At 37.4% G+C, this 115343-nt stretch carries 99 protein-coding genes and 6 tRNA genes (1 of these 105 running past the window's edge); 87 read left to right on the top strand and 18 right to left on the bottom strand.

Annotated elements, in window-relative coordinates:
• Nucleotides 1-629, bottom strand: partial view of a UvrD-helicase domain-containing protein gene (locus NOV28_RS06700; protein WP_255928922.1) — the 5' end (the start) only. Its footprint begins 2524 nt before the window's first position; 629 of the gene's 3153 nt are visible here — the first part of the coding sequence; the start codon lies at nucleotides 627-629; the stop codon falls past the left edge of the window.
• Nucleotides 630-719: 90 nt separating this feature from the next.
• On the opposite strand from NOV28_RS06700, the gene rpsU reads away from it, so the two are divergent.
• The 23 genes from rpsU (at nucleotide 720) to NOV28_RS06585 (ending at nucleotide 24323) form a co-directional block, all read left to right on the top strand.
• Complete coding sequence (rpsU, locus tag NOV28_RS06695) at nucleotides 720-917, top strand: 30S ribosomal protein S21 (protein ID WP_255928920.1); 198 nt, start codon at nucleotides 720-722, stop codon at nucleotides 915-917.
• Between the two features lie 80 nt (nucleotides 918-997).
• On the top strand, nucleotides 998-1888 hold the full coding sequence (locus NOV28_RS06690; protein WP_255928918.1) for a tyrosine-type recombinase/integrase: 891 nt from the start codon (nucleotides 998-1000) through the stop codon (nucleotides 1886-1888).
• Complete coding sequence (locus NOV28_RS06685; protein ID WP_255928916.1) at nucleotides 1885-2175, top strand: HPF/RaiA family ribosome-associated protein; 291 nt, start codon at nucleotides 1885-1887, stop codon at nucleotides 2173-2175. Before NOV28_RS06690 ends, NOV28_RS06685 begins: the two co-directional genes overlap by 4 nt.
• Nucleotides 2176-2277: 102 nt before the next feature.
• A tRNA-Thr gene (locus tag NOV28_RS06680) sits at nucleotides 2278-2351 on the top strand.
• Nucleotides 2352-2372: 21 nt separating this feature from the next.
• Nucleotides 2373-2455, top strand: a tRNA-Tyr gene (locus NOV28_RS06675).
• Between the two features lie 76 nt (nucleotides 2456-2531).
• Nucleotides 2532-2604, top strand: a tRNA-Gly gene (locus NOV28_RS06670).
• A gap of 52 nt (nucleotides 2605-2656) precedes the next feature.
• Nucleotides 2657-2728, top strand: a tRNA-Thr gene (locus NOV28_RS06665).
• Nucleotides 2729-2799: 71 nt separating this feature from the next.
• Nucleotides 2800-3480, top strand: a complete 681-nt coding sequence (locus NOV28_RS06660; RefSeq protein WP_255928914.1) for a response regulator transcription factor — start codon at nucleotides 2800-2802, stop codon at nucleotides 3478-3480.
• 3 nt (nucleotides 3481-3483) lie between these two features.
• Nucleotides 3484-4848, top strand: a complete 1365-nt coding sequence (locus tag NOV28_RS06655; protein ID WP_255928912.1) for a HAMP domain-containing sensor histidine kinase — start codon at nucleotides 3484-3486, stop codon at nucleotides 4846-4848.
• Between the two features lie 77 nt (nucleotides 4849-4925).
• Complete coding sequence (locus NOV28_RS06650; RefSeq protein ID WP_255928910.1) at nucleotides 4926-6170, top strand: TolC family protein; 1245 nt, start codon at nucleotides 4926-4928, stop codon at nucleotides 6168-6170.
• On the top strand, nucleotides 6170-7264 hold the full coding sequence (locus tag NOV28_RS06645) for an efflux RND transporter periplasmic adaptor subunit (protein WP_255928908.1): 1095 nt from the start codon (nucleotides 6170-6172) through the stop codon (nucleotides 7262-7264). The genes NOV28_RS06650 and NOV28_RS06645 overlap by 1 nt, the downstream gene beginning before the upstream one ends.
• Before the next feature lie 50 nt (nucleotides 7265-7314).
• Entirely contained in the window at nucleotides 7315-10413 is a 3099-nt protein-coding gene (locus NOV28_RS06640) for an efflux RND transporter permease subunit (RefSeq protein WP_255928906.1), read from the top strand.
• Between the two features lie 261 nt (nucleotides 10414-10674).
• Nucleotides 10675-11862, top strand: coding sequence for an elongation factor Tu (gene tuf, locus NOV28_RS06635; protein WP_255928904.1), 1188 nt, complete (start codon nucleotides 10675-10677; stop codon nucleotides 11860-11862).
• A gap of 55 nt (nucleotides 11863-11917) precedes the next feature.
• A tRNA-Trp gene (locus NOV28_RS06630) sits at nucleotides 11918-11988 on the top strand.
• 13 nt (nucleotides 11989-12001) lie between these two features.
• On the top strand, nucleotides 12002-12205 hold the full coding sequence (gene secE, locus NOV28_RS06625; RefSeq protein WP_255928902.1) for a preprotein translocase subunit SecE: 204 nt from the start codon (nucleotides 12002-12004) through the stop codon (nucleotides 12203-12205).
• Nucleotides 12206-12219: 14 nt separating this feature from the next.
• Nucleotides 12220-12762 (top strand): transcription termination/antitermination protein NusG, encoded by a 543-nt coding sequence (gene nusG / locus NOV28_RS06620; protein WP_255928900.1) that lies wholly within the window; start codon nucleotides 12220-12222, stop codon nucleotides 12760-12762.
• Nucleotides 12763-13045: 283 nt separating this feature from the next.
• On the top strand, nucleotides 13046-13489 hold the full coding sequence (rplK, locus tag NOV28_RS06615; RefSeq protein WP_031501375.1) for a 50S ribosomal protein L11: 444 nt from the start codon (nucleotides 13046-13048) through the stop codon (nucleotides 13487-13489).
• 11 nt (nucleotides 13490-13500) lie between these two features.
• A complete protein-coding gene (gene rplA / locus NOV28_RS06610; protein WP_123248721.1) occupies nucleotides 13501-14193 on the top strand; it encodes a 50S ribosomal protein L1 in 693 nt (230 codons plus the stop codon).
• A gap of 13 nt (nucleotides 14194-14206) precedes the next feature.
• Complete coding sequence (gene rplJ / locus NOV28_RS06605) at nucleotides 14207-14800, top strand: 50S ribosomal protein L10 (RefSeq protein ID WP_255928894.1); 594 nt, start codon at nucleotides 14207-14209, stop codon at nucleotides 14798-14800.
• Nucleotides 14801-14853: 53 nt separating this feature from the next.
• Nucleotides 14854-15219: a 50S ribosomal protein L7/L12 gene (gene rplL, locus NOV28_RS06600; protein WP_255928892.1), complete on the top strand. Its 366-nt coding sequence runs from the start codon at nucleotides 14854-14856 to the stop codon at nucleotides 15217-15219.
• A gap of 491 nt (nucleotides 15220-15710) precedes the next feature.
• Nucleotides 15711-19538: a DNA-directed RNA polymerase subunit beta gene (rpoB, locus tag NOV28_RS06595; protein ID WP_255928890.1), complete on the top strand. Its 3828-nt coding sequence runs from the start codon at nucleotides 15711-15713 to the stop codon at nucleotides 19536-19538.
• A gap of 102 nt (nucleotides 19539-19640) precedes the next feature.
• Entirely contained in the window at nucleotides 19641-23906 is a 4266-nt protein-coding gene (rpoC, locus tag NOV28_RS06590) for a DNA-directed RNA polymerase subunit beta' (RefSeq protein ID WP_255928888.1), read from the top strand.
• Nucleotides 23907-24017: 111 nt separating this feature from the next.
• Nucleotides 24018-24323 (top strand): DUF3467 domain-containing protein, encoded by a 306-nt coding sequence (locus NOV28_RS06585; protein WP_255928886.1) that lies wholly within the window; start codon nucleotides 24018-24020, stop codon nucleotides 24321-24323.
• 73 nt (nucleotides 24324-24396) lie between these two features.
• On the opposite strand, the gene ribB is transcribed toward NOV28_RS06585, so the two are convergent.
• Together ribB and NOV28_RS06575 are read right to left on the bottom strand one after the other, a co-directional pair.
• Entirely contained in the window at nucleotides 24397-25518 is a 1122-nt protein-coding gene (gene ribB / locus NOV28_RS06580) for a 3,4-dihydroxy-2-butanone-4-phosphate synthase (protein WP_255928884.1), read from the bottom strand.
• Nucleotides 25519-25764: 246 nt separating this feature from the next.
• Nucleotides 25765-26763: an LLM class flavin-dependent oxidoreductase gene (locus NOV28_RS06575; protein ID WP_255928882.1), complete on the bottom strand. Its 999-nt coding sequence runs from the start codon at nucleotides 26761-26763 to the stop codon at nucleotides 25765-25767.
• A gap of 149 nt (nucleotides 26764-26912) precedes the next feature.
• Between NOV28_RS06575 and NOV28_RS06570 the strand changes: the two genes are divergently transcribed.
• The 9 genes from NOV28_RS06570 (at nucleotide 26913) to NOV28_RS06530 (ending at nucleotide 33833) form a co-directional block, all read left to right on the top strand.
• Entirely contained in the window at nucleotides 26913-28289 is a 1377-nt protein-coding gene (locus tag NOV28_RS06570) for a DUF4403 family protein (RefSeq protein ID WP_255928880.1), read from the top strand.
• A 60-nt stretch (nucleotides 28290-28349) separates the two neighbouring features.
• Nucleotides 28350-28423, top strand: a tRNA-Cys gene (locus NOV28_RS06565).
• A 137-nt stretch (nucleotides 28424-28560) separates the two neighbouring features.
• Nucleotides 28561-29142 carry a YMGG-like glycine zipper-containing protein gene (locus NOV28_RS06560; protein ID WP_255928878.1) on the top strand — a complete coding sequence of 194 codons (582 nt, stop codon included), beginning with the start codon at nucleotides 28561-28563 and terminating at the stop codon, nucleotides 29140-29142.
• 470 nt (nucleotides 29143-29612) lie between these two features.
• The gene (gene aroC, locus NOV28_RS06555; protein ID WP_255928876.1) at nucleotides 29613-30674 is read left to right on the top strand and encodes a chorismate synthase; all 1062 of its coding nucleotides are present in this window, start codon (nucleotides 29613-29615) and stop codon (nucleotides 30672-30674) included.
• 40 nt (nucleotides 30675-30714) lie between these two features.
• Nucleotides 30715-31275, top strand: coding sequence for a thioredoxin family protein (locus tag NOV28_RS06550; protein WP_255928874.1), 561 nt, complete (start codon nucleotides 30715-30717; stop codon nucleotides 31273-31275).
• Nucleotide 31276: 1 nt separating this feature from the next.
• On the top strand, nucleotides 31277-31828 hold the full coding sequence (locus NOV28_RS06545) for a TlpA family protein disulfide reductase (RefSeq protein WP_255928872.1): 552 nt from the start codon (nucleotides 31277-31279) through the stop codon (nucleotides 31826-31828).
• Between the two features lie 74 nt (nucleotides 31829-31902).
• Complete coding sequence (locus tag NOV28_RS06540) at nucleotides 31903-32244, top strand: DUF1232 domain-containing protein (protein ID WP_255928870.1); 342 nt, start codon at nucleotides 31903-31905, stop codon at nucleotides 32242-32244.
• Between the two features lie 114 nt (nucleotides 32245-32358).
• Nucleotides 32359-33264 carry a tRNA (adenosine(37)-N6)-dimethylallyltransferase MiaA gene (gene miaA, locus NOV28_RS06535; RefSeq protein ID WP_255928868.1) on the top strand — a complete coding sequence of 302 codons (906 nt, stop codon included), beginning with the start codon at nucleotides 32359-32361 and terminating at the stop codon, nucleotides 33262-33264.
• Nucleotides 33265-33275: 11 nt separating this feature from the next.
• Nucleotides 33276-33833 carry a thioredoxin family protein gene (locus NOV28_RS06530; RefSeq protein WP_255928866.1) on the top strand — a complete coding sequence of 186 codons (558 nt, stop codon included), beginning with the start codon at nucleotides 33276-33278 and terminating at the stop codon, nucleotides 33831-33833.
• Between the two features lie 45 nt (nucleotides 33834-33878).
• On the opposite strand, the gene NOV28_RS06525 is transcribed toward NOV28_RS06530, so the two are convergent.
• Nucleotides 33879-34517, bottom strand: a complete 639-nt coding sequence (locus NOV28_RS06525) for an MBL fold metallo-hydrolase (RefSeq protein WP_255928864.1) — start codon at nucleotides 34515-34517, stop codon at nucleotides 33879-33881.
• A gap of 96 nt (nucleotides 34518-34613) precedes the next feature.
• Here NOV28_RS06525 and NOV28_RS06520 point away from each other — a divergent pair, with 96 nt between their 5' ends.
• Complete coding sequence (locus NOV28_RS06520; protein ID WP_380265545.1) at nucleotides 34614-35825, top strand: type IX secretion system plug protein; 1212 nt, start codon at nucleotides 34614-34616, stop codon at nucleotides 35823-35825.
• Nucleotide 35826: 1 nt separating this feature from the next.
• Here NOV28_RS06520 and hemH read toward each other — a convergent pair whose 3' ends face one another.
• Nucleotides 35827-36855 (bottom strand): ferrochelatase, encoded by a 1029-nt coding sequence (hemH, locus tag NOV28_RS06515; RefSeq protein WP_255928860.1) that lies wholly within the window; start codon nucleotides 36853-36855, stop codon nucleotides 35827-35829.
• An 83-nt stretch (nucleotides 36856-36938) separates the two neighbouring features.
• On the bottom strand, nucleotides 36939-37817 hold the full coding sequence (locus tag NOV28_RS06510; RefSeq protein ID WP_255928858.1) for a NifU family protein: 879 nt from the start codon (nucleotides 37815-37817) through the stop codon (nucleotides 36939-36941).
• A 153-nt stretch (nucleotides 37818-37970) separates the two neighbouring features.
• Between NOV28_RS06510 and NOV28_RS06505 the strand changes: the two genes are divergently transcribed.
• The 3 genes from NOV28_RS06505 (at nucleotide 37971) to NOV28_RS06495 (ending at nucleotide 40027) form a co-directional block, all read left to right on the top strand.
• Nucleotides 37971-38510 (top strand): gamma carbonic anhydrase family protein, encoded by a 540-nt coding sequence (locus NOV28_RS06505; RefSeq protein WP_255928856.1) that lies wholly within the window; start codon nucleotides 37971-37973, stop codon nucleotides 38508-38510.
• Between the two features lie 233 nt (nucleotides 38511-38743).
• Entirely contained in the window at nucleotides 38744-39025 is a 282-nt protein-coding gene (locus NOV28_RS06500) for a hypothetical protein (protein ID WP_255928854.1), read from the top strand.
• Nucleotides 39026-39091: 66 nt separating this feature from the next.
• A complete protein-coding gene (locus tag NOV28_RS06495) occupies nucleotides 39092-40027 on the top strand; it encodes a YihY/virulence factor BrkB family protein (RefSeq protein ID WP_255928852.1) in 936 nt (311 codons plus the stop codon).
• On the opposite strand, the gene NOV28_RS06490 is transcribed toward NOV28_RS06495, so the two are convergent.
• Entirely contained in the window at nucleotides 40028-40486 is a 459-nt protein-coding gene (locus tag NOV28_RS06490; protein ID WP_255928849.1) for a hypothetical protein, read from the bottom strand.
• Nucleotides 40487-40660: 174 nt separating this feature from the next.
• Between NOV28_RS06490 and NOV28_RS06485 the strand changes: the two genes are divergently transcribed.
• A complete protein-coding gene (locus tag NOV28_RS06485; protein ID WP_255928847.1) occupies nucleotides 40661-42793 on the top strand; it encodes a helix-turn-helix domain-containing protein in 2133 nt (710 codons plus the stop codon).
• 168 nt (nucleotides 42794-42961) lie between these two features.
• Here NOV28_RS06485 and lnt read toward each other — a convergent pair whose 3' ends face one another.
• The 7 genes from lnt to NOV28_RS06450 form a co-directional block, all read right to left on the bottom strand.
• Entirely contained in the window at nucleotides 42962-44608 is a 1647-nt protein-coding gene (lnt, locus tag NOV28_RS06480) for an apolipoprotein N-acyltransferase (protein ID WP_255928845.1), read from the bottom strand.
• Between the two features lie 556 nt (nucleotides 44609-45164).
• Nucleotides 45165-45524, bottom strand: coding sequence for a dihydroneopterin aldolase (gene folB, locus NOV28_RS06475; RefSeq protein ID WP_255928843.1), 360 nt, complete (start codon nucleotides 45522-45524; stop codon nucleotides 45165-45167).
• Between the two features lie 29 nt (nucleotides 45525-45553).
• The gene (nadA, locus tag NOV28_RS06470; protein WP_255928841.1) at nucleotides 45554-46573 is read right to left on the bottom strand and encodes a quinolinate synthase NadA; all 1020 of its coding nucleotides are present in this window, start codon (nucleotides 46571-46573) and stop codon (nucleotides 45554-45556) included.
• Between the two features lie 50 nt (nucleotides 46574-46623).
• A complete protein-coding gene (locus NOV28_RS06465) occupies nucleotides 46624-47190 on the bottom strand; it encodes a pentapeptide repeat-containing protein (RefSeq protein ID WP_255928839.1) in 567 nt (188 codons plus the stop codon).
• Between the two features lie 48 nt (nucleotides 47191-47238).
• Nucleotides 47239-47970: an NAD(P)-binding domain-containing protein gene (locus NOV28_RS06460; protein ID WP_255928837.1), complete on the bottom strand. Its 732-nt coding sequence runs from the start codon at nucleotides 47968-47970 to the stop codon at nucleotides 47239-47241.
• Nucleotides 47967-48530 (bottom strand): guanylate kinase, encoded by a 564-nt coding sequence (gene gmk, locus NOV28_RS06455; RefSeq protein ID WP_255928835.1) that lies wholly within the window; start codon nucleotides 48528-48530, stop codon nucleotides 47967-47969. The genes NOV28_RS06460 and gmk overlap by 4 nt, the downstream gene beginning before the upstream one ends.
• Before the next feature lie 381 nt (nucleotides 48531-48911).
• Nucleotides 48912-49769, bottom strand: coding sequence for a YicC/YloC family endoribonuclease (locus NOV28_RS06450; RefSeq protein ID WP_255928833.1), 858 nt, complete (start codon nucleotides 49767-49769; stop codon nucleotides 48912-48914).
• Between the two features lie 130 nt (nucleotides 49770-49899).
• On the opposite strand from NOV28_RS06450, the gene NOV28_RS06445 reads away from it, so the two are divergent.
• The 5 genes from NOV28_RS06445 to NOV28_RS06425 all read left to right on the top strand — a co-directional run bounded on the left by NOV28_RS06445 (nucleotide 49900) and on the right by NOV28_RS06425 (nucleotide 55250).
• Nucleotides 49900-50961, top strand: a complete 1062-nt coding sequence (locus NOV28_RS06445; protein ID WP_255928831.1) for a PASTA domain-containing protein — start codon at nucleotides 49900-49902, stop codon at nucleotides 50959-50961.
• 57 nt (nucleotides 50962-51018) lie between these two features.
• A complete protein-coding gene (locus NOV28_RS06440) occupies nucleotides 51019-52077 on the top strand; it encodes an RluA family pseudouridine synthase (protein WP_255928829.1) in 1059 nt (352 codons plus the stop codon).
• A 41-nt stretch (nucleotides 52078-52118) separates the two neighbouring features.
• Nucleotides 52119-53072, top strand: coding sequence for a PorP/SprF family type IX secretion system membrane protein (locus NOV28_RS06435; protein ID WP_380265277.1), 954 nt, complete (start codon nucleotides 52119-52121; stop codon nucleotides 53070-53072).
• 531 nt (nucleotides 53073-53603) lie between these two features.
• Nucleotides 53604-54728, top strand: a complete 1125-nt coding sequence (hemW, locus tag NOV28_RS06430) for a radical SAM family heme chaperone HemW (RefSeq protein WP_255928827.1) — start codon at nucleotides 53604-53606, stop codon at nucleotides 54726-54728.
• Nucleotides 54729-54782: 54 nt separating this feature from the next.
• A complete protein-coding gene (locus NOV28_RS06425) occupies nucleotides 54783-55250 on the top strand; it encodes a regulatory protein RecX (RefSeq protein ID WP_255928825.1) in 468 nt (155 codons plus the stop codon).
• A gap of 255 nt (nucleotides 55251-55505) precedes the next feature.
• Here NOV28_RS06425 and NOV28_RS06420 read toward each other — a convergent pair whose 3' ends face one another.
• Both NOV28_RS06420 and NOV28_RS06415 read right to left on the bottom strand, forming a co-directional pair.
• Complete coding sequence (locus NOV28_RS06420) at nucleotides 55506-55766, bottom strand: hypothetical protein (protein ID WP_255928823.1); 261 nt, start codon at nucleotides 55764-55766, stop codon at nucleotides 55506-55508.
• Nucleotides 55767-55773: 7 nt separating this feature from the next.
• Nucleotides 55774-59982 (bottom strand): RemA C-terminal-like gliding motility protein, encoded by a 4209-nt coding sequence (locus NOV28_RS06415; RefSeq protein WP_255928821.1) that lies wholly within the window; start codon nucleotides 59980-59982, stop codon nucleotides 55774-55776.
• A gap of 2063 nt (nucleotides 59983-62045) precedes the next feature.
• On the opposite strand from NOV28_RS06415, the gene NOV28_RS06410 reads away from it, so the two are divergent.
• The 28 genes from NOV28_RS06410 to lplA all read left to right on the top strand — a co-directional run bounded on the left by NOV28_RS06410 (nucleotide 62046) and on the right by lplA (nucleotide 93297).
• Entirely contained in the window at nucleotides 62046-62762 is a 717-nt protein-coding gene (locus NOV28_RS06410) for a polysaccharide biosynthesis/export family protein (RefSeq protein WP_255928819.1), read from the top strand.
• Nucleotides 62763-62766: 4 nt separating this feature from the next.
• A complete protein-coding gene (locus NOV28_RS06405; RefSeq protein WP_255928817.1) occupies nucleotides 62767-65109 on the top strand; it encodes a GumC family protein in 2343 nt (780 codons plus the stop codon).
• Nucleotides 65110-65195: 86 nt separating this feature from the next.
• The gene (gene wecB, locus NOV28_RS06400; protein WP_255928815.1) at nucleotides 65196-66323 is read left to right on the top strand and encodes a non-hydrolyzing UDP-N-acetylglucosamine 2-epimerase; all 1128 of its coding nucleotides are present in this window, start codon (nucleotides 65196-65198) and stop codon (nucleotides 66321-66323) included.
• A gap of 2 nt (nucleotides 66324-66325) precedes the next feature.
• A complete protein-coding gene (gene wecC / locus NOV28_RS06395) occupies nucleotides 66326-67534 on the top strand; it encodes a UDP-N-acetyl-D-mannosamine dehydrogenase (protein WP_255928813.1) in 1209 nt (402 codons plus the stop codon).
• Nucleotides 67531-67935: a sugar 3,4-ketoisomerase gene (locus NOV28_RS06390; RefSeq protein WP_255928811.1), complete on the top strand. Its 405-nt coding sequence runs from the start codon at nucleotides 67531-67533 to the stop codon at nucleotides 67933-67935. Before wecC ends, NOV28_RS06390 begins: the two co-directional genes overlap by 4 nt.
• Entirely contained in the window at nucleotides 67925-68341 is a 417-nt protein-coding gene (locus NOV28_RS06385; RefSeq protein ID WP_255928809.1) for a sugar 3,4-ketoisomerase, read from the top strand. The genes NOV28_RS06390 and NOV28_RS06385 overlap by 11 nt, the downstream gene beginning before the upstream one ends.
• On the top strand, nucleotides 68334-68819 hold the full coding sequence (locus tag NOV28_RS06380) for an acyltransferase (RefSeq protein WP_255928807.1): 486 nt from the start codon (nucleotides 68334-68336) through the stop codon (nucleotides 68817-68819). Before NOV28_RS06385 ends, NOV28_RS06380 begins: the two co-directional genes overlap by 8 nt.
• A 51-nt stretch (nucleotides 68820-68870) precedes the next feature.
• Entirely contained in the window at nucleotides 68871-69971 is a 1101-nt protein-coding gene (locus tag NOV28_RS06375; RefSeq protein ID WP_255928805.1) for a DegT/DnrJ/EryC1/StrS family aminotransferase, read from the top strand.
• Between the two features lie 7 nt (nucleotides 69972-69978).
• Nucleotides 69979-70563 carry an acyltransferase gene (locus NOV28_RS06370; RefSeq protein ID WP_255928803.1) on the top strand — a complete coding sequence of 195 codons (585 nt, stop codon included), beginning with the start codon at nucleotides 69979-69981 and terminating at the stop codon, nucleotides 70561-70563.
• Nucleotides 70560-72038 (top strand): oligosaccharide flippase family protein, encoded by a 1479-nt coding sequence (locus NOV28_RS06365; RefSeq protein WP_255928801.1) that lies wholly within the window; start codon nucleotides 70560-70562, stop codon nucleotides 72036-72038. The genes NOV28_RS06370 and NOV28_RS06365 overlap by 4 nt, the downstream gene beginning before the upstream one ends.
• Nucleotides 72013-72924, top strand: coding sequence for a glycosyltransferase family 2 protein (locus NOV28_RS06360; RefSeq protein ID WP_255928799.1), 912 nt, complete (start codon nucleotides 72013-72015; stop codon nucleotides 72922-72924). The genes NOV28_RS06365 and NOV28_RS06360 overlap by 26 nt, the downstream gene beginning before the upstream one ends.
• Nucleotides 72925-72964: 40 nt before the next feature.
• Nucleotides 72965-74077: a polysaccharide pyruvyl transferase family protein gene (locus NOV28_RS06355; RefSeq protein ID WP_255928797.1), complete on the top strand. Its 1113-nt coding sequence runs from the start codon at nucleotides 72965-72967 to the stop codon at nucleotides 74075-74077.
• The gene (locus tag NOV28_RS06350) at nucleotides 74070-75077 is read left to right on the top strand and encodes a glycosyltransferase family 2 protein (RefSeq protein ID WP_255928795.1); all 1008 of its coding nucleotides are present in this window, start codon (nucleotides 74070-74072) and stop codon (nucleotides 75075-75077) included. The genes NOV28_RS06355 and NOV28_RS06350 overlap by 8 nt, the downstream gene beginning before the upstream one ends.
• Nucleotides 75078-75199: 122 nt before the next feature.
• Nucleotides 75200-76318, top strand: a complete 1119-nt coding sequence (locus NOV28_RS06345) for an O-antigen ligase family protein (RefSeq protein ID WP_255928793.1) — start codon at nucleotides 75200-75202, stop codon at nucleotides 76316-76318.
• Between the two features lie 87 nt (nucleotides 76319-76405).
• The gene (asnB, locus tag NOV28_RS06340; protein WP_255928791.1) at nucleotides 76406-78241 is read left to right on the top strand and encodes an asparagine synthase (glutamine-hydrolyzing); all 1836 of its coding nucleotides are present in this window, start codon (nucleotides 76406-76408) and stop codon (nucleotides 78239-78241) included.
• On the top strand, nucleotides 78241-79329 hold the full coding sequence (locus NOV28_RS06335; RefSeq protein WP_255928789.1) for a glycosyltransferase family 4 protein: 1089 nt from the start codon (nucleotides 78241-78243) through the stop codon (nucleotides 79327-79329). The genes asnB and NOV28_RS06335 overlap by 1 nt, the downstream gene beginning before the upstream one ends.
• Nucleotides 79330-79457: 128 nt before the next feature.
• Complete coding sequence (locus NOV28_RS06330; protein ID WP_255928787.1) at nucleotides 79458-80630, top strand: glycosyltransferase; 1173 nt, start codon at nucleotides 79458-79460, stop codon at nucleotides 80628-80630.
• Between the two features lie 3 nt (nucleotides 80631-80633).
• Nucleotides 80634-81551 carry an NAD-dependent epimerase/dehydratase family protein gene (locus tag NOV28_RS06325; RefSeq protein ID WP_255928785.1) on the top strand — a complete coding sequence of 306 codons (918 nt, stop codon included), beginning with the start codon at nucleotides 80634-80636 and terminating at the stop codon, nucleotides 81549-81551.
• A 7-nt stretch (nucleotides 81552-81558) separates the two neighbouring features.
• Complete coding sequence (locus NOV28_RS06320) at nucleotides 81559-82593, top strand: polysaccharide biosynthesis protein (RefSeq protein ID WP_255928783.1); 1035 nt, start codon at nucleotides 81559-81561, stop codon at nucleotides 82591-82593.
• Between the two features lie 177 nt (nucleotides 82594-82770).
• Nucleotides 82771-83196: a WxcM-like domain-containing protein gene (locus NOV28_RS06315; protein WP_255928781.1), complete on the top strand. Its 426-nt coding sequence runs from the start codon at nucleotides 82771-82773 to the stop codon at nucleotides 83194-83196.
• A gap of 464 nt (nucleotides 83197-83660) precedes the next feature.
• Entirely contained in the window at nucleotides 83661-84797 is a 1137-nt protein-coding gene (locus NOV28_RS06310; RefSeq protein ID WP_255928779.1) for a polysaccharide biosynthesis C-terminal domain-containing protein, read from the top strand.
• 117 nt (nucleotides 84798-84914) lie between these two features.
• Nucleotides 84915-85265 (top strand): four helix bundle protein, encoded by a 351-nt coding sequence (locus tag NOV28_RS06305; protein WP_255928777.1) that lies wholly within the window; start codon nucleotides 84915-84917, stop codon nucleotides 85263-85265.
• 95 nt (nucleotides 85266-85360) lie between these two features.
• On the top strand, nucleotides 85361-86497 hold the full coding sequence (gene wecB, locus NOV28_RS06300; RefSeq protein ID WP_255930373.1) for a non-hydrolyzing UDP-N-acetylglucosamine 2-epimerase: 1137 nt from the start codon (nucleotides 85361-85363) through the stop codon (nucleotides 86495-86497).
• Nucleotides 86498-86500: 3 nt separating this feature from the next.
• The gene (locus NOV28_RS06295; RefSeq protein ID WP_255928775.1) at nucleotides 86501-87712 is read left to right on the top strand and encodes a glycosyltransferase family 4 protein; all 1212 of its coding nucleotides are present in this window, start codon (nucleotides 86501-86503) and stop codon (nucleotides 87710-87712) included.
• Nucleotides 87709-88608: an NAD-dependent epimerase/dehydratase family protein gene (locus tag NOV28_RS06290; protein ID WP_255928773.1), complete on the top strand. Its 900-nt coding sequence runs from the start codon at nucleotides 87709-87711 to the stop codon at nucleotides 88606-88608. Before NOV28_RS06295 ends, NOV28_RS06290 begins: the two co-directional genes overlap by 4 nt.
• 587 nt (nucleotides 88609-89195) lie before the next feature.
• Nucleotides 89196-90557 carry a nucleotide sugar dehydrogenase gene (locus tag NOV28_RS06285; protein WP_255928771.1) on the top strand — a complete coding sequence of 454 codons (1362 nt, stop codon included), beginning with the start codon at nucleotides 89196-89198 and terminating at the stop codon, nucleotides 90555-90557.
• Nucleotides 90558-90559: 2 nt separating this feature from the next.
• Nucleotides 90560-91726 carry a nucleotide sugar dehydrogenase gene (locus NOV28_RS06280; protein ID WP_255928769.1) on the top strand — a complete coding sequence of 389 codons (1167 nt, stop codon included), beginning with the start codon at nucleotides 90560-90562 and terminating at the stop codon, nucleotides 91724-91726.
• 587 nt (nucleotides 91727-92313) lie between these two features.
• Entirely contained in the window at nucleotides 92314-93297 is a 984-nt protein-coding gene (lplA, locus tag NOV28_RS06275; protein WP_255928767.1) for a lipoate--protein ligase, read from the top strand.
• 592 nt (nucleotides 93298-93889) lie between these two features.
• Here lplA and NOV28_RS06270 read toward each other — a convergent pair.
• Nucleotides 93890-94435 carry a nucleotidyl transferase AbiEii/AbiGii toxin family protein gene (locus tag NOV28_RS06270; protein ID WP_255928765.1) on the bottom strand — a complete coding sequence of 182 codons (546 nt, stop codon included), beginning with the start codon at nucleotides 94433-94435 and terminating at the stop codon, nucleotides 93890-93892.
• Nucleotides 94436-94491: 56 nt separating this feature from the next.
• Nucleotides 94492-94995 carry a helix-turn-helix transcriptional regulator gene (locus tag NOV28_RS06265; RefSeq protein ID WP_255928763.1) on the bottom strand — a complete coding sequence of 168 codons (504 nt, stop codon included), beginning with the start codon at nucleotides 94993-94995 and terminating at the stop codon, nucleotides 94492-94494.
• Nucleotides 94996-96252: 1257 nt separating this feature from the next.
• Between NOV28_RS06265 and NOV28_RS06255 the strand changes: the two genes are divergently transcribed.
• The 17 genes from NOV28_RS06255 to NOV28_RS06175 all read left to right on the top strand — a co-directional run bounded on the left by NOV28_RS06255 (nucleotide 96253) and on the right by NOV28_RS06175 (nucleotide 114738).
• Nucleotides 96253-97392, top strand: a complete 1140-nt coding sequence (locus tag NOV28_RS06255) for a DegT/DnrJ/EryC1/StrS family aminotransferase (protein WP_255928759.1) — start codon at nucleotides 96253-96255, stop codon at nucleotides 97390-97392.
• A gap of 126 nt (nucleotides 97393-97518) precedes the next feature.
• A complete protein-coding gene (locus tag NOV28_RS06250) occupies nucleotides 97519-99444 on the top strand; it encodes a polysaccharide biosynthesis protein (RefSeq protein ID WP_255928757.1) in 1926 nt (641 codons plus the stop codon).
• A 45-nt stretch (nucleotides 99445-99489) separates the two neighbouring features.
• Nucleotides 99490-100281, top strand: coding sequence for a polysaccharide biosynthesis/export family protein (locus tag NOV28_RS06245; RefSeq protein WP_255928755.1), 792 nt, complete (start codon nucleotides 99490-99492; stop codon nucleotides 100279-100281).
• A gap of 15 nt (nucleotides 100282-100296) precedes the next feature.
• Nucleotides 100297-102663, top strand: a complete 2367-nt coding sequence (locus NOV28_RS06240; RefSeq protein WP_255928753.1) for a GumC family protein — start codon at nucleotides 100297-100299, stop codon at nucleotides 102661-102663.
• A 246-nt stretch (nucleotides 102664-102909) separates the two neighbouring features.
• Nucleotides 102910-103314 carry a sugar 3,4-ketoisomerase gene (locus NOV28_RS06235; protein WP_255928751.1) on the top strand — a complete coding sequence of 135 codons (405 nt, stop codon included), beginning with the start codon at nucleotides 102910-102912 and terminating at the stop codon, nucleotides 103312-103314.
• A complete protein-coding gene (locus NOV28_RS06230; protein WP_255928749.1) occupies nucleotides 103307-103723 on the top strand; it encodes a sugar 3,4-ketoisomerase in 417 nt (138 codons plus the stop codon). Before NOV28_RS06235 ends, NOV28_RS06230 begins: the two co-directional genes overlap by 8 nt.
• Nucleotides 103716-104201 (top strand): acyltransferase, encoded by a 486-nt coding sequence (locus NOV28_RS06225; protein WP_255928747.1) that lies wholly within the window; start codon nucleotides 103716-103718, stop codon nucleotides 104199-104201. The genes NOV28_RS06230 and NOV28_RS06225 overlap by 8 nt, the downstream gene beginning before the upstream one ends.
• A gap of 53 nt (nucleotides 104202-104254) precedes the next feature.
• Nucleotides 104255-105355, top strand: a complete 1101-nt coding sequence (locus NOV28_RS06220; RefSeq protein ID WP_255928745.1) for a DegT/DnrJ/EryC1/StrS family aminotransferase — start codon at nucleotides 104255-104257, stop codon at nucleotides 105353-105355.
• Nucleotides 105355-106641, top strand: coding sequence for an O-antigen translocase (locus NOV28_RS06215; RefSeq protein ID WP_255928743.1), 1287 nt, complete (start codon nucleotides 105355-105357; stop codon nucleotides 106639-106641). The genes NOV28_RS06220 and NOV28_RS06215 overlap by 1 nt, the downstream gene beginning before the upstream one ends.
• Nucleotides 106638-107702: a glycosyltransferase family 4 protein gene (locus tag NOV28_RS06210; protein WP_255928741.1), complete on the top strand. Its 1065-nt coding sequence runs from the start codon at nucleotides 106638-106640 to the stop codon at nucleotides 107700-107702. The genes NOV28_RS06215 and NOV28_RS06210 overlap by 4 nt, the downstream gene beginning before the upstream one ends.
• Nucleotides 107699-108733 (top strand): EpsG family protein, encoded by a 1035-nt coding sequence (locus NOV28_RS06205; RefSeq protein ID WP_255928739.1) that lies wholly within the window; start codon nucleotides 107699-107701, stop codon nucleotides 108731-108733. The genes NOV28_RS06210 and NOV28_RS06205 overlap by 4 nt, the downstream gene beginning before the upstream one ends.
• Entirely contained in the window at nucleotides 108734-109564 is an 831-nt protein-coding gene (locus NOV28_RS06200) for a glycosyltransferase family 2 protein (RefSeq protein WP_255928737.1), read from the top strand.
• A 1-nt stretch (nucleotide 109565) separates the two neighbouring features.
• A complete protein-coding gene (locus NOV28_RS06195; RefSeq protein WP_255928735.1) occupies nucleotides 109566-110474 on the top strand; it encodes a hypothetical protein in 909 nt (302 codons plus the stop codon).
• The gene (locus NOV28_RS06190) at nucleotides 110461-111906 is read left to right on the top strand and encodes a hypothetical protein (RefSeq protein WP_255928733.1); all 1446 of its coding nucleotides are present in this window, start codon (nucleotides 110461-110463) and stop codon (nucleotides 111904-111906) included. Before NOV28_RS06195 ends, NOV28_RS06190 begins: the two co-directional genes overlap by 14 nt.
• Nucleotides 111907-111917: 11 nt before the next feature.
• Nucleotides 111918-112742 (top strand): glycosyltransferase family 2 protein, encoded by an 825-nt coding sequence (locus tag NOV28_RS06185; protein ID WP_255928731.1) that lies wholly within the window; start codon nucleotides 111918-111920, stop codon nucleotides 112740-112742.
• On the top strand, nucleotides 112735-113646 hold the full coding sequence (locus tag NOV28_RS06180; protein ID WP_255928729.1) for an NAD-dependent epimerase/dehydratase family protein: 912 nt from the start codon (nucleotides 112735-112737) through the stop codon (nucleotides 113644-113646). The genes NOV28_RS06185 and NOV28_RS06180 overlap by 8 nt, the downstream gene beginning before the upstream one ends.
• A gap of 93 nt (nucleotides 113647-113739) precedes the next feature.
• Nucleotides 113740-114738 carry an MraY family glycosyltransferase gene (locus NOV28_RS06175; protein WP_255928727.1) on the top strand — a complete coding sequence of 333 codons (999 nt, stop codon included), beginning with the start codon at nucleotides 113740-113742 and terminating at the stop codon, nucleotides 114736-114738.
• The last annotated feature ends 605 nt before the right edge of the window (nucleotides 114739-115343 follow it).

The raw sequence follows: 115343 nt of genomic DNA, 5'->3' as shown, positions 1-115343 counted from the left end.
TTGTTGTCATTCAACTTGAAATAATGTTTATCCTGAACATATTCTTTGGCAGAATCGTACAGACTTTTGTTGAGGTTTACCCTTTCATTATTGTCTAAATTATAATTTACAAAATCCATGAACGCTTCAGAAATATTATTTTCGCTGCCAATATTTTCCAGCATTTTGTCTACAGCTTCCATTAAAAACGGTTCCGCATTGATTTCGAGGTTGAAATTTTGCGCCAATCCCAATTCATAAGAAAAGCTTCTCACCAAGCGCGAATTAAATTTGTCAATCGTTCCGATATTCAGGGTAGAGTAGTTATGGAGCACGTAATCGAGAATTCTTTTTGATCGTTCGTGCAGGTCTTTCAATGGAATACGATGTCCTTGATCTTCAAGTTTCGTTTGAATATTTTTCAAATCCTGATTGGTTTCATAGGAATCTGCCGAAAAATTTTTCAACCATTCGATGATTCGGTGTTTCATCTCATTGGCTGCTTTATTGGTAAAAGTGAGCGCAAGGATATGTCTTATTTTATCCGACTGCGACGGGTATTTCAGGCATATCGCCAAAAGGTTTAGCACTAAAGCATAGGTTTTTCCGGAACCCGCGGAAGCATTGATGACGGTATAGTTTTTTTGCATCGTGAGAATAAATTGAGTTTAAAAATAAAGAAAAAATTTGTCATTTAGAAAAAAAATATTACTTTTGCAGTCCAAAATGAGATGTAAATTATGTTAATAATCCCAGTAAAAGATGGCGAAGCTATCGACAGAGCGTTAAAAAAATACAAAAGAAAATTTGATAAAACAGGAGTTGTAAGAGCTTTAAGAAGCAGACAACAATTCATTAAACCTTCTGTAACATCAAGACAAGCTAAATTGAAAGCTGCTCACAAACAAAGAGGTTTGAGCAGAGACGAACAAGCTTAATCAACATTTTCTTTAGAAAATACTTCAATCACTTTTCAAATACCTATATTTGAAAAGTGATTTTTTGTTTTTATACCATCATGATAGAACGATTTCTCGAATATATTGCTGTAGAAAAGCGCTATTCTCCTCATACTTCGATAAGCTATCGGAAAGATTTGGAAGATTTTACATTGTTTCTCCTCGAGACCGAGGCTCATCAAGATTTCACAAAGGTGGATAAAAAGGTGGTGCGCAATTTCATGATGGACCTTACGGAGAAAAAACTTTCTAAAAGATCCATTAACCGAAAGCTTTCCAGTCTTAGGAGTTTTTATCTTTTTCTTTTGAAAATAGGAGAAATAGAAGTTTCGCCGATGGAGAATATTACTTCTTTGAAATTTTATGCGGAAAAACAAATTCCCTTTTCCCAAGAGGAAATGAGTAATCATCAACTTCCGGAATTTCAGCCGAAGAAAAAAAGTTTATTAAAAGAAGTGATCATTGATTTGCTTTACCAATCCGGAATTAGAAAAGCGGAATTGGTGAACCTGCTCATGGAAAACGTAGATTTCAGTAATATGGAAATCAAAGTGATCGGAAAAGGAAATAAAGCACGAATAATCCCGATTTCTGTTGGTCTTGCAGAGAAGATGGAAGCTTATTTAAAGGAGCGCAAACCTCTGAAAGACCACGATATATATTTTTTCATTAATGCAAAAGGAAAAAAACTGAATGATAAATTTGTTTATTCAGCAGTTAATTCCTACCTTAGTCTTGTAACTTCAAAGAAGAAAAAAAGCCCCCATATTTTGAGACATAGTTTTGCAACACACGTCTTGGAGCATGGGGCTGAAATTTCTAAAGTGAAGAAGATCATGGGACACTCGTCGCTTGCGTCAACGCAGGTTTACACCAGTTCCAATATCGAACAATTAAAAAAAGTTTTTAACAATGCTCATCCACGAGCGAAAAAAAATGTAGAGTTATGAAAATTTCAGTACAGTCAATGGGATTGACACCACACGCACCGCTTGAAGAATATATTGAAAAGAAATTAAGCAAACTGGATACTTATTATGATAAAATTGTAGAATGTAAAGTTTACCTGAAAGTGGAGAATAAATCTGATAAAGAAAACAAAACAGCTGAGATTATTTTGGCAGTTCCAGGTGATGATATTGTAGTAAAGAAGACGACTTCAAGTTTTGAGGAAAGTTTAGATCAATGTGCTGAAGTTGCTAAAAAGCTGTTAATCAAGAAAAAAGAACTCGCGTAAAAAAAAATATAAAAAAAATTAAAAAATAATTTGTGGATTTCAAAAAAACTCCCTTATATTTGCACTCGCAAAAAGAGATAAGCGTTCTTTTGAAATCTATTTGCCTCCATAGCTCAGTTGGCTAGAGCAGCTGATTTGTAATCAGCAGGTCGTGGGTTCGAGTCCCTCTGGAGGCTCATTTTTGTAAAAAAGATTTTGGGGAGATTCCAGAGTGGCCAAATGGATCAGACTGTAACTCTGCTGTCTTACGACTTCGCAGGTTCGAATCCTGCTCTCCCCACTTTTTTTACAAAAATATTTGCAGGTTCAAAAAAAAGTTTTAAATTTGCAAACCGTTTGCCAACAAACACAAAAATGCGGAAGTAGCTCAGTTGGTAGAGCGTCAGCCTTCCAAGCTGAATGTCGCGAGTTCGACCCTCGTCTTCCGCTCAAAGAAAAAATCACAACCAACAACAGGCTTGTGATTTTTTTTTAAGTTTTTGCCGACTTAGCTCAGGGGTAGAGCGCTTCCTTGGTAAGGAAGAGGTCGTGAGTTCAAATCTCATAGTTGGCTCTGAAGGAAATCTCTCAAGCTATTTGAGAGATTTTTTTATTTCTTAATTTCGTTGAATAAATATTTATATTATGAAAATTCTCTTACTAGAAGATGACCTTATACTTTCTGCGGAACTAGGAAAATTTCTTGAAAATAATGACTATGAGTGTAAAAGAGTGTATGATGGTGATGTTTTTATGAGAGAAATTAAAGCGAACCAGTATGATTTTTACCTTTTGGACATTAATGTTCCTAAAATTAATGGTCTAGATGTTTGTGAGAAAATAAGAAGTGTAGATCAGGATACTCCCATTATTATGATATCTGCCTATGGTGACATTTCTGATAAAAAAGATGCTTTTAGCAGATTGGCAGATGATTATTTGGTAAAACCGTTTCAGTTTGAGGAATTGCTGATGAGAATGGAAGCTCTTAAAAGAAGGAAACATCTTACAGAATCTCCCTCAGAAATTATTATTATAGATGATTTAGTAATAGATAAAACAGAGCAAAAAGTTTCTAGAGCGGGTAAAGAAATTAATCTTACCGTAAAAGAATATCAGCTTTTATTGCTCTTGGCAGAGACTCCTAAAAGAATTTTTTCTAAACAACAGATTTCTGAGCAAGTTTGGGACATTAATTTTTCTACCAATACGAATACAATAGAGGTTTACATTAATTTCTTAAGGAAAAAAATAGATAAAGAATTTGATACAAAATTGATACACACTCGTCCTGGATTTGGTTATTATATAAAATCTGAGCAATAATTCATGAATTTAAAAACCAGAATAGCCCTTAACCTAAGTATTGCATTTTCTATTATTATGGGAATTGTGATGACGGTAATCTATATTTCTTTTGCTAATTTCAGAAAAGCAGAATTCAAAGAAAATCTGGAACATAGTGCTGTAGTAACCGCTAATTATATTTCTAAACTACCTCAGAAAGTATTAAATAATGATGATAAAACGGTAGATGATATCAATAATGATGAAGATGATTTTTTGATTAAAGAAAAAATTCTGGTCTTTAATAATGAGAAAAACCTTATTTTTTCTAATGTGCTAGACGAAAGATTGGTTTGGGATAATTCTCATCTGAATAATCTAGACAAGAAAAAAAAGATTTTTTGGATTAATGATTATCAAGAAAATATTGGGATTAAAACGAAAATTAGAGGAGATTTTTTTTACATACTCACTTCTGCGGAAGATGTAAATGGCAATCCAAAACTTAATTTTTTAAAAATTTTGTTGATTTCTATTTTTATTACAAGTCTTGCATTTATTTGGGTTTTCAGTTTTTATTTTATGAAAAAGCAATTGAAACCACTAGATGATTTCAAAGACAAAATTACAGATGTTACTTCTCATCAATTAACCATTCAGTTGCCAGAGCAGAAATCTGATAACGAAATTAATGTGCTGATAAAAGCCTTTAATACAATGATGAAAAGGCTGAACGAAGCTTTTTTGGCTCAAAAAGAATTTACTACCAGCGCTTCTCATGAGATTAAAACTCCGCTTACCAGAATGTCTTTTCAGTTAGAAAATTTGTCTAATCTTACTAAAGAAGAGAAATCTAAAGATTATATAAATTCTATTCAGAACGAAGTCTTTCAGCTTTCAGATACCGTAAATTCACTTTTAATTCTTTCTAAAGTAGAAGAAGGACATGATGTACACTTCGAAAATGTGAGAATGGATGAGGTTATTTTTGATGCTTTTAGCAAAGTCAAAAAGAATTTTAAAGAATTTGAAATGGATTTTGAAATCAAAGAACAAAGCGCAGATGGAGATTTAACAGTTAAAGGAATCAAATCCTTATTAGAAATTGTATTCATTAATCTTCTAAAAAATGTATGTCTCTATTCTTATGAACCAAAAGCCAAGGTAGAAATCTCTGAAACTGATGACGAGATTGTGGTAAAAGTAATAAATGAAGGCGAAGTACTTTCGGAAAAAGATCAAATAAAAATTTTCGAAGCTTTCCGAAGAGGGAAGAACTCTCAGAATATTTCAGGTTCTGGGTTGGGGCTTAGGATTTCAAAAAGGATTATGGATTTTCACCACGGCGAAATATTTTATACTTCGGATAAAAACCATAATATTTTCACTATTAATTTTCCAATTTAAGATTTTAAGTGCTTTTTAATTTTTTTTAAAGTAGGTTTTAATTCTCATAACTGATTTTTGTGGCATAAAAATTAGTTATGAGAATTAAAATTTTAATGTTTTTTTTTGGCAGTTCCATTGGTGTTTTTGCCCAGAAGAATATGTCATTGCGGCAATGTGAAGAAGCTTTTAGGAATAACAATTTACAATTATTGGCAGAACAGTATAATATTTCGCAGGCAGATGCAGATATTATTCAGGCAAAAATCTGGGATTTACCACAAATTTCTTTTACTGGAAATGCATATAATCCTGAAGATAGAAGGACTATTGATATTCGGCATTCTAAAGATGTAGAAATACAGCAGCTCTTTGTGCTAGGTGGAAAAAGAAAGAAAGAAGTTGAGTTTGCAAAAACTAACAAAGAATTGGCTCAGCTTCAATACAACCAATTATTGGTAGATTTGCGTTCGCAGATTAGACAGACGTACTATTCTCTCTACTATGATGGTAGAAAAATTCTTAGAATAGACAATCAACTCAGTTTTTTAAATGATTTATTAAAAGCGTATAAAACGCAAACTGCTAAAGGAAATATCTCTTTGAAGGATGAAGTGCGCTTGCAAACTTTAGTTTTAGGTTTAAATAGAGATAAAACAGAGGTTACTAATAGTATTTTGGCATCTCAGAATGCTCTTAGAATTCTTACAGGTATTAATGAGAATATCTTACCAGATTTATCTGTAGAAGAGGCAAAAGATTTATTAGATGATGTTCCGCTAATTTCTCTAAATGATTTACAAAAAAGAGCAGAACAGAATAATGCCGAATACCAATTTGCGCTTAAAACAATAGAAAGTAGTAAAGCATATTACAACTGGCAAAAATCACTCAATACGCCAGACTTAACCGCAGGATTACAGTATAGCCAGTTGGGAGGTTCGTTTAAAAATGAACTTAATTTTACGATAGGGATTCCTATACCACTTTGGAAACAAAACAAAGGAAATATACAGAAAGCCCAATTTATTTCAGAACAAAGCCAAAAAAACGCTGAATTCAAAAAAAATGAACTCTATAACCAAGTTGCTCTGGCGTATCAAACTTGGGAAAATCAATATAATCAATTAATGAGCATTACTCCGAAAGATTTAGATAATCTGGAAGTGGTGTATAAAGGTATGCAAGACAATTTCAGAAAAGGAAATGTTTCTCTTATAGAATTTACAGATTTTTCGGACAGTTATAACGAAAGCGTTTTGCAAATGAACGAAATGAAAAAGCAAATTATGATTTCCGCAGAAGAACTCAATCGTTTAAATCAAACTCAAATTTTTAAATAATGAATACATACAAATATATAGGATTAGCCATCGTAACTACCATTTTTTTTTGTGGTTGTAATAAAGATAAAATAGAAGACAAATTGCCTATACAAAAAGGATTTGTTATAAGCAATGAAATGATGAAGACGACCACTGTAGAAAAAGTGCAAAATGATTTTGTGGAAACAGAAATGAGTTTTTATGGCAAAATATCTGCGGATAAAAATCAGTATATAGATATCTATCCTTTGGTTGGTGGTAATGTAATGTCTGTAAATGTAGAGTTGGGAGATTATGTACATAAAGGTCAAGTGTTGGCAACCATTCGTTCTACTGAAGTAGCAGGATTTCAAAAAGATTTAAGTGATGCCAGAACCGAAGTGGCGGTAGCCGAAAATAATCTAAGAGTAGCACAAGATTTATATTCCGGAAAGCTCAATACAGAAAAAGATGTACTAGAAGCTAAAAGCCAACTTCAGAAAGCGAATGATGAACTAAGAAGAAGCCAATCTGTAAACCAAGTTTATAATATTAAAAACGGAAATATTTACAGTGTAATAGCTCCAATATCGGGTTACATTGTTCAAAAAAACATCAATAAAGACATGCAGTTGAGAAGTGACCGAAGTGATAATATTTTTGATGTAGCCAATACTACCAATGTATGGGCAATTGTAAATATTAACGAGAGTGATATTAATAAAGTTTCTCTAGGGATGAAAGCTAAGGTTTCTACATTAGCAAATCCTTCCAGAATTTTTACCGGAACTATTGATAAAATTTTTAAAATTATAGATCCAGAAACCAATGCTATGCAAGCAAGAGTAGTACTAGAAAATGCTACCGGACAGCTTATACCAGAAAGCAAAGCAACTATTAAAATTCTTAAAACTGAAAATACTAGGGCAATATCTATTCCAAAAGAGGCATTGATTTTTGATGATAACAGGTATTTTGTAGTGGTTTTTAAGTCTCAAAGCAATGTAAAAATACAGGAAGTAAAACTAGACAAAGAAACAGGTAGTAGAGCATATATTTCAGAAGGTTTGCGCCAAGGTGACCAAGTGATTACCAATAATCAGTTGTTTATTTACAGAGCATTAAGCGAATAATAATGATTGGGTTTTTTCTATCATCAATAATTACTCATTAAATATAATCTATGAATAAATTTATTAAAAATATTATTGCATTCTCCATCAAAAACAAAGCGTTTACGTTTTTTTGGGTTGGGATTTTAGCAATTGCAGGATTTGTTAGTTTTAAAAATATGCCTATTGATGCATTTCCAGATGTTACCAATACACAGATTGTCATCATTACGCAATGGAACGGAAGAAGCGCCGAAGAAGTAGAGCGCTTTGTAACTACGCCTATAGAATTGTCTATGAGCTCTGTACAAAAGAAAACATCAGTAAGAAGTACCACTATGTTTGGACTTTCTATTATTAAAATTATTTTTGATGATGGAGTAGATGATACTTTTGCAAGAATTCAGGTAAATAATCAACTGAGAACAGTTTCTTTACCAGAAGGTGCAGAACCAGATGTACAACCACCATACGGTCCTACAGGAGAAATTTATAGGTATGTACTTAAAAGTCCTAAAAGAGATTCTAGAGAATTACTTACTTTACAAAATTGGGTAGTAGATAGAGCATTGCGCGGAGTACCTGGCGTAGCAGATATTAATGTTTTTGGCGGTCAGGATAAAATTTTTGAGTTAAGTATAGACCCCAGAAAATTAGATACATTTAGTTTAACAACATCTGAGGTTTATGATGCGGTTTCTAAAAGCAATCTAAATGTAGGAGGAGACGTTATCGAAAAAAGTGGTCAGTCTTATGTAGTAAGAGGTATTGGTCTGCTGAAGTCTATTCAAGATATAGAAAATGTAGTCATTAAAAATGATAATGGAAATCCTGTTTTGGTAAAAAATGTTGCCAATGTGCACGAAGGTTCTATGTCTAGAGTAGGACAGGCTGCTTACAATAATGGCAAAGATGATGTGGAAGGAATTGTTGTAATGCGTAAAGGTGAAAATCCTGAAGAAGTAATAAAATTAGTTAAAGACAAAATAGAAGAACTCAATACTAAAATTCTACCAAAAGATGTACAGTTAGAAACATTTTATAATAGAGAAACCTTGATGGATTTTACCACCAAAACAGTAATGCATAATTTGCTAGAAGGTATTATTTTGGTTACCGTTGTGGTATTTCTGTTTATGGCAGATTGGCGAACCACCGTAATCGTCTCTATTATTATTCCATTGTCATTACTTTTTGCATTTTTATGCCTCAAAATGGCAGGTATGAGCGCCAATTTACTTTCGCTAGGTGCAGTAGATTTTGGGATAATCATAGACGGAGCTGTAGTGATGGTAGAAGGCGTTTTTGTGATGCTAGACCAAAAAGCGCATAAATATGGGATGGAGCGATTCAATAAAATGGCTAAAGCTGGCTGGATTAAAAACACAGGTACAGGGCTGGGAAAAGCAATTTTCTTCTCAAAAATGATTATCATTACATCATTACTTCCCATTTTTGCTTTTCAGAAAGTAGAGGGAAAAATGTTTTCGCCTTTAGCTTATACTCTTGGTTTTGCATTAATGGGAGCTTTAATTTTTACTTTAACCTTAGTGCCGGTTCTCAGTCATCTTTTGCTCAATAAAAATGTGAGAGAAAAACACAATGTTTTTGTTATCTTTTGGGATAAACTCGTAGAGAAAGGTTTTATGCTTACTTTCAGAAACAAAAAAATGAGTCTGATGGTAGCGTTAGGATTGTTGGTAACTACTTTATTTTCTGCTACCTTTTTAGGAACAGAATTTTTACCTCAATTAAATGAAGGCTCTCTTTGGATTACCGCAGAAATGCCTATGAGTACGAGTTTAAATCAAAGTTTAAAAACAGCTGATAAACTGAAACAAGAAATATTGAAATTTCAGGAAGTAACAGGAGTTATTGCCCAAACTGGTAGAAGTAATGATGGTACAGATCCTAATGGTTTCGGATTCGTGCAATTTGCAGTGAATTTGAAGCCAAAAGAAGAATGGTCAAGGAAAATTTCTATGGAAAAATTAATTGATGAAATAGATCATAAATTAAAGCAATACCAAGGGATTACATATAATTACTCTCAGCCTATCTCTGATAATGTGGCAGAAGCAGTGGCTGGTTTCAAGGCAGAAAATGGGATTAAAATCTATGGAGACAATCTAAATACATTAGATAAATACGCCAAACAGGTTTTAGCTGCTATCAAAGAGGTTCCAGGAGTTAAAGAACCTGGTATTATCAAAAATATTGGTCAGCCAGAAGAAACAGTGATTCTAGATAGAGATAAAATGGCAATGTATAATGTTTCTCTTACAGATGCGCAATCGGTCTTAGAAACTGCTTTCGGAGGAAAAACAGCATCTACTTTGTATGAAGGAGAAAGAAAATTTGACATCAGGATTCGGTATGAACAAGAATATCGAAAAGACGAACAAGATTTGGAAAGGTTAATGGTGCCTACCCAAGACGGAACCTTAATTCCGTTAAAAGAAATTAGTGAAATTCGCCAAGAAAATGGAGCGGCATTTATCTACCGAGATGGTATTAAAAGATATATTGGGATTAAATTCTCTATCAGAGATCGTGATTTGGGAAGCACAATTGCTGAAGCACAAAAAAATGTAGATAAAATAAAACTTCCAGATGGTTATTCTTTCGGGTGGACTGGTCAGTTCGAAAACCAACAAAGAGCTACCAAAAGGTTGGGGCAAGTAGTTCCTGTGAGTTTATTGGGTATTTTTCTTCTCCTTTTTATCCTTTTTGGTAACATAAAAGATTCTCTTTTGGTATTAGCCAATGTTCCATTTGCGTTAATCGGAGGAATTATTGCCTTGCATCTTACAGGGATGAATTTTGGAATTTCTGCGGGAGTAGGTTTTATTGCGTTATTTGGAATTTGTATTCAAAACGGAGTTATCTTGCTTTCAGAGTTTCATCAAAATATTAAATCTGGAATGGATGTAGCCAAAGGAATTTTTGAAGGAGTAAGAGTAAGAACTCGCCCAGTAGTAATGACCGCTTTGATGGCGTCTATAGGATTGTTACCAGCAGCAATCTCTAGCGGAATTGGTTCAGAATCCCAAAAACCATTAGCCATTGTGATTATAGGAGGTCTGGTAACTGCCACCATTCTTACATTGCTTATATTCCCAATTATTTTTTGGATTTTCAATAGAACAAAGAATGAGGAATTAAGTTAAAAACTAATTAGATTTGTTACTAAAAAATATTCAGATGCTTTTAGGGTGATTTTTTGTTAAACTTGTCTAAAAAAGAAATATAAATTTCGTAAACGAAAATAAATTCATAAATTTGTACCCTCAAAAAACAAATAATATCATAGTGTCAAATAGATTGAAGCTGAATATTGATTTTTTTTGAAAAAAAATTTCCAATATTCAAAAAATCACTATATTTGCGCACTGAAAATTTTAATAAATAATTAAATAAATAATTAAATCATGGCAAAGGAAACGTTTAATCGTAACAAACCACACTTGAACATTGGTACCATCGGTCACGTAGACCATGGTAAAACTACACTTACTGCTGCAATCAGTAAAGTATTATCTGACAAAGGATTCGGTACTGCAAGAGATTTCTCTTCAATCGACTCTGCACCAGAAGAAAAAGAAAGAGGTATTACTATCAACACTGCTCACATCGAATATGAAACTGAAAACAGACACTACGCTCACGTAGACTGTCCAGGTCACGCCGATTATGTAAAAAACATGGTTACTGGTGCTGCACAAATGGACGGAGCTATCTTAGTAGTAGCTGCGACTGACGGACCAATGCCTCAAACTAGAGAGCACATCCTTCTTTGTCGTCAGGTAAACGTACCAAGAGTATTGGTATTCATGAACAAAGTGGATATGGTAGATGATCCAGAATTGTTAGAATTAGTAGAACTTGAAGTTAGAGATCTTCTTTCTTCTTATGAATATGATGGTGATAACTCTCCAGTTATTCAAGGTTCAGCTCTAGGTGCTCTTAATGGAGATGCTAAATGGGTTGCTACTGTAGAAGAATTAATGAACGCTGTTGATACTTGGATCGAACTTCCAGTAAGAGATCAAGATAAACCATTCTTGATGCCAATCGAAGACGTATTCTCTATTACAGGTAGAGGTACTGTAGCAACTGGTAGAATCGAGGCTGGTGTTATCAACACTGGAGATCCTGTTGATATCGTAGGTATGGGTGATGAAAAATTAACATCAACTGTAACTGGGGTAGAGATGTTTAGAAAGATCCTTGATAGAGGTGAAGCTGGTGATAACGTAGGTATCTTGTTGAGAGGTATTGAAAAAACCGACATCAAAAGAGGTATGGTAATTGCGAAAGCAGGTTCTGTAACTCCACACAAAAAATTCAAAGCTGAGGTTTACGTTCTTTCAAAAGAAGAAGGTGGTCGTCACACTCCATTCCACAACAAATATCGTCCTCAGTTCTACGTAAGAACTACTGACGTTACAGGTGAAATCTTCTTACCAGAAGGTGTAGAAATGGTAATGCCAGGTGATAACTTAACTATTACTGTAGAATTGTTACAACCAATCGCTCTTAACGTAGGTCTTAGATTTGCGATCAGAGAAGGTGGTAGAACAGTTGGTGCAGGTCAGGTAACTGAAATCTTAGATTAATTTCTAAATAAATAATAAAGTTCCGTAGGGAAACTTACGGAACTTTTTTTAATCTACGGGCATCGTCCAATGGTAGGATACCGGTCTCCAAAACCGTTGATCAGGGTTCGAATCCTTGTGCCCGTGCAAATAATAGATAATGAGCTTAGTTGATTTTTTTAAAGGTTCTTATACCGAATTTAAAGATAAAGTAGAATGGCCAAAGTGGCCAGATCTGCAATCTTCCACTATTGTAGTTACTATTGCTACTGTAATTTTAGCTTTGTTTACATTTGGAGTAGATTCATTATTTAGTAAATCTATCGCCAACTTGTTAACGATATTTATCAACCTGTTCAATTAAAATTATTTTCCAAAATGAGTGACTTGAAATGGTATGTTCTGAAATCCATCAGCGGACAGGAAAATAAGGTGAAAACCTATATTGAGAATGAAATGAAGCGACTTGGTTTCGAAGCTTACGTAACCCAAGTGGTCATTCCAATGGAGAAAGTGATCCAAATGAGAAACGGGAAGAAGGTTCCGAAAGAAAAGCCTTATTACCCAGGTTACTTAATGGTAGAAGCTAATTTGATGGGAGAAATTCCTCACATTATCAAAAATATTCCAGGTGTAATTTCTTTTTTAAGTTTAACCAAAGGCGGAGATCCTGTTCCAATGCGTAAAGCAGAAGTAAACAGAATGCTTGGTAGAATGGATGAACTTTCAGAATTTGCTGTTGATATTGAAATTCCATTCATTGTTGGAGACAGCGTGAAAGTTACGGATGGACCTTTCAATGGTTTCAACGGAACTGTAGAGAAAATTCATGAAGACAAAAAGAAAATTGAAGTTTCAGTAATGATTTTCGGTAGAAAAACACCAATGGAATTGAGCTTTATGCAAGTAGAAAAGGTATAAAGAACTTATAAATATATTAAAAAGACTGTTCAGAAGAGCAGTCTTTTTATTTGGCAAAATTCTAACTATGGAAGCCTCCTGTTCTAGTGTTGATGCGGTTTTATGAATATGAGTAAATATTTTTTGTAATTCATTGCTAAAAATCAATAGATTACACTTGCAGAATCAAAATTAATTCTTAATTTTGCAGTCCGAAATATAAACTCTGTAGGTGAGAATCAGAGTTTATATAGAATAATAAATGCTTCCACATTCATTATTTACTAATTTTTAAAACAAAAAAATGGCTAAAAAAGTCTTTAAAATGGTTAAACTCCAGGTAAAAGGAGGGGCAGCAAACCCTTCTCCACCAGTTGGACCAGCACTAGGTTCTGCCGGTGTGAACATCATGGAGTTTTGTAAACAATTTAACGGAAGAACGCAAGACAAGCCTGGGCAAGTTTTACCTGTAGTTATTACAGTGTACGAAGACAAATCTTTTGAATTCGTTATTAAAACTCCTCCAGCTGCGATCCAATTATTAGAAGCTTCTAAAGTGAAGAAAGGTTCAGGTGAACCTAACAGAGCGAAAGTAGGAGCCGTTACTTGGGCACAAGTACAAAAAATCGCAGAAGATAAAATGACAGATCTTAACTGTTTTACGTTAGACTCTGCGATGACTATGATCGCAGGTACTGCAAGATCTATGGGATTGAGAGTAACAGGAACTAAACCAACTAACGCTTAAAACTAGTAGAAATGGCAAAATTAACAAAAAAGCAAAAAGAAGCTTTAAGCAAAATAGAAAAAAACAAAATTTACAGCCTTGACGAAGCTTCTGCTTTGGTAAAAGAAGTAAACTTTGCAAAATTTGACGCTTCTGTAGATATCGCAGTTAGATTGGGTGTTGATCCAAGAAAAGCTAACCAAATGGTAAGAGGTGTAGTATCTCTTCCTCACGGTACCGGTAAAGATGTAAAAGTTTTAGCGCTTGTAACTCCTGATAAGGAAGCAGAAGCAAAAGAAGCTGGTGCAGATTACGTAGGTCTTGATGAATACTTACAGAAAATTAAAGATGGCTGGACTGATGTTGACGTAATCGTTACCATGCCGGCTGTAATGGGAAAACTAGGTCCATTAGGTAGAGTATTAGGTCCAAGAGGATTGATGCCAAACCCTAAATCAGGAACTGTTACCATGGAAATCGGTAAAGCTGTAACAGAAGTGAAAGCTGGTAAAATCGATTTCAAAGTAGACAAATACGGTATTATCCACGCTGGTATTGGTAAAGTATCTTTCGATGCTGCTAAAATTAAAGAGAACGCTCAGGAATTGGTGCAGACTTTATTGAAACTAAAACCAACTGCAGCTAAAGGTACTTATGTAAAAAGTATTTACTTATCTTCTACCATGAGTCCGGGTATTGCAATTGATACTAAATCTGTAAACTAAAATCTGTAAGACAATGACAAAAGAAGATAAAGTATTAGTAATACAAGAAATAAAAGAGATGTTACAAGACGCGAAAGTGGTTTATGTAGCAAATCTTGAAGGAATGAATGCTGCGTCGACTTCAGATTTCAGAAGACAAGCGTTTAAACAAAACATTACACTTAAAGTTGTAAAAAATACATTGTTGCAGAAAGCAATGGAACAAATCGAAGGAGTAGATTACTCTGAAATGTTCCCAACTTTCAAAGGAAATACAGCGGTAATGGTAGCTGATACAGCTAACGCACCAGCTAAATTGATCCAGGGCTTCAGAAAAAAAGCTGAATTTCCTGCTTTGAAATCTGCTTTCTTACAAGAAACTTTCTACATCGGTGATGAAAACTTAGGCACTCTTGCTAACATCAAGTCAAGAGAAGAAATGATCGGAGAAATCATCGGATTACTTCAATCACCAATCAGAAACGTACTTTCTGCTATTCAAAACAAACCGGAAACTGTTGAGGCAAAAGCCGAAGAAGCAGCTCCAGTTGCTGAAGAAACCAAAGTAGAAGAAACCGCTGCTCCAGAAGCTAGCGCTGAAGCTACTGACGCACCTAGTGCAGAGTAATTAGACTCAAAAAAAATCAAAATAAATCGTTCAACAAATTAAAACATTACAAAATGTCAGATTTAAAAAATTTAGCTGAAACGCTAGTAAACTTAACCGTAAAAGACGTAAATGAATTAGCTGCTATCCTTAAGGATGAGTACGGAATCGAGCCAGCTGCTGCTGCTGTAGTTGTTGCTGCAGGTGGTGGTGAAGCTGCTGAAGAAAAAACAGAATTCGACGTAATCCTTAAATCAGCAGGTGCTTCTAAATTAGCTGTTGTTAAATTAGTAAAAGATTTAACTGGTGCTGGTCTTAAAGAAGCTAAAGATATGGTAGATGGTGCTCCTGCTCCTATCAAAACTGGTGTTTCTAAAGACGAAGCTGAAGCTTTGAAAAAACAATTAGAAGAAGCTGGTGCAGAAGTAGAATTGAAATAATTCACTTTTTCATAATAAAAAAACCTCACCTTTTGGTGGGGTTTTTTGTTTTATAATATAAAATCTCTTCATTTAAATAGTTTTTTTTGTAATATTCAGAATACAAAATACTTTCTATTTCATTTAATCAATAATAATAGGTGATAATTTTGTGTTGCTTAACTCATCGATAATTCGTACATTTGCACTCCTTTTGGCGCTAACCATTGTACATAAATTACTAAAATATTGTAAATCAGCTCTTTCTGTTTTCTGAAAGCGGCTTTTCTCTATTTATAGATTTCACTATTGCTTAGCGTTGAAAGATCAAAAAGTATTTTGCACTACTCCGTGAAAAGATATACCGGCGTTGCAGTTAGAATAAGCCCATTTTTGATAAGAGCCAAGTCTATTTGTTAGCGCCTATCTTCTTGTTTCTCTTACTCTTAAAAGGTTTTTTCTGATATTTTTTAAACAAAATATTTTTTAACCCCTCATTCTTTAAAATTTTTATGAGTAAATCTAAAGCAGTCGCTAAAACTCAGGGAAACGAAAGAATCAATTTCTCCGCAGCAAAAGGAAAAATTGAAACTCCTGACTTTTTGGACATTCAGATCCAATCTTTCAAAGATTTTTTCCAGTTGGATACCCTTCCGGAGCAAAGAGTAAATGAAACTCTTTACAAAACCTTTGAAGAAAATTTCCCAATTACCGATTCCAGAAACCAGTTCGTACTGGAGTTTTTGGATTATTTGGTTGATTCACCGCGCTACTCGATCGACGAGTGTGTGGAAAGAGGACTGACCTATTCAGTTCCTTTGAAAGCCAGACTGAAATTGTATTGTACTGACCCTGAACACGAAGATTTTCAGACCGTTGTACAAGACGTTTATTTAGGTCCGGTTCCTTACATGACACCTTCTGGTTCATTTATCATTAATGGTGCAGAGCGTGTTATCGTAACTCAGTTACACCGTTCTCCGGGGGTGTTTTTTGGTCAAACTTACCACGCCAACGGAACTAAATTGTATTATTCCAGAATTATCCCTTTCAAAGGATCTTGGATGGAATTTACAACCGACATCAATAACGTAATGTACGCTTACATCGACCGTAAGAAAAAATTACCGTTAACGACTTTGTTGAGAGCAATCGGATTCGAATCCGATAAAGATATCCTTCAGATTTTTGACCTTGCGGAAGAAGTGAAAGTTTCTAAAGCAGCATTGAAAAAAGTAGAAGGAAGAACTTTGGCTGCGAGAGTTTTGAACACTTGGTTCGAAGATTTCGTGGACGAAGATACAGGTGAAGTAGTTTCCATTGAAAGAAACGAAATCATCTTGGATAGAGAAACTGTTCTTGAAAAAGAACATTTAGACCTTATTTTGGATGCAGGTGTGAAATCTATTTTGATTCACAAAGAAAATTCTAACGAATTCTCTATCATTCAAAATACTTTACAAAAAGACCCTACCAACTCCGAAAAAGAAGCGGTAGAATATATTTATCGTCAGTTGCGTAACGCAGATCCACCAGATGAGGAAACTGCAAGAGGAATTATCGAAAAATTATTCTTCTCTGAGCAACGTTACTCTTTAGGTGAAGTTGGTCGTTACAGATTGAACAAAAAACTAGGATTAAATATTCCTGAAAAAACTGAAGTTTTAACCAAAGAAGACATCATTTCGATCGTAAGACACCTTATCGAATTGGTAAACTCTAAAGCTGAAGTTGATGATATCGATCACTTATCCAACAGAAGAATTAAAACTGTTGGTGAGCAATTGGCTGGTCAGTTTGGTGTAGGTCTTTCTAGAATTGCAAGAACAATTCGTGAGAGAATGAACGTTAGAGATAATGAAATCTTTACTCCTATTGATCTTGTTAATGCGAAGACTTTAACATCAGTTATTAACTCATTCTTTGGTACCAACCAGCTTTCTCAGTTCATGGACCAAACCAATCCACTATCAGAAATCACGCACAAGCGTCGTCTTTCTGCTCTAGGACCTGGTGGTTTATCAAGAGAAAGAGCAGGTTTCGAGGTACGTGACGTTCACCATACTCACTATGGAAGAATCTGTCCGATCGAAACTCCTGAAGGACCAAACATTGGTTTGATCTCTTCATTAGGGATCTACGCAAAAATCAACAACTTAGGTTTCATCGAAACTCCTTACCGTAAAGTAAACAACGGAAAAGTAGATTTGAAAACTCCTGCAATCTTCTTAAATGCTGAAGATGAAGAAGATAAAGTAATTGCACAAGCGAACGTGGAGATGAACGATGACGGTACTATTTCTACCGACAGAGTTATTGCCCGTCTTGATGGAGATTATCCGGTAGTTGAACCACAACAAGTTGACTTGATCGATGTAGCACCAAACCAGATTTCTGGTATTTCCGCTTCATTAATTCCATTCTTGGAGCATGATGATGCGAACCGTGCATTGATGGGATCCAACATGATGCGTCAAGCAGTTCCTTTGTTGAAGCCACAAGCTCCAATCGTAGGTACAGGCTTGGAACAACAAGTTGCTAAAGACTCCAGAATTTTAATTAATGCTGAAGGAAACGGTACTGTAGAGTATGTAGATGCTGATAAAATCACCATTAAATACGAAAGAAGCGAAGACGATGATTTAGTATCATTCGAATCTGCTACTAAAACATATAAACTTACCAAGTTTAGAAAAACCAACCAAAGTACAACCATCACTTTGAGACCAAACGTAAGAGTAGGTGACAAAGTTCAGAAAGGTCAGGTACTTTGCGACGGTTATGCAACTGAAAACGGAGAGTTGGCATTGGGTAGAAACCTTGTGGTAGCCTTCATGCCTTGGAAAGGATATAACTTTGAGGATGCAATCGTAATCAACGAGAAAGTGGTTCGTGAGGACTGGTTTACTTCTATCCACGTGGATGAATATTCGTTGGAAGTTCGTGATACCAAATTAGGTATGGAAGAATTGACCGCTGATATTCCTAACGTTTCTGAAGAAGCTACAAAAGATCTCGATGAAAACGGTATGATCCGTATTGGAGCTGATGTGAAACCTGGAGATATCATGATTGGTAAAATCACTCCAAAAGGTGAATCTGATCCAACTCCGGAAGAAAAACTATTGAGAGCAATCTTCGGTGACAAAGCCGGTGATGTAAAAGATGCTTCATTAAAAGCAGATTCTTCTTTAAGAGGTGTTGTAATCGACAAGAAATTGTTCTCAAGAAACATCAAGGACAAAAAGAAAAGAACTGAAGAGAAACTGAAACTTGAAGAAATCGAAAATACCTACAAAGCGAAATTCGATGAATTAAGAAACACCCTTCTTGAAAAACTTGGAACTCTTGTTAACGGCAAAACTTCTCAGGGGGTGAAAAACGACCTTGATGAAGAAATCATCGGAAAAGGAGTGAAGTTTACGACTAAATTGCTTCAAAGTGTTGAAGATTATGTAAACGTAAGCGGAGCTGACTGGACTGTTGATGCAGATAAGAACGATTTGATCAAGCAGTTGATCCACAACTACAAAATCAAATTTAATGACATTCAAGGAGTTAAAAACCGTGAGAAATTTGCAATTTCAATCGGAGATGAACTTCCTGCAGGAATCATCAAATTAGCGAAAGTTTATATCGCTAAAAAACGTAAGTTGAATGTTGGTGATAAAATGGCGGGTCGTCACGGTAACAAAGGTATCGTTTCGAGAATCGTTCGTGAAGAAGATATGCCGTTCCTAGAAGATGGAACTCCTGTTGACATCGTATTGAACCCACTTGGGGTACCTTCACGTATGAACATCGGGCAGATCTACGAAACTGTTCTTGGATGGGCTGGTCAGAAATTAGGATTGAAATTCGCAACGCCAATCTTCGATGGTGCCAATATCGATCAGATTACTGAATACACCAACCAAGCAGGTCTTCCAGAATTTGGTTCTACTTATCTTTATGATGGTGGTACCGGAGATAGATTCTCTCAACCGGCTACTGTAGGGGTAATTTATATGCTGAAATTGGGTCACATGGTTGATGACAAAATGCACGCACGTTCTATCGGACCTTATTCATTGATTACGCAACAGCCTTTAGGTGGTAAAGCGCAGTTTGGTGGACAAAGATTCGGTGAGATGGAGGTTTGGGCATTGGAAGCATTTGGTGCATCCAACATCCTTAGAGAAATCCTTACCGTGAAATCGGATGACGTGATTGGTAGAGCAAAAACTTATGAAGCGATTGCAAAAGGAGAAGCAATGCCTGAACCAGGTATTCCTGAATCTTTCAACGTATTACTTCATGAGCTGCAAGGTCTTGGCCTTGATATAAGATTGGAGGAGTAAATTAAAAGTTTAATTATTAAAAAATTAAATCATTAATTAACTCCAAGAAGACAAGAATGAAAGTAAGCTTTCAATCTTTTAATCTTTTAATCAAAATAAAAAATGTCAAATAAAAATAAAACAAGTAATTTCAGTAAAATTACGATCGGTCTTGCCTCTCCTGAATCTATTCTACAGGATTCAAGAGGTGAAGTTTTAAAACCGGAAACCATTAACTACCGTACCCATAAACCGGAAAGAGACGGCTTGTTCTGCGAGAAAATCTTCGGTCCTGTGAAGGATTACGAATGTGCTTGTGGTAAATACAAAAGAATCCGATACAAAGGAATCGTTTGCGACCGTTGTGGGGTAGAAGTTACCGAGAAAAAAGTTCGTAGAGAAAGAATCGGTCACATCGGATTGGTAGTTCCTGTAGCTCATATCTGGTATTTCCGTTCTTTGCCGAACAAAATCGGTTATCTTTTAGGTTTACCTTCCAAGAAATTGGATATGATTATCTACTACGAAAGATATGTTGTAATCCAGCCAGGTATTGCCAAAAAAGCTGATGGTTCCGATTTCGAAGACAAAGAATTTTTAACAGAAGAAGAATATCTTGATATTTTAGATACGCTTCCTGCGGAAAACCAATATCTTGATGATTCTGACCCGAATAAATTTGTTGCCAAAATGGGAGCAGAAGCGGTGGAAGAATTATTGAAAAGAATCGACTTAGATACTCTATCTTTCGATTTGCGTCACAAAGCGCACAACGAATCTTCTAAACAAAGAAGAACTGAAGCATTAAAAAGATTAAATGTTGTTGAAGCCATCCGTGGTGCAAACACCAGAATGATCAATAAGCCAGAATGGATGATTATGCGTGTTCTTCCTGTAATTCCACCAGAACTAAGACCATTGGTTCCGTTGGATGGAGGTAGATTCGCAACTTCAGATTTGAATGACCTTTACCGAAGAGTAATCATCAGAAACAATCGTTTGAAGAGACTTTTAGAGATCAAAGCTCCAGAAGTAATCCTTCGAAACGAGAAGCGTATGCTTCAGGAATCTGTGGATTCATTATTCGATAACACCAGAAAATCTTCTGCAGTAAAATCAGAATCAAACAGACCATTGAAATCGCTTTCAGATTCATTGAAAGGAAAACAAGGTCGTTTCCGTCAAAACTTATTGGGTAAAAGGGTAGATTACTCTGCACGTTCGGTAATTGTTGTAGGTCCAAACCTTCAACTTCACGAATGTGGGATCCCGAAAGATATGGCAGCTGAACTTTACAAACCGTTCATCATCAGAAAACTGATTGAAAGAGGTATCGTAAAAACCGTAAAATCTGCTAAAAGAATCATCGACAGAAAGGAACCTGTTGTTTATGATATCCTCGAAAACGTGATGAAAGGTCATCCGGTTCTTCTGAACAGGGCACCTACCCTTCACAGATTGGGTATCCAGGCGTTCCAGCCAAAAATGATCGAAGGTAAAGCCATTCAGTTGCACCCATTGGTTACAACGGCATTCAACGCGGATTTTGATGGTGACCAGATGGCGGTACACTTACCTTTAGGTCCGGAAGCTATTTTGGAAGCGCAACTATTGATGTTGGGTTCTCAAAACATCTTGAACCCTGCAAACGGTTCGCCGATTACCGTACCTTCTCAGGATATGGTTTTGGGTCTATATTTTATGACCAAACAGCTTGATTCTACAGAAACCATGAAAGTGAAAGGTGAAGGTTTAGCTTTCTATTCACCGGAAGAAGTGGAAATTGCTTATGCAGAAGGACAAGTTTCTTTAAATGCTAAAGTAAGATGTAGATTGCCAATCAAAGAAGATGGTGTAATCACTACAAAACTGACTGAAACTACAGTTGGAAGAATTCTATTCAACCAAATTGTACCAAAACAATCAGGATATATCAATGAACTTTTAACAAAAAAATCATTGAGAAACGTTATTGGTAGAGTTTTAGCAGATACCGATTTCCCAACTACTGTGAAATTCCTTGATGATATGAAGAACTTAGGTTATTCTAATGCATTCAAAGGAGGTTTATCATTTAGTTTAGGAGATATCGTGATTCCTGCTGAAAAGAAAACCATGATCGCGGAAGCGGTTGCTAATGTTGATGAAATTAAGGCCAACTATAACATGGGTCTTATCACCGATACGGAACGTTATAACCAAGTAATTGACGTTTGGACCAATACCAACGCAGGATTAACAGAAATGATCATGAGCAGAATGAAAACCGACCAAGGTGGGTTCAACTCTGTGTATATGATGCTAGATTCTGGGGCGAGGGGTTCCAAAGAACAGATCCGTCAGCTTTCCGGTATGCGTGGTTTGATGGCTAAACCGCAAAAAGCTGGTTCTACCGGTGCGGAAATCATCGAAAACCCGATTGTTGCGAACTTTAAGGAAGGTCTTTCCATCCTCGAGTACTTTATCTCCACTCACGGTGCGCGTAAAGGTCTTGCGGATACCGCTCTTAAAACTGCCGATGCTGGTTACTTGACCAGAAGATTGGTGGACGTTGCTCAGGACGTTATCATCACTGAAAACGACTGTGGAACTTTAAGAGGAACAGAAATTACTCCATTAAAGAAAAACGACGAAATCGTAGAAAAACTTTCTGAAAGAATTTTGGGTAGAGTTTCTCTTCACAATATTTACGATCCTGAAACCGATGAAATTATCGCTTATGCTGATGATTTGATTAATGAAGCTTTGGCAAAGAAAATCGAAGCGGCAGGTATCGAAGCAGTAGAAGTTCGTTCACCTTTAACTTGTGAAACCAAGAAAGGAATCTGTGCGAAATGCTACGGTAGAAACTTGGCAACAGGTAAGCCAATCCACATGGGAGAGGCAGTAGGAGTTATCGCAGCACAGTCCATCGGGGAACCGGGAACTCAGTTGACATTGAGAACCTTCCACCAAGGGGGTACTGCAGGAAACATCTCAGAAAATCCAGCAATTGTTGCACGTCGCGACGGTATCGTGGAAATGGATGAGGTGAGAACGGTAACTTCTGAAAACGAAGAAGGCGTAAAAGCTGAAATTTTAGTTTCTCGTTCAACCGAATTCCGTTTGGTAGCTGATAACGCAGCAAGAACACCATTGATGATTGCCAACGTACCTTATGGTTCCGAATTATTGGTAAAACCTGGTGATAAAGTGAAAAAAGGAGATACCATTGCGAAATGGGATCCATATAACGCGGTAATCATTGCAGAATCTGCCGGTAAAGTAGAATACGAAGACATCATTCAAGGGATTTCATTCCAATTAGAGATTGATGAGCAGACAGGTTTCGAAGAGAAAGTAATCTCTGAATCTAGAAACAAAAAAGCGGTACCTACCTTGAAAGTAGTAGATGCAAAAGGCGTAGAACAAAAAGCGTATAACCTTCCGGTTGGTGCCCACCTTATGGTAAATGACGGGGAAAAAATTAAGGCTGGTAAAGTCTTAATCAAAATCCCAAGAAAATCTGCGAAAGCAGGGGATATCACAGGAGGTCTTCCACGTGTTACCGAACTTTTCGAAGCAAGAAATCCATCGAACCCGGCTGTAGTAACCGAAATCGACGGGGTAGTTTCTTACGGAAAAATCAAGCGTGGTAACCGTGAATTGATCGTGGAAGCCAAAACTGGAGAAATCTCCAAATATTTGGTGAAACTTTCTAACCAGATCCTTGTTCAGGAAAATGACTTCGTTACTGCAGGCGCACCGCTTTCAGACGGATCCATCACTCCGGACGATATCTTGAAAATCAAAGGACCAACTGCCGTTCAGGAATATTTGGTAAATGAAATTCAGGAAGTTTACCGTCTTCAAGGGGTGAAAATCGATGATAAACACTTCGAAATTATCGTTAGACAGATGATGACCAAAGTCAACATCGTGGATGGTGGTGATACCCAATTCCTTGAAGGTGCTTTAGAGCATAAATTCGATTTCTTGGAAGAAAACAACCGTGTATTCGGATTGAAAGTAGTAACCGACGCTGGTGATTCGAAAGCATTCAAACCAGGGCAAATGATTACTGCAAGAGAACTAAGAGACGAAAACTCTAAACTGAAACGTGAAGATTTAGAATTGGTACAAGTGCGTGAAGCATTACCTGCAACGGCAACTCCAGTATTACAGGGGATCACCAGAGCAGCGCTACAAACCAAATCATTCATGTCTGCAGCATCGTTCCAGGAAACTACAAAAGTTCTCAACGAGGCAGCAGTATCAGGAAAAGTAGATTACCTAACTGGTCTGAAAGAAAACGTAATTGTAGGACACAGAATTCCAGCAGGTACCGGTCTTAAAGATTATCAAAGTGTAATCGTAGGGTCTAAAAAAGAATTTGAAGACTTAAACTAAATAAGATATTAGACAACAGACAACAGATTTCAGATATTTAACCTCTGAAGTCTGCTGTCTAAAGTCTGAAATCTATTATCTAAAAACTATAATTTAAAATATTTAACAAAAATGGACAACAACCAAAACAACGATCCAAACAACATCAACATCAACCTGAACGAGATGATCGCAGCAGGTGTTTACTGTAACCTAGCTTTAGTAAATCATTCGCCTTCTGAATTCGTGGTAGATTTCATCCAATTGATGCCGGGAGTACAGCAAGCAAACGTACGTTCAAGAGTAATCTTGGCTCCTTTGCACGCAAAAAGAGTACTTACTGCATTGCAACAAAACGTTGCTAACTATGAGCAACAATTTGGCGAAATCAAAGAAGTAGAGCCTTTCGTAGTAGGACAGAACAACGTACAGGCATAAGCCCAAACGTTTTCCAAAATAGAAATCCCGGTTCAGTGATGAGCCGGGATTTTTTTATTTAAAATTAAATTTTCTACAATTGCACCATTTCCGTTACTTCTACATCGTAGCCGCCGACCAATGGTTTTTGGTTGACGTTTTGGGTGATGACGCGGAATTTGGTGATGCCGAGATTTTTCAGAATCTGTGTTCCGATTCCGTAATCGTGGAAGTTGGAGGCCAATGTTGGTCTTTTCACTTCGCCATCTTGGAAATCGATGAACTGCTGCAGTTTTCTCAAAGTATTTTCAGCACTCGATACGTTGTTGATGAAGATGATTGCGCCTTTTCCTTCGTCATTAATCATCGTGGTGATTTTTTCCAACAAAGGTTTTTCGCCTGCGGTAAGCCTGTTCAGCACATCGAAATAAGAATTGGAAGCTTGTACCCGCACCAAAACTGGTTCGTTTACTACCCAAGTTCCTTTGGTTAAAGCAAAGTGAATTTGGTCGGTACTGGTTTCCTTGAAAGCAAAGAAATCGTAGTCGCCATAGAAAGTTTTCACTTTCCGCTCTTCAATTCGCTCGATCAAATCGCCTTTTTTCAGTTGATAATGAATAAGATCTTCGATGGAAACGATTTTCAGATCATGTTTTTTTGCCAGTTCTACCAATTGAGGAAGACGAGCCATGGATCCATCTTCGTTCATGATTTCGCAAATCACACCACCTTCTTTCAGCCCTGCGAGTTTGGTTAAATCGATTGCAGCTTCGGTGTGGCCGGCTCTTTTCAGTACGCCGCCTTTTTTCGCTCTTAACGGGAAAATATGACCTGGCCTCATAAAATCGGTAGGTTTGGTTTTTTCGTCCATTAATGCTAAAATAGTTTTGCTACGGTCGCTTGCTGAGATTCCTGTAGAAACGCCTTCTCCCAAAAGGTCCACAGAAACGGTGAACGCAGTTTCTTTCGGGTCGCTGCTTCGGGTGACCATGATGTCAAGGCCTAGTTCGTCGCATCTTTTTTCGGGAAGTGGGGTACAAATAAGTCCTCTTCCGTAGAGGGTCATGAAGTTGATGATTTCTGGGGTGGTCAATTCCGCTGCGGATAAGAAATCGCCCTCGTTTTCGCGGTTTTCGTCATCTACAACGATGATTATTTTTCCGTTTTTAAGGTCTTCTATCGCTTCCGGAATGGTGTTGAGTTGAATATCTGACATTTTACTTTTTTAGATGGGGCAAAGATACTGAGTTTTAAGAAAGTGGCAAGGATAAATTGGACATGGATTCTAAAAAGACTCCCGCCGATTTTATAGATTAATATTGGAATCAATCTGCAATATCAGCACAATCAGGGAGAAATATTTATAGGTTAAGAAAACTCTCGCAGATTTTACAGATTGAGCAAATTAAAATTGGAATCGATCCGCTATATCAGCTGAATCCGCGAGAGATTTTTATGAGTTTTAGAACATTCCGTCGACTACGTTTTTGATGATTTCGTAAGATTTCAAACGCGCCTCTTCATCAAAGATGTGGGAAGTAATCATCAATTCATCCACCTGAAAAGCTTCCTGAAAACTACTCAATTTGGAGGTAAGCGTTTCCGGATCTCCGATAAAACTGTAATGCAACATTTTCAAAACATGGGCTTTTTCCATCGGGTTCCATACATCATCGATATCGTCGACCGGAGGTGAATAGGGCTTTCTATCGTTTCTAATGATGTTGAGGAATGCTTGATAAAGCGTGGTTGCCAATTTTTTCGCTTCTTCGTTGGTTTCGGCAGCAATTCCGTTCACACAAGCGATGGTATAAGGTTCCGGGAATTTTTCGCTTGGTTTATAATTTTCTTTATAAATATTAAACGCGTGAACCATCATATCGGGTGCAAAATGTCCGGCGAACGCATAAGGCAAGCCCATTTCCGCAGCCAACCAAGCGCTGTCGGTACTCGATCCTAATACATAAATCGGGATGTCGCAGCCTTCTCCGGGAATGGCTCTTACTAAACTGGTAGCATTTTCTACCGAGAAATATTGTTGCAATTCCTGAATTTGTCGGGGAAACTGTTCGTTGATGATCATCGGATTTCTGCCTAAAGCTTTCGCCGTTAAACCATCCGTTCCGGGTGCTCTTCCAACACCGAGATCAATTCTTCCGGGAAATAAACTTTCCAAAGTTCCGAATTGTTCTGCAATTACGAGCGAACTGTGGTTGGGAAGCATCACACCGCCGGATCCTACCCGAATTTTTTCGGTTCCATTGGCGATAAAGCCGATCAATACTGAGGTTGCGGAACTTGCGATACTCGCCATATTGTGGTGTTCAGCGAGCCAAAATCTTTTGTAACCGAGTTTTTCGGTATGTTTTGCTAATGCTAAACTCTCTTGGAAGGCGTCGTGGATGGTTTTATTTTGTTTTACCGGAGCTAAATCCAGGACCGATAATTCGAATCTTTTCATTGTAGTTGTTCTTTTAATTAAAGCTTTACAAAAATACATTCTTTCCTAAAGCTATCGGCAGTGAAGCGATATTTTAAACAAATTATAAAGATATTTTAAAACTATCTAACCATTTTTATTGAAATTTGCGTTTCATAGAAAATAAAAAAATGCAGAGACTTCTTATCGCGATTTTCCTGGTTTTAGGTTTAAATATATTTTCGCAAACCACATCGGTAAGCGCTTCTCCGTCCTATTTTAATTTCCCGAAGATCAAATCTTCGATCACAATGCCGGTGAAAATTCCGCTTTCCGAGATTGCCAATATCATCAATGCTTCGGTGAAAGATTTAATTTTTGAAGATAATTCCTACACCGATAACAACAATGATCAGTTTAAAGTAAAAGTTTGGAAAACCCGCGCTATAAGATTGGTTGGCGGAACTCAGCAGAATCTTTTAATTGAAGTTCCTTTGAAAATTTGGGCCGAAAAAGGCATCGGAACTTTCGGGGTTTATACGTATCAGGAGACGACTTTCGAAACGGTGATGTATTTTAATATGAAGCTGACCTTTAATAATAATTGGAAAATGACGACCAAAACCTCGCCGATGGGTTTCAAATGGGTGAAAAAACCGGTTTTGGATTTCGGGAAAATTAAGGTTCCGATTACTTCTTTGGTGGAGCAAAGTTTAAAAACACAACAAGCCGATTTCTGCAAAACCATCGATGAAATGATGCTTTCTCAAATGAATTTCCAGCAATATGCGGTGATGGCATGGAACCAATTTGCTCAGCCTTTCCATGTTTCGGAGGAATACAATACCTGGCTGAAAATTACGCCCGTGAGTGTGAATGTTTCGCCGCTTGTTTTTTATGGCAATCAAATCGAAGCCAATATCGGAATTGATACTTTTTCGGAAACTTTTACAGGACAAAAACCTGCGGCAACGCCTTTAATTAAATCTATTGCGAATTTTAATTCTGTTCAAACTTTGCCCCAGAAATTTTTATTGCAAACCACCGCCAATATTCCATTTACAGAAGCGACGAGAATTGCGGAACAATTGTTTTTAGAGAAAGAATTTGATTTCCGAGAAGGAAAATCTAAAATAAAAATCAATTCCGTGAAAGTGTATGGTCAGGACGAAAGAGTGATGATTGAAGCAGCGACGGAAGGTACGGTAGAAGGGATTTCCTATATTTCTGGAGTTCCTGTTTATGATGAAACCCTTCGGAAAATTGTTTTAAAAGACACGAAATTCAAGTTGAAGACAAAAAACATCCTTCAGAAAACCGCCACATTGCTTTTCCAAGGGAAAATTGTAAGAATGATTGAGCAAGAATACGGAATCCCGACCGCAGAGCTGGAAGATTCATCTAAAAAAAGTATTGAAGAAACATTTAATAAAGAATATTATAAAGGGCTAAAAATGGAAGGTAAAGTGTTCAAAGTCAAGCCGACGCAGATTTTGCTTCATCAAAATGGCATCACCGCAGTAGTTGATACCGAAGCGCAATTGAAACTCCGAATTCAAGGAATGTAGGTGTTTTTCTCAATTTGTTTTTTTACTTTTTAAAAAAATACTATATTTGCAAACCAAAATGGTTCTTTGGCCGAGTGGCTAGGCAGTGGTCTGCAACACCATCTACAGCGGTTCGAATCCGCTAGGAACCTCCAACAAAGCAAGTCTCTGAATTTCAGAAACTTGCTTTTGTTTTTTAATACTATTTATTATTTTTAACTTTTCTTTAACACTGGTTTGGTTTCGTTTTTGGCATATCTGGATTATAAAATTTAAAGTTATGAAAGCAATAATGAATACAATAGCACAAAATAAATCATCATTTGGTTTTAAAAATATAGTTGCCGCAGGTTTTGCATCAGTTTTAATGCTTACTGCTTGTACGAAAGACAATACCGTTGCGGAAAAATCTTTGGAACAACAGAAAATGGAGTTTCAAACCCGACAATTGGAAATTGAAAAACAAAAATTAGCCATTGAAAAAGAAAAAATGGCTTATGAAACTCAGAAAAAAGCCGACAGTATCGCGGAATCTAATAAAGCTAAAGCACAAGCTGCTGCAGCTAGACCTCAGGTAATCCGTGAAACCAAAACAGTTTATGTGAATAATACACCAAGATCTTCAAGTTCAGGTTCAAGCTCAAGTTCTAATTCTGAAACTTACGCCGGAACAACACAAGGAACCACCCAAAAACAAGGGATGAGTAAGGCTGCGAAAGGAACCATTATTGGTACCGTAGGTGGAGCTGCAGCTGGTGCGATCATCAGTAAAAAGAATCGTGCTGCAGGAGCCGTAATTGGTGGTATCGTAGGTGGAGCAACAGGTTATACCATTGGTAGAGCCGGCGACAGAAAAGACGGAAGAGTACAATAATCGGGCTTTCCCGAACGATATATAGAAAAAAGAATCCTCCTCAATACTCAAATTGGGGAGGGTTTTTATTTTGAAATATCTTTTAATGAGTAGAAATAAATTATGATCATATCTCTTTCAATCCTCGGAATTATATTGATGCTACACATTTTATTTTTGACCATTGTTTTTCGGTTTGTTTTTGAGAGTTGTGGAGTTTATATCGTTTTTTTGTATGATGCTTTTTCAGGTGTTTTTCAAAGCAAAATTCGTTAAGAATTTCCCCTATTTTTTTCAGGAGATATTGGCGTTTTTCATAAATGAAAAGCGAAACCTTGAAAGAAGGCTTCATTTGGAGAGAAATTAATGAAGAAGAAAAAACACAGCCTCAAAAAAATTTGGCTAATTTTCCGCCGGAATATTACTATTGAAAACATCAAACTTTGCCTTTCTGTATCGGCTATTTCACAACTTTTGATTAAATTTGTATCATGTTCAATTTAGGAAATTTTCTTACCCTTTCTACCTTTGGGGAAAGCCACGGAATCGCTTATGGCGGAATTATCAACAATTTTCCGGCTGGTTTGGAGGTGGATTTAGATGCGGTTCAGCATCAACTCGATCGTAGAAAACCCGGTCAGTCGGCCATTGTTACCCAAAGAAAAGAAAGCGACACCGTGAAGTTTCTTTCGGGGATTTTTGAAGGGAAAACCACTGGAACTCCCATCGGATTTACTATTGAAAATGAAAATCAAAAATCAAAAGATTACGATCATATTTCTCAGGCATATCGGCCGAGTCATGCTGATTTTACCTACGATCAGAAATTCGGAATCCGAGATTATCGCGGTGGGGGAAAATCGTCTGCCCGAGAAACAGTAAACTGGGTGGTAGCAGGAAGTTTGGCAAAACAACTTCTTCCTGAAAATGTGGAAATCAATGCATACGTTTCTTCTGTAGGTGAAATTTTTTGCGAAAAACCTTATCAAGATTTAGATTTTTCTAAGACCGATTCCAACGATGTACGTTGTCCGGATGCAGAAACTGCTGAAAAAATGATTGCTAGAATTAAAGAAATCAAAAAAGAAGGCAATACGATTGGCGGAACGATTACTTGTGTGATTAAAAATCTTCCGGTTGGAATTGGCGAACCGGTTTTCGGGAAATTGCAAGCTGAATTGGCGAAAGCGATGATGAACATTAATGCGGCGAAAGGTTTTGAATACGGAAGCGGTTTTTGTGGTGCAAAAATGACAGGCAAAGATCACAATGACTTATTCAACCAAGATTTTTCAACCAAAACGAATCTTTCGGGAGGAATTCAAGGAGGAATTTCCAACGGAATGGATGTGTATTTTCGCGTGGCTTTTAAACCGATTGCGACCATTTTGAGACCTCAGGAAAGTGTCGATAAAGACGGAAATTCTGTCACGGTTGAAGGAAAAGGAAGACACGATCCTTGCGTTTTACCAAGAGCAGTTCCTATTGTGGAAAACTTGGCTGCTTTTGTTCTGGCGGACCTGTTTTTGATTAATCGTTTGCGAAGAATTTAACTTCAAAAACAAAAATTTTAACCCATTTTATTTAAAGAATATGGAAAAATATTGGGAAAATGCGATCTCTTTTGATGCATATATGGAAGTGGCAAAACAACGCGCAGAAAACCCTGCGGAAAACGATAACTACACCGATTATTACGAACTCGGTTTGCAAAGAATGGAGCGAACGCTGAAGACTTTCAAAGTAAATCCTGAAATGCTTGAAAACTTGAAGTCGAAAAATTTCGATGGAAAAGTTTTGATTATTTCTGAACCTTGGTGTGGCGACGCAAGTGCGACCGTACCTGCGGTTTCTCAGTTTTTTGCAGCGGCAGGAATTGAGGTGAAAATCTTTTTGAGAGATTCTGATCCTTCCTTAATCGATCAATTTTTGACCAATGGAACCCAATCGATTCCTAAAATTTTATTGTTGAATTCAGATTTCACGGTGAAAAATGTGTGGGGACCGCGCCCGAAATACGGTACAGAACTGCTCAAAAAGTTCAAAGAAAATGAGGAAACGTATCCTCGCGAAGAATTTTATAATGATTTGCAGGTGTATTATGCGAAAAACCGTGGTGCCGATGCGATCGAAGAAATTATTAATTTAGTTTAAGATGAAATTTATAAAACAAAACCTTTTTTATATCATTGCGACTGCAATTATTGCGGTGCTTTATCTTTTTCCTTCGGTAAAACTGAAGATTAAAGACCTATTGTTTCCGGTTGCGGCAATTGAAAATGCGATTACTTTGCAGGATTCGGATATGGATATTCAATTGAAAGGAATCAATGTTGCAAGTACAAACTTGAAAAATCTCAAAGGAAATAAACTGATTTTCCTTAATTTCTGGGGGACTTGGTGTCCACCGTGCAGAGAAGAATGGCCAACCATTCAAAAGCTTTATGAAACCAAGAAAGATAAGGTAGATTTCGTACTGATTGCGATGCAGGATGAGGAAGAAGCGGTGGTGAAATTCATGAAAGAAAATAATTATACCGTTCCTGTTTACATTGCTCAAAGCCCGATTTCAAATAATGTGTTGCCAAAAGTTTTCCCAACGACTTTTTTACTCGATAAAAATGGAAGAATCCTTTTGAAAGAAGATGCTTCAAAGGATTGGAATAGCAAATCGGTGCACGGATTTATCGATAATGTAACGAAGTGATATTTTAACAGAAATTACGAAATTGTGGTATAGAATTTGGAAAATAAATAGCGTTTTAAAAAATCAAACACAAAATGAAATTATCAAAAATTGCTCTTGCTAAAGAAGCATTCAAACACAAAGGGTTCATCAAAAAAATTCCTGTAATCATCCGAATGATCAAATCGGTGATGTCAAAGGGCGGTTACAAACCCGAATACAAAAACGTTATCCTTCCAGGATTGGTATTTGTTTACCTGATTTCTCCTTTGGATATTTTGCCTGATTGGATTCCGGTGATTGGAGTTTTAGACGATTTGGCGCTTTTGGCTCTTGCGATTCCGATGTTGGTTTCTGAGGCTGAAAAATTTGTCGCTTGGGAAGCCAGTTCAACGATGAACAATAATAAAATTGCAGAAGCAGAAATTATCAGTTAATCATGATAAAGTTATCAAAAGCCACTTAGGAAACTGAGTGGCTTTTTTTTGTTAAAGTTTTTTGATTTTCGAGTCAGTTCTTTTTATTCAAAAAAAATCAGGAAATTTGCGTCAATGAAAAAACTTATTTCCATCGTAGGAACCACCGGAATTGGCAAAACCAAACTCACGATCGAATTGGCAAAACATTTCGGTACCGAAATCGTTTCCTGTGATTCTCGGCAGTTTTTCAGAGAGATGAAAATTGGAACTGCAATGCCTTCAGAAGAAGAACTGGTACAAGTTCCGCATCATTTTATTGGCAATCTTTCGGTGGAAGATTACTATTCTATCGGGCAATTTGAACGAGAAGCCATTGCAAAAATTGAAGAATTATTTACTCAAAATGAAGTGGTGATTATGGTTGGTGGAAGCATGATGTATGAAAAGGCCGTTATTCAAGGTCTGAACGATTTGCCGGAAGCGGATGAAGAAAACCAGAAAAAACTGGAACAAATTTTCAGTGAAGAAGGGATTGAAAGTGTACAAAAAATCCTCGAAGAATTAGATCCAGAATATTTTAATATTGTCGATAAAGATAATCCCAGAAGGCTTTTCCGTGCGATTGATGTGGTTTGGCAAACCGGAAAAACATATACCGAAAATATTTCTGTTCAACTCAAACAACGGGATTTTGAAGTGATTCGCATCGGGATTTCGGCTCCCCGAGAAACAATTTATGATAGAATCAATCAACGTGTCGATGTCATGTTGGAAAATGGTTTGGTCGATGAAGCGCTTTCGCTGATTGATTTCCGAAAATATGTTGCGTTACAAACCGTAGGATATTCCGAGCTTTTCCGATATTTTGATGGAGAATGGAGTTTAGATTTCGCGGTGGAAGAAATCAAGAAAAATTCCCGAAGATTTGCCAAACGCCAACTAACTTGGTACCGCAAAGAAACCAACATCCATTGGGTGAATTTCGAAAATTCAGTGCAAGAATCCTTATCTTTGCTCAACACATTAAACATCAACTAAAAATATTTATAATGGCAAATACTCCTTCCAATATGATCGAACTGGGCACGAAAGCTCCGTTTTTTGAACTTCCGAATCCTTCGCAATCCAATGAATTACAAACTTTGGATGAACTGAAAGGCGAAAAAGGAACCCTTGTGATTTTCATGTGCAACCATTGTCCATTTGTTTTGCATGTGATTGATAAACTCGCGGAATTGTACGAAGATTATCAGGAAAAAGGCATCGAATTTATTGCTATCAACGCGAATGATTCAGAGAAATATCCAGCGGATTCACCATCGAAAATGGCAGAATTTCAAGTGGAAAGAAAATTTGAGTTTCCTTATCTTTTTGATGAAAGTCAAGCGATTGCAAAAGCTTACGATGCAGCTTGCACGCCCGATTTCTTTTTCTTTGATGAAAAATTAGATTTGGTTTATCGCGGACAAATGGACGATTCTAGGCCTGGAAATCAAAAAGAAATTACCGGTGAAGATTTGATTATCGCCTTCGAAAATCTACTTGCCGGCGAACCACAAGAAGAGATGCAAAGACCAAGCATGGGTTGCGGAATCAAGTGGAAATAAATCTCAGAACATCAATAAAAAAACGCATTTTCAAATGCGTTTTTTTTATTTAAAGAAAGGATTGTAAGTTTTCTCAAAGCCAATCATAGTCGGATTTCCGTGGCCACTGTACACTTTGGTTTCGTCGTCCAATACAAATAATTTGGTTTGGATGCTTTCGATCAATTGCTCGTGATTTCCTTTGTAAAGATCGGTTCTTCCGATGCTTCCTTCGAACAAAACATCACCTGAAATCATCAGTTTATCGGTTTCTGAATAAAAGGCGATGCTTCCCGGCGAATGTCCCGGAACGTGTAGGATTTTTAAGATATCTTCGTCTAATTTTAGATTTTCATTCTCTTTAATGAATTGAATTTCACCTTCAAAAGGTTTGAAGAAAAAACCAAAACGGTTCGCATCCATCGGGTTTCGGTCGAGAATTTCCTTTTCAATTTCGTGCAGCAATACCGAAACTTGATATTTATTGTACATTTCTTGCAATCCCAAAACGTGATCAATATGCGCATGAGTAAGCAAAATATTCTGAATTTTCAAACCCTGATCTTCAATAAATTGTTTTAAAACAGCGGTTTCTGCATCGCTGAAATTTCCTGGATCGATGAGGTATGCGTTTTTATTTTCATTAAAAACAACATAAGTATTTTCCGAAAAAGGATTGAAAGCAAAGGATTTTATATGAAGCATAAATGAGTTTTTTGAAAGTTCAAAAATAAGGTTTTGCCGAAGAATCTGCACTTCTATTAACAACAAATCACTGTATTTTTCGTTATCTTCGTAATGATGAAATTTTTACCCTTTGTTCTTTTGATGATGTTTTGCTCGGTTTTTGGGCAAGATATTCGCGGTATTCAATTGTTTAATCCGCAAACCAACGACGAAAGTCCCATAATTGGTTTTAATGAACAGTTGATTTTAAAATTTGACGACCTTTCCAACGGAAGCAATATTTACCGATATACCCTCAAACATTACGACCGAAATTGGCAGGAAGACGGATTGTTCTTCACCGAATATGCCAATGGTAGCCTCAATGCACTGATCGATCAGTTTGAGTATTCTTTCAATACCAATCAGGCTTACACGCATTATACTTTAGTATTTCCGAATGATAAAATTCAACCAAAAATCAGCGGGAATTTCGAAATTGTAGTGTATAAAGATTCCCAAAGCAACCCGCTTTTTACCAAAAGATTCTGTGTGGTAGAAAACGGAGCTTCGTTGGGTTTGTCGATCAGCCGCATCACAGATTCCCGAAATCCAAACATCAACCAACGGGTAGAAGTGCAGGTTGTAGGCAAGGATCAGGCGTTGATGCAGAACGTCAATTCGGTCACTCTGAACGTGATGCAGAACAACAATCCGAACACGACCATTGCAAACCTAAAACCGAGTTCGGTAATCGGCAACAAATTCCTTTTCCAGCAGATGAATCTGACCTTTCCGGGGAATAATGAGTATTATTACTTCGATAATAAGAATATCAACCATGCGTTCGATATGGTCGCAGGAGCCGAAACAATCGAAGGGGTGAATCACACTTATCTGCATCCCGTTTGGGCCTTTCCTCTTAATTATCAATATCAGCCGGATGTGAATGGCGCCTATTATTTCCGTAGAAACGATTTTGGAATTGAGCGCGTTGTTGATAAAGAAGGCGATTATTCTTGGGTGTATTTTGCACTCGATTCCGAAAAAACCGATAAAGAAATTTATGTTTTAGGCGGATTTAATGATTATCTGGCCAGCAAAGAAAACCAAATGTTCTATGACGAAAATGCCAAGAAATACATTGCAAAGATTTACCTGAAACAAGGCTTTTATAACTATATACTGGCTACAAAGCGAGAAGATGGCGGACTAGATTTCGGAGAGATCAATGGCAGTTTCTGGCAAACCGAGAACCTTTATCAAGCTTTGCTCTACTACAGACCTTTCGGGAGAAATTACGATGGACTCATCGGCTATGGCGAATTCCGAACTCCGGTAAGGTAATTTAAACCAAATAAAATTCATTCAATTTTTCTTCGCAAAGCGTTTTCACCACATCAATCCAGCGGTCTTCATCATTCAAACAAGGAATGTAATGGAATTGCTCGCCACCTGCATGTAGGAATTCTTCTTTACCCTCCACCGAAATTTCTTCTAATGTTTCAAGGCAATCGGAAACGAAAGCCGGGCAAACGATAGCAAGGTTTTTCACTCCTTTTTTAGGTAAATTTTCTAAAGTTTCGTCGGTGTAAGGTTCCATCCATTTATCTTTTCCTAATCTGGATTGGAAAGAAATAACCGTTTTTTCCTTTGGAATGTTGAGTTTTTCAATGACCAATTCAGTGGTTTTAAAACATTGATGTCGGTAGCAAAACTGGTGACTCGGATTATTTTCTCTTTGGCAACAATCGTTTAGATTACAGGTTTTCGTGGGATCGGTTTTGTAAATATGCCGTTCCGGAACGCCGTGATAAGAAAACTGTAACGCATCGAAACTTTCCGGCAGTTTCTCGCGGATGCTTTCCGCCAGACAATCAATATATATTTCGCGGTTGTAAAAGGGCTGAACGTAATTAATTTTAACGTTCGGGAAGAATTTTTTGCGTACTTCTTCAGCTTTATCGATCACGGTTTCTGTTGTGCTCATTGCATATTGCGGATAAAGCGGAAACAAAACAATTTCGGTAACGCCTTGCTCCGTTAGTTTTCTGATTCCGTTTTCAATGCTTGGTTCAGCGTAACGCATTCCGATTTCTACCGGAACATCCACCAACTTTTGCAGTTTCTGTTGAATTTTTTGGGTGATGACAATTAAAGGTGAACCTTCGTCAGTCCACACGGTTTTGTAGGCTGCAGCGGACTTTGGTGGTCGAGTATTCAGGATGATTCCCTGTACCAGCAACGAACGGAAAAACCAACGGTAATCGATGACTTTTTCATCCATCAAGAATTCATCGAGGTAGGCTTTGACGTCTTTAACATCAGTAGATTTCGGTGACCCGAGATTGACGAGTAAGATTCCTTTTTTTGACAAAATATTTATTTTTTTATTTGAATAAAACCACAAAAGTTGAACTATAAAAAGATTCAATTCAGTCTTTTGTGGTTTAATGCATCTTATCCATTTACTGCTTCCACATTTTCCACCAATTCCGGGAGAAACTGTTTCAATACGTTTTCGATACCGCCTTTCAAAGTAGCTGTTGAACTTGGGCATCCTGAGCATGCTCCTTGTAACAACATTTTTGCGGTTTTGGTTTCTGAAACGTATTCGATTAAAGATATTTTTCCACCATCGCCTTCTACAGCAGGAGCGACATATTCATTCAGAATATCGGATATTTTCTGTTCGTTTTCGGTATAATCTCTGTTGATGATGTTCTCTACAGGACTTTCGTGTTTCTGAGGTTCAAGGTTAGAAATTTCGCCACCATTTTGAAGGTAATCGGCTACAAAAGCGCGTACCGCCACCATCACTTCATGCCATTCCACCGAAACATTTTTGGTGACTGCTACGAAATTATCGGAGATAAAAACTTCTTTAGCGAAATCGAATTCATTGAAAATTGCTTCTGCCAAAGGAACTCCTGCAGCTTCTTCGCGGGATTTTACTTCCACAAAGCCATCGAGCAACAATTTATTTGAAACGAATTTCATTACCATCGGATTCGGCGTCATTTCCGCATAAATCTGGTACATTTCTCTTTTTTTCTGAAGGTAAATTCTCGGGTTGGCGAGCAATTCATCTTCGATGACATTTTTTAAACTTTCCGAAACGAATTCCCATTCCACGGTATCTTGTTTTGCAACCGCAATAAAGTTGGCAGTGATGAAGATTCTCTCCACAAAAGGATAGTTGAAAAGTTCCTGCGCCAAAGGAATTTCAGAGATGTCTGAATCTCTGTCGAGCTCCAATGATCCTGGGATCAGGTTGTAGTCGGCTACAAACTTCAGTACTTTTGGGTTTTCGGTAGGTTCTATAAGGATTTGTCTCATTTTATTTCATTAAATTTGAATGGCAAAAATACGGATAAGATCTCAGAAATCGGGCATTAGATTTTAGACATTATCAATCATCAGTATTTTGGAATAATGATTCCTGCGGAATGTAAACCGCATTTCAATTTTAATGAATAATTCAATACTAATATGGCTTTAATTAAAGAACTTCTCGGCAAAACTCCACAAATCGGAGAAAATACTTTTCTGGCAGAAACCGCAACCATCATCGGCGATGTAACGATGGGGAAAGACTGCAGCATTTGGTACAATGCGGTAATCCGCGGCGATGTGCATTTCATCAAAATGGGAGACAAAGTGAATGTGCAAGATAATGCAATGCTGCACTGCACTTACGAGAAATATCCACTCGTTATCGGCAATAGTGTTTCTATTGGTCATAACGCGATCGTTCACGGCTGCACTTTGCATGATAATGTATTGATCGGAATGGGCTCCATTGTGATGGACGATTGTGTAGTAGAAAGCAATTCGATTGTTGGCGCAGGAAGTGTGGTTACCCAAGGAACTCACATCAAGTCGGGGGAAGTTTGGGGAGGTATTCCTGCAAAGAAAATTAAAGATATTTCTGCCGAATTATTGGAAGGTGAAGTGGAGCGAATTGCTAATAATTATGTGAAATATTCTTCGTGGTACAAGGGAGATTTTGAGGCTGAAAAATCAGTATAATGGATGATTTCTTTTTTTCTGCAATCTTATTTTTAATATTTATCGGGATTCCACTGGGATTTCTTTGGTTTCTCTATTTTATTGGAACCAAATTTCAATCGAGGAAAACGGGAATTTGGCTTGCTTCGATTATGGCTACAGTCTATCTTCTAATAATATTATTTTTAAAATTTGAGGATCAGTTTTTCTTTAAATCTGATGCCGAAAAAATTTTAAAACAAAACGAAATTGTATTGAAAGATGATTTTGAAATTACAAAACATGAAACTTCGGCTGCGATTGGAGATTATTATGAAAATTTTACGCTTAAAATTTCAGAAAACGACAAGAAAGCTCTTTTTTCAGAATTTAAGCTTAAAGCATCAGATACATTGAAAAACAGAAATTTTATCTATTCTGAAAATGAATTTGGTTTTACTAAAGAACGGAAAAATGTTCCTCCAGGTGACCGTGAATTAATCTTTATTCCAAAAACAAAAGAAAAAATTTTAGAATACCAACTTATTGACGAATAAACGAATCCACAATTAAAAAATGGTGCAATATTTGGAGTGCGAATTGAAAATCTAAAAGGCACAAAAATGAAGAAGAAACTGATAGAATTGTGGCAACTCCTCAAAGAAACTTTTCACGATTGGAACAATTCTGATGTTTCAAAAGATTCAGCAAGTATGGCTTATTTTGCCATTTTTTCATTGCCTGGACTTTTAATTATTGTCATTTGGATCGCAGGTTTTTTCTTCGGTGATGAAGCCGTAAGAGGAGAAATCACCCATCAAGCGAGTGGTATTGCTGGAAAAGATATTGCGGAAAGTCTGCAGTCGATGATTTTAAGTGCAGTTTGGGACCAAAGAAATTTGTTGATGAAGATTTTTGGGATTCTCACTTTGATATTTGGAGCAACCACTTTGTTTTTTCAGATGCAGAAAAGCCTCAATACGCTTTGGGATGTAGAAGCGGCACCTAAAAAAGTATTTCAGAAATATATTTTAGATCGTGCCAATTCTCTCGGGATGATTCTTATTATTTCCTTTTTGCTGCTTACCAGTCTTATTTTAACTTCGTTTTTAGGCATCGCAAGTGATTGGATCGCGAGACACTTCGGGTTAGAAACCTTTGTTTTAGTCCGAATCATCAACTTTGTAATAAGCTTTTTCGTGATTACCGTACTGTTTGCATTTATGTTCAAAGTGCTTCCAGACGTTGAAATTTCATGGCGTTCAGTTTGGATGGGAGCTTTGGTTACGGCACTGCTTTTCAGCATCGGGAAATTCCTTCTCGGATTTTATTTCGAGATTTTCAAACCGACTTCTATTTTTGGAGCTGCAGGCACCCTTATTTTGTTGATGATGTGGGTGAATTATACTTGTCAACTCGTATTTTTCGGTGCAGAATTTACCAAAGTATATGCCTATAAAATGGGACATCATATTAAGCCGTCGAAACATGCTAAATGGAGTGCCGCCAAAATCCTAAAAGACCAACTTTCCAACGAAACCAGCCTTCGCAATAACTAATTATTGCACCTGAGAAGTCGCGGTATTTGCTCCCACCAAAACCGCTTTTCCATTTTCGCACACAATGCCTGTTGGTGGCATTACCATTGCACAATCAGAAATTAGTCCATACTTTTTGTTAAAAGCAGACTGCAATTCGGTGAAGTTTTGAATCTTTGGCAAAATGGTTTCCTCCAACTGAGCCGGATAGGCGATATAAGAACTCGGCCCTCCACAAGGTTTGGAACCAATGGCAGTGAATTTCCAGTCAGAAGCATTGGTACAGGTTTGTGCTGTCGCCATCGTTTCAATTTCTTTGATCAGTTGGGTAAGTTTTTCTTTATCTTGCTGCTGAGACAGGTTATTGTCTGGCTTCAAGGCGATATCTTTGGGAAGTGTTTCAGGTTCTACCGCCGTTTTATTAGATTGGCATGCAGCCAATGATAGTGTGGCAAAACCAATGATGAGTAGGTTTTTCATTTTTTTCAATTTACTTTTTTGTGTTGCAAAAATATCGCCTTTTTGTTCAGCAATGGTGAAATTTAGAATAATTTTAACGAAAGAAAAGGTCATTTCATCTACGATGTCCCTATTTTTGAAAGCAACTGATGAAGAATTGAGGGAAAAGCAGATGATTTTCTTTAAATTTGAACGATGAATGAATCTCTCTTCCATTTAGCCGAACATACCAGCAGAAGTATTTTCCTCACCGGGAAAGCGGGAACCGGGAAAACTACCTTCCTGAACGATTTTGTGAGTAAAACCCGCAAAAAATTTATTGTTGTGGCTCCCACAGGAATTGCTGCCATCAATGCCGGTGGAGTGACGATTCATTCTATGTTTGGTCTCCCTTTGAGGACTTTTCTTCCTACTACAGAAAGGATTGACAGCAATATCGCCAACAATATTGCCGACCTTATGCATCATTTCAAATACCGGAAAGACAAACTAAAGCTGCTTCGCGAAATTGAAATTATTATTATTGATGAGGTTTCCATGTTGCGGGCGGATGTTCTGGATATGATGGATTTTTCACTTCGGCATGTCCGCAGAAACCAGCAGAAATTCGGTGGTGTTCAGATGCTTTTTATTGGAGATTTATACCAGCTTCCGCCGGTTGTCAGAGACGAATATGTGCTGAAACAATATTACAATTCCCCTTTTTTCTTCGACAGTTATGCGCTGAAAGAGTTGCCGTTAATTACTTTGGAATTAACCACCGTGTACCGTCAGAAAGATGAAAAATTTCTAGATATTCTGAATGAAATCCGTGACGGTGAAATTGGAGATATCGATTTTGATGCCCTGAATGAAAGATACATTCCCGATTTTGAACCTACCGATGAACCTTACGTTTACCTGACTTCCCATAATAAGATGGCCGATGAAATCAATCAGAAAAAACTGGCTGATCTACCTGGAAAATCTCAGTTTTATAAAGCTGAAATCATTGGTAATTTCAATGAAAACCAATATCCGAATGATGAAATTTTAGAACTGAAAGTAGGTGCACAAATTATGTTTATCAGGAATGATGCAAGTGGAGAACGTCGCTATTTCAACGGAAAGTTGGCTGAAGTTGTAGACGTGGACGAAAAAGAAGTGAGTGTTATTATCGATGGGGAGGACGAAATTTATAAACTTAAAAAAGAAACCTGGGAACAGAAAAAATATTCTTTGGGGGAGGACAAAAGTATTCAAGAAGAAGTTTTGGGAAGTTTCAAGCAATATCCGATTCGATTGGCATGGGCGGTAACAATTCATAAATCTCAAGGATTAACATTTGATCGTTTGATCATCGATGCTGGAAAATCTTTCGCTTCGGGTCAGGTTTATGTCGCGCTTTCCCGTTGCCGAACTTTGGAAGGGATTGTTTTAAAATCTAAAATCACTCCTGAAGTCATTTTTTCAGACAAAAGAGTTTCGAAGTTTCAGGATGAAACCCACGCCAATAACCGGATTGAAGAAATACTGAACGCTGAAAAATACGATTACAGCATCCAGAAAGTCATCAACCGTATCGCCAATGCATGGATTTTGCAAGATCTGGAAAAATGGCACAACTCTGCGATTCACAGCCGTGGATTAGATAAAGACAAAATAAAATTTCTTTACCAAGGCATCAAACCTGAAGCCGGAAAACTAGCGGAAGTTTTCGGAAAATTTGAGAAAATTATTCAACAGAAAACCCGAAAATTCATCGAAGGAAAAGAAGAATGGAGCGAAATTGAAGCTAAAGCCAGAGGGGCAGTGAATTTCTTTTTTACGAATGTTAATGCCAAAGTTTTTGCTCCTTTAAAAGATTTTTATTCCGAAACCAAAGGCGTGAAAGGTTTGAAACAATACAATGAAGATTTCCGTGTGTTTTTGGATGATCTAGAAGATTATTTGAATGATTTAAAAGAAGTTCATTTATTGGAAACTCCGCTTTTCGATAAGGAAAATGAAGTGGAAGTGACCACCAAAATTGTCAAAGTTCCGTCCCAAATTCTCACGTTTCGTTTGTTTGAAGAAGGCAAAACGATTCCCGAAATTGCAAAGGAAAGAGGATTGGTGACCGAAACGATTTACGGGCATCTGGCGAAGTTTGCCGAGCAAGGTTTACTCGATTTGAACAGAGTTTTTGACAAGGAAAAAATAAAAACTTTCGAAAAAGCATTCAAAGAAAACAGCGATCATGCCACGTTATCAGAATGGAAAAAAGCGCTTCCTAATGATTTTGAATTCAGCGAAATCCGTTTGTTGCTGAATCATTTTAATTACAAAAAATCTAACGGGAATAAATAGAGTCTTACACCGATGTTTTCATGTACAATGTAAAAAGTATGATGTACAATGTATTGATAAACTTTATGATCTGCTAAATCTGCGAGAGTGATAAATGACCTCTCGCAGATTTGGCAAATCTTGCAGATTTCTTTAAACATAATATTCCGCACAATCATCGAGAAGTCTTTACGCTTTTTTACGGTTTTGAAACTGCTTAATCATTGTGTAGAATACCAAGAAGCCTAAAACAAAAATCGAAATTCTTGTCAGCAAATCGCCTGCTCTGGTATAGAAAGTCATCTTGTCGTAAAGATTTACTTTTGCAAACAAAGCAGTTTGGTCTCCATAAAGCGTATCCGCCATCACATCGCCTTTCGCATTGATATGAGCAGTAATTCCGCTGTTGGCTGATCGGGCAATTTCACGGCGGGTTTCTATGGCGCGAAGTTTCGCGTAGGCCATCAACTGTTTGTGACCTTGGGTAACGCCCCACCAGGAATCATTGGTCATGATGCCGAGGAAATTGGCACCGTTTTTCACATATTCAGTCACGAATTCTCCATAAATACTTTCATAACAAATGATAGGCGCTATTTTTCCTTTGTTGTAAGGATTGCTGAACACTTTTCTTTCTTTATCAATTCCGAGGGAAGCAATCGTTCCGCCGAGGTTCAGCATTGCATCACCTAAAAGCGGTTTCAACACGTGGATGTAAGGGAAAATTTCAACTCCAGGAACGAGTTTCCCTTTGTGGTAAACCTGTACTTTCTGGTTCGGAATGATTTGTACTGCAGAATTATAGCTGTCCACATATATTCCATCGGAGGTTTGATAGGCCGTTTCCGATTTTTTATTGGGATCCGGATAAAACTGATGCGAAGAAATACCGGTGGTAAAAACTGATTTGGGGTGTTGGGCGAGGAAGCCTTTTACCGAATTCAATAAAGTGCTTTGCTCAAAACCACTTTCCGAGATAGAACCATAACCAGGAAGCGAGGTTTCCGGACCGATGTAATAATCAATCTGGTTGGGTTGATTGATTTTCGGGGAGCTTTCTTGGGCTAAAGTCAACAATTCATTTAAAATGCTTAAGCTGTCTTTTGAATATTTTTCGTTGTAAGGATCGAGGTCGGGTTGCAGCATTAAAACATTCACCGAACCGATGGGTTTTTCGTCGAAATTCTGATATTTCACTAATGAAATCAGCATTGGAATTGCAACGGCGCCTGCGAGAACCGCTGAATTGATGATTAAAGATTTTCTTTTTCTTCCCGCTTCCCAGATTCTTAAAGTGTAAAAAACGTACACGTTAATCAATAAAATCCAGAAACTTCCGCCGGTCGCTCCGAAAGTGTCGTACCATTGAATCAGTTTCGGATAATCGGCAAAAACGTTTCCGAGGTTTAGCCATGGCCAAGTCAGTTCCCAGCTGAGGTGGAATTTCTCGAAAGCCATCCAAATGGCGACAAAGAATACCAAACCGAAATACGTTCCTTGAATTTTTTTATACCAATGATAAAGCTGGAAAACAATCGAATACAGCAATGAATTTACGACTACAGGAATCGCTACTGCTAAAATAGAATGACTTCCATCCGGATTTTTGGAACCATAAAGCCAACCGGTTGTTACGATGTTCCAAATCACGAAACAGAGGTAGGAAAGTCCGAAAATGAGACTTCCTTTGTTTTTAATCTTGGAAAATTTTGAAATGTCGTGTTCCATCATTAACAAAGGAACAAGAGCAAAAAAAATGAAAAAAGGAATGCCGTAAGTAGGCCAGGAAATGCTTAAAAGCAGGGCAGAAAATAGCGAAAAGATAATATATTTCATTGGTCTTTTTTAAGCTTGTGGGGTTGTTGGAAGTACAATTTCTTCCATCGCAAATTTACTGAAAATATTTCGGGGATGAGGACTGGATTGAAGGGATGAAGTTCACTTTTAATTACTTTTTAGATGGTTTTCATGTTCTTTTGTCTTGAAACAAAAGAACCAAAAATTCAAGACCTGGATCTTTTTGCTAAAAAATTTTAATTATTTCTAAGAAAATCCCCAAAACTCGGGCGGAAAGAAAGTTTAGTTGTTAAAGTAAAATTTTTGCCGCCACTCAAACAGTGGGGATTTTTATGCTTGATTCGTTGAAGATTCGTTCATGAAATAATTAAAATTTTTCTTCACGCAAAAATCTCCTAAGTTGTTTTTAGTTTTGTTATTAAAGGAACTAATGTCGCTTATTTTAAATTTTTTATTGGAGTAATCGAGAATCTAGATTCAAGGAAGGGTTTGGTGGAATGAATTTTAAAATTAGGATAAAGCGATCAAATTGTTCAAAAAATAAGCGGGCTAAAGCCCGCTTATTTTGATGTTTCCCTAAAATTGGATAGGTTTTTTAGAATGTTTTTTCAAACTCCACACTTGCGCCGTCCATTTCACCTTTCATCGGTGGCGAGGTTTTGGTGATTTTAATTTTAATAAAAGAAATCTGCGGAAATTGTTCGTGAATCTTTTTGATGATTCTTCCTGCAACATGCTCCAAAAGTTTGCTCGGAACCGCCATTTCATTGTGGATGATTTCATTCAAATCGGCATAACTGATGGTGTCGTTCAGATCATCGGTTTCCGTGGCTTTCCAAAGGTCGGCGTGGAACTCGCCATTCACCAGATAATAAGTCCCGACGAGATTTTCCTCAGGCAAAACTCCGTGGTACGCGTAGATTTTTATGTTTTCGAGAAAAATTTTTGAGGTCATTCTTTTTTATTTTTGTACACTGTACAAATTTATTTTATTGTCTTACTCAACTCTAGCATTGCTTCAATTGGTTTCAGGGCTTTTAATCGCAATTCCTCATCGATTAAAATTTCTGGAAGTTCGTATTTCATGCAGAGGTACAATTTTTCCATCGTGTTGCGTTTCATGTAGAAACATTCCGAGCAGTTGCAGCTTTCATCGAAAACCAATGCTGGAATGAGTTCTTTGTGCGGAGCGCGCTTGTGCATTTCGTGCAAAATTCCTTCTTCGGTGGCCACAATGAATTTCTGGCAATCGTCTTTTTCAACATAATTTAAAAGCGCGGAAGTGGATCCGATGAAATGTGCCAGATCCAAAACTGCAGATTCGCTTTCTGGGTGGGCAATCAGTTTAGCATCAGGGTTTTCAGCCAGTTGTTTGGCAATTCTTTCCATCGAAAACGCTTCGTGAACGATGCAGCTTCCGTCCCAAAGAATCATGTCCCTGCCTGTTTTTTTGGAAAGATAGCGACCTAAATTTTTATCTGGAGCAAAAATAATCGGGCGGTCTTTCGGTAACGCTTCGATGATGGTTTCCGCGTTGGAACTCGTTACGATAATGTCAGATTCTGCTTTCGTTTCCGCATTACAGTTGATATAAGTTGCGATTAAAGCATTCGGATGTTGCTCGCGCATTTTGCGAAGTCCTTCACCACTACAGCCGTCGGCCAAAGAACAGCCCGCTTGTGTATCGGGAAGAACTACTTTTTTAGTTGGGTTCAAAATTTTCGCTGCTTCTGCCATGAAATGTACGCCGCAGAAGGCAATCATGTCTGCATCAGTATCTTTTGCCTGTCTTGCCAGTTGAAGCGAATCTCCAAGGAAATCAGCGATATCCTGAATTTCTGCTGGTTGGTAATAATGTGCGAGAATCACAGCGTTTTTCTCTTTTTTAAGGTCGAGAATCGCTTGTTTCAACTCCTCACCTTGTGGGATTACGAGGTCGTCTATTTTTAAAAATCCTCTTACCGGAAGATTTGACTTTGCTTTATCTAATGTTTCAGTGCTCATTTTTGATGAATTTAATAAGGTATAAAAATAGTAAATTTCATTGAAACAGATTATGAAATTTCAATTCCGGTGTGCAACAGCAATCCGGAGAGGTGGTGTTGCGAAAACCGGGCTTTTTTCATAAAGTTGTTTTCCGGAATGATGCGGAAGTTCAGCGCCTCGGTAAAATCTGCCTTTTCGAGATGGGTTTGATCGAAAATACTTCCCGAAAGATCAGAATGGGCGAATGAACTTTCCATTAAATTAGCTTCGGTAAAATCGGTTTCTCGGAGCAAACAATGGTCGAAAAAGGTTTTTCTGAGGTCTTTTTTATAGAAAACAGTGTGCGAAAGGTTAGAATTTTTAAAACTGAAACGCAAACCAAAATCGTTGGCCGACTCGAAATTAACGCCAACTATTTTACAGTTATTGAATTTCACTTCCCGAAAAGCCGTGTTGTGGATTTTAACCAAACTCAAATCGCAGTCATTAAAATCACAGTTGGAGAAAGAAATTTCAGTCAGTCGGCTCTCATAAAAAATGCAATTCTCGAAAACACAGTTCTCGTATTCGCCACTTTCCAAAGGGTTTTGGGTAAAATCCTTTTTCGTAAATGTTTCGTCGGAAATCCTGATCATTGAAGGGTTAATTAATGGTTTTGATTTTAAACTGAATCCGTTAATCCATTAAAAATATTTAGGATTCGGATGGATAAAAGTATAGTTAAATTCTTGAATTAAAAGTTCGGAAGAAATTATTCTTTGTGCTAATTGATCTGAATCCGCAGAGGCATTATGATTTTCTTTATTTAAAATTTCTCCTATGGAAGGGTGTTTCGGAGCCACGATATTGTAAATTTCAGATGTTTTGTCGGAGTGAATTAGTAGTTCTGAAATTGCTGAAATGTCTTCGTGATGAATGTAGTTAACCCGTTTTTCAGGGTGGGTGATTTCTTTGTTTCTGAAGAAATTCTGAAGAGACCTTTCGTCGCCCATCAGTCCGCCAAAGCGCAGAATAAGGGTTTGAGGATATTTTTTCAGTACCAACATTTCGGAATCAAGAATGTCGGTTCGCAAATCTTGAGTGTCTTTTTCAGTAAAGATTCCGTTCTTCTGGGGATAAATTCCCGTAGAGCTGAACAGCATTGTTTTTGGAAAACGATTTTCGATGTTTTCAAACCCTTTATGCCAGCTGTTTTTGGAAATCGGCATGCTGAAGATGGCTACTTCCACATCGTTCAGGAAATCTGTGTTGGAAACTTTAGAGAAATCCAGCACATGGACTTCTGTTGCTACCGTTTTTAATTCAGTGAGTTTTTCGGGAGAAGTGGTAGTCACGATGACGTGATGATTCCTTTCGTACAGGTATTTGGCCAGTCTTTTACCTACCCATCCGCCGCCGATGATAGCGATTTTCATGCGCTCAGAAAGTTTTTCAGAAGCTGCTCCACCGAAGTTTTGGCTTCATCCAAATCATTATTAACCACTATTTTGTCAAACTGATCTTTGAAGGTCATTTCTTCGGACGCTTTTCCCACTCTTGTTCGGATGGTTTCTGCATCGTCGGTGGCGCGGGAAACTAATCTGCGTTCTAGTTCTTCGATCGAAGGCGGCATGATGAAAATGGAAAGGGCTTGCTCGCCAAAATATTTTTTAAGGGAAATTCCTCCTTTTACATCTACATCAAAAATCACCACTTTTCCTTCGTTCCAAATTCTTTCTACTTCCGATTTCAGGGTTCCGTAGAACTTGTCGTGGTACACTTCTTCGTATTCTACAAAAGCATTTTCTGAAATCAGTTTTTTAAATGCTTCTACTGAAAGGAAAAAATAGTCTTTTCCGTGAATTTCTTCACCTCTCAAAGCTCTGGTAGTTGCTGAAACGGAAAACTGCAATTGCGGAAATTGCTGCAGACAGTGTTTTACCAAAGTGGTTTTGCCGCTCCCGGAAGGGGCTGAAAATATGATCACTTTATTCATAAGTGCTTTTTAAATTTTTTGATGAATCGAACATCGAAAGAAATTGTTGGATTCATGAACATTATTTTATCTGCAATGATGCGATTAAGAACAAGTATAAATATTTGATTTAAATGTTCTTTTGTCTTGAAACAAAAGAACCAAAAATTCAAGACTGGAAACTTCAGCTAAAATTTTGAATAATTTCCTAAAATTTCCAAACTCGGGCGGAAAGAAAACTTCGTTGTTTAAGAAAAATTTTTGCCGCCACTCAAACACTGGAAATTTCTTAACGGAACTTATTCAAAATTTCTTAACGCTTCCGTTTCCTAAGTCGAAATGTTTGTCGGTTGTCATCAACCCTCAACCCTCAACCCTCAACTCTCAAGCCTCAACTCTCAACTACAACACATTAAGCGTTTGTTCTTTAATCTTTTCGAGGTCGTCTTTCATCATCACCACGAGTTTCTGGATTTCTGCGTGGTTGGCTTTTGAACCTAAAGTGTTGATTTCTCGGCCCATTTCCTGGGAAATAAAGCCCAGTTTTTTTCCGTTGAAATCTTCGTTTTTCATGACTTCGGTGTAATATTTCAAATGCTGGGTAAGCCGCACTTTTTCTTCTGAAATATCCAGCTTTTCTGTGAAATAGGCCATTTCCTGATAGAAACGGGTTTCATCGATATTGTCGAATTCGTTCAGTGTGCTGCGGTATTTTTCTTTGATGGTATCGAGTCGGATTCCTTCAAAAGGAGTTACCATCGAAAGGTAAGTTTCAATATTGTGGATATTGCGTTTCAGTTCTTCATGAAGGATATTGCCTTCAGTTCTTCTGAAATTATTGAATTTTTCTAAGGCATTATTAAGCAATTCGGTGAGCAGCAACCATTCGTTTTCATTCAGTTCATCGGGTCTGGTAGAGATGGCTTCGGGCATTCTGATGGCCATTTTTAGGTATTCGTAATCGGGACCGTCGCCGGAGATTTTTTTCAGTTCGTCCATATAAGATTTTACCAACTCGTGGTTGATGTTCACATCATTGGAACTGTCTAAAGTTTCCAAGTTGATGTAGCAATCTACCTTTCCGCGCAGGATGCTGTCGTTGAGAAGTTTGCGGATTTCAAATTCTTTTTCTTTGTATCTCAGCGGCATTTTGATGCTCAGGTCAAAAGATTTGCTGTTGAGGGATTTGATATCGATGGTAATTTTTTTGCCTTCGAAAACGCCTTCGCTTCTTCCGAAGCCTGTCATGGATAAAATCATTGATTTGCTTTAGTAGGCAAAGATAAATATTTCCAAACTTTTTATCATTAAAAAAAGGCGGGTAAAAAAAATCGCAGAGTTCCGAAAAGATAATTTTATATCTTTGCATCTATAATAAAGATCAAGAAATATGCTTAAATCGCTTTTCCACTGGAAAGTTCTGGTAAATATTCTTTTGGCAGTAGCCGTTTTCACAGGATTGGTTTGGCTTACTTTCCGATGGTTGGAGATTCATACCAACCACGGCAAGGAAATCGCAGTTCCTAATGTGATCAACAGATCGGTACACGATGCCATCAAAATTCTCGATGATACCGGTTTGGATTATGAAGTTGACAGTTTTAAATACGATCCCCGATACCGTCCTTTTCAAGTTTTACAGATCTATCCGTCACCGGGTTCCCGCGTAAAAGACGGCCGTACCATTATGTTAAAAGTAAATCCTAAAACTTATGCTCAGGTTTCCGTACCCGATGTATTAGATCGGTATAAAGGTTTGGCATTCCGACAGCTAGAACAAGTGGGACTGAAAGTGGGAGATACCATATTTGAACCTAGCATACAGCGTGATGCCGTGATCAGAATGATGTACAACGGCTCTACTTTGAAACCAGGAACTTTGTTGCCAAGATTCTCCACCATTGATTTGGTGATTGGAGCAGGACCGAAAAGAAATATATCCGTACCCAATTTAGTGGGATTAACCGTTCAAGAAGCAAAAGCGATAATAACACAAAATCTTTTCGAAGTTGGATTGGTAGAACATGAAGACGGTGGACAAGACGACTCCGATATTGTTTATTACCAAGATCCGGCCTCTTTTGATGTTCGGGATCAGGGAATGCAAATTGATATTTGGGCAAGTAAGAAAACGCCGGCAGAAATGGGTGCTAAAATCAATCAGCTCAATTCCATATACCGCATAAAAATCGATACTACAGTGCCGCCTGTTCGTTACGAAACTCCGGTTTATACGGAACCTGCGCCAAGGGTAGTGGAGCCTAGAAAAGAAACACCGAAAGCGGAAACATCAAAAGCAGAAACCCCTAAACAGGAAGCTACGAAAACGGAACCTGCAAAAACCACGTTCGACAACAAACCTAAAACAACGACCAGCAATTCCACGCTGAAAACCACCACCACGGTGAAACCGGTAGAAAAACCCAAAGCCAAGAAGGTCATCGTTGAATAGTATTTTAATCAGATAAAAACCTAAAGCTTCAGCGAAAGTTGAAGCTTTTTTACTCTCATGCACGAAGAAAACGAAGCATATTTAGACGAAGAATTGCTCAGTCAGGAAGCTCCTGAAGCCGAGTCGGCGGGGTTGTACGAACACCTAAACATTACCGTAGATAAAAACCAAGAGCCTTTGCGGATTGATAAATTTCTTTTGATCTTCCGACAAAACTCCTCCCGAAATAAGATCTCCCAAACCTGTCGTGCCGGAAATGTGGTGGTAAATGGCGTTCCTGTCAAACAAAACTACCGCGTGAAACCCGGCGACCAGATTTCAGTCTTGCTCGCTCATCCGCGACGCGAAAATATCATTATTCCTCAGGATATCCCTATTAATATCGTCTATGAAGATGATGATTTGGTGGTGGTCGATAAAGCTGCAGGAATGGTGGTTCACCCCGGACATGGAAATTATCACAGCACTTTGGTGAATGCGTTGGCTTTTCATTTTGAGGAAAATGGATTAAAATCTGACCTTGATCGGGTAGGATTGGTGCACCGAATCGATAAAGATACTTCCGGATTGCTTGTGGTTGCTAAAAATGAATATGCGCTGAGTTTCCTTGCTAAACAATTCTTCGAAAGAAGCACCAAAAGATTGTATTGGGCTTTCGTTTGGGGAAATTTAACTGAAGATCAAGGAACCATCACCGGACATATCGGAAGACACTTGAAAAATAGAATGCAGATGGCAGTTTTCGAAGACGGAAGCTTTGGGAAACATGCGGTGACGCATTATAAAGTCCTCGAAAGGTTTAAATACATGACTTGGGTGGAATGCAAACTCGAGACCGGACGCACCCACCAGATTCGCGCGCATTTCAAGCATATCGGACATACTTTATTTAATGATGAACGCTATGAAGGACATCAGATTTTAAAAGGAGTGAACCTTCCGAAATACAAACAATTTGTAAAAAATGTCTTCGAAGTGTTGCCGAGACACGCTTTGCACGCGCATACCCTCGGATTCATTCACCCGACCACCAAACAGGAAATGTACTTCGAGAGTCCGATGCCCGCCGATATGGAAGAGGCCATCGCAAAGTGGAGACGTTATTTGGAACAGTAAGTATCAAAAGTTTGTTATATTTGTCAATATTCAAGTCCCTCATGATGAGAAAAATAGGAACTGCATTTTTCATTTTTCTTTCCTTTGTTTTTTATAAAGCTCAGGAAACGCTCCCTTTGTATCAACAGTACCTGCTCGATGGCGATTTTCTTTTCAACCCAGCACATTACGGAAAGACCGATGATGTGGTGCTGAATTTGAACTATCAAAAACAGTTTTCCAATTTCGATGAGTCGCCTAATGTACAATCGATTGGGTTGCATGCCAATATTTTTGACCGAGTAGGTGCAGGACTTACTTTTTTCAGAGACCAAAATGGTGCGATTTCCTCGAATGGAATTGGTGCCGGAGCTTCCTATTTTATCCCAATTGATGACGATGGCGAACGCATAAGCCAATTTTCTTTCGGTACGAGTGTGAATTTCTACAATATGCACATCGATTTGGCGAAACTTAATCCACAAGATCCGGGTGATCCAACTTTGGGTTCAGACCCCAATAATCTTTTCCTCGTTTATGCCAATTTGGGAATGGCGGTAACTTACCGTAATTTATTCGGAGGTGTTTCCGTGAACGATATCGCCCTCACCAACGATATTCCTATCGTTAATGGTATAGAACCTGAACCGACCAAATTTAATTTCAATGCGGGATATGATTTTTATCTGAATGAGCAATTTTATGTTTCTCCATCGGTGTTGATGAATTTCAGTACCAATTCTTCCCGAATGGCTGATTTTAACTTGATGGCGACGGTTTTGGGTTATGACAATTCCTTTTCCGCAGGAGCTAGTTTCCGAACCGCAAAAAGCCAATATGGCAACCAGAATATCGGTATTTCTCCCATTGTAAAAGCAAAACTCAACCGTTTTACCTTTGGCGCAACGTATAACTTCGGTCTTTCAGATATCCAACAATATGCAGGAAACAGTTTTATGTTAACTGTGGGTTATAATCTGGAGAATTTTATCAATACGAGGGGGTATAGGTATTGAGTATGAAGGATGAAGGATGAAGTATGAAGGATGAAGGCAATTTGGGAATTTGAAAATGGGGAGGACGCAATAAGCTTTAAGAAATATGCAGTACGCTTTATGCAATAGTCAATTATAATGGTTCTCGCTGATTTTTCGAATTCAGCAGATTCAGGGACGGATACCATCCACCATACTCATCCATCATCCATTTAAAATCTAAAATCTAAAATCTAGAATCTCGGTTCTTACATCTTGGCTCTTTTCTTAGTAGTGCAAAGGCGCTTCGCTTAGCAAAGGGTTTATGAATTTTGATAGATAATAGTATTTTTGGGTTTATTGGATTTTTCATCTAAAATTTATAATCTCTAATTCACATTCCATACTTCATACATTGTACATTCTATTGTCTATCATCTATTATCTATCATCTAGTGTCTTGAATCTTGAATCTTGAATCTCGCGTCTTCTCTCTTAAAATAATTTTCTACCTTTGACGACCCGATAGCATAAAGCCTATTGTGTACTGCTTAAAGCTAAAAATCAACCAAAGTGCTCTATCTTCATATTCCTTTTTGCAAACAGAAATGTAGTTATTGTAATTTTCATTTTTCTACTTCATTGACTTTTAAAGATGAAATGTTGTCTGCGATGAAAAAGGAGATTTTTCTTCGTAAAGATGAACTCCAAAATAAGACCATAAAATCTCTTTATTTCGGTGGTGGAACGCCATCTTTATTGAAAGTGGATGAGCTGAATTCTTTGATGGATGAGGTGTTGAAGTATTTCGTATTTGACCCAGATATTGAAATCACGCTCGAAGCCAATCCTGATGATTTGGATGCGCAGTTTCTTAAAGTTTTGGCCAATTCCCCAGTGAACCGTCTTTCGATAGGGACTCAAAGTTTTTTTGATGAAGATTTAAAACTCATGAATCGAGCTCATAATGCCGGTGAAGCGGAAGATTCTATTAAAAGAGCACAGGATTTTGGGTTTGAAAATATCAGCATCGATTTGATTTACGGTTCCCCAAGTTCCAATTTTGATATTTGGAAAGAGAATCTTCGGAAAGTGATTGCGCTTTCTGTGCCTCATATTTCTTCGTATGCCCTTACGGTGGAACCCAAAACCGCTTTGAACCAATGGATTCAACAAAGAAAAGTTGCGGCACCGAAAGAGTCGGAGCAACATGAGGAGTTTTCCTATATGGTGGATTTTCTCAAAGACCATGGCTTCGATCATTACGAAATCTCGAATTTCGGGAAACCCGGTTTTCATTCCCGGCACAATTCCGCCTACTGGAAATCGCATGAATACCTAGGTATCGGTCCGTCTGCCCATTCCTACAACGGCAGCAATGAAAGAAGCTGGAATATCGCCAATAACCGTCGCTATATTGATGCATTGAATCAGAATACTTTAGCCAAGGAAAGTGAAATTCTCACTGAAAAAGAGCAGTTCAATGAAATGATGATGATTGGTCTGAGAACGATGTGGGGCGTTGATTTGCAACAAATGGAAGGCAAGTTCAATGATTACATCCAAGAAGAATTTCAAAAGAATACCGCTCCGAAACTCGATAGCGGAATCCTCATCATAGAAAATGGACACCTGAGAATACCCGAAAAGCATTGGTTTTTGGCAGATGGCATCGCTTCTGATCTTTTTATTCTTTAAATTTGTCTCTCAATTGAATGGAACGTTGAGCATTCGTCTAACTCCTGTGTCGTGATGATGGAACAGAAAAAATCCTATACTTTCCTCGAAATCAAACAGAAAATGGTCAACTATTGTGTTTACCAGGATCGTTGTCATCAGGAAGTTGCGCAGAAAATGCATGATTTTCTCCTCATCCCCGAAGCGAAAGACGAAATTCTGCTCTACTTAATGCAGGAAAATTACCTGAACGAAGAACGTTTTACCCGAAGCTACATCCGCGGAAAGTTCAACATCAAATCCTGGGGACGTAACAAAATCCGAAACCACTTGAAGTTCAAAGGTGTGCCCGAAAAGCTCATCAATAATTGTTTCGATGAAATCGATGATGCCGATTACGAAAAAACCTTAAAGAAACTCTATGAATCCTATATTTCCCGCCAATCCGGAAAAGCCTACCAAAAGAAATCCAAAACCATCAAATACCTGATGGGAAGAGGGTTTGAGTATGAGGAGATTTTGAGGGTAGCGGAGGAGGAGTGAGGGGTGATGTAATAAGTATGAGGTATGAAGAAAGAAGAAAGAGGAAAGAGAAAAGACTAGCGATCAGCGATCAGGAGTAAGCTTTAAGGAGTGCGTATTACGCCTATTGGGATTAGAAATTAAAATCTGCGAAAGCTTACCGCTTAAATCTAACCTCGTCTATTATCTATTATCTATTGTCTTGATTCTTGACTCTTGGCTCTTGCCTCTAATAAACCAAAAGAGACCCCCATTTCTGGAAGCCTCTAACTTTCTCTAACCTCTTAACCTTTTAACCCCTAACTTCCTAGCGTAGTAGGCTGTCATTGCCAAGGCAACGATGAGCAGTGCAGGAAGGTAATCATCTATTGGGGCAGGTACAGGATCTTCTCCGCCAATGCCTCCCCCTGTTCCGGGATCTGCAGCTGCAGCAGTGGTTTTATAGGTGCTTTCGGTGTCATAAAAGCGCTCACTCGATTGTGCGGAACTGAACCCGGTCAATAACAACAGCGCTGTGAGGGTGATGTATTTTTTCATAATAAGATTATTGAAGGATTAGTTTTTTCATTGGTGTTCTTCCGTTTTCCAGTTTTACTTTCACAAGTACGACTCCGGTGTATGGAACTGCGATTATTTTTTCTTTTGCCTGGGATTTATCAGAGGCAATCAGTTGACCACTCATGTTGTAGATTTCTACAGCTGTGATTTTTTCGTCCGCTTTCACATGTACATCCTTGCTGGCACTGAAAATGGTCACTTCACTTTTGGTTGTGATATCAGTACCTAACGTTCTATCGGTGTTGAACCCAAGCGTGAAACGTTTGGATTGTACCCCGGCATCAGCGTTAAAAGAATAAGCTCCGGCGGAGAGATCGGTGAGGGTTCCGGTCACGTTGTCTTTCAGGAATATTTTCTGGGAGTCGCTGAATATTCCTTCTTTTTGAAGGATGTTAATGGTGTAGGTTCCTGCTTGTGCGAAATTGGCATCGAGGCTAAAGGAATCGGTCTCGTTAAACGCTCCGTGGGCATCGATGACGAGTTTTTTATCATCGACGGTGGTGTAGAGCACATCTGCGTTGTTGTCGATCATTTTGGCATCATATCCTTGATCATATCCTGTACTCGCTGCGGTATTGAAAGCCAGTAATAACTGCGGTTTAGCCCCCGATGGAGTCTTCATTTCCAACCAGAAACGATCGTTGGTTGTTCCTTTGCTATAAGTGCCTGTTTCTGCGGTTCTTCTCATACTGTTGGTGAAAACAAAAGGATCGATGTAGGTACGGTCTACGAAGAAAGCTTGCCCAACTGGAATATAACCGTTGATAGCACCTGTAGGAACAGATCCTGCTGAGGAGTAGGTGTTATAATTGGTTCCCAAATAATTTCCATTACCATCCATGGTTGCGCTGCTATTCCAAATATAGACAGTGCCGGTAGTGTCTGGATTTCTTGTCCAAAAGTCATTTATTGAAATGGCACTTGGGTAAGGGTTTCCTAATAAAATGAAGCTGCCTCCAAGAGCAAAGTGATCGAAGTTGATGTCTCCGGAGTTGGGCACTTTTCCTTCAAACTGAGCTTGGAATACTTGAGGAGTAGTCGTAAAATCATTTGGGGTACGGATGAGGTAGCCATTCCCCGGGAGGTTGAAGGTAGCGGTGTAGGGATCAGCAACTTGGACATACCCTCCATTGTTGTAAGTATAAAAACGGTTATCTACCGTTCCTGTGGTGGATTGATTGGTTACTCCATCAGCAAGTTTTCCATAAGAGAATGCTTTGAGGGTCTGAGTGGATTCCTTCATCGGACTGCTCCAGTTGATGTAGGCTTGTCGGATGACTTCTTTAGAATCCCTTCTTACTTTAAAAGAAGAATCATTGCCGGCTGTGAATGTTCCGGTTTGTACAAAGTTGGCGTTATTGGCCACGATGATGTTTCCGTTGTTGGTCACATTGCCGGTTTTCACATAAGTGTTTACGGTAAGGTTTTTTTCTTCATTCACGGTTAAAGATTGTGATTCGAAGGCAGGACCGGAATAATCTCCGTTGATGATCGCAGGTTGAGTTGCATCCGGAGTGATGTTCCATGCGGTGCCGTTCCAGGTAGGAACCGCTAAGGTTGTAACTTCTACACTATTGCTCGCTGCAGAAGTGATTGATGCATTGACCGCTTTTACCGTGTACACATAAGGAGTATCAGCGCTGAGGCCTGTTACCTCCACAGAAGTTGCTGGTGCAGTGACGGTATAAGGGGAGCCACTATGAGGAGTGAGCTGGGAATCGGTATAGTCAATTATTACATCATCAATATATATTGTTCCTACAGCTCTGCGAAATTGAATTAATGTAGGGGCGGTGGTTGCGGTGGGTAGGGTAATGGATATTGGTGTCCATGTTGTTGCTAATTCGGTAAATGGACTTCCTGGTGCCTTCGTCCAAGTGCTTCCTCCATCGGTGGAAATATTGACTTGGACTGATCCTCCTGAGGTGCTTGATTTTACATAAAAATCTATTTTAGTTACTTTGTTGAGGGCAGGAGAAATGATATTGGAGCCAGTAGCAGATCTCAATTGCGCTGAATAACTTCCGCTGTTTCTTTCTGTTCCTCTAATGACATCAGTAATGCTCCATTGCTTACCATTTAAGGTCACATTTCCTGAGGTGTAACTAGTAGGCAAGCCGGATTCAAATCCTTCGTTCAAATTTGTGGCAACAGGATGAGATTCACTTACGTCCACAACATACGTTTCAGCTCCGGTCATGGCATTCCAGTTGGCGGTAAATCCATTCATGGAAACAAGGGTGGCTGCAATTGCGGTGGGTGAAGCGGTTGCATTGAAGTTTACTGTTAGCAATACATCTCCTGGAAATGCATTGTAATTGTCGTTTCCAGCTGCTGTTGCAGAAATGGTGGTAGTGCCGATCCCTACGATGGTTACCGTATTCCCGCTAAATGTTGCTACATTTTGGTTAGAACTGGTGTAGTTTACGGTTTGGCCGGCGTTGGTAGTAGCTGGTAAAGTAAAGGGAAGGTCATTGTTGTTTTTTATGAGATCAACAAAATCGGTAATGCTCTGATCTGCTTTGTTTATCGTTCCGGTCAGTACCGGCTGATCCAGGGTGTAGTTTGTCTGTTTTGTACCTGCTAGGGTAAAATTGGAGGTCATGGCTTTGTTCTCTCCTGCCGTGGCATCGTTAAAAGCAACGGTTCCTGTAAAACTTACGTCATCACTAGCTACCACTCCAGATAATGAACCTCCGGTATAGGTAGCAGTTGTGGTTCCATCATAGGGTTTAGGGGTAACGGCCAATCCGGTAATGCTTAGTGCTTTGGGAACTATCGTTAAAGTCTGAGCTACTGGTTCAGCAGCTTGATAATTTTCGTTTCCGGCTTGTGTTGCGGTGATCGTAGTGTTTCCGGCTCCGGTAATGGTTAAGGTGTTCCCGGAAACAGAGGCAACATTCTCATCAGAACTGGTATAAGAAATCGGGAGTCCTGAACTTGATGTAGCGCTAAGGTTGAATCCGGCATTCCCATAGGTTTGATTGGATAATGCCCCAAAGGAAATGGTTTGAGGCTGCATGGAGTAATCCAGCCATTGCGCATAAAGTGTTGTGTTGCTTCCTATACTATTGATCGTTGCTCCTGCGGCATAGGAAATACCCGATCCGTTTGCGGAGGTATTCCAACCATTAAAAGAAAATCCTGTTTTTGCTAAATCTCCGGCACCGAGAACGGTTACCGAAGTTCCGTAATGATGAGGAACAGCATCAACAGGCACTGCACCACTTGTAGCTCCGTTGCCGTTGTAGCTTACGGTATATTGGTTAATGGCAAAATTAGCCGTTACATTCAGGTTGGCTTGTACATTTACATCAATTCTTGGATTGGTGATAGACCCGTCACTCCAGTTGACAAAATGGTAGCCGGTATTGGGTATCGCAGTAATTGGTGTGCTGATCGAACCTTGCTGAACAGTTTGCGGTGAAGTTCCAACGATGGTGCCATTCGCTCCGGCGGTGTAAGTGAGAGTGAAGGAGGGGGTTGCCGGAAAAATATCAGTCCAATTACCAGCAACTCTAATTCCATCTACAATTTGTCTTTGAGTTGTATTGTATTGCCTTAGAGCAAAAGAACCCACCTTGTCTACAGTAACAGAACTGGTGCTGGAATCATAAGACTGATCCGCTGTAAGAGGTTCAGCAGATGGCAAACTGTTGAAAACATAAAGGCTTGTTTGTGAGGCCGTTTTTTTAAGGACAACTAAATAGGTATTGCCAGGAGTAATGCTAACAAAAGTAGCAGGAGCGGTAGCTGATTCTGAAATTCCAACTCCTGTACCGGTTGCATTAACAAATAACCTTGCAACAAAAGTATTTCCAATAGGATTAGGACCTAAATTTAAAAAATAACCACCTGCACTTGTGGTAGATGAAGTTTGCAACATAAAAGAAACGTACAATGCCCCTGTGCCGGAAGGCGCAAAAGTTTTGTTGACATCCTCTCCATTATTATCGATATTAGCGGCTCCTCCAATATTTGAACCGGCGTATCCCGGAAAACTTAAACCGGTGGTAACATCGATAGGTGCTGTACCAAGACTACTAGTAACTGCCCATCCGTTTGAGGTAAGTGGACTTCCGAAGGTATAATTAAAATCTTCGGTGAGAAGAACTTGTCCCCACCCCCAAAAGGAGCAGAGGAGCATAAAAAGGGCCAGGGTGGTTCTCCTGTAAAAAGGTCGTTTTTTGTTCATGTTTATTTGTTTTAAAGTTTTTAAAGATGAAAAGTTTTTCGTGGTTTCATGATGGGGATCCGCAATACAATACGCGGTCTGCAACATTATTTAAAATGTTGAATCCTCCATGAGGTCAAGGTCGAAAATAAAGGAAAGAAATGCTACCGCCGGAAAAGCGACTTATTCTATACCCGCTTTGCAGGAGTTGGGACTAGAGAGGGTTCTCTGTAAAAGTAAAGTTTTCATCATGTGTATTTATTTTTTTCAAAAATAAAAGGACTTTGCGAAATTTGCAAATATTTTAATATTAATTTAATGTTAATAGAGTAAATACGGGGTACTGTTGATGATTATGTAATATAGGAGGGGTGGTTGGGTTTTTGAGGGGTAAGAGGTTAGAAGGTTAGAAAGTTAGAAGGTTAAAAAGTTAGGAGGTTAGGAGGTTAGAGGGTTAGAAAGTTGTGATTGGGTTTTTGAGTGATTGAGTTTTTGAGTGCTGCTGTAGGCAATATGCTTTATGCTTTAAGCAATAAGCTGGGAGTAATTGAACGTTTGAGTTTTGAATCAATGGCGTCAACTCTCAACCATGAACTCTCAACTAAAATCTCTCATCTTGGTTCTTGGTTCTTGAATCTCTCCGAAAAGGTTAAAAGGTTAAAAAGTTAAAAAGTTAAGAGGTTAGAGGGTTGTGGGTAAGTTTTTGAGTGCTGCTGTAGGCAATACGCTGTACGCTTTATGCTTTCTGTGAGGAGGATTTTGGAATTTGATGATTTGAAAATGAGGGGTCGCAGATTTATTGGATTTTGCAGATTTGATTTCTAATCACTCAAAGGCATAAAGCGTACTGCATATTGCGTAATGGCGGCTCTCGCAGATTTTGGAGATTTGGCGGACTTTCGAGGGTTATTATTTCCTTACTTTTTGTCTTGACACAAAAAGTAACAAAAAAGTCAAGACTGGATCTTTTTGCTAAAAAATTAAGATTTCTTCTAAGAAAATCCCCAAAACTCGGGCGGAAAGAAAGTCTTGTTGTTAAAGCAATATTGTTGCCGCCACTCAAACAGTGGGGATTTTTATGCATTTATTATTTAGAAGATTTGTTTACGAAGAAATCTTAATTTTTCTTAACGCAAAAATCTCCTAGGTCGGAGGGATTGAGTTTTTGAAGGTTAAAAAGTTAAGAGGTGAGAAGGTTAAGAGGGTTAAAAGGTTAGAGGGTTAGAAAGTTGATTGGGGTTTTTGAGTGATTGAGTTTTTGAGTGCTGCTGTAGGCAATATGCTTTATGCTTTAAGCAATAAGCTGGGAGTAATTGAACGTTTGAGTTTTGAATCAATGGCATCAACTCTCAACCATGAACTCTCAACTAAAATCTCTCATCTTGGTTCTTGGCTCTCTCCCGAAAAACCACCCCGACCCTTCGTCTCCGACAAAGAGCCACCCCTCCGGAGGAGGGGAATATTCCGTTGTTCTAAGGGAGGTAGGATAATGATAGAATGGTCATTTTTCTTGGTTCTTTTTTCTTTCTTCTTTCTTCTTTCCTCTTTCCTCTTTCTTCTCCCGAAAAACCACCCCGACCCTTCGTCTCCGACAAAGGGCCACCCCTCCGAAAGAGGGGAATATTCCGTTGTTCTAAGGGAGGTAGGGTAATGATAGAATGGTCATTTTTCTTTCCTCTTTGTTCTTTCCTCTAAAATCTAAAATCTAGAATCTAGAATCTCAAATCTTGACTCTTGACTCTCGGTTCTTGCATCTCTCCCGAAAAAAGAAAATCCGCACTATCCTCAAAAACCCAATCACCCAATCACCCAATCACCCAATCACTCACAACCTTCTAACCCTCTAACCCTCTAACCCTCTAACCTTCTAACCTCTTAACCCTCAAAAACTCAATCACCCCTTGCGTAAAGCGTAAAGCCTACTGCGTATTGCATTTATTATATAATAGGAAGTAAACTGTTGCAGTAAAAAACTATTTTTCTATATTTGCATCTATTAATGTTTGATGATGAAAAACACGTTATATCTATTTGTTCTTTTGTTGGCGTTTTCTTCTTGTAAGCCCAAAGAAAATATGATCTATATGGAAACCGACCGGGCTGCTGCGGAAGCACAAGTAAAACAGGCGGTTTTTGAAGGAACCCATTTGCAATCCGGCGACCTACTGGATATTAAAGTCACCGCTTTTGATGAATTTGCCGTAAGACCTTTTAACCTCCATTCCATGAATCAGGTGAGTAATCCGGGCGAAGTACAAACTGGCCAAGCGGCACAAACGGCTCCACAGGGTTATCTTATCGACAATGAAGGCTATCTTTTCTTTCCGGTATTGGGGAAACTCTATGTGAAAGGGATGACGATGGCGCAATTGAGGGCGGATTTGGAAGAGCGTTTGCATGCTTATCTTTCCGATCCATTGGTGTCGATCCGACAGCTTAATTTCAATGTTACGGTATTGGGTGAAGTGAAAAAGCCGGGGCAATATACCAGTGCATCCGATAAGGTGACGCTTCTTCAGGCCTTAGGAATGGCAGGGGATATGACCGATTACGGAGACCGGACTAACGTAAAACTCGTGAGAAACGAGAATGGAACCGATCAAACGATCGTTATTGATTTTACCGATAAGAACATTACCTCTTCTCCTTATTATTATATGCAGCAGAATGATGTGCTGTATGTAGAGCCAGATGTTATTAAAAGAAAATCGGCGAATGTTGATCCGAACCGAAACCTGGCCTTCCAGATTGGTGGGGTGGTTCTTGGGGTAGCTTCTTTACTAATTACGATATTAAGATAATTCAATGGAATTTACAGAAAATAGCCTTAACCAGCGCGATGGTGGGCAAATCAAAAGGCAGATTCAAAGATATGTCCGTTGGTGGCCTTTGTTTTTAGGTTGCATGATTTTGGCTTTAGTAGGAGCATGGATTTACTTGCGCTATGCAACCCCTCAATATATGAGTAAGGCCTCGCTATATATAAAAAGTGCAGATGGCAAATCCGGTGGTTCTATGGGACTGCAGGATTTTCAGAACATGGCATTGCCTTCAGGATTGACATCGAATGAAGTGGATAATGAAGTATCGGTGGTTAAATCCAAACCCTTGATTTTGCAGGTGGTGAAAACATTAGGTTTGGAAGTTAAAACGATTAATGAAGGCAATGTTAAAGAGGTTGAATTGTATGAAGCGAGTCCTGTAAAAGGCAGTATCCTTTCCTTGGTGAACCCTCGGGGTTTTAAATCTTTTACCTATACTCTTTCTCCGTTAGGAGCTGATCAATTTAAGCTTAAAGGGGCTCACCAAGAACTTTCCGGGACGTATGGGATTCCTATAAAAGCTCCTTTTGGAACTTTTGTATTGAACAGAAACCCAGGTACTACTTTCGACAAACCCCTTACCCTTCAATTGACCAATCCGAGAATTGTTGCCGATCAAATTGAAGCGTCTCTGACGGTTGTTATTCCTCAGAAGAAGTCGAGCATTATGGAACTGTCGCGCATTGGAACCAATCCTATTCGATCGGAAGATATCCTCAATGAACTGATTAAAAAGTACAACCTCGATGCGATTAAAGACAAAAATGCGGAGGCGATGAACACCGCTGCGTTTATTGATGATAGACTCCGGTTGATTACCGGTGAATTGGGCGGTATTGAAAACCAGAAGGAAAACTTTAAGCAAGAAAATAAAATTGCTGATCTCCAGGCACAGGCACAACTCAGTATGCAGAATGCCAATGAGAATACCAAGAAGATGATGGAGATCGGAACCCAACTCGAGATGGTGGATTCGGTTCTCAGGATTGCCAATTCCTCAGCCAATGACCAGTTGCTGCCAACCAATGTCGGGATGCCGGCAGGTCTCGATCAAGTCATCAATGAATACAACCAATTGGTGCTGACGCGAAACCGTACGCTGAGACAAGCAACGCCTTCCAACCCGGCGGTACAGCAATTCAACCGCGATATTGCTTCAATGCGTGAGTTGATTCGCGATAATCTGAGAAAATCACGTACCACGTTGCAGATTTCGATGAGCCAGGTGCAGGAAGAAATTAACAAATCAGGTTCCAGCCTGAGCAAATTTCCTCAACAGGAAAAGATCTTCCGAAGCATTGAAAGACAACAGAATTTGAAAGAGGCCCTATTCCTTTATCTTTTGCAAAAAAGAGAAGAGACCTCTATTGCTTTATCGGTGAACACTCCGAAAGCTAAAATTGTCAATCCGGCTTATACCCTTTCAGAACCGGTAGCCCCTAAGAAAAATATCGTTTATTTGACAGCCGTCCTTTTGGGATTGTTGCTGCCTGGAGCGTTCCTGTATACGAAATTCTCCCTTGATACTTATGTACACAGCCGCCGTCAGATTCGGGAGGCTTTGCCGGATATTCCGGTGGTGGGAGAGATTCCCAATGGCGGAGAAGGTGAAGAAGCCGTGGTTAGAACCAACGATTTCTCTTCATTTGCCGAATCGTTCCGGATTATGCTGACCAACCTGAAGTTTGTCATTAAACCGCCTGTGCCGGGGCAGGCTTCTGTCCTATTGGTTTCTTCATCGATTAAAGGAGAAGGGAAAACGACGATCAGTGTGAATACGGCGCTGACTTTAGCGCAAAACCGGAAGGTCTTGTTGGTGGGAGCCGATATCCGAAACCCTCAGTTCAAGAGGTTTATGAATCTTTCCTCTACCGGTTTATCCGATTACTTGGCCTCAGGAACTGCTGAAATCGAGCACTTTATTGAACCTTCTAAGTTGAATGCTAATTTGGAGGTGATTCCAAGTGGAAGCATTGCGCCGAACCCTACGGAACTTTTGGCGAGTCCAAGATTTGAGAAGATGTTGGAGGAGCTGAAACCTCACTACGATTATATTGTGATCGATACGGCACCGATGCTGATGGTGAGCGATTCCTTTAATTTGCTCGGGTATATGGATTTGTTGCTGTATGTGATGCGGGCAGAACATACCGATAAAGACATGATGGAATTTGCCGAGCAAATCCAAAGAGAAAATGCCAAAGGGAAATTTGCCATCGTGCTGAATGATGTTCGCAATATCAATTTGAGTTACGGCAATAAATATGGATACGGCTATTATACCGAAGGTCCGAAAAAGAGAAAATGGTATGAAGTATTTGGTTAACCTTATATAGTACTTTTTCTTAGCTCATAAAGGAATAATTATAGGAATGAAACAAAGCATTCCAGGAATGAAAAATTACAATAGAGATGCAGACTACAAAACATCTGATTATTTTTGGAACCCGTCCTGAAGCTATAAAGATGGCTCCGCTGGTGAAAGAATTTCAGAAGCATGCTAAGTTTGAGACCAAAGTCTGTGTAACTGCGCAACACAGAGAAATGCTCGATCAGGTGTTGGAGTTTTTTGAAATCCAACCTGATTATGATTTGGATTTGATGAAACCGAATCAGAATTTATATACTTTGACTGCTGATTTGATAACAGGACTCCAACCGGTGCTGGAAGATTTTAAGCCTGACTATGTGTATGTCCATGGTGATACCACCACTTCTTCAGTTGCGGCATTAGCAGCATTTTATGCCGGTGCGAAAGTGTGCCATGTAGAGGCGGGGCTTAGAACCCATGATAAATGGTCTCCCTTTCCAGAGGAAATGAACCGACAGTTGACCGGACGTATCGCAGATTATCATTTTGCTCCTACCCTTCAGTCCGAAGCAAATCTTCTCGCTGAAAATATCAAGGCCGACAACATCCTTGTTACCGGAAATACGGTCATTGATGCATTGTTATACAGCAGTGGAAAAGTAGATTCTATTCAAAATCAAGAAATTGAAGCCTTGAGAAACTTGGTAGATCCTGAAAGGAAATTGATTCTCGTTACCGGACATCGTAGAGAAAATCATGGACAAGGCTTTATTAATATCTGTGAGGCATTAAAGGAAATTGCGATTTCAAATCCAGATGTTCAAATCGTATATCCAGTTCATTTAAATCCTAATGTAAAGGGACCCGTTTATGAAATACTATCAGATGTAGATAATATCAAGTTAATAAATCCATTAGCTTATCCTGCTTTTGTGTGGTTAATGACCCAGTCTTATATGATTATTACTGATTCTGGAGGAGTGCAGGAAGAAGCTCCAAGCTTAGGAAAACCGGTACTTGTAATGCGTGATACCACAGAGAGACCCGAAGCGGTTAAGGCAGGAACTGTTATCTTGGTAGGAACTGACAAAAATAGAATTGTTGCAGAAGCACAAAGCTTGCTTTCAGATGTTGAAAGATATCAAAATATGTCTGCTTTGCATAATCCGTACGGAGACGGACTTGCTTGCGAAAAAATCGTCAATTTCATTAAGTCACAAAATATATAAGAATGAGTTCAAAAGTAGTAACAATAGGATTAGGATATATAGGACTACCTACCTCAGCATTGATAGCCAACAACAAAATTTCGGTACATGGGGTGGATATTTCACAACATGTGGTAGATACTATTAATTCAGGTAAAATCCATATTGTAGAGCCAGATCTTGACATTGCTGTTGCTAAAGCAGTAAAAGAAGGTTTTTTAAAAGCTGATATTCAACCAATTGTAGCTGATACATATCTTATTGTAGTCCCTACGCCTTTTAAAGGAAATCATGAACCCGATATTTCTTATGTACAGGCCGCTACGGAGGCGATTGTACCATTGTTGAAAGAAGGGGATCTATATATTATCGAATCCACTTCGCCGGTAGGAACCACCGAAAAAATGCAGAATTTTATTTTTTCCAAAAGACCGGAATTGAAAGGTCACATCTTTTTGGCGTATTGTCCGGAAAGGGTATTACCGGGGAATGTGATGTACGAATTGGTTCACAATGATCGGGTAATTGGTGGCGTTGATGAAGCTTCTACCGCGAAAGCGCTGGCCTTTTACGGACAGTTTGTAAAAGGAGAGCTTCATGCTACGAATGCGCGTACCGCAGAGATGTGTAAACTGACGGAAAATGCATCAAGGGATTCACAAATTGCTTTTGCCAATGAACTCTCTTTAATCTGTGATAAAGCAGGTATCAATGTTTGGGAATTGATCCAATTGGCTAACAAACATCCAAGGGTAAATATATTGCAACCAGGTTGTGGGGTGGGAGGACATTGTATTGCAGTAGATCCTTATTTCCTAACCGCAGATTTTCCAATGGAATCGCGAATGATTGCGCAAGCAAGAGAAACCAATAACTATAAATCTTTTTGGTGTGCCGATAAGATCCGAGAAGCAAGAAAAGATTTCAAACTAAAAAACAACCGCGAACCCACGATTGCACTAATGGGACTGGCTTTCAAACCCAATATTGATGACCTGCGCGAGTCGCCAGCTAAATATATTGTTCAACGTGTATTACAAGATGCTAATGATGAAGAGTATTTTATCGCGGAACCCAATATCAAAGAACATAATATCTTTAAACTGACTGACTATCAAGAAGCGGTAGAAAAAGCTGATATCGTTGCTTTTTTGGTAGCGCATGATGAGTTTAAATGTTTAGTGATAAACAATAGTAAAATAGTGTTAGACTTTTGTGGAATAAAAAAATGAAAAAACCAGAACTGATAAACCTTCCCAAAATAGTAGATCCCAGAGGAAATCTCTCTTTTTTTGAAAGTCCAAGACAGCTTCCTTTTGAAATTGCTCGGACTTATTGGATTTATAATGTTCCCGGTGGCGAAAATCGCGGAAGTCATGCGTTTAAAGAACAGCAGGAATTTATTATTGCACTTTCCGGAAGCTTTGATATTGTCCTTCATGATGGTAGCGAAGAAGTCAAGTTTTCGTTGAACCGATCGTATTATGGACTTTTTATCCCTAGACTGTACTGGAGAAGATTGGAGAACTTTTCCACCAATGCATTAGCATTAATCGTATCTGATAAACATTTTGACGAGAAAGATTATATCCGAGATTTTGAAAAATTTAAAAAGTTGCGTAATGAGCAATAAATCTATATTTGACTGTTCAGTTATTGATCTCGGCAAAATTCATTTTGCGGAAGGAAATCTTACAGTTGTTGAAAATAATTCTGCTTTTCCTTTTGATGTGAAAAGAGTATTTTATCTTTATGATATTGCAGGAGGTGAGAGCAGAGGCGCGCATGCCCATAAAGAATGTCATCAATTTCTTATTGCTGCAAGTGGTAGTTTTGAAGTGAGTCTTGATGATGGAACTTATCAAAGACAAGTGTTCCTCAATCGTCCCAATATGGGATTGCATATACCACCCGGAGTATGGGCGTCAGAAATTAATTTTTCTTCCGGAGCGATTTGTTTGGTGTTAGCTTCCCACTCATATAACGAAAGTGATTATCTTAGAAATTACGAAGACTTTTTAAATTTCAGAAATGGCTAAAATACATCCCCTTGCCGATGTTCAAACAGAGCAAATTGGCGAAAGCACCTTCGTTTGGCAATTCTGCGTGATTTTAAAAGATGCGGTAATTGGCGATAATTGTAATATCAATTGTCATGTATTGATAGAGAATGATGTGAAAATTGGCAATAATGTTACCATTAAACCGGGTGTACAGATTTGGGACGGAGTAAAATTGGAAGACAATGTGTTTATAGGACCTAATGTCACTTTTACTAATGATTTAGTGCCGCGATCAAAACAATATCCTGAAGCTTTTGCAAAAACCTTAGTAAAGAAAGGAGCATCCATAGGAGCTAATGCAACCATTGTTGCCGGAAATACAATAGGAGAAAATGCATTAATTGGTGCAGGAAGTGTAGTAACCAAGGATGTTCCCGCCAATACAGTTTGGTTTGGTAATCCTGCAAAACAAAAAGGGATTATTTCCCCTGATGGGAAAATTACCTATTATTAATTAAGTCTAAAATGGAATCATTTTTTTGATTGAAAATCAACCGATAATTATATGATTAAATTCCTCGACCTTCAGAAAATCAATCTTGCACACCAGCAGGAAATTGAAGAAAAATTATTGCAGACTTTCCGTTCCGGTTGGTATCTCATGGGAAATGAAGTGAAAGCTTTTGAAGAGCAACTAGCTGTCTATATCGGAGCAAAGCAAGCGATTGGGGTAGCCAATGGTTTGGATGCACTTCGTCTTATCCTACGAGGTTATATTGAAATGGGCATCATGCAAAAAGGAGATGAAATTCTTGTTCCTGCAAATACTTATATAGCTTCTATCCTGGCAATTTCAGATAATGGGTTGGTGCCGGTTTTGGTAGAGCCTGACCTCAGTACATATAATATTGATATTGCAAAAATTGAAGAGAAAATTACCTCCAAAACCAAAGGGATTTTAATCGTTCACTTGTATGGACGAGTGGTGTTCTCTGAAACATTAAAAAACCGTGCAACAGCGCATGGCTTAAAAATCATTGAAGACAATGCACAAGCCATTGGCGCGGAATGGAACGGCGTAAAAACTGGAAATTTAGGAGATGCAGCGGGTTTCAGCTTCTATCCGGGCAAAAACCTTGGAGCGCTAGGAGATGCAGGAGGTGTGTCCACCAATGATGAGGAATTAGCAAAAACGATTCGGGCTTTGGCGAATTATGGTTCCAACCAAAAATATGTCAATATTTATCAAGGACTTAATTCAAGGTTAGATGAAATTCAGGCAGCGGTATTGGGCGTTAAATTGAAATACATTGATGCTGAAAATAACCGAAGAAGAGAAATCGCAAAACGCTACATTGTGGAAATCAAAAATCCGAATATCATTCTTCCAGAAAATCCCGAAAGCGAAGCAGAGCATGTGTGGCATGTGTTTATCATCCGAACTGACGAACGTGAAAAGCTACAAAATTACTTAACGGAAAACGGGGTACAGACTTTAATTCATTATCCGATTCCGCCCCACAAGCAAGAAGCATACAAAGAATGGAACAATTTATCTTTCCCTATTTCGGAAAAGATCCATGAAGAAGTATTGAGCTTGCCAATAAGTCCGGTGATGACTAGTGAAGAAGTGCAGAAAGTAATTCATCTGCTTAACAAATTTTAATATTCATATGAAATCCTATCTTTTGTTAATCCATTTTAAACTACATTCATCATTTAGCAGGTGGAAGTATTTTATTTATCCTAATCTTTTTTCGAGGGCAAAATACTCTTGCGCCACTAATCCAATTTATCAACAGAAAACAGAGATTACCGGTGTTGGACGGATAACGATTGGGAAAAACTGTGGCTTTGGATATAGAATCGGAGGGTTTTGGAGAAATGGAAGTATTGAATTTCAAGCGCGCTATAAGGATGCAGAAATTATTATTGGAGATAATGTATTCACAAACAACAATATTTTCATCTGTGCAGCAAATAAAATTAGTATTGGAAGTCATACGCGCATAGGACAAGGAATAATGATTACAGATTTTGAAGCACACGGAACCGATCCCGAAAATAGAAATAAAGTTGGAGAAATTGGGACGGTGGATATTGGGGAAAATGTATGGATAGGAAATAATGTTACTATCCTGAAAAATTCTAAGGTTGGAAAAAATACTATTATTGGTACGGGAGCTATAGTAAATGGAGTTTTTCCCGAAAATGTACTTATTGGTGGTGTACCGGCGAAAATTCTAAAATCATTGTGAAGGAATCTAAATCATCATATAAAGAAATTGTAAAAGCAACTTCCATTTTCGGAGGGGTACAACTGCTTAATATTGTAATTCAATTACTTCGCTCAAAAGGAGTCGCAGTACTGCTAGGTCCAACTGGAATAGGATTGATGGGATTATTTAATTCTACTCTTTCACTAGTAGCTTCTGCAACAAATTTTGGCTTGGCTTCTAGCGCTGTAAGAAGTATTTCAGAATCAAATAATTCTCAAAATAATTTTGAAATTAAAGAGACAATATCTGTTGTTCGGAAACTTATCTGGATAACAGGAACATTTGGATTTGTAGTCACCATTATATTATCTCCATTGTTAAGCAATCTGACCTTTGGAAACTATGATTACACCCTGCCATTTGTTGCTTTATCTATAACTTTATTGGTGAATCAAATAACAGTGGGGCAGTTGGTTTTAATGCAGGGTCTGAGGGAGATTACATTGTTAGCAAAAGCGGGAATTTATTCCTCTGTTTTGGGATTGGTGATTTCTTTACCTCTATACTATCTTTTTGGAACTGACAGTATAGTGCCTGCCATTATTCTTTCTTCTTTTGCCGCATTAATCGTTCAGTACTATTTCGCCAGAAAACTAAATTTTACTACAGCTGCTGTCTCATTAAAGCTGGCATTTCAGAAGGGAAGACCCATGTTAAAACTTGGTTTTATCCTCAGCCTCAGCAGTTTTATTACTATAGGTACTTCTTACATTGTCAGAATTTATATTTCCAATATAGGTGGAATCGCTGAAGTAGGGTTTTATAATGCTGGTTTCGCAATTATCAACACATATGTAGGGATGGTCTTTTCTGCTATGCTTACTGACTATTACCCTCGTCTAGCGGAAGTGAACAAAGACCAAAATAAGTGCAATGAATTAATTAATCAGCAGATCGAAATAGCAGTGTATATCTTATCTCCATTAATCTGTATTTTTCTAATTTTTATCAATTGGATTGTGATTGCATTATATTCGAGTAAATTTTTACCAATAACTGATATGATACATTGGGGAATCATGGCCATTTATTTCCAATCTTTGAGCTGGGCTATCGGGTTACTACTTTTAGTGAAAGGAAATTCCAGACATTATTTTTGGAACGAATTTATTGCAAATTTATACTTACTAGGTCTTAATGTTTTAGGATATTATTATTTTGGTCTTAAGGGACTTGGGATAAGTTTTTTAATAGGGTATATTTTGCATTTTTTACAGATATATTTTTTTGCTAAAAAGTGTTACGGCTTCAAACTTGAAAGAAATAATATACAAACCTTTATCATCAATTTGTCCGTTGGGATACTTTGCTTTGTTTTATCGGTAAGACTTGGAGACCAACTTGTATACCTAATTGGAACTCCTATTATCGTTGCTATAACTATTTTTTCGTTTTACAAGGTAAATAAGAGAATTGGTTTACTTGAAATTGTTAAAAGTAAATTTAAAAAATAAAAAGTTGAAGAGAAAAGTTTCAGTAGGAATCCTAACCTATAACCATGAATTGTTTATTGCGAGATCATTGCACAGTGTTCTCGCATTGAAGTATGAAAATCTTGAGATCTTAATTTCTGATGACTGCTCTACGGATAAAACCTACAAGATTGTTGAAGATATCGTTTTATCTACGAAAACCATTCATACTGTTGTTATGAATCGCAATACTGTGAATGTGGGATTAGCAGGAAACTTCAATAAAACATTTCGCGACTTAGCAACTGGGGACTTCTTAATTACTTTGGGTGGCGACGATATGATAAAATTGGATTATATAGAATTGGCTCTTAAGCATTTTGAAGAAGAAAATGTGATGCTGCTTGACTTTAACGGAACCATTGTTAACGAAATGGATGAGGTAAAAGGGATAGCAAGCCATCTTATAGGTTACCGTAAATTGTTCTCTTTGGACGATTATATAAATCTTCGACCCATAAGTACATTTGCTCCTGGCAGAATGATAAGGAAGGAGTTGGTACAGTCTTTCCACCCAATAGCTAAGCAATGCCCAACGGAGGATTCAATTTTAGTACTCCGGGCACTATTATTAGGGAAAGCTCTGCGACTAAATGAAAATTTTATCTTTTACAGACGGCATCAATCTAATGTATCTACGCCTAGTAACCTGATGAAAATGTCACATATCCAGATAATTTTGCAATATCTTAAAGATGTTCAGTACGCATTAGAAATAGGAATTATTTCTGAGAGGCAGTTTAAAAAATTATTAAATATAATTACTTATGAGTTAAAGAGAAGGGAACTTCAATATTCTCCTGTTAATCGATATGTGAAGAGATTAAAACTCATTGCATTACGATTGGTAGTAAAAATGAGGTTTTAATTTTCATAACTCTGTCGCTTTAAATAAGCAATAATAAAAAATGAAAGTTTTAGTACATATCTATTTAGCCGATAATTTAGGTGATGATCTTTTTGCGAAGATCCTGCTTGAAAGGTACCCCCATGTTCAGTTCTACTTCCTGCACGAAACTGATCGGTACGAATTTTTGGAAAGTTATGAGAACGCCCATATTATAGGACTTCCGAAACTGGGAAGAATTAATTTTGCGGTATCCAATTACTTCAGCTCGAAAATAGCCTTTTTCATCTATCTGAAGAGACTGAAAAATATATTTAAGAAAATGGAACCTTCTTTTTCTGCATTTCTCGTAATAGGAGGATCTCTTTTTATGGAAGGAAAGAGTGAGTATTTGAAAAAAAGCTTTTACAACATTGTTTATGACGTTTTTAAAAAGAAACCAAAGTTTATTATAGGAGGAAACTTTGGACCATACCGGAACAAAGAATATTTAGAATTCTTCAGGAAGATATTTTCATCAAGTACTGATGTTTGTTTTCGCGATGCATATTCATATGGTTTATTTCCGGATATTTCAACTGTACGACTTGCTCCGGATGTAGTTTTCAATATTATAAATGAACATGTTAAAAAGGATCCAAAAAAAGTAGGAGTTGTGCCGATATCTTTAACTAGGAGACCTGCATTAAAAGAGTTTTCTACTATTTATAACCTCTTTCTCTCCCAGCTCATCAGCAAGTTTTCAGATCATGGTTATGAAGTTACAATGTATGCCTTTTGTAAATCTGAAGGTGATGAAAAAGCAATGGAAGAAATATATTCTCTTGCAATTTCTAAAGAAAATATAGACATTATTAATTATGAAGGCAGAAAAATTGATCAATTTTTACACCATTTTTCGACCAATTCGTATGTGGTTACTTCCAGATTTCATGGTATGATATTGGGTTTAATTTATGGCATTAACACATATCCTATCTCTTACAGTAGAAAATTAGTAAATGTTTTGGATGATATGAATTTTACAGGCAGTTATAAAGATATTGAAACGCTTGTAAGCACTAATGTAGATGTTGCTTTTGATGAGATATTAGCAAATCATTTTAATGTACAACAATATCTGGAAGACAAGGATAACCAATTTAAAATTTTAGATAGCTATTTCAATGACTAATCCCAAAATCTCAATCATCGTACCCTACTATAATGCAGAATTATATCTTAAAAAATGTATTTCTAGTATATTAAATCAAAGATTTTTCGATTTTGAACTGATTTTAATTGATGATGGTTCGACCGATCAAAGTTATTTGATATCTCAATCGTTTGCTGCAACAGACAATAGAGTAGTGTTGCTGCGAAAGGAAAATGGAGGCCAAGGTACAGCTAGGAACTATGGTCTAGATTACGCAAAGGGTGAGTATATAGGATTTGTTGACAGTGATGATTATATTGAGCCTGATATGTATGAGGTACTATACCATAATTGCGTTAACCATAATGCCGAATTAGCTATTTGTGGATACAAAGTATTTCGAAATATAAAACTAGCACCCACCAATTTACACACTACTCCCAAAAGAGTTTTCAGCAAATTTTCGCTCATGGAAACTTATATATTAACCCCCTTAATTTCCAGTGGCCCGTGCAATAAACTTTATAGTAAAGTACTATTTGAAAATGTTAGGTTTCCTTCCTTAAGAGTTGCAGAAGATGCATTCGTGTTGCCCCTTATTTTTGTGAATGTGAAAACAGCTGTATATGTGGGAAAGAGTTTGTATAATTGGAATTTAAGAATGGGAAGTACTGAAAGGAGCGTATTTACCCCAAAACATTTGGCTGCAATTGATGCAGTGGATTCCTTAGCGACGATCATTAAAAAAAATTATACAGAACTTATTCAGCATTTGCCAGGAGAACGTGTAAAAGTCCGTCTAAGTATTCTGGAACATATTGTAATTTCTGACTCTTACGCTCAGTATCAAGATATTTATAAAAAACTTTTACATGAAATTTCCATAGAAATTAAGGACAGTCGTGAATTTTTCAAGGAATGTCCTTATATTTTAAAAAAAGCATTGTTTGCCATTAACTACAATTTACTATTTCGCTTTAAAGTTAGATATGTAGCCCTAGTCAAGAATTTTATAAAACTCTTAATTTCAAAATTTTGAAGTCTTCATCACGAATAAATGTTTACCTCAGCACAACTAACTTCGTTTTGTGCTTTGTAGGCTATCCGTTAGCCGCGAGTCTATTTCTTCCTGCGACTGCTGATATAGAAGGTATATCTCGTATGGTTACAGTTCCATATAGGGCACTGGCTTTAGTCATTGCAATTATGGTTTTATTACTCAATTATAAAGTTAAAGGTGTACAGAAGGTTCTGGCATTAAATATTTTTTGGGTATTTTGGATGTTTTTCATTGCAAGGGTTTATTATGATGTAAATTTGCGATCAGATGTTTTATTAAGTGATGTTAGTCAGTTATGGCTTTATATTTTCTGCATATGCTTGCTGCCCATGTATGCCATACAGAAAAGTTTTTACTTTATCAATACAGATTTAGCATTGTCTTGGATCATAGGAGGCGTATCTTTAATATTAGTAACTGCATTATTTAATATTGATAGCCAAATTTTGAATCCAGGAGAAGTTGCAGACAGGGTTGGTGCTTCTATAGCAGTTAATACCATTACATTTGGTCACATCGGAGCTATGGGAGTGATACTTTCATTATTTATGTTACAAAGGAAAAAAGGAGGTTATAAAAAAAAAATATTTTATCTTTTTATAATAGCACTATCTGTTTTTACTTTATTAAAGGCTGGTAGCAGAAGTCCCATCGTTGCATTATTAATCGTATTGCTTTTTTGGGTTTTTGCCAGAGGCAAATACGTAATACAGTCAATAATAATTACCTTACTTTTAATACTTTTTATTGTTGTTTTTTCTGACAAAATTTTGCATTTGATGGGAAAGATTTCTCCCATAATAGAATTGCGAATGAGGGCAACAGTAGATGGGGGAGACACAAGCGGGAGGGAATTGTTATTTTATGAAGCATTTGATTCATTTGCGGAGAGCCCTTTATTAGGGTCACAGTTTGCCTTAATAAGGACTAATGGCTTTGTAAATTCTCATAATATTATTATGGATGCCTTGATGGGTTTGGGAGTTTTAGGTGGATGTGCGTTGCTCTATGTTTTATTGAAGTCCATTAAAGTTTCATATCTAAACACACATTTTAAGAACCCCACTTCATGGATTAGTTTAATATTAATACAGCAGATAGTAATATGTGTTACATCAGGAGCATTATATTATGAACAGTTGATCAATGTTCTTTTGGTTTTTACTTTCACTTATATTGCCAGTTTTCAGCATCAAAGAAAAATGGTTTCACCAAGGTGAAAAAAATATGGATAATCTGAATTTCTTATCTTTGTTTGAAAGCATAAAGATTATCTCAATTCAACTAACAAATAATTTTCAAAAAAAATGTGTGGTATTTTAGGAGCATATTCGTTCAATAAGAATAAGAAAATAGCAAGGCAAAGTATTGATAATGGGTTGCGAATGCTACATCACCGTGGGCCAGACTTTCAAAAAAATATTTTGTATAATGATGGTTCTGTTGCTTTAGCTCATACCAGATTAGCAATTATTGATTTAACAGAGGATGGTAATCAACCCATGGAAATTGCTGATTACAGGATTGTATTTAATGGAGAAATTTACAACTACATTGAAATAAGAGCAGAATTAATTGAATTGGGATACACGTTCAATACGCGTAGTGATACTGAAGTATTGGTTAATGCATACGACAAATGGGGTGAAAACTGTGTAAATAGGTTCAATGGAATGTGGTCCTTTGCTATATTCAATACCAAAACAGAAAAATTATTCTGTTCTCGGGATCGGTTTGGCGTCAAACCCTTTAACTATTATCTTGACGAAAATATTTTTATTTTCAGTTCTGAAATAAAGGCTATTCTTGAATATGATGAAGGTTTTAGAAGACCCAATTATAACTCCATTGGTTTATTCTGCAGGGAAGGTATTTGTGGGGAAATAGAAGAAACATGGTTTGAAAATATAAAACGATTAATGCCTGGTCATAACCTTGTAATTGAAAATAAAAAGATTAATATTTATAAATATTACCATTATCCTACCAAAATTCAAAAAATTTCATTTGAGGAAGCTAAGACTAACTTTCAAAATATTTTTTTTGATGCAGTAAAGATCAGGATGAGAAGTGATGTTGCGGTGGGGACTACCTTGTCGGGAGGATTAGACTCCTCGAGCATAGTTTCGGCATTGAGAACGTTTTTCAATGGGTCTCACGATACATTTACCGCGCATTTTCCTGGTTTTAAGGATGATGAGTATGTAAATGCTGAAAAGACAAATAAACACTTATCACTCCAAGGCAATCCAATAGAGATTGATTATGGGGATCAATATTTAAATATCCTGAATAAGATAGTTTATCATTTAGAATCAGGGCATCTTTCGCCTTCCGTTTTTCCTCTTTGGAAAGTTTATGAAAAATCAAAAGAAAAAGTGACGGTAATACTAGAGGGACAAGGAGCAGATGAATTAATGGCCGGCTATATTACCTCAGCTTCAGGACCTTTTTTCGTTGAAAACTTAAAAAGGCTAAAAATCAGAAAACTTATACAACAAGCAAAACTTATCCATCATAATTATGGGATCAAAAGCGTTGCTGTATTGTCGCTTAGAATTTTTTCCCCTTCATGGTTAAGAGAGGCATTAAGGCGATATGTTCTGAAATATGAGGATGTTTTTGATGGTAATTTAAAATACTATAAATATCCGGATAGAGCTGAAATCAAATCTAATTCATTTTTAACACAGTATCTGGAAGAATCGCATCAAACCACTTTGGTTAACCTACTACATTATGGCGACGCCCTCTCGATGGCATACAGCTTAGAAAGCAGACTGCCATTTATGGATTATAGACTTGTGGATTTCTGTTTTACTTTACCAAGCGATTACCTCATTAATGATGGTAAAGGCAAACATATCCTTAGAGAATCACTAAAGGATGTTTTGCCACCTCATATTTATAATGATTATAAAAAATTGGGCTTTCCGTCTCCAATTGATGCTTTCTTTAGGGCTAACAAAAATTTAATCAGAGAACTTTTACTGAATGACAAATCAAAATCCAGAAACCTTTATAATATGGAGAAGCTGGCAGTCCTTATTGATTCTGTTGGAACTAGGAACAACTCTGAGAGAGTAGTTTTCCGGTTGATTTGTGTTGAATTGTGGTATAGAAACTTTATTGATAGATCATAATGCAAAAAATAAAAGTTTTAATGTTGGTGAACTATATACCTCATTACCGATTGCCCGTATACATCAGGTTAGCCGAACGATTTGATTTAACTATTGCCCATTATGCTGATCAACTATTAGATGATGCAGATCTTAACTTTAAGCAAGTTTTGTTAAATCCAATATTTTTTAGAGGCTTAAAATTTTTTACAGAAAATATTTATAAGTTATCATCCCAATATGATGTCGTGATATCGCTTGGTGAGATAAGAGTGCTACCCAATATGCTTTTAGGTTTCAGAAAGAGAAATTTTGGTTTAATTTATTGGGGTATAGGAGTAGGGGCTTCCTATAGTAAAGGATTTGATTCAGCGTCGACGGCAGACATCCTTCGATTCTGGCTGATGCGTAATGCTGATGCCTTATTATTCTATTCAAATTATCCAGTGAAGAAGTACATTGCAAAAGGTTTTGATAGAGAAAAACTCTTTGTAGCTCACAACACCGTACTTGTTAAAGAGAGAATTGAAATACCAGAAAATAAAAAGCATTTTATCTTTGTTGGAACTTTGTATGAGCAGAAAAAAATTTATGAGCTTCTGGCTGCATATGAACTTTATTTAAGGACATCAGCAAATGTTTTACCACTTATCATTGTGGGTGAAGGAGAAGAAAAAAATAATGTACAGGAATGGATTCAGAAAAAAGGATTTGAAGATGCAATAATACTAAAAGGTCAAATAAATGATCAGGATATTTTAAAAGGATTATATAAGAATGCCGTTGCGTGTATTTCGCCCGGACAAGCAGGCTTAACCATTCTTAACAGCATGGCATACGGAGTACCTTTTGTAACTGCAGAAAATGCAATAACAGGCGGAGAAATATTCAATGTAATTCATGAAGAGACCGGGATTTTATATGATGGAGAAACCGAATCGTTGGCAACTATTATGAAAAAAATAAGTGAAGAAACTGCTTATAGCAGAAGATTAAGTAGGAATGCGCAGGATTTTTATTTTAATAAAAGAACCATAGATATCATGGTTAACGGTTTTGAAGATGCAATTAATTATGCAAATAGAAAGCGACAAAATTATAAAAGTTAAATATTTAGAATGGTATTCTTATTTTTTTTCTTTGAAATTACTTAAAGAATCTACCAATTTTTATAATTTAAATAAAAACATTTAGGATAGGGGTTAATAATAATTACCTGTTCACTAAAATATAATAAATGAAAATTTTACATACAGTCTCATCTTTTGGTAAAGAATCTTATGGTTTAGGTAGTATAAGCATGGGAATAGCCAAAGCACAGTTTGAATTAGGAGAAGATGTTTATGTCTGGAGTTCAGATACTAAAGATGATATTGTTTGGGCCTCACAATTATATGATTTCCCGCAAGAAAGGTTATTAGGATTTCCGCCCAATATCCCTCTTCTTAAAATCTCAAGCAGTGAGTTAAGGGAAGCATTAAGGAATAAAAGTTTTGACATAGTCCATCAACATAGCTTATGGACTTCAAAATCATTGGTAACTTCTTTATTAAATAAAAATGGAGCAAAAACATGTATTGCGGCGCATGGAACCTTATCTGAATTTGCTTTAAAAAAATCTAAATTTAAAAAAGAAATTGCTTTAGCCTTATTTGAACGCAATAACTTAAATAAAGTTTCTGTTCTACATGCTACATCAGAATATGAAATTGAAGATTACAAAAGAATTGGGCTAGAAAATCCTATTGCATATATAGACAATGGGGTAGGTACAACAATTATGCTTGAGAAAGGAGACGGAGAAGCGTTCAAATCGAATTATCAATTACCCAGTGATAAAAAAATCTTACTTTATCTGTCGAGAATAACTCCCAAAAAGGGTTTGGATATGCTTTTGCCAGCAATTGCTGAGCTAAAAGAACATTTTGATGATTGGATTTTGGTTATTGTAGGGAATGACGAGTTTAATTATCAATTAGAAGTTGAAAAAATAGTCAAAGAATTAAATTTAGAAAATAAAATTTTCATAATAGAACCTCAATATGGGAAAGACAAGTTTAATGCTTTTGATGCAGCCGATTTTTTTATTTTACCATCTTATTCTGAAGGATCTCCAATGGTCGTTGTAGATGCCTTAGCATATGGGCTCCCTGTAATAACAACAAAATCCTCAAGTTGGAAAGACCTAAATGAAAATAAATGCGGATATTGGGTAGATATTAATAAGGATGCAATAAAACAATCTTTGTTGCGGATGATTGCCTTAAATGATCATCAACTATTCGAATATGGAGAAAATGCAAAAAAATTAGTCATTGATAAATATTTATGGAATGAGATTTCAAAAAAAACTATTTTGCTTTACAATTGGATGATTAATAAAGATTTGAAACCTGATTTTATATATTAAGGTATGAAATATATTATACTTGGAGGAAATGGATTTATAGGTTCTTATATTGTAGATATATTAATCGAAAAGGGTCATGAAGTCACTATTTTTGATAGGGGAACAGAAAAATTTAGAGATTCGTTGTCAAATGTTAACTACGTTTACGGAAATATTGATGATCATACTTTAATAAAAGAAACTTTTGCAGAAAAAGATATACTCATACATTGTGTTAGTACAACTGTGCCGTTCACTTCGAATAATAATATTGAATTTGATATTGAATCCAATTTAATTAATTCAGTAAAAATATTTAGAATTGCTTGTGAACAAAATATTAAGAGAATAGTATATTTATCAAGTGGTGGTGCCATTTATGGCGAAGCCGAAGTAATACCAATTACTGAAAATTCTCAAACAAATCCTATATCATCCTATGGAATTACAAAGCTTGCAATAGAAAAATATTTGGCTTATTTTTCTTCAAATTATGGCATAGAATACAATATTATTAGACCATCAAATCCTTATGGGCCGAGACAGAATCCTTTTGGAAATCAAGGTGTTATTTCGGTTTTTTTAGGAAAAGTTTTAAGAAATGAGAGTATAGAGGTTTGGGGTGATGGAGAAATATCGAAAGATTATGTTTTTATAGAAGATCTTGCAGAGTCAATATATGAAGCTTCAATATCTGAACAAACATCCCAAATTTTTAATATAGGTAGTGGAACTACAATTTCACTTAATAAAATTATCAATACGATCAAGGAGGTTACAGAAAAAGACCTTTTAGTCAATTATTATCCAACAAATAAATTTGATGTTCAACATTTTTGTCTTGATATAGAGAAAGCTGAAAAGATATTGAATTTTAAACCTAAAGTTAACCTTAAACACGGTATTAGTATGACGTGGGAATTCGTAAAATCCTTAAAATAAAACCATAATGAAAATTCAAAATAAAACTCTCCTCATCACCGGCGGTACCGGTTCATTCGGAACTGCTGTTCTGAACCGATTTTTGCATACCGACCATTTCAAAGAGATTCGTATTTTTTCTCGTGACGAGAAAAAACAGGATGATATGCGTAATTTGTATAAGAATGATAAAATCAAATACTATATCGGGGATGTAAGGGATTACAGCTCAGTAGAACCTGCCACTCGTGGAGTCGATTATATTTTCCATGCAGCTGCCTTGAAACAAGTGCCTTCTTGTGAGTTCTTTCCGATGCAAGCTGTGAAAACCAATGTAGAAGGAACCCAAAATGTGATTCGTGCTGCAGCTTCCAATAAAGTACAAAAAGTAATCTGTTTGTCTACCGATAAAGCAGCTTATCCAATCAACGCCATGGGTATTTCCAAGGCTATGATGGAAAAGGTAGCCGTAGCAGAAGCACGAAACCTTACGGATACCGTCGTTTGCCTTACCCGATATGGAAATGTAATGGCATCGAGAGGATCGGTAATCCCCTTGTTTCTCAACCAAATCCAAAAAGGAGAGCCTATTACCATTACAGATCCCAATATGTCGAGATTTTTCATGTCATTAGAAGATGCAGTAGATCTCGTTTTGTTCGCATTCGAAAATGGAAACCCAGGAGACCTTTTTGTGAACAAAGCTCCAGCAGGAAGCATTGGTGATCTTGCAAAAGCCCTTATTGAGTTGACAGGGAAAGAAGTTCCTGTGAAAATCATAGGTACTCGCCACGGTGAAAAATTGTACGAAACGCTTTGTACCAGAGAAGAAATGATAAAAGCTGAGGATATGGGCGATTTCTACAGGGTACCGGCAGATAACCGTGACCTCAACTATGCCAAATACTTCTCGGAAGGAGAAGAAGATGTATCGAAGATTGAAGATTACCATTCTCACAACACCGAACAACAAGGAGTGGAAGGCCTGAAAAAACTTATTTCCACGTTACCTTTGATCAGAAAAGAAGTGTTTGGGGAGGATGTGATGCAGTATCCATATTAGAAGGGGAGCGGTAGGGGGTTGGCGGTCAGCTATCAGCGGTCAGTAGTTAGCGATGAGTGCTGAAATCAAAAGGAAGTAAGTGTAATACTAGTAAAGGAGAGAGCTAAACACCGAAAGCTGATACCTGAATGCTAATCGCTGAAAGCCGACCCGCTAATCGATCAACAAAGTTAACCAATGACCAATAACCAACCACAAATTCCCGGAAAAAAACACCAGGACGAAAGAGGTGTCATCACTTACAATAATGATTTTGATGCTTCTGTTGTAAAACGGATTTATACAATAGAAAACCATTCGACAGATTTTATCCGTGGGTGGCAGGGGCATAAGGTTGAACAAAGATGGTCCGCCTGTATGAAGGGAGGTTTTGAAATTTCTGTAATTCAGGTTGATGATTTTGAATCGCCTTCTAAAGATTTAGAAGCTCAAAAATATCATTTAAAAGAGGGGGAACTGACCTACCTGCATGTGCCTTCAGGTTGCATTACAGCTATTAAAGCGACAGCTGAGGATAGTAAATTATTGGTTTTGGCGGATTATCTATTGGGTGAGATTAATGATGAATATAGATATAACTTGGATTATTTTAATGAAAGATAAGAATAGAATAGATGGAAAGGAGGGGGAGCGGTCGGCGATCAGCGGTCAGCAGTCGGCTATCAGCGATCAGTGGTCAGCGGTCAGCTTTCAGCGGTCAGCGGTCAGCTTTCAGTGGTAAGCGATCAGCAGTCGGTGGTCGGCTATCAGCGATCAGCATTTAGCGATCAGGTCTAAAATCACTAAATGACTAATATAATGTAATAAAGCTGAACGCTGACTGCTGACGACTGAAAACTCGTCCTACAATATGCAAAGAAGCTAGTATAATATAATCAAAATGAAAGCTGAACGCTGACTGCTGACGACTGAAAACTCGTCCTACAATATGCAAAGAAGCTAGTATAATATAATAAAAGTGAAGCTAAATACTGACAGCTGTAAGCTGATAGCTGACCGCTAAATGCTGATAGCTGACCGCTAAAATTTCAAATCCCCAATAACAAATAACAAATTACTAATCCCCAATGACCCACCTTCAATCTTTAAAAAAAATAGGAATCACCGGACAAAATGGTTTTGTTGGACAACATTTATATAACACTTTAGGGTTATTCCCGGAGGAGTTTGAAAGGGTAGATTTTCAGAAAGACTTTTTTGAATCACCGGAAGCTCTGGATCATTTTGTAAAGCAATGCGATGTCATCGTGCATCTTGCCGCCATGAACCGCCACGAGAGCCAGGAAGTGATCTACCAGACGAATGTGGATTTGGCACAAAGACTTGCAGCATCATTGGAGAGAACAAGCTCCAAGGCGCATGTGCTGTTTTCTTCTTCCTCACAGGAAGAGCGCGACAACCTCTATGGGAAATCCAAAAAGGAAGGCCGTGAAATCCTGGCAAAATGGGCTAAAGAAAACGGTGGGAAATTTACAGGAATGATTATCCCAAATGTTTTCGGGCCGTTCGGACAACCGAATTACAACTCCTTCATCGCAACCTTTTGCCATAAACTAACCCACGGCGAGACACCAACCATTGACAATGATGGTGAAGTGAAACTGATTTATATAAATGAATTGGTAAAGACTATTATTGATGAAATTCGTAGTGGGGAGACCAAAGAAGAATTGGTAATTCCACATACTTCCGTCAACAAGGTATCTGAAGTTTTAGAAAAACTGAACGATTATAAAGCCAAATACTTTGAAGGCGGCGAAATCCCTGAACTAAAAACCGCTTTCGATTACAATCTTTTCAACACCTTCCGTTGCTATTTTGATATTAAAAACCATTACCCGGTAAAATTCACCCAGCACACTGACCCTAGAGGGGCATTTGTAGAAGTCATCAGATTGGGAATCGGTGGGCAGTGCTCCTTTTCTACCACCGTTCCGGGAATTACGCGTGGAAACCATTACCACACCCGGAAAATCGAAAGGTTTGCGGTAATCAAAGGCAAAGCCTTAATCCAGCTGAGAAAAATCGGAACTGATAAGGTTTTAGATTTCTACCTTGATGGAAATGAACCTGCTTATGTGGATATGCCCATCTGGTACACCCACAACATCAAAAACATTGGCGAGGAGGAACTGTTTACTATTTTTTGGATCAATGAGGCTTATGATCCTGCGGATGCGGATACTTATTTTGAGGAGGTTTAGTTGGGGGAGCGGTCAGTGGTCCGCTATCAGCGGTCAGTGGTCAGTGGTCAGCGGTTATAAATAAGTGTTGTGGGATGATTTTCGGAAGTAAATCGTTGCAAAATAAAATTAAAAGTGATGAAAGATTTTAGGCAATTACAGGTTTGGAGCAAAGCCCATCATTTGGTTAAGGAAATATATCTTATTACAGAATCTTTTCCAAAAGAAGAAATATATGGAGTAACTTCCCAACTGAGAAGAGCGAGTGTTTCAATTCCAACCAATATAGCAGAAGGATGCGGAAGAGGAAGTGATGCTGATTTTAAAAGATTTATACAAATGTCGTTTGGATCAGCAAGTGAAGTGGAATATCTTGTATTTTTATCCTTTGAATTATCTTTCATCACTGAAAGCAATTATGTTATTTTGAATCCTCAAATAGTTGAAATAAAAAAAATGCTAGCAAGATTAATCAATAAATTAAAATAATACGATAAAGCAATCAGCTAATGGCTGACTGCTGAAAGCAAAATAATTAACAAATGACAAGTAACCAATCACCAATAACTAACCCCCAATCACCAATCACCAAACTAAAAGTAATGACGGTTGTGGGAACCCGTCCTGAAATCATACGCTTATCTAGAGTTTTAACTGCGCTTGATAATTCCGAGGCAGTAGAGCATATTATCGTTCATACCGGACAGAATTATGATTATGAATTGAACCAAATTTTCTTTGAAGATCTCGGATTGAGAAAGCCGGATTATTTTTTGGAGGCAGCTGGAAAAACAGCCACAGAGACCGTAGGAAACATATTGATAAAAATAGACCCTCTTCTGGAAGAATTGAAGCCGGATGCATTCCTTGTTTTGGGGGATACCAATTCCTGCCTTTGCGCGATTCCTGCTAAAAAAAGACAAATCCCTATCTTCCACATGGAAGCAGGAAACCGTTGTTTCGACCAAAGGGTTCCTGAAGAAACCAACCGTAAAATTGTAGACCACACTGCGGATGTTAACCTTACTTATAGTGATATTGCAAGAGAATATCTCTTGAGAGAAGGACTTCCTGCGGACAGAATCATTAAAACCGGTTCGCCCATGTTTGAGGTATTGAACCATTATTTACCACAAATTGAAGCTTCCCATGTTTTGGAAAAATTGAATCTAGAGGAAGGAAAATTCTTTGTTGTGTCTTCTCATAGGGAAGAAAATATCAATTCTGAAAAGAACTTCCGTGGGTTAATGGCTTCCTTAAATGCCATTGCTGAAAAATACCAATATCCGATTATTGTTTCCACCCATCCTCGTACGAAGAACATGATGGATAAGATGCAGATTGAGATGCGTCCTGAAATACAGTTTTTGAAACCCCTCGGTTTTCATGATTATAATGCATTGCAAAAAAGAGCATATGCAGTATTGTCGGATTCCGGAACGATTTCGGAAGAATCCTCTATATTGAATTTCAGAGCATTAAATATTCGTCAAGCCCATGAAAGACCAGAGGCTATGGAAGAAGCGAGCGTGATGATGGTAGGCTTATCACCGGAACGGATCTTACAAGGTCTAACTCAAGTTTTGCAACAGAAAGTAGGTCCAGAGAGAAATTTCCGTCCTGTAGCTGATTATTCGATGCCTAATGTGTCGGAGAAAGTGGTGAGAATTATTATTTCTTATACTGATTATGTGAACCGTGTGGTTTGGAGTAAAAAATAAAAAATGAAAATTTTAATAGTAACCCAATATTATTTCCCCGAAAATTTTAAAAGCAACGATTTGTCTTTTGAATTGGCGAAGCGTGGCTACGATGTCACCGTGCTTACAGGCATTCCCAACTATCCCGAAGGAAAGATATTTGAGGGTTACGGGTTTTTTAATAAAAGGAAAGAAACAATACAAAATGTAAAAGTTATTCGGTCTTTATTATTGCCACGTGGAAATGGTGGGGGTCTTAGGCTTTTTCTAAACTATTATAGTTTCGCCTTTTTTGCCTCCGTGAAGGCTTTTTTTCTTGGTTTTAAAAATAAATATGACGCCGTGATTGTGCATGAGCCGTCGCCAATTACCCAATTTTACCCTGCACTTTTACTAAAAAAAATATGGCAAACGCCGGTGTATTTTTGGGTGATGGATTTGTGGCCGGAGAGTCTCGCCATCGCAGGTGGTGTGAAAAATAAGTGGATTTTAAAGTATTATGAAAACGTAGTTACCAATTTTTATCATCACTCTGCAAAAATTCTCATCACCTCAAAGGGCTTTAGGAAATCTATTAATGAGAAAGGCGATTTTGATTCCAAGATTACCTATTTTCCAAACTGGGCGGAAGATTCTATCTCCGAGGGAGATAAAACATATCCCATCCCCAATCTTCCGGAAGGTTTCCGCGTGATGTTTGCTGGAAATATTGGCGAGGCTCAGGATTTAGATAATATTATGAAAGCTGTTGCAGAGCTCAAAGAATATAGCAACATCAAATTTATTTTGGTTGGTGATGGGAGAAAAATGCCATTTGTAAAAGATTTTATCGAAGAAAATCAATTGCATGGAACTGTGCATATTGCAGGTAGATTTCCGGTTGAGGTCATGGCAAGCTTTTTCGACAAGGCGGATGTGATGTTGGTGACACTGAAAGACGACCCCATTTTTAACCTTACCGTTCCTGCAAAAGTCCAGGCATATATGAGTGCATCAAAACCCATCATTACTATGCTAAATGGTGAAGGGGCGGACAATATCGCAGAGGCAAAATGCGGATTTTCCGTAGATGCAGGTGATTATCAAGGTTTGGCGAAAACGATTTTAGAAGCATCCAAAACACCAAAGTCAGAATTAGAAAAAATGGGGAGAAATTCTAGAAAGTTCTATGAGGAAAATTTTAGGATGAGCGAGTGTATTACCAACTTAGAACAAATATTGAAAGCAAATAAATGAACATTATCATCACCGGCACAACAGGCTTCGTAGGCTCCAATCTTTCTAAATATTTGGAAGATATGGAAAACATTGTTGAAAAACTTTCCTTGAGAAATCCCGATTGGATTTTAAATAAAAATGCGGATGTAGTGATTCATCTCGCAGGAAAAGCCCATGATACTGCAAATGCTTCATCGGAAGATGAGTATTTCAAAATCAACAGAGATTTAACGATCCAACTTTTTGACGAATTTTTAAATTCTGAGATTAGGGATTTTATTTATTTCAGCAGCGTAAAGGCCACCGCAGATACTCTTGAAGGAGATTTAGATGAAAATCACCATTCCAATCCACAAACGCCTTACGGCAAATCTAAATTAGAAGCTGAAAATTATTTGCTCTCCAAGGATTTGTCTGAAAATAAGCGGCTTTTCATTATTCGCCCTTGTATGATTCACGGTCCGGGAAACAAGGGAAATCTCAACTTGCTCTATAAAGTGGTAGAAAAAGGCATTCCATGGCCTTTAGCAGATTTTGAAAACAACAGATCGTTCTTGAGTATTGATAATCTTAATTTTTTGATCGAACGCATTGTTTCTGATCAAAATATGGCATCTGGAATTTATAATTTTGCTGACGATAAGGCTTTGTCAACGAATGAACTGGTGAAAATTATCGCTAATACTTCGGGAAAAAAGGAAAGGTTGTTGAAAATTCCCCAACATTTGATTTCGTTCGTGGCAAAAATAGGGGATTATTTGAAGCTTCCCCTTAATTCTGAAAGACTTAAAAAACTCACTGAAAATTATATCGTCTCCAACCAGAAAATCAAGCAGGCATTGCATATTGATTCGTTGCCTGTTAGCGCTGAAGAGGGGATGAAGAAGACGATTGAATCGTTTATGAAGAATTGATGGAGGATGGAGGATGAAGTAAGGAGGATGGAGGATGAAGGAGGCAATTTGGGAATTTGATAATGAGGGATTGGGTTTGAGAGGTTAAGAGGTTAAGAGGTTAAAAAGTTAGAAGGTTAAGAGGTTAGAGGGTTGTGGGTGAGTTTTTGAGTGCTGCTGTAGGCAATAGGCTGTACGCTTTATGCTTTCTGTGAGGAGGATTTTGGAATTTGATGATTTGAAAATGAGGGGTCGCAGATTTATTGGATAGTGTCCAGATTTGATTTCTAATAACTCAAAGGCATAAAGCGTACTGCATATTGCGTAATGGCGGCTCTCGCAGATTTTGGAGATAGTGCAGATTTTAGTTTGTATTCACTCATAGGCGTATAGCGTAATGATTATTGCGTAATTGATGCTCTCGCGGATTCCAATTTGTATTCACTCATAAGCGTACTGCATATTGCATATTGCGTACGGCGTACAGCGTATCGCATAAAGCGCATTGCTTTCCAATCCACCAAACCAATATTTCAAATATATCGCTATCTTTGTGATTCATAAATATGAATAAAAGCGGCGGCTTATCGAGCTGATAAGGATAATTCATGAACCATCAAATTGCTATTATAGGATTAGGCTATGTAGGACTTCCTCTTGCGCGGCTTTTTGCTACCCAATATGCGGTGGTGGGTTTTGATATCAATCAACAACGAATCGCTGAACTTAGAGTTGGTAACGATGCAACTTTAGAATTGGATGAAGACTTGTTGAAATCAGTGCTGGTTACAGAGAATCCACTGGCTTCGAGAGCCTCAGCAACTGCTGACTCCAATGCTCCAGCACCCCATCCTCCCCTAACCGGACTGTACTGTACTGACCAACTTGATGATCTTGCAGAAGCGAATATCTATATCATCACAGTACCTACACCGGTGGATCGGGATCACCGTCCGAATCTTGAACTTTTGTATAGGGCATCAGAGATGGTTGGCGAGTTATTGAAGAATGGAGATGTTGTGATTTATGAATCGACGGTATATCCGGGGGTAACTGAAGAAGTAGGCGTACCGGTGTTGGAAAAAACTTCGGGATTGAAGTTTAATGAGGATTTCTTTTGTGGTTATTCGCCAGAGCGAATTAATCCCGGAGACAAGGAAAGAGCCATTGATACTATTGTAAAAGTCACCTCGGGTTCGACGCCAGAGATCGGACAACTGGTAGATGAGTTGTATCGGAGTGTCATTGCTGCCGGGACCCACCTCGCTTCCAGCATTAAAGTTGCCGAAGCATCCAAAGTGATCGAAAATGCACAACGGGACATCAATATCGCTTTTGTGAATGAATTGGCGAAGATATTCTCCCTGATGGATTTGAGTACCCAAGAAGTATTGGAAGCAGCAGGAACGAAATGGAATTTTTTGCCTTTTAAACCTGGATTGGTGGGAGGGCACTGTATTGGGGTAGATCCCTTTTACTTAGCCCAAAAGGCAGAAGATTTTGGGCATTATTCTGAACTGATTTTGAGTGCTAGAAGGGTGAATGATTCAATGGCTGCTTTTATTGCAAGCCAGGTCATTAAGGAAATGATTAAAAGAGATCTGCCTATAAAAGATGCGGAAGCTTTGATGCTTGGTATTACCTTTAAAGAAAACTGTAGCGATATTCGCAATAGCAAAATAGTAGATGTAGTCGCAGCTTTAAAAGAATATGGCATGATGGTCACTATCTACGATCCTTGGGCGAACCCCAAAGAAGTACAACAAGAGTATGGTCTAGAATGTCTCAACCAGCTCCCGGGTTTTACCGAGCAAATTGAGGGATCTTCTTCCATCTCAAAGTATGACGCCATCATTCTCGGAGTTGCCCACCAAGAATTTTTAAGCCTTAACCTTAATCTCTATAAAAAAGAGCAAGCATTGGTGTATGATGTGAAAGGCATCCTGCCCCATGCGGATGCAAAATTATAATTATGAAAATAGCCATTGTAGGAACCGGATATGTTGGACTTTCCAACGCCCTTTTATTGGCGCAACACCATGAGGTGGTGGCGTTGGATATTGTCCCTGAAAAAGTTGCGATGCTGAATGCTCAGGTTTCGCCGATTGAAGATCATGAAATCAGTGATTTTTTACAGAATAAAAGCCTCAACTTTAAGGCAACCACCGATCAACATGAGGCCTACCAAAATGCAGACTATGTCATCGTGGCAACGCCAACCGATTATGATCCGAAGACCAATTATTTCAACACGAGCAGTGTTGAGATGGTGATTCATGACGTTAAAAAATACCGACCAGAAGCGGTGGTGATCATTAAATCGACCGTTCCTGTTGGATTTACCGAAGGTCTGAAAAAGAAACTGGAGTTCAATAACATCATCTTTTCTCCCGAATTTCTAAGAGAAGGAAAAGCTTTGTACGACAACCTTTATCCATCTCGAATCATCATTGGCGAACAAAGCGAAAGAGCAACAGTTTTTGCGGAACTCCTCAAAGAAGGTGCGATTAAAAAAGATATTCCTACTTTGTTTACCCACTCCACCGAGGCGGAGGCGATTAAATTGTTTTCCAATACTTATCTCGCTTTAAGGGTGGCGTATTTCAACGAACTCGACAGCTATGCGCAAATCCATGACCTCGACAGTCGCCAGATTATCGAAGGCGTAGGTTTAGATCCGCGTATTGGTTCGCATTACAACAATCCATCTTTTGGCTATGGCGGCTATTGCCTTCCGAAAGATACCAAACAACTCTTGGCGAACTATGACTCGGTGCCCAACAATATCATCCAAGCCATTGTAGATGCCAATCGTACCCGTAAGGATTTTATCGCAGAATCTATTTTAGCCAAAAATCCTAAAAAGGTGGGGGTTTACCGTTTAATTATGAAATCCGGTTCTGACAATTTCCGCGCCTCTGCCATCCAAGGCGTGATGAAAAGAATCAAAGCCAAAGGGATAGAAGTGGTCGTTTACGAACCGGTACTGCAAGAAGAAACTTTCTTCGGTTCCCGCGTTACCAAAGATCTGGAAGCCTTCAAAAAAGAATGCGACATCATCATCTCCAACCGAAAAGCCCCGGAACTCGCCGATGTAGAAGATAAGGTGTATACGAGAGATTTGTTTGGGAACGACTAGCAGGAGGAAGTATGGAGTAGGGAGTATGGAGTTTGATAATTTGAAAATGAGGTTGATGCAATAAGCAGTACGCAATAGGCGCCAACTTCATAAAGTCTATTGTCTGATATCTGGCATCTCAAATCTATAACAACTCATCCTTTCATCTCCTAAGACCACGAGTATATTCCCCTCCTTTGGAGGGGTGGCATTCCGGCGAGCCTGAATGACGGGGTGGTCTCTTTGAGTGAGGAAAGAGCCAAGATCAGCTTTAAGCTTTAGGCAGTACGCTATATGCTTTACGCCTATGAGGACTAGGGAATGGAATTAGAAAACTGCTGAATCTGCAAAATCTGCGAGAGCTTAAAGCTTACGGTGTATTGCATAAAGCTAACCTTTGTCTATCATCTAGGTTCTAACCTTCTAACCTCCTAACTTTCTAACTTTTATCTATTATGTTGATTCTCGATTCTTGCTTCTTTCCTCTAAATTAAATCTGCAAAATCATCGAGAGCCTCATTTTCAAATTACCAATTCTTTACCATCCTTCATCATCCATCTTCCCTCTTTTCCCCAAATTCCCTATTTTTGCACAAAATATTCATCCCATGCTCATTATCGACTCTCCTTCAAATAATGCTTATTTCAACATCGCTTCGGAAGAATATCTGCTTCGGCGTTTTCCTCATGAGGATTTGTTCCTGCTGTATGTTAATGCCCCTTCGATTATCGTGGGCAAGTTTCAGAATACCTTGGCAGAGATTAATCTGGATTATGTTCAGGAAAAGGAGATTAAAGTGGTGAGAAGAATGTCGGGAGGTGGTGCGGTGTACCACGATTTGGGTAACCTCAACTTTTCTTTCCATACCCTGCTGGCCGATCATGATTTTGGGGATTTTTCACAATTTACCCAACCCGTCCTCGCATTGTTGAATCGGCTTGGTGTTCCGGCAATGCTTCAGGGACGTAACGATTTGTTGGTGGATGGCAAAAAGTTCAGCGGCAACGCCAAGCTCGCCAAACAGGGAAAAATGATTCAGCATGGCACTATTTTACTGAACTCTGAAATGGAGGTTTTAGGTCAGGCTCTGAAAACCAATCCGCTAAAGTTCATCGACAAAGCCACGAAAAGCAACCGTTCGCGCGTTACCAACCTGATTTCCTATCTTCCCGAAGGGACCACTACCGAGGAGTTGAAAAACCTGCTTACCGAGGAAATCATCGCCAACAATCCCGGTGCGGAACGTTACGAACTCACCCCCGAAGATATTGAAGGCATCCAACAACTGATGCAAGAAAAATACGAAACCTGGGATTGGAATTTCGGGTTTTCGCCCAACTATAATTTCCAAAAAGCCATTAAAGTTCCGGCTGGATTTATTGAAGTCCACCTCGATGTGGTGAAAGGAACCATTGAAAAAGCTAAGATTTTCGGAGACTTCTTTGCCTCCCAACCCATCGAAGATCTCGAAGCCCAACTCATCGGACAGAAGCATGAAGTCCACGCCTTGGAAGCCCTACTTTCCCAACAAGACCTGGTTTCCTACTTCGGAAAAGTAACGTTGGAGGAAGTGATGGAAGGGTTTAAGTAGAGGGAGTGGGGAGTAGGGAGTAGGAAGGGTGGAGGATGGAGGATGGAGGATGGAGGGCGAAAGAATTTGATAATTTGGAAATGAGGTAATTTGAAAATGATGCTCCCGCAGATTTAATTTAGAAGAAAGAGGAAAGAAAAAAGACTTCTTGAGTAATTTAATCTGGAAATGTGGGCATTTGAAAATGAGTCTCCCGTAGATTGAGCAGATATAATCCCTAATCCCCATTACCTAGTAAGCGTAAAGCGTACTGCTTATTGCTTAAAGCTGACCCCATCTAAAATCTTGAATCTCGGTTCTCGACTCCTTCTAACCTCTCAACTTCCAATAAGTAGGCTTATTGCGTACGGCTTATTGCTTAAAGCTTAAAGCTGACCGCTTACCCCATCTAAAAACTAAAATCTTGACTCTTGAATCTCGACTCTATCTAACCTTTTAACAGCCACATTCTACAACAAGAATGAACATATTGATATAAAAACAAGTCAACACTATTCAGGGATTGGCAGTGGGGAGCCAAAGAAATTTTTTGCGGAAATATGGATTAGGGCTTATATGCGTCTACCACATCAACAATATCTTCTTTAATAAATTACCAATATTTACCTCTCAAACAGATTGGATCAAAATCATCTTCTGCAAGATCAAAATTGGTAAGGTTATTCATTATAAGTTCTTCATCATGCGAATAAGGATAACGCTGTTGGTGGAGAGAAAGCATGGAAGAAAGATCGTATTGCAGTAGCAATTCATGCATATCCCAAAAATCTTTTTTGCGACCTATACGTTGTACTACATCGATCTTCATCGCAATGATTTCTTCTGTAGTAGCCATTCTTATTTCATCCTCAATCAAAGGAGATTGTATAAAAGCATCAGTATAAAACACGTCTAATTTGACTACATTATCCTTATCTGTGCCCACACTATAAGATTTGCCCATAGCCGGATCAAGATTTGAAAAATGATGGTGATATGGGAATGTTTTCTCGATAAATTCATCAACAGCTTTAAAATCAATAGATCCATATGGTTCATCGCTGAACATATCTATATCGACAGATAAACGATGTCCTAATTGAAGACTCAATGCTGTACCGCCCACTAAACGAAAAGATTCAAACACAGACGACTTCATTATAGTCATCAATGTATTTTTCAAAAGGTCATTGACGGTATTATAATACATCATCACTAATCTGTAGTTTTATTGGATCTGTATATGGTATATGGACTTCTGATATTGGACTCTTCCAAAGCTTGTTTTACTTTTTCAGTGCCATAGAAGTGAGTAATTTCTTTTTTATCGTTTTCGTTTCCACGTTCAAAAACACGTTGAATAACTGCCCTGTATTGTCGCTTCCAATCGATGTGTTGAATATCTGTATCCCAAAACAAAGCCTTACTCAGGATATTCAGATCAGGTATTTTTTTGGTTTCTTTTTCTTTAATTTTTTTGATATCATAATAAGCCTGCAAGATCACCAAAGTACCTTCTTTCAATCCGAGTTCGCGCTCTATTTTCAATGCCAATGCGGTGCTAATGCCTCTTTTGCCTTTGGTAATTGCATTAAATGTTTGAGGGTGTTCCTCTAAAGACAAAGCAAAAGGACGTTGTTTGATAGCCCGTTTTTTTAATTCTCTATCAAGTACGATCCCTGGATGAATCCCTCTGTATTTCTCAAATTGCTTAATCATTGTACAAATGTAAACATTTTTGTTTATACTATTGTTTATCGACTTGAGAATTTCACAAAGAGATGGAAATATGTTGTCTTCTTAACGCAAAAATCTCCTAGGTCGGGAGGGGAAGGGAGGATGGAGGATGAAGGATGGAGGATGAAGGATTGAGGATGAAGGATGGAGGAAGTATGGAGGATGAAGTAGGAAGAAGGAAGTAGGAATAGGTGATGTCATTAGTCTTTCTTCTTTCCTCTTTTTTCTTTTCTCTTTTCTCTTTTTTCTTCTTTAGAAAAAGGGTTAGTCGATGATGAGGTCTTGGATGGATTCGTAGGGGATGCCCATGTAGTAGCAGAATTCATGGACGGTGAGGGGCTGGTGATTTGCTTTGTTGAGTTGTTTTTTGATTCTGAGTATGAGGTCTCTGGAGTATCGTTCGCTTCTTCCTGTGATTCGCTGGATGTCTTTAGGGTAGATGCAAAGTCGGTGTATTTTTGTTTTCATGGGTGGTGTTTTGTTCACCAAAGATTGGAAAAGTAATTGGAAGTTTTTCGTAAGGAGTTCGGTAGTCGGGTGATTTTTTTGGGAGAGGGAGGAGGGAAGATGGAGGATGGAGGAGGGAGGAATGCAATTTGGGAATTTGAAAATGGGGTAATTTGAAAATGGGAGTGATTGAGGTTAGAAGGTTAGAAGGTTAGAAGGTTAAGAGGTTAGAAAGTTAGAAGGTTGAGTTTTTGAGTGATTGAGGTTTTGAGGATTCGTCTCTCGCGGATTTATTGGATTTTGCTGATTCTAATTTGTATTCACTCATAGGCATAAAGTGTAAAGCATAATGCTTATTGCGTATGGAGACTCTCGCTGATTTTGGAGATTGAGCGGATTATAATTTGTATTCTCCCAAAGGCATAAAGCGTAAAGCGTACTGCTTATTGCGTAATTGAGGATTCGGCTCTCGCGGACTTTGCGGATCAAATGCCAACGGACAACCATCAACTCTCAACTCTCAACTCTCAACTCTCAACCATCAACTAAAATCTATCATCATGGCTCTTGAATCTTGCATCTTGCATCTCGGTTCTTGAATTCTGATTGAATTTTTTATATATTTACATGGTACTTATTATATTATATATGAATTTAAAATTGATAGAATGTTCTCTTTTTGTCTTTTCTCTAAAAATCTATTTATTTTCGAAGGCGCCGTTATCATCCAAGATGTACTATAGAATAATGTGATGGTAGTAAAATTTGGTGAATAAAAAAAAATAGAGATCAATGAAACAGCCTATGATTTCTTTGTCTTCTCCTCATATGGGAGGTAAAGAAATGCACTATATTCAGCAAACTTTTGATGCCAACTGGGTAGCCCCGTCTGGGATGAATGTGGATGGGTTAGAAGCTGATTTGACTGCTTTTCTTGATGAAGAGGTTCATGTTGCGGTACTGAGTTCAGGAACTGCAGCGCTGCATTTGTCTTTGATTATGCTGGGGGTAGAGCCTGGTGATTATGTCATTTGCCAGTCGCTCACCTTTTCTGCTTCTGCGAATCCGATTGCTTATATGGGAGCTACACCGCTCTTTGTCGATAGTGAAAAAGAAACTTGGAACCTATGTCCTGATGCGGTGGAAGAAGCTATTCTTTACGGAATTGAACAAGGTAAAAAACCCAAAGCCATTATTGCGGTTGCCCTCTATGGCATGTCTTATCAAGTTGACGAGATACGGGCGCTTTCCGAAAAATACGACATCCCGGTCATCGAAGACAGCGCGGAAGCATTGGGAAGCACCTATAAAAACCAAAAGTGTGGAACTTTCGGCGATTTCTCCGTATTGAGTTTCAATGGGAATAAAATTATCACGACTTCCGGTGGGGGAGCGTTGGTTTTGAAGGATCCTGCCTATAAGAAACAAGCGGTATTCCTCTCTACCCAAGCGAAAGACGATGCTCCTCATTATGAACACACCCATATTGGTTATAACTACCGCATGAGCAATATTTGTGCAGGCATCGGCAGAGGTCAAATGGAGGTTTTGGCTGATCGGGTGGCTCAGCGAAGAGCCAACAACGCCCGTTACCAAAAATTATTTGCGAACCAACCTCATTTTACCCTTCACCTGGAGCCCAATGAAGATTTTTTTTCCAACCATTGGTTGAGTGTGGTAACGGTGAGTGAATACAGCAAACTCTCAGCAGATCAGATTCGACTTTTGGCTCAGGAAGAAAATATTGAAACCCGTCCGATTTGGAAACCGATGCACCTTCAACCTGTTTTTGCAGAAGCACCTTATTTTGGCGCCAATTTTGCTGAGCAGTGTTTTAACACGGGGCTTTGCCTTCCTTCCGGATCCAATCTTACTGCTGAGGATTGGGAAAGAATAGAACGCTTTTTTAATAAAATCTTTTCTTTGGCTTAAAAGTATTGATTTTTCTCTTAAAAGTTCGTAATATTGTGTAAACAACACCGTGATGAAGGATGAAATCGTATCGTCCTGTGTTTCTGATGTTAACGTTCAAGGACTTTAAAGTGCATAAAAACCAATATGAAAAAAAATATATACTCCGGAGATTATTTGATGAGTCTTTCTGATTTGCGGTACTTGCCGCGATGGATTGTTTTAATCATTGATCTTCTTATCGTCACTTTGGCAATTGCTTTTTCCTGCTTTCTGATCGAGAAACTGACCCACAGCACCCACCACGTTTTTTTTCATAACCTATATATGTACCTCACGATTTTAGGGGTCAGTCTTGTATTCATGGTGGTATTTCATACCTATTCTGGGATCATCCGTCATTCTACTTTTATCGATCTGTTTAAGTTGCTGTTGATGACCTTTTGTACAACGATAACAGTAGGTTTGATCAATTATATCTATTACTTAGGGACCGGGCAATGGCTGATCATGTTGTGGTTGCCGTATCTTCTTGTATTTTTTGCGGCTTCTTTTATCTTGCTATTTATGTTCAGGCTTTTTGTGAAAGAATTCTTCTACTTGGCCAGAATGTTTCGCAGAAGCACCTTGAGGAAAAGGATCCTTGTTCTTGGAATCGACGAGCAAGCGGTGGCGGTGGCCAGTACCATTATTGAAAATCCGACCCTGCCTTATCATATTGTAGGATTTCTGACCCAAAGGCAAGATTATAAAAGAGCTAATTTATTGGGAAAACCGATCTACAGCGTTGAAAAAATTGAGAGTTCCACGAAAGCTGAGCTTTTATTGGATGGGGTTCTGTTGGTGAAAGAAATGATGACCAAAGAGGAGTTGAACGCTTGGGTGAACTTATTCCTCGAAAAAGGCCTTCAGGTATTTATGGCTCCCTCCGTACAACAACTCAAGAACCCTTCTGATTTGCAAACGTCCATCCGAAAGTTGGAGATTGAGGATTTGCTCAATCGTAAACCGATTACCATCGTGAATGATGATTTAAAGATCCGACACTTTGAAAAATCGGTGTTGATCACTGGTGGAGCTGGTTCTATCGGGAGTGAAATTGTAAGACAAGTGGCTACTTTGAATCCGTCATTGATCGTGGTATTGGATCAGGCAGAAACGCCGCTTTATGAAATCGAGATGGAGATGAAAAGCAAGTTTCCCGACATCCACTTTGAATTCGTGCTTGCCGATATTTCTAACCGACACCGACTTGAACCTTTGTTCCAGAAATATAATTTCTCCATGGTCTATCATGCTGCTGCGTACAAACACGTGCCTTTGATTGAGGAAAACCCTCATGAAGGGGTATTGGTGAACATCCTCGGAACAAAGAATCTAGCGACTCTTTCCAGCCAATATGGGGTGAACCGTTTTGTGATGGTATCTACCGATAAAGCGGTGAAACCTACCAATGTCATGGGGGCGACGAAACGTGCTGCAGAACTTTTTGTACAAGCTTTGCAGAATACCGAAAACAACAAAACCAAATTCATCACCACCCGTTTTGGGAACGTATTGGGGTCCAACGGTTCGGTGATTCCGCACTTCAAAAAACAAATTGAAAAAGGGGGGCCTGTGACGATTACTCATCCCGACATCGTAAGGTATTTTATGACCATCCCTGAAGCTTGTGATCTTGTTCTTCAGGCAGGTACCATGGGGAAAGGCGGCGAGATTTTCGTATTCGACATGGGCGAACCGGTGAAAATCCTCGACTTGGCCAAAAGAATGATTAAGTTGTCCGGATTTGAACCGAATGTGGATATTAAAATTACCTATACCGGCTTGAGACCCGGGGAGAAACTCTACGAAGAGTTGTTGAGTGATGATGCCAAAACCCTCGCTACCCACAATGAAAAGATCTTGATTTCCAAAGATCCTAACATGGAATTTAAAGCCATAGAACAATACACCAACCAAATCATTAAAGCTGCCCTTAGAAGAGAGAAAATTCAGGTGGTACTACTTTTGAAAGAGATTGTGCCGGAATTCAAAAGCAACAACTCTATTTATGAAGTTTTGGATAAGTAATTTAGAATTGTATATTTGCACACCTTGATATTTTAAATGGTACTCATGAACAAAAACACAGTTGTCCTTGTCCTCTTATTCGTATTTCTTACCCTCAGCTCCTGCAAAACCCGCAATCAAGCGAGCGAACTGAACTATATGCAAAATGTAGAACAGGTGGCTACGGAGGCTTCGATGAAATCCGCTTTGAATACAATCCAGAAAGGAGATCAACTGGTGATTTTTGTGAGTGCTAAGAATATGGAAGTAGTAAGGCCATTTAACCAAGGATATTATACCTCCCCAAATCCCACCACCACGAATGCTCCCAATAGCGAAAGAGTGTATCTGGTAGACAGTGAGGGCAATATTGATTTTCCTGTTATCGGCAAACTCAGTACTGCTGATAAAAGCTTAGAAGCATTTAGAGTAGAACTGACTGATAGGGTTACTACCTATGTGAAAAATCCGACCGTTACGATGCGTCTTGCAAATTTCAAAGTTACCGTGCTTGGCGAGGTGAACCGTCCGGGGCAAATTACCATTCCTGAAGGGCAAACTACTTTGCTTAATGCTTTAGGACTCGTGGGAGATGTGACAATGTATGCAAAACGTGAGGATATTCTGTTGGTAAGAAATGTAGATGGAGAAATGACTAAAACAAGAATTAATCTTATGGATGCAAATTTCATCAATTCCCCCTACTTTCAACTTAAGCAGAATGACGTGATCTACGTATCGGCAAATTACAATAAAGAGAAACTAGCGCGACAGGATCCGAATACTGGGATCTATATCGCAGTAGCCGGAATGGTGATCGGGTTGGCTGGTATTTTCATTACTATTTTTAAGAATTAATTTTTTATCGTATAGATGAGTTTACAACAAAATCCAGAAGTTGCGGCTTCGAGTGAAGATATTAATTTAAATGAAGTCATCAAGCCTTATATTGCCAAATGGTGGTGGTTTGTACTATCGGTTTTGGCATTTCTAATCTTAGCGCTACTTTACATAAATTCCACTACTCCTGCCTATAAAATTACTTCAACGGTATTAATCAAAGATAGCAAAAAAGCACCTTCCGCCGATATGGGAATGCTTTCTGAGCTGGGTGGTTTTGGGAGTATGGGAACCAACAGTATTGAGAATGAATTGGAGGTACTGAAGTCGAAAAAACTCATGAACGATGTGGTGAATGAGATGGGACTTCAAACCACATTGCATAGTAAAGAAGGACTGAAAATGAGAGAGCTGTATGGAAAGTCAGCCCCTGTTCTTGTTCAGCTTATTAATGAAAAGCCTTATGATGAGGCTATAAAAGAGCCCTTAACATTAGAGATTTCCGGCAATAAATTAGAGATATCTTCCCCCGAACTTTCCAGCACGATTGTTACGACCTATAATAAGACAATCAGTTTGCCTTATGCTAATATCATGATTCGTAAGAATCCGGGTTATGCTCCTTCGCCAAAAGAAAAGTTAGGAGAACTTGAAATTCATTATTCTCCTACTGATGCGACGGTTAACAGCCTTCAGGAAATGACCAAAGTTGATTTGGTGAACAAAGATGCGACGGTAGTGGAACTTTCTATTCCTTATGAACATATAGGAAAAGGAAAAAAGATTATCAATAAATTGGTAGATGCTTACAATGGCGATGCGATCCAGGATAAAAGTTCGGAATCCAAAAAAACCAAAGAATTCATCGATGAGCGAATTGGTATTATTGCCAATGAACTGGGTGAGGTAGAAAGCCGCAAAGAACAATTTAAAGTCGCCAATAAAATTACGGATATTCCTACAGAAGCTTCTTTAACATTAGGTAGTTCAGCATCATTGCGCGGACGTCTAATGGAAGTAGAAACCCAACTTCAACTGACCAATGATCTCATTTCCTATACTTCGAAACTAGGAAATAACCAAACTTTGCCTTCTAGTGTTGGATTGAGTAATCCTACAGCTTCTGCCAACATCAATGCCTATAATCAACTGATCCTGGAAAGAAATAATTTGCTAGAAAATGCTACACCACAGAACCCGGTTGTGGCAGATTTGAACAAGCAGATTGCCGTGTTGAGGTCATCGGTTCTTGATGCTTTAGTGAAAAGTAAAGTTGCGATGGAGGCATCAAGAAATCAAATTGAAGGAGAACAAAATGTAATTAACAGTAAAATCACGAAAATTCCGTCTCAGGAAAAGCTCTTCAGAAGCATCGAAAGGCAGCAACAGATAAAAGAAAATCTTTATCTTATGCTTCTTGAAAAAAGAGAAGAGGCCGCTATTTCATTGGCGATTACCGCTCCAAAAGCAAGAATAATTGATGCCGCATATCCATCGGAAAAGCCAGTTTCGCCGAAGAAAATGATTGTAGTAGGTATTGCATTCCTATTAGGGACATTGTTGCCATTTGCCTATATCTATCTTCGAGAATTATTTAATAATAAAATCCGCTCTAAACATGATTTAGAAAAACTTTCGAAAACTCCAGTTTTGGGTGAGTTGCCAAGTTTAACAAAGGAACAGAGTGAGTTGGTTGAAGTGAATGATTTATCACCGATGGCTGAGGCGTTCCGGATTATTATTACCAACATGAATTTTATGCTTCCTAAAAAAGAAAAGGGGAAGACTGTATTTGTGTCTTCATCTGTGAAAGGGGAAGGTAAAACGTTTGTTTCTGTTAATTTAGCACTTACTTTGGCGAATGGTAGAAACAAGGTGCTGATCATAGGTTCTGATATAAGGAATCCACAACTTCAACGTTATAATCCTTCTAGAAGAGGTTTAGCAGGATTAACTGAATATTTGCATGATCCGGAAACATCACTACAGGATATTGTCCATGTATCCAGTTTTAATCCGCAATGCGACGTAATATATTCAGGAAGTATTCCTCCGAATCCGACAGAGCTATTGTCCAGTGGTCGATATGAGCAGTTACTAGAAGAAGTGAAACCATTGTATGATTATGTTATTGTAGATACAGCACCATTGTTGCTAGTGACGGATACGTTCCTATTTGCCGAATTAGCTGATGCTACCTTGTATGTGGTTCGTTCTGGTCACACTGAAAAAGAATTGATTGAATTTGCGAATAAGCAGATTACTGGCAATAAGATTAAAAATGTGGGATTTGTACTGAATGATGTAAGGAAAGATTATTTTGGATATGGGAATAAATATGGTTATGGTTATAACGCTCAAGATCTATCTTTTTGGCAAAAGTTAAAAGAAAAATTATAGTAAGATATATTTTGAATTGCAAATGACTTTGTAAACTAATAGATGTTTTTATCATACAAACCCAATTGTGTTAACTTTAGGATTTAATAGCTAAGCCAAGTTCCTTCTTTTTTTAATTATTAGTAGAATATAATGAAATATATCTGAATTGTTATTTTTGTTTAGTCTGAATGCTTTTTAAAATGTAACTTATTCTGATTAATGAAATATTAGTCTAAAACAATAAGCATAATTTAACCAACTATAATGTTTACAAAGCCTCAACTCCTACAACTCCCCAAAATAGTAGATCCCCGCGGGAATCTCTCTTTTTTTGAAAGTCCAAGACAGCTTCCTTTTGAAATCGCACGTACCTATTGGATCTATGATGTTCCGGGTGGGGAAATACGTGGAAGCCATGCCTTTAAAGAGCAGCAGGAATTTATTGTTGCCCTTTCTGGAAGCTTTGATGTGGTGCTTCATGATGGCAACGAAGAAATTAAGTTTTCGTTGAATCGTTCTTATTACGGAGTTTTTATTCCTAAAATGTATTGGAGAAGAATGGAAAATTTTTCCACCAATGCTTTAGCGCTAATCGTTTCTGACAAGCATTTTGACGAGCAAGATTATATCAGAGATTTTGAAGAATTTAAATTATTGAAAAATGGATAATAAATCAATATTTGACTGTTCAGTGATTGATCTCGGAAAAATCAATTTTGCAGAAGGTAATCTTACCGTAGTTGAAAATAATTCTGCTTTTCCTTTTGATGTGAAAAGGGTATTTTATCTTTACGATATTGCTGGAGGTGAGAGCAGAGGCGCGCATGCCCATAAAGAATGTCATCAATTTCTAATTGCTGCAAGTGGTAGTTTTGAAGTGAGTATTGACGATGGTACCTATCAAAGACAAGTGTTCCTCAATCGTCCCAATATGGGATTGCATATACCACCCGGAGTATGGGCGTCAGAAATTAATTTTTCTTCTGGAGCGATTTGTTTGGTGTTAGCTTCCCACCCTTATAACGAAAGTGATTATCTTAGAAATTACGAAGACTTTTTAAATTTCCGACATGGCTAAAATACATTCCCTTGCAGATGTCCAAACCGAAAATATTGGCGAAAGCACTTTCGTTTGGCAATTCTGCGTGATTTTAAAAGATGCAGTAATAGGCGATAATTGTAATATCAATTGTCATGTTTTGATAGAAAACGATGTGAAAATTGGCAATAATGTTACCATTAAACCGGGTGTACAAATTTGGGACGGAGTAACATTGGAAGACAATGTCTTTATAGGACCTAATGTAACTTTTACTAATGATTTAGTGCCGCGATCAAAACAATATCCTGAAGCTTTTGCAAAAACCTTAGTGAAGAAAGGAGCATCCATAGGAGCTAATGCAACCATTGTTGCCGGAAATACAATAGGAGAAAATGCATTAATTGGGGCAGGAAGTGTAGTGACCAAGGATGTTCCCGCCAATACAGTTTGGTTTGGTAATCCTGCAAAACAAAAAGGGATTATTTCCCATGATGGGAAAATTACCTATTTTTAATTTCATTCTAAAATAAACTTACTTTTGTAAATTATTAATCAACCGATAAATAAATGATTAAATTCCTCGACCTTCAGAAAATAAATCTTGCACACCAGCAGGAAATTGAAGAAAAATTATTGCAGACTTTCCGTTCCGGTTGGTATCTCATGGGAAATGAAGTGAAAGCTTTTGAAGAGCAACTAGCTGATTATATCGGAGCAAAGCAAGCGATTGGGGTGGCAAATGGTTTGGATGCACTCCGTCTTATCCTACGAGGTTATATTGAAATGGGCATCATGCAAAAAGGGGATGAAATTCTTGTTCCTGCAAATACCTATATTGCTTCTATCCTTGCGATTTCAGATAATGGGTTGGTGCCGGTTTTGGTAGAACCTGACCTCAGTACATATAATATTGATATTTCAAAAATTGAAGAGAAAATTACCTCCAAAACCAAAGGGATTTTAATCGTTCATTTGTATGGACGAGTGGTGTTCTCTGAAACATTAAAAAACCTTGCAACAGCGCATGGCTTAAAAATCATTGAAGACAATGCACAAGCCATTGGCGCGGAATGGATCGGTGTAAAAACTGGAAATTTAGGAGATGCAGCGGGTTTTAGTTTCTATCCTGGCAAAAACCTTGGCGCTTTGGGAGATGCAGGAGGCGTGACCACCAATGATGAGGAATTGGCAAAAACGATTCGGGCTTTGGCGAATTATGGTTCCAACCAAAAATATGTCAATATTTATCAAGGACTTAATTCGAGATTAGATGAAATTCAAGCAGCGGTATTGGGCGTTAAATTGAAATACATTGATGCTGAAAATAACCGAAGAAGAGAAATCGCAAAACGCTATATCAAGGAAATCAAAAACCCGAATATCATTCTTCCAGAAAATCCCGAAAGCGAAGCAGAGCATGTTTGGCATGTGTTTATCGTCCGAACTGCCGAGCGTGAAAAACTACAAAATTACTTGACAGAAAACGGAGTACAGACTTTAATCCATTACCCGATTCCGCCACACAAGCAAGAAGCATACAAAGAGTGGAACAATTTATCTTTCCCTATTTCCGAAAAGATCCATGAAGAAGTATTGAGCTTGCCGATAAGTCCGGTGATGAGTGATGATGAGGTAACCGAGATTATCCAGGTAATTAATAAGTTTTAATGATCAATAAAATAAAAAAGGTTATTGCAAGTGACCTGATAAAAGTATTTTCTTTTACAGGTCTTTCTACTTTAGTAAAACTCATAACCAGTTATGTGACAGTAAAGGTGGTAGCATCTATTATTGGTCCTAGTGGTATTGCTCTCATTGGTCAACTTCAAAATTTTGTTGCAATTATCACTACAGTTGGAGCAGGAGGTATAAATAATGGTGTTGTAAAATATGTTTCAGAGTATAAAGACGATGAAGATGAACTACAAAAATATCTTAGGAATGGTTTAAAAATAACAATATACCTTTCCTTTTTTGTGGGCATATTACTTATAGTTACTTCTCAATATCTTGGTAAGTGGATTTTACTTGATAATAAGTACTCCTATATTTTTGTGTTTTTTGGAGTTTGTTTGTTTCTGCTATCCCTCAATAATTATTTTCTCTCTATTCTAAATGGTTTCAAGGAATTTCGGCGATTTGTAATATTGAACATTATTACAAGTATTATTGGATTGATTTTCACTGTGTCTTTAGTGTTGATGTACCATATTAAGGGAGCATTGATAGCAACTGTCAGCTATCAAAGTGTAGTCATCTTTTTTACGATATTCTATTTGAGAAGGTCGCCATGGTTTAAAATCAATATTTTATGGGGACATTGGAATAAGGATATTGTGAAAAAGTATTTATCTTATTCTCTAATGGCGTTAGTATCAGCAGCGACGTTACCAGTTTCCCAACTAATTGTTAGAGGATTTATCATCAAGAATTTCTCTATGGATGCTGCAGGGTATTGGGAAGGGATGAATAGAATTTCTGCTTTATACCTTATGTTTATAACAACCTCTTTTAGTGTATATTACCTACCACGACTTTCCGAGATAAAAGAAAAACATTTGCTTAAAAGAGAAATCGTCAAAGTATATAAAATTATAACTCCTATTATTTCTGGAAGTTTATTGCTAATATTTTTATTAAAAGACTTACTGATTACTTTTTTGTTTTCTAAAGAATTTTATCCAATGATTGATTTCTTTCTTTGGCAATTAATTGGGGATTTTTTCAAAATAATGAGTTGGATTCTGGCTTTTATTATGGTGGCTAAATCAATGACCAAATTATACATTATTACGGAGATTATTTTTTCATTACTTTTTGTAGGTTTATCTGTTTTATTCATTAATTATTTTGGTGTCATTGGAGTTACTCAAGCTTATTGTTTGAATTATTTTTTATATTTTTTGACAATGACTTTCATTTTTAGAAAACTTCTTTTTAATAAAATACTATGAAAATTTTAATACCTTTAGTAGGTTCTTTCAGTAAAGAAGGAGGTTGGAGAGTTTTATCTGAGCTTGCGAATTCTTGGATAAGAATGGGGCACGAAGTTGTTTTTTTATCTCACCAACATTTTAAAGAACCCTATTTCCCTACAATAGCTAAGATTATTTTTTATAATAATAAAGGAGAATTGTCTTTTGAAGGGGATTCAGAATATCCGTTGCCTTTTGGAGGCCCTTTTCGATTAAGAAAGCTTTTGAGATTAGCATTAAATAGATTGGAGGCAGATATTGTATTAGCTACCCAACATTTCACGGTAGATCCAATAAAAAGGAGTCATATTAAAGCAAAAAAATTCTATTACGTTCAAGCTTACGAACCCGAATTTTATAATGAGGGACCTTTAAGGTATAAAATTTATAGAAAAATTGCTGTAAATTCCTATAAAAAAGGCTTATCAACAATTGTGAATTCACCGATGTATGTTAATTACAAAGGCATCAAATCGGATAAAGTGATATATCCGGGTTTAAATCTAGAGATATTTCACCCTAATGATATGAAAAATCAAAATGATGTGCTGATTTTGGGAACAATTGGGCGGACTGAGGTATTTAAGGGGACAGGCTATATTCTGGAAGCATTCAAGATACTAAGAAAAGAATTAGGAGAGAAAGTGGAATTGCATATTGCATTTGGAAATGAAGAGTGGTCTAATATAGATGGGGTTACGATGCATTATCCAAAAGGAGATATACAGCTTGCGCATTTTTATAGAAGTTTAGACTGTTATATATGTGCACAATATCTACAGCTTCAGGCTGTGCATTATCCTGTAATTGAATCTATGGCTTGTGGAACACCATTAATCACTACGGGGTATTACCCAAGCAATAAAAATAATTCACTTATTATTAAAATCAAAGATCCTGTTGATATAGTTAATAAAGTGAAAGAATTGATTAAAGATCCTAATGCTACTGAGAAAAGGAAAGCTATTGCTCTTCAAAGTGTTAAAGAATTTGAATGGAATTTATTAGCTACAAAAATGATAAACTTTTTTAAAGAATGATTTTAGGAATTGTTGTAATTTTCTTTCTAATTTTTTTAATGGTAATTTTTCCTACACGGATTAAAATTATCAATAAAATTTTGTTTTTATTTACCCTAATTATCCTTATTCTTTTTGCAGCATTTCGTGATGGTAAATCAGTTAATGATTATGAACTTTATGTAGGTGCTTGGTATTGGGCAAGTTATGAAAAGACTACAATTGAAGCTTCATTTATTTTTATTAGAGATATCTTAAGAGATGGATTGAGATTACATTATTTAAGTATTTTCATTATTTATGCTATTTTAGGAGTGGTCACAAAATTATTTGCTATAAAAAAAATTGCAAATAATTTTTATTTGGCAGTTCTTATTTATCTCAGCCATTTTTATATATTACATGAATTGACACAAATGCGTGCAGGAGTAGCTGCAGGTTTTATCTTATTAGCTATAGCTCCATTGTACAACCGTAATATCAAGCAATTTTTGTTTTTAACTTCTATCGCAATTGTTTTTCATTATTCAGCAGTTTTAATGCTGCCTTTATGGTTTGTCAGAACTAATAAAAACACAAAATTCCTTTATTATTTAGTGCCAATAGGTATTGTTTTCTATGTAACTGGTTTCAACTTTATTCAAAAAATACCTATCCCATATTTTCAAACAAAACTCGATACCTATCAGAAACTTACGGAAGATGGGGTAGAGGGATATGCTAAAATTAATGTATTTAATGCATTTTATCTTTTACGTGTATTAATTTTCTATTTTGTTATGATTTTTAGACATAAGATAGCAGAGCATAGCAAATATTTTTATCTTCTGCTTCGTATTGAGGGTATCTCTTTATTTGCATTACCAACTTTAGCTATTATTCCTGCAATCGCTTATAGAGTACATGAATTTTTAGGAATTGTAGAATTAGTGTTGTATCCACTAATTATTTATGCATTCAGAATTAGAATAGTAGGTTATTTTGTTGTTATAATGATTGCATTGATTATGTTTTGTGTTAATATCTTCTATAATAAACTTATATTGTTTTAAATGAATACGGTAACCATATTATTAGCTACATATAACAGTTCGAAATTTCTACGGGAGCAATTGGATTCATTGTTCCAGCAAACGTTTAGAGAATGGACATTGGTGATTCGAGATGATGGCTCTAGTGACGAAACTATAGCTATTATAAAAGAGTTTCAACAAAAATTCCCCAACATCTTATTACTAGAAGATACCAATAAAAATATTGGGGCTAGTAAAAGCTTTATGCGTCTACTTGAAAAAACAGATTCATCATATTATTTTTTTTGTGACCACGATGATATTTGGCTGCCAAATAAAGTAAAAGATTCTTTGGATTTAATGAAGAAGACGGAATTAGGAAACATGATGAAACCTGTGATTATTCATTCAGATTTAAAAGTTGTGGACAAAAATTTAAATATTATATCCAACTCCTTTTGGAAATCGTCTGGCATCAAACCAAACTACTTGGAAAATAAAAATTTAATACAAGTTTTTAATTGTGTAACTGGGTGTACAATGCTTTTTAATAAAACGGTAAAAGAAATTGCATTTCCGTATCCTGCCTCTATACCTATGCATGATTGGTGGTTAGCTATCGTTACTTTAAGAAATAATGGGATAATTAGGCATATTGATCAGCCAACAATATTATATAGACAACATGGATCTAATGAAGTGGGAGCAAGGATGATAAATTGTTCTTATTTTATAAAAAAATTAAGAACAATTTCTAATACTTTAGAAGGGCATAAATCAATTAGAAATTTTTTGCAGGATATAAAGGGAATTAATTTTCTGCAGTTTTATGCATACAAGATATTTTATACTATAATTAGAAAGATTTGATATGAAAAAGGATGTGGATAAATTTAGATTTTATGTGATTATTTTATTTGAGTTATTATTGTTGCCATTTTTTTATTTATTTGAAGAAATCAAAAAACGTATAAGTTCGGGTAAAGAACTTAAAGTAAAAAGAATACGTGAAGAAATTATTGAAAAAAAAATTTTTATTAATATACATGAGTGGGGAGGGTATGATTGGGAGAGAAGTAAAAATATTAAGAATATTTCCCCTTTCGATTGTGGGTTGAAATTTCAAATTGAGAGATTTGAGAATAATGAAAGTTGCTATGAAAAGTATATTAACCTAACTATATCAGAAGCAAATAAATTTAAGTTTTTAGAAGAAGTTAGAAATAGGGTAAATAATATTGATTTTGTTTCCAATAGTGGGATGGACTTTTCAGGGTATAGTTTTTTTTTAAACAAAATAAAAAATCTTCCCAATGCTTTTGTTATTTTAACAAATACATCAGTTAATAAAACTCAAACAACCTTTTTAAATGATTATATCACTTATATGGAAAAAAATCCTGATGTTGGGATTTTAGGTGTCTCTTATTCTGGTAGAATGTATCAAACATTTGTAAGAAATAATTTTACTCCACATTTACAAAGTTTTTTTTTACTAACTACTATTAGTGTATTAAATGAAATTGTGAGGTTAAATAATGATAAGTTTCCAGGTGAAAATATCAATCATAAGTTATTACTAATTAGAAAAGGAGAAATTAATATATCAAATTTAGCTTTGCAACTTGGATACAATCTTGCAGTAACATTGGAAAATGGCTCTGTTTATAAGTTTGGTAGAAATTCTATATTTGATAATGGATATAAAAGATGGAAGTTGTATAAAACAGACGTAAGATTATTTAATTCAAATCCTAATTTAATAAATGAAATTAATTAATTTTTTTTCGATCATTTTATTATTAGTTTCAATTGATTTATATTGTTCTAATATTACATTGAGACAATTTGGAGCAAAAGCTGATGGAAAAGCCGATGATACATGGGCTTTAAAAAGGGCAATGATTTTTGCACAAACAAATCATATAGATATTGATGGCGAGGGGCTTAAGTATTATGTTTCTGGAAATTTGGATTTAAAACTATCTTACTTTTCTCTTAAAAATTGCAATTTTGTAACAAGTAATGATTATAAGAATCAATTTACATTAAAAGTTGATTGCAATCAGATTTCAATGTCGCACATAACATTTGATGGTGGAAGAAACACATACAAAGATCAAATTGAAGAGTGGGAGGATTTTTCAAAAGAAAATAATATAAAAAGTATCTATCCTACACCAGGTGATGTTTTTTATTTTGTTGCATTGGATGAGAATGCAAATATTGATGTTAACAATGTTAGTATGAGAAATGTTCACGCATCTTCTTGTATTACAGTGATAACTTATGGTAGTGTTAATTTTGAAACAATGTATTTTGAAAATATAAGTAATAAAACCTTTCATGTATATCATTCCATTAACGAAGGAAAATATCAAAATGGTAAAACATATGTGAGCAATATTAAATCTAAAGATGTTGGAATTATACCCGACAGAATATTATATAAAAATCAAATTGTTCAGAACCAAAATTTAAATGCAATGCCGCAAGCCTCATTTAATTTTATTGTAAGTTTTGGAGAATATTATTTAAAAAATGCAGAAGTAATGAATTATGGTTCGACTGGAGTTACATCAGATAGGAATAAGTTTTTTCAGGCAGATTACATTAAAATATCTAATTTTTCAAACCGAACATTTTCTAATAATCCTTCCGGAGCTATTTGGTTGGAAGCTACCAAGAAAGCAACGATTAAAAGGGTTGATATAAATATTCAAAATAGAGATTTAAGAGATTTACAATTTGATAGTTCGGCATTTGCTTTATATGGTGTTGATTCTGAAGTAATAATTGATAGCCTTACAATTAAAGGCAAGTATATAAACAAAGGGTTTAGAGGTTCATTTGAAGGAATTAATAAAATTAACATTAAGAAAATAATGATTGACGGGGAGTATAAGCAGGCATCAGCGCTATTTGCGATGATGCCTAATACACAAATCCAAACACAAATTATTATTGATGAAATGGTTCTAAATAGTGGAGTAACGGAATTTTATGGTATTGAAAAAGTGGAAATAAATTCGATATTGGGAGTTACAGGAAAAGAAACAATTAATTTTAAGTTACCCTATACTCTTAATGGAAGAGAGGATTATTCTATAAAAGCAAATAATTTACCAAATATTTATAAAAGTCAAGTGATTAAAAATTTAAAATTGCCTTTTAATAGTAAGACTAAAAATAAAATAAAAATACTAAACTAACATAATTTTCTATGACAGCAAGTATAGTATTGTATAACAACGACCGAAAAATCCTTCTTGAAAGCATCAATAGTTTTCTTAATTCCGATACGAAAGAAAGCTTGTATTTATATTTAATTGATAATTCTCCTACCGATGAACTTAAAGATTTAATTGTTCACCCAAAAGTAGAGTATATTTCTAATCCATCAAATCCTGGTTTTGGTGCTGCTCATAATATTGCAATTAAAAATGCATTGAAATTGGACTCTAGATATCATCTTGTGCTAAATCCGGATGTGTACTTTGAAACTACTACCATCGATTTGCTTTTGAATTTTATGAATGATCAACCAAATGTTGGTAACGTGATGCCAAAAGTATTATATCCCGATGGAAACTTACAGTATTTATGCAAATTTTTACCAACTCCTTATGATTGGATTGGAAGAAGATTCAATCCATTTAAAAAGATGGTAGAAAAGAGAAATGATTATTTCGAAATGCGATTTACAGGTTACAATAAAGTGATGGATGTACCTTATTTATCAGGATGTTTTATGTTTTTAAGAGTTGACGCTTTGAAAAAGATAGGCTTTTTTGATGAAGGGATTTTCATGTACGGTGAGGAAACAGATCTTTGCAGAAGATTAATTGATGGTGGGTACCGAACAGTTTTTTATCCCAAAACGATCATTTATCATCATTTTGAGAAAGGTTCACATAAGTCTTTCCGATTAACCAAAATAGGAATGCAATCTGCAATTTATTATTTCAATAAATGGGGATGGTTTTTTGATAAAAGAAGAAAACAAATCAATAGTCAAATCCTAAGGAAGATCAACGAAAATGAATAAAACACTACTTTTCGGTTCCAATGGTTTTTTGGGTTCGCATCTTAAAGAAAAATTAGATGGTGAGGTGATTGGTATCAATATTCGTGAGCAAAACTGGCAAGATAATCTTCCTGATGATGCAAATGTATTTATCAATTGCATCGGCAAAGCTCACGATCATAAAGGAATTGCTACAGAAAGGGATTTTTATTTCGCCAACTATAATGTGGTGAAAGTTCTTTTTGAAGAATTCCTGAAATCTAATGCACAACTTTTTATCCACATTAGTTCCATCGCCGCAGTAGAGGAGAATGAAAGAACCGAAGTTCTCACCGAAGATTCAGTTGGAAATCCCCAATCTCATTACGGAAAATCGAAGAAAGCAGCGGAAGAATATTTACTCAAACAAAGCCTTCCGTCCGGGAAAAAGCTTTTTATCCTCCGTCCAACCATGATTCATGGGGAAGGTGATAAAGGAAATCTCACTTTGCTTTACAAGATTATTTCCAAAGGAATTCCCTATCCACTCGGTGCTTTTAAGAATTCAAGAACTTTTGTTACAGTTGATAATGTTGCCTTTTTAATGAATGAAATTATTAAAAGATATAAAGAAATTGAAGGTGGTATTTATCATATTACCGATGACGAGCCGCTTTCCACCAAAAAAATTATTGAAATCATTGGCGAAGCAAAAGACAAAAAGCTCATAATTCTCTCACCTCCAAAGTTTGTAATTAATAGTCTTGCAAAAATGGGCGATATGATTTCGCTCCCTATTAATTCCAAAAGGGTAAAGAAAATGACCTCCAATCTGATCGTTTCCAACCAAAAAATAAAACAAGCATTGCATCTCGATTCGCTGCCGATCAGCGCTGAAAATGGGATGAAGAAGACGATCGAATCGTTTATGAAGCATAAAAATTGAACATTACTTCAACTTAATAGAACCCTAAGTCAAATACTGAACTCCCCCCAAGAGAAAAAAGTGTAATTTTGTGTACCCAACCCATAACAATCTATGATGTATCTCGCTGTTTTTCTCGTCCTTTTTGTTTTAGAATTGATCTATTTCAAAATTGCAGACCGATATAATATTATCGACAAACCCAACCACCGCAGTGCGCATACCGAAATTACTTTGCGAGGTGGAGGGATTGTTTTTCCTATTGCTTTTCTTTTGTTTTTTATTACCAGCGTATGGGGCAAGTGGGTTCATCTTCCGCTTCATGATCAGGCAGTAGAAAACCATAATGAGCTGATTTTCGGAGTCGGGCTTTTATTGCTGTGTGCCATCAGTTTTCTGGACGATCTTTATGATCTTTCAAGTAAAATTCGGATTGTTTTTCACATTATCAGCGTGAGTTTTTTACTCGCTTTTCTCAATGCATTTGTTTTGCTTCCGATTTGGGCGATTCCGGTTTTGTATATTGTAATCATTGGAATTCTGAATGCCTATAATTTCATGGATGGCATCAACGGAATTACCGGACTCTACAGTTTAGTGGCATTGCTTTCCTTGTTATATGTGAATGAAAATTTGATCAAATTTGTAGCTCATGATTTTATAATTTATCCTATTTTAGGTTGTCTGGTATTTCTCTTTTTTAATTTTAGGAAAAAAGCAAAATGCTTTATGGGCGATATCGGAAGTATGGGAATTGCCTTTTGGGTCGTTGCGTTAATTGGTTTGCTCATGATGAAAACCGGCGAAATTAAATGGATTCTTTTTCTTGCGGTTTACGGGGTAGAGGTCATTTCCACTATTTTAGAAAGACTGAAACTTAAAGAAAATATTTTCGAAGCGCACCGCCGTCACCTTTATCAGCTTTTAGCTAATGAGAAAAAGATATCTCATCTGCAAGTAAGTACCCTCTACGCGGTTGTACAATTGCTAGTCAATGTAGTTGTGATCTTTTCTGACCTGCCTCAAGTCCTTATTTTTGCCATTACTCTTTTTCCGATATTTGTATTATACGTGTATGTTAAGTTCAAGATTAAAAGGGAAGTTGAGGATTGAGGAGGAAGGATAGAGTATGAAGGAGGCAATTAGGCAATTTGATAATGGGGAGGTGATTGAGGGTTTGTGTCTCGCGAATTTTGGAGATTTTGGGGATTTGTTTTCTGATGGTTCATAGGCGTAAAGCGTAAAGCTTATTGCGTATCGAGACTCTCGCGGATTATACAGATTGAGCTGATTTGCTTTCTAATTATTTTAGGCGTAAAGCATAATGCTTATTGCGGATTTGTCTCTCACAGATTTAGCAGATTTTTTTTAACATAAAGACACGTCGGCTACTTATTATTCATGCTGATTGGATTATTCAACTTCTTAACTTTCTAATTTTTTTTACCGCAAAAGCGACAAAAGTTTTTTTGCTTTGATTTTTAGTGGTGCAAAGACGCTTCGCTTTCAAAAGGGTTCTGCTGAATTGGCTGGATCTGCGTGAGGTTTTATACTCGCAAAGTTTGCTGATTTGCTTTCTAATCACTCTAGGTGTAAGCTCCCCCGAAAACAGTACGGTTTAAAAGTATAAAAATTATTAACTTTAAATCGTAATTAAGACAATGAAAAAGAGTACATTCAATCCTGCAAAGATTGCAGGTGTTTTAAAGGAGTTTGCC

The sequence above is a fragment of the Kaistella montana genome (genome assembly GCF_024436175.1).
GTDB lineage: Bacteria > Bacteroidota > Bacteroidia > Flavobacteriales > Weeksellaceae > Kaistella > Kaistella montana.
The sequence above is the reverse complement of the archived record's forward strand: the minus strand, read 5'-3'. Positions and strand labels throughout refer to the sequence as shown.

Excerpts from the sequence above, each read along its gene's own strand:
- NOV28_RS06495 (WP_255928852.1), top strand. The coding sequence starts at position 39,092 with ATGAAGAAGAAACTGATAGAATTGTGGCAACTCCTCAAAGAAACTTTT.
- NOV28_RS06355 (WP_255928797.1), top strand. The coding sequence starts at position 72,965 with ATGAAAGTTTTAGTACATATCTATTTAGCCGATAATTTAGGTGATGAT.
- rpoB (WP_255928890.1), top strand. The coding sequence starts at position 15,711 with ATGAGTAAATCTAAAGCAGTCGCTAAAACTCAGGGAAACGAAAGAATC.
- NOV28_RS06180 (WP_255928729.1), top strand. The coding sequence starts at position 112,735 with ATGAATAAAACACTACTTTTCGGTTCCAATGGTTTTTTGGGTTCGCAT.
- NOV28_RS06660 (WP_255928914.1), top strand. The coding sequence starts at position 2,800 with ATGAAAATTCTCTTACTAGAAGATGACCTTATACTTTCTGCGGAACTA.
- NOV28_RS06220 (WP_255928745.1), top strand. The coding sequence starts at position 104,255 with ATGATTAAATTCCTCGACCTTCAGAAAATAAATCTTGCACACCAGCAG.
- NOV28_RS06520 (WP_380265545.1), top strand. The coding sequence starts at position 34,614 with ATGAAATTTTTACCCTTTGTTCTTTTGATGATGTTTTGCTCGGTTTTT.
- NOV28_RS06525 (WP_255928864.1), bottom strand. The coding sequence starts at position 34,517 with ATGCTTCATATAAAATCCTTTGCTTTCAATCCTTTTTCGGAAAATACT.
- NOV28_RS06490 (WP_255928849.1), bottom strand. The coding sequence starts at position 40,486 with ATGAAAAACCTACTCATCATTGGTTTTGCCACACTATCATTGGCTGCA.
- NOV28_RS06410 (WP_255928819.1), top strand. The coding sequence starts at position 62,046 with ATGGAAACCGACCGGGCTGCTGCGGAAGCACAAGTAAAACAGGCGGTT.
- NOV28_RS06530 (WP_255928866.1), top strand. The coding sequence starts at position 33,276 with ATGGCAAATACTCCTTCCAATATGATCGAACTGGGCACGAAAGCTCCG.
- NOV28_RS06290 (WP_255928773.1), top strand. The coding sequence starts at position 87,709 with ATGAACATTATCATCACCGGCACAACAGGCTTCGTAGGCTCCAATCTT.
- gmk (WP_255928835.1), bottom strand. The coding sequence starts at position 48,530 with ATGAATAAAGTGATCATATTTTCAGCCCCTTCCGGGAGCGGCAAAACC.
- NOV28_RS06270 (WP_255928765.1), bottom strand. The coding sequence starts at position 94,435 with ATGAAGTCGTCTGTGTTTGAATCTTTTCGTTTAGTGGGCGGTACAGCA.
- NOV28_RS06575 (WP_255928882.1), bottom strand. The coding sequence starts at position 26,763 with ATGAAAAGATTCGAATTATCGGTCCTGGATTTAGCTCCGGTAAAACAA.
- NOV28_RS06650 (WP_255928910.1), top strand. The coding sequence starts at position 4,926 with ATGAGAATTAAAATTTTAATGTTTTTTTTTGGCAGTTCCATTGGTGTT.
- NOV28_RS06390 (WP_255928811.1), top strand. The coding sequence starts at position 67,531 with ATGAAAAAACCAGAACTGATAAACCTTCCCAAAATAGTAGATCCCAGA.
- NOV28_RS06190 (WP_255928733.1), top strand. The coding sequence starts at position 110,461 with ATGAAATTAATTAATTTTTTTTCGATCATTTTATTATTAGTTTCAATT.
- aroC (WP_255928876.1), top strand. The coding sequence starts at position 29,613 with ATGTTCAATTTAGGAAATTTTCTTACCCTTTCTACCTTTGGGGAAAGC.
- NOV28_RS06415 (WP_255928821.1), bottom strand. The coding sequence starts at position 59,982 with ATGAACAAAAAACGACCTTTTTACAGGAGAACCACCCTGGCCCTTTTT.
- NOV28_RS06325 (WP_255928785.1), top strand. The coding sequence starts at position 80,634 with ATGAAATATATTATACTTGGAGGAAATGGATTTATAGGTTCTTATATT.
- NOV28_RS06350 (WP_255928795.1), top strand. The coding sequence starts at position 74,070 with ATGACTAATCCCAAAATCTCAATCATCGTACCCTACTATAATGCAGAA.
- NOV28_RS06345 (WP_255928793.1), top strand. The coding sequence starts at position 75,200 with ATGGTTACAGTTCCATATAGGGCACTGGCTTTAGTCATTGCAATTATG.
- NOV28_RS06640 (WP_255928906.1), top strand. The coding sequence starts at position 7,315 with ATGAATAAATTTATTAAAAATATTATTGCATTCTCCATCAAAAACAAA.
- NOV28_RS06175 (WP_255928727.1), top strand. The coding sequence starts at position 113,740 with ATGATGTATCTCGCTGTTTTTCTCGTCCTTTTTGTTTTAGAATTGATC.
- wecC (WP_255928813.1), top strand. The coding sequence starts at position 66,326 with ATGAGTTCAAAAGTAGTAACAATAGGATTAGGATATATAGGACTACCT.
- asnB (WP_255928791.1), top strand. The coding sequence starts at position 76,406 with ATGTGTGGTATTTTAGGAGCATATTCGTTCAATAAGAATAAGAAAATA.
- NOV28_RS06510 (WP_255928858.1), bottom strand. The coding sequence starts at position 37,817 with ATGAGACAAATCCTTATAGAACCTACCGAAAACCCAAAAGTACTGAAG.
- lnt (WP_255928845.1), bottom strand. The coding sequence starts at position 44,608 with ATGAAATATATTATCTTTTCGCTATTTTCTGCCCTGCTTTTAAGCATT.
- NOV28_RS06195 (WP_255928735.1), top strand. The coding sequence starts at position 109,566 with ATGAAAAAGGATGTGGATAAATTTAGATTTTATGTGATTATTTTATTT.
- NOV28_RS06205 (WP_255928739.1), top strand. The coding sequence starts at position 107,699 with ATGATTTTAGGAATTGTTGTAATTTTCTTTCTAATTTTTTTAATGGTA.
- NOV28_RS06320 (WP_255928783.1), top strand. The coding sequence starts at position 81,559 with ATGAAAATTCAAAATAAAACTCTCCTCATCACCGGCGGTACCGGTTCA.
- NOV28_RS06330 (WP_255928787.1), top strand. The coding sequence starts at position 79,458 with ATGAAAATTTTACATACAGTCTCATCTTTTGGTAAAGAATCTTATGGT.
- NOV28_RS06335 (WP_255928789.1), top strand. The coding sequence starts at position 78,241 with ATGCAAAAAATAAAAGTTTTAATGTTGGTGAACTATATACCTCATTAC.
- nusG (WP_255928900.1), top strand. The coding sequence starts at position 12,220 with ATGAGTGACTTGAAATGGTATGTTCTGAAATCCATCAGCGGACAGGAA.
- secE (WP_255928902.1), top strand. The coding sequence starts at position 12,002 with ATGAGCTTAGTTGATTTTTTTAAAGGTTCTTATACCGAATTTAAAGAT.
- NOV28_RS06465 (WP_255928839.1), bottom strand. The coding sequence starts at position 47,190 with ATGATCAGGATTTCCGACGAAACATTTACGAAAAAGGATTTTACCCAA.
- NOV28_RS06540 (WP_255928870.1), top strand. The coding sequence starts at position 31,903 with ATGAAATTATCAAAAATTGCTCTTGCTAAAGAAGCATTCAAACACAAA.
- NOV28_RS06445 (WP_255928831.1), top strand. The coding sequence starts at position 49,900 with ATGCTTAAATCGCTTTTCCACTGGAAAGTTCTGGTAAATATTCTTTTG.
- lplA (WP_255928767.1), top strand. The coding sequence starts at position 92,314 with ATGCTCATTATCGACTCTCCTTCAAATAATGCTTATTTCAACATCGCT.
- NOV28_RS06265 (WP_255928763.1), bottom strand. The coding sequence starts at position 94,995 with ATGATTAAGCAATTTGAGAAATACAGAGGGATTCATCCAGGGATCGTA.
- NOV28_RS06225 (WP_255928747.1), top strand. The coding sequence starts at position 103,716 with ATGGCTAAAATACATTCCCTTGCAGATGTCCAAACCGAAAATATTGGC.
- NOV28_RS06210 (WP_255928741.1), top strand. The coding sequence starts at position 106,638 with ATGAAAATTTTAATACCTTTAGTAGGTTCTTTCAGTAAAGAAGGAGGT.
- rplL (WP_255928892.1), top strand. The coding sequence starts at position 14,854 with ATGTCAGATTTAAAAAATTTAGCTGAAACGCTAGTAAACTTAACCGTA.
- NOV28_RS06215 (WP_255928743.1), top strand. The coding sequence starts at position 105,355 with ATGATCAATAAAATAAAAAAGGTTATTGCAAGTGACCTGATAAAAGTA.
- NOV28_RS06200 (WP_255928737.1), top strand. The coding sequence starts at position 108,734 with ATGAATACGGTAACCATATTATTAGCTACATATAACAGTTCGAAATTT.
- NOV28_RS06230 (WP_255928749.1), top strand. The coding sequence starts at position 103,307 with ATGGATAATAAATCAATATTTGACTGTTCAGTGATTGATCTCGGAAAA.
- NOV28_RS06315 (WP_255928781.1), top strand. The coding sequence starts at position 82,771 with ATGACCAATAACCAACCACAAATTCCCGGAAAAAAACACCAGGACGAA.
- NOV28_RS06285 (WP_255928771.1), top strand. The coding sequence starts at position 89,196 with ATGAACCATCAAATTGCTATTATAGGATTAGGCTATGTAGGACTTCCT.
- rplJ (WP_255928894.1), top strand. The coding sequence starts at position 14,207 with ATGACAAAAGAAGATAAAGTATTAGTAATACAAGAAATAAAAGAGATG.
- NOV28_RS06380 (WP_255928807.1), top strand. The coding sequence starts at position 68,334 with ATGGCTAAAATACATCCCCTTGCCGATGTTCAAACAGAGCAAATTGGC.
- NOV28_RS06370 (WP_255928803.1), top strand. The coding sequence starts at position 69,979 with ATGAAATCCTATCTTTTGTTAATCCATTTTAAACTACATTCATCATTT.
- NOV28_RS06550 (WP_255928874.1), top strand. The coding sequence starts at position 30,715 with ATGGAAAAATATTGGGAAAATGCGATCTCTTTTGATGCATATATGGAA.
- NOV28_RS06460 (WP_255928837.1), bottom strand. The coding sequence starts at position 47,970 with ATGAAAATCGCTATCATCGGCGGCGGATGGGTAGGTAAAAGACTGGCC.
- NOV28_RS06405 (WP_255928817.1), top strand. The coding sequence starts at position 62,767 with ATGGAATTTACAGAAAATAGCCTTAACCAGCGCGATGGTGGGCAAATC.
- NOV28_RS06240 (WP_255928753.1), top strand. The coding sequence starts at position 100,297 with ATGAGTTTACAACAAAATCCAGAAGTTGCGGCTTCGAGTGAAGATATT.
- NOV28_RS06305 (WP_255928777.1), top strand. The coding sequence starts at position 84,915 with ATGAAAGATTTTAGGCAATTACAGGTTTGGAGCAAAGCCCATCATTTG.
- NOV28_RS06245 (WP_255928755.1), top strand. The coding sequence starts at position 99,490 with ATGAACAAAAACACAGTTGTCCTTGTCCTCTTATTCGTATTTCTTACC.
- rpoC (WP_255928888.1), top strand. The coding sequence starts at position 19,641 with ATGTCAAATAAAAATAAAACAAGTAATTTCAGTAAAATTACGATCGGT.
- NOV28_RS06375 (WP_255928805.1), top strand. The coding sequence starts at position 68,871 with ATGATTAAATTCCTCGACCTTCAGAAAATCAATCTTGCACACCAGCAG.
- NOV28_RS06295 (WP_255928775.1), top strand. The coding sequence starts at position 86,501 with ATGAAAATTTTAATAGTAACCCAATATTATTTCCCCGAAAATTTTAAA.
- wecB (WP_255928815.1), top strand. The coding sequence starts at position 65,196 with ATGCAGACTACAAAACATCTGATTATTTTTGGAACCCGTCCTGAAGCT.
- NOV28_RS06310 (WP_255928779.1), top strand. The coding sequence starts at position 83,661 with ATGACCCACCTTCAATCTTTAAAAAAAATAGGAATCACCGGACAAAAT.
- ribB (WP_255928884.1), bottom strand. The coding sequence starts at position 25,518 with ATGTCAGATATTCAACTCAACACCATTCCGGAAGCGATAGAAGACCTT.
- NOV28_RS06255 (WP_255928759.1), top strand. The coding sequence starts at position 96,253 with ATGAAACAGCCTATGATTTCTTTGTCTTCTCCTCATATGGGAGGTAAA.
- NOV28_RS06425 (WP_255928825.1), top strand. The coding sequence starts at position 54,783 with ATGATGGAACAGAAAAAATCCTATACTTTCCTCGAAATCAAACAGAAA.
- NOV28_RS06585 (WP_255928886.1), top strand. The coding sequence starts at position 24,018 with ATGGACAACAACCAAAACAACGATCCAAACAACATCAACATCAACCTG.
- NOV28_RS06235 (WP_255928751.1), top strand. The coding sequence starts at position 102,910 with ATGTTTACAAAGCCTCAACTCCTACAACTCCCCAAAATAGTAGATCCC.
- NOV28_RS06280 (WP_255928769.1), top strand. The coding sequence starts at position 90,560 with ATGAAAATAGCCATTGTAGGAACCGGATATGTTGGACTTTCCAACGCC.
- tuf (WP_255928904.1), top strand. The coding sequence starts at position 10,675 with ATGGCAAAGGAAACGTTTAATCGTAACAAACCACACTTGAACATTGGT.
- NOV28_RS06420 (WP_255928823.1), bottom strand. The coding sequence starts at position 55,766 with ATGAAAAAATACATCACCCTCACAGCGCTGTTGTTATTGACCGGGTTC.
- NOV28_RS06250 (WP_255928757.1), top strand. The coding sequence starts at position 97,519 with ATGAAAAAAAATATATACTCCGGAGATTATTTGATGAGTCTTTCTGAT.
- NOV28_RS06485 (WP_255928847.1), top strand. The coding sequence starts at position 40,661 with ATGAATGAATCTCTCTTCCATTTAGCCGAACATACCAGCAGAAGTATT.
- rplK (WP_031501375.1), top strand. The coding sequence starts at position 13,046 with ATGGCTAAAAAAGTCTTTAAAATGGTTAAACTCCAGGTAAAAGGAGGG.
- NOV28_RS06505 (WP_255928856.1), top strand. The coding sequence starts at position 37,971 with ATGGCTTTAATTAAAGAACTTCTCGGCAAAACTCCACAAATCGGAGAA.
- NOV28_RS06655 (WP_255928912.1), top strand. The coding sequence starts at position 3,484 with ATGAATTTAAAAACCAGAATAGCCCTTAACCTAAGTATTGCATTTTCT.
- NOV28_RS06685 (WP_255928916.1), top strand. The coding sequence starts at position 1,885 with ATGAAAATTTCAGTACAGTCAATGGGATTGACACCACACGCACCGCTT.
- rpsU (WP_255928920.1), top strand. The coding sequence starts at position 720 with ATGTTAATAATCCCAGTAAAAGATGGCGAAGCTATCGACAGAGCGTTA.
- NOV28_RS06645 (WP_255928908.1), top strand. The coding sequence starts at position 6,170 with ATGAATACATACAAATATATAGGATTAGCCATCGTAACTACCATTTTT.
- NOV28_RS06185 (WP_255928731.1), top strand. The coding sequence starts at position 111,918 with ATGACAGCAAGTATAGTATTGTATAACAACGACCGAAAAATCCTTCTT.
- NOV28_RS06690 (WP_255928918.1), top strand. The coding sequence starts at position 998 with ATGATAGAACGATTTCTCGAATATATTGCTGTAGAAAAGCGCTATTCT.
- rplA (WP_123248721.1), top strand. The coding sequence starts at position 13,501 with ATGGCAAAATTAACAAAAAAGCAAAAAGAAGCTTTAAGCAAAATAGAA.
- NOV28_RS06440 (WP_255928829.1), top strand. The coding sequence starts at position 51,019 with ATGCACGAAGAAAACGAAGCATATTTAGACGAAGAATTGCTCAGTCAG.
- nadA (WP_255928841.1), bottom strand. The coding sequence starts at position 46,573 with ATGAGCACTGAAACATTAGATAAAGCAAAGTCAAATCTTCCGGTAAGA.
- miaA (WP_255928868.1), top strand. The coding sequence starts at position 32,359 with ATGAAAAAACTTATTTCCATCGTAGGAACCACCGGAATTGGCAAAACC.
- NOV28_RS06545 (WP_255928872.1), top strand. The coding sequence starts at position 31,277 with ATGAAATTTATAAAACAAAACCTTTTTTATATCATTGCGACTGCAATT.
- folB (WP_255928843.1), bottom strand. The coding sequence starts at position 45,524 with ATGACCTCAAAAATTTTTCTCGAAAACATAAAAATCTACGCGTACCAC.
- NOV28_RS06450 (WP_255928833.1), bottom strand. The coding sequence starts at position 49,769 with ATGATTTTATCCATGACAGGCTTCGGAAGAAGCGAAGGCGTTTTCGAA.
- NOV28_RS06385 (WP_255928809.1), top strand. The coding sequence starts at position 67,925 with ATGAGCAATAAATCTATATTTGACTGTTCAGTTATTGATCTCGGCAAA.
- NOV28_RS06560 (WP_255928878.1), top strand. The coding sequence starts at position 28,561 with ATGAATACAATAGCACAAAATAAATCATCATTTGGTTTTAAAAATATA.
- NOV28_RS06570 (WP_255928880.1), top strand. The coding sequence starts at position 26,913 with ATGCAGAGACTTCTTATCGCGATTTTCCTGGTTTTAGGTTTAAATATA.
- NOV28_RS06435 (WP_380265277.1), top strand. The coding sequence starts at position 52,119 with ATGATGAGAAAAATAGGAACTGCATTTTTCATTTTTCTTTCCTTTGTT.